This is a genomic window from Brevibacillus antibioticus (genome assembly GCF_005217615.1).
GTDB classification, from domain to species: domain Bacteria; phylum Bacillota; class Bacilli; order Brevibacillales; family Brevibacillaceae; genus Brevibacillus; species Brevibacillus antibioticus.
On the sequence record NZ_SZNK01000001.1, the window covers coordinates 1,667,366 to 1,781,999 of the forward strand.

Consider the following 114,634-nt stretch of genomic DNA (forward strand, 5'->3'; position numbering starts at 1 on the left):
CGCGCGATTTCCAGGTAAGCGAACGCACCGTTAAGTACGATCTGGATAACATCAGGCAATGGCTAAAGGAACGGAATGTCATCCTCCATTCCCAACCGAATAAAGGGCTGTGGATCACGGAAGAACAAGAGCACCGAAATGCTTTGAAGGAAAATTTGCAAAGGGATGACAGCAAGACACTCATTCTGCCGCAAAAAGATCGGGTCAAGCATTTTTTGTTCATCCTTCTGCTGTCAGAAGGGTATCAGCGGATGAACGATTTGGCCGACCATATGGGAGTCAGTCGTAATACCGTCGTGGCTGATGTCAAGGACGCGGAAAAGCTGCTCGATGGCTGGCGTCTCGAGCTCGTCACGAAGCAAAGGTACGGTGTACGTGTGGACGGGAGTGAGCGGCACAAGCGGTATGCTCTCGAAAACTTGATTCACGATTTGTTGGATGGAATCGACATGTATCGGATGGTACAAGGGATATTTCCGGAATGTGGGGAAGAAGCGCGAGTGGGTCCTTTACTGGAGAAATGGCTGATCAACCGGACAGAGTTAGGGGAGATCATTCATAGCATCAAAAGATGGATGAATGCTACTGCGGAGACACTGGCAGACCGAGTGCTGATTAGTTTACTGATTCGCTTATGCATGGTCGTCCATCGTGTAAAAAGGGGCCAAATGGTCAAGGAAGATGTTGCCGAGATGGGAGAAGCGAAGCATTGGAGCGGGTACGAGCTGTTTTCACTCGAGGTTCGTGCATTATGCCAGCGATTAAACATTGATATTCCCGAACACGAGATTGCGTATGCGTGCCTTCCGCTGCTAGGGACCGAACAGGTGCCAAGAGAGGTGCGTGCAGGGAGGAGTGTTTTGGACGTTTTCCAGGCAACCAAAGAGCTGACGGAAGCGGTAAGCAGCCGGATGCTGGCACCGTTGTACGAGGATCAGGAGCTGGTCAGACTGCTTTTTGCACACCTAGACGATAGTTTGAACCGTTATCGTCAGGGGGTTCTTTTTGCGAATCCACTGACGGAGGAGATTCGCCGTTCATACGCACGCATGTTTGAGGCTGTCAAACGCTCTTGCGAAGAGGTGTTTTGGCATCGTGGGGTCTATTGGCTCGATGCAGACATAGCTTACTTTGTTCTGCATTTCCAAGCAGGTTATGATCGCTGGCTGGAGCAGAAAAAGGCAGATGCGCTCGTCGTTTGCGGAACAGGCAGAGGGACTTCACGGTTTTTGAAAACGTACTTGGAAAGCGAATTGCGTTCACTTCGGGTCGTAGGCCTGTGTTCCAGCACAGAGGTAGAGAAGTATTTGGCGAGTCGTCGCGTGGATGTGATTATCAGTGTTCTGCCGATTAAAGCCGAGGTGCCTGTTGTGATTGTCAGTCCCCTCCCCACACGCCAAGATATCAACCAGATTCAGAGCTGTCTGGAAGCCTTGCAAGTGGAGGGAGGAAATCGACAGAAGGCTGTGAATGCTCGCAAGGAAGCTTGGGTTTCCACGCTGACAACTGATCTCAATCCGTCAGATTTGCCGGTGGTGGAGAGACTATCTCAGGATGTCATCTGCAAAGGGTATGAGATCAGTCAAAAAATCGTGACTGCTTTTCGGGAGTACGTAACGGAACAAACGGCAAGCGGACTCACGCTACACCTGCTGTTGATGGTGAATCGACTGGCTTTTGGCTCACCCTATCAGGAGGAGTGGGAATCGTCGGCTGAGGTAGAATCGATAGAATGGAAGGCTTGGCGTGAAAGGCTGAACCAATTGATGGCTGAGGCAAACCTTTACGTTCCGCCTAGCGAAGTGACCGCCATTATACGCTATTTTTCAGGAAAGGGGACGGTAGAGAGTGAAAGTGGATCTACTCATACGCAACGGACAGGTCATTGATCCTTCCCAGAACCTGAACGGGCACTATGATCTTGCCATTCAGGAAGGGCGGATCGTTGGGTTGTATGAGAAAGGGAAGACAACCGATGATCAAGGGATGAATCTGGAAATCAAGGAGACGATCGATGCACAGGGATATGTGGTGACCCCCGGTCTGATCGATCTGCACGCTCACGTTTTTCCGACAAAAACGAGTTTGGGCGTAGCCGCGGATCGGGTCGGCGTCGAGCAAGGAGTGACAACTGTAGTAGATGCTGGCAGTGTCGGGCTATGGTCGTTTGATGCTTTTCTTGAAGAAGCTGTGCATCCTTCTGTTACTCGTGTTCTGGCATTTCTGAACATTTCGGGGGATGGCTTGTGCAAAGGTGGCGGGGAGCTCGCAGACATGTCGCGGTTAATCCCGAGAGAAGCGGCAGCCCTTATCAGGAAACAACAGATATTACGAGGGATAAAAGCCCGCATGAGCGGTTCTGTCGTCAAGCAAAACGGGATCCTTCCCTTGCTCGTAGCCAAGGAAGCGGCGAGGGAAGCGGGCGTGCCCATGATGGTGCACATCGGAAACGCTCCGCCAAAACTCACGGAAATATTGCCTCTGCTAGACCGAGGGGACGTGGTGACACATGCGTTTCACGGAAAAAAAGGAGGGATGTTCGACGAAAGAGGCGAGTTGATTCCAGAGGCGCAAGAAGCGTTGGAGCGTGGAGTCTTACTCGACATTGGGCATGGTGAAGCGAGCTTCAGCTTTCAAACACTGCGTCATGCGCAGGCCCAAGGTATTATGCCACATGTCATTAGCACGGATGTTCACCAGCGCAACATCGACGGTCCTGTGCACAGCTTGACGCACACACTTACGAAGTTTCTCGCCATGGGCTACTCGCTCGACGATGTGATTGCGGCCAGTACGCATGCGCCCGCACGAATTCTTGGGCTGGAAAACGAGATCGGAACGTTGAAAGTAGGGGCATGCGCGGACGTATCTATCTTGCAGATTAAAAAAGAGTCGACAATTTTGACGGACAGTGAACAAGAAACGTTGGAGACAAAGGAAAGAGTAGTGGCTTATCAAGCGATTATTTCGGGAAAGGTACTGACATGCAAATGATTGATGACATTCTCAAGGAACTGGCTGAGACAAAATTGGATTATTTAACTGAAATTTCTGAATCAAAACAAATTCTCCGGAAGATTGAGGAGGAGTTTCGCCTCATGGAGATTCATATACCGCGAGATCGCTGGTTAGCCATTGGGGCTCATGTACTTTCATTTGTACGACGGATGACAAACGGTGAAAAGCTGCCCGTGATTGAAGCGGAGTTATTTGCGGAAATTCATCCTGATATGGTTACACTCTCGCACAAAGTGCTATCAGAAGAAAAGAGCGCGTGGCAGGCAGATGATACAGAAGCGTTTCTGTTGGCAGTCCATTTTGAAGCCCTCCGTGCCATGCAGATGGGGCCTTCGTAAAACATCGCTATGAATAAAAGGAGGGTATGTATATGTCTAAGGTAAAAATCGTGATTGGTGATCGTCTCGGAAAAGGACAAAACATCGCAAAAGGAATCGAAGCTGCTGGCGGGACCGCGATCGTCATTCCAGGTGTTGGTGCTGATATGAAGGTAGGCGATGTCATGGTCAGTGAGAGTGCTGATCTCGGGCTGTCTTTTTGCGGAAGTGGCGGGGCCGGGGCACTGACCGCCAAGACCAAGTATGGTTTTCCAGTGGAGTACGGCTTACGCTCAGTAGATGCTGGGATTACTGCCTTGCGTAGCGGCAAAAAAGTGATTGGCTTTGGCTTCATGGATACAGAAGAGCTGGGCAGGCGCATGGCGGAAGAATACATCAAGCTGGGAGGGAAGTAATCCATGTACACGGAGACGACGCAGACCTTGCGATTATCCGGGAGTGGTGACACGAAAGAAGGAGCCTTCAACAAGATTTTTTCCCAAATCAAGCAGGTAGTGGCGAGACAGACGAGTGATTTGGTCGTGCGAATCGAACCTGTAGGCGTTTCCATTGTGTCTGCGACAGAAACAGTAAAGCATGAGCGATTTTTTGGATTGTTCTTCCCACGCAAACGGACGCGGTATGACATCACCGTAGATATTCAAGTGAGGCTGGGTCTGGTTCAGGTAGAAAACATATCGTTTCAGCAGCAGACCGAGCAGACTGCGGGTATGGGGCAGTTGGTTCGTCAACGATAGAAGCAGACTGGGGGAAGATTCATGGTTACTTTGATGATTGTGTTGAAGTCGATTGTCATCGGGGCATTGGTCGGCTTCGGTGTTGGTGCGGGGGCGGCGAGGATGTTCCATGCACCCAATGTCCAAGGGATGGGAGCGTTTCGGACTTTTGGAGAGTTGAACGCATGTGCGGGCGATCCCATTTCGCACTTTTCATTTGGGCTTGGCTTTTTGTTCAACTCATGGGCGTCTGTTGTCGGTGCTGGAGCGTTGACGCAAGATGTGGATCATCGCGTCATCCCGAACTGGGCGGCAGCCGTGTTGCTTTGGCGCAACAAGAATGTCGCAGAGACGTTGCACAATCCAAAGCAAATGGCGATTGCCGGAGCAGCAGTTGGTGTCGTTGTGGTCACACTGTTGAATTCTACAGCAACGGCGATTCCCGAGTCGATGCAGCTCGTCGCGACGAAGGTTCTGGTTCCTGCTGCGAACTGGTTAATCAACCCGATCATGCCGATTGTGTTCTGGATGGCGGCGATGGATGCAGGTAAACGGACAGGGATTTGGGGAACAGTCTTGGGCGGCTTGTCGCACTTGGTCATGGGCAATGCGGTGCCTGGAATCGTCTTGGGTATTTTGATCGGGAAAGGCTTGGATGACAGTGGTTGGAACAAAATTACGAAATCCATGTTTATTGCAGTCATTCTCTTGTTTGTATTCAGTGGCTTCTTCCGAGGCTTTGATGTCGCGCTCTTGAAGAGCATGTATGTAGAAATTCCACAGTGGTTGATAGAGCTTCACGAAACATTCGGATCGGTGGTGAAAAAGTAATGGGTGAATGGCAGGCAAAAGGGTTTTGGTATTCAGAATGGGCATTTCCCCTCTTTGTGGCATGTTTGGCTTCAGGAATCTTTGCGGGTACTCATCTTTATTATGTGTATCATGTCGGTGCCTTTAACGATATCGCCATCGTTGCAATGCTGGAGGCGGGGATCAAGGGTGGCGGATACGGTGCGGCTGCTGCGTTTGGTGCGAGCTTTTTGTTTGCCCGCATTTTGGAGGGACCGCTGGTTGGAATTCTCGATATTGGCGGCTCGTTGCAAACAGGTATCGGGATTGGCGTTCCCGCGTTGATGCTGGGAGCGGGCTTTACAGCTCCGTTGACTTCTTTTCCTTTGGCGCTGGCGACAGGTGCACTCTTGGGCTTTATCATTGGTACTGTGATTATTATGATTCGGAAGTACACGATCAACGCATCGAACTCCACCTTTGGTGCGGATGTCATGATGGGAGCCGGAAATGCAGCAGGTCGTTACTTGGGTCCTTTGATTGTCATTTCTGCGATTATGGCTTCGATTCCAGTTGGACTCGGCGCAACAGCAGGAGCAGCAATTTTCTACTATTACAATAAACCAATCGCGGGTGGTGCGATTATCGGCGCCATGATCCTAGGCGCCATCTTCCCGATCCCGACACAATGAAAGAAGAGCCAAGAGGTTTCACAGGAAGGATGGGCAAATCATGGGAATCTATCAGCAGTTAGGGTTGAAGAAAGTCATTAACGCAAGCGGTAAGATGACGGCACTGGGTGCAAGTGCCGTCCTTCCTTCTATCGCACAGGCGATGGGAGAAGCCGCCATGGATTATGTAGAAATCAGCGAGCTAATGATTGTGGCAGGTCGTCATATCGCCGAGGCGACCGGTGCAGAAGACGGTTGTCCTACCTCGGGAGCAGCTGCAGGCATTGCCATTAGTGTAGCGGCAGTTATTGCTGGTTGCCATCTGAGTTTGATCGAGCGGCTTCCTCTTTCCGAGGGGTTGAATAACAAGATCATCATCCAAAAAGGACACGCGGTGCACTTCGGAGCGTCTATTAAACAGATGATTACACTGGGTGGTGGGAAAGTCGTAGAGGTCGGGCATGCGAATCACGTAGAGGCAGACCATTTGCGAGAAGCCATTGATAATCAGACCGCAGCACTACTCTATGTCAAATCTCACCATGCGATTCAAAAAGGCATGCAGTCGTTAGACACGATGATTCAACTCGGTCGGGAGTTTGGACTTCCGGTCATTGTAGACGCAGCGGCGGAGGAGGATCTACGGCGCTACGTGGCGATGGGGGCCGATCTGGTCATCTACAGTGGCGGAAAAGCAATCGGCGGACCAACGTCTGGGTTTATCACAGGCCGTGCCGATCTAGTAGCCGCATGTCGCGCGCAATATAAAGGCGTAGGTCGTGCGATGAAGGTAGGAAAGGAAGCCATTGCGGGTTTACTTGCAGCGCTTGGACAGTACGATCCCGAAAAACAAAATGTTACAGAGCAGCGCAGGCGAGTGGAGTGGCTGGCAGGAGAACTGAACAGCTTGCCCGGTGTGAAAGCAGGAATCGCACAGGATGAGGCTGGCAGGGAGATCTATCGTGTGCAAGTTCAGCTTGACGAACGAGTGACGAAAATGACGGCTCGGGAGCTTACACGCCAACTGGAGCAAGGAAATCCAGCTATTTTTACCCGTAACCATTATGTGAATACGGGTGTGATCGCCTTTGATCCACGACCGTTTCATGAAGGACAAGAGCACGTCATTGCAGCACGAATGAAGGAATTGCTGCAAGAACAGGGAGAAGGAGAATAACAAAAGTGAGCAATCCGAAAATTCGTTTAAACGTTTTGGCAAGGGATGTAGAAAACGCAAAACAAATTTGTGCCGTGGCTGATGGCCGCGCTCTGATCGGGATCTTGGTCAAAGGATTTGCGTCCGTAGAAGCAGCGATAACCGCTGTTGAACAATATCAGCGAGCAAGAGTACCAGTGTCTGTAGGGCTGGGCGCAGGTGATCCTACTCAATGGAAAAAGGTCGCTGAAGTCGCGGTGCAGACCCAACCAGATCACGTCAATCAGGTATTTCCGGCAGCAGGCTATACACTTGGCGGGCTACAGGCAGTCGGCAACTCACATACCATCGTGAATGCATTGATTGCCCCTGGTGGGCAACCGGGAAAGGTTCAAGTCACCACGGGACCAATGAGCAACAAAGCGTCAGAATTGCTCTCTTGCGATGCGGCCGCCGCGATGCTGGCGGAGATTGGTGTACACTCGGTCAAATTTTATCCAGTTGACGGGCTGGAGAGGCTGAATGAAATCAAGGCGATGGCAGAAGCAGCCGTACGTTACGGGATTCCCGTTTTTGAGCCGACTGGCGGGATCGATGCTTCTTCGATTCGGCCGATTGTGGAGGTATGCCTCGCAGCAGGTGCCAAGCAGGTCATTCCGCACATTTATACATCGATCGTCGACAAGGAAACGGGTTTGACTCGTTTGGATCAAGTAGAAGAACTGCTGACTGCTATAGAAGGTTTGTAGCGATATTACCAGAAAGGGATAGGAGTGAATTAGATGAGAGAAAGACAGGTCATCGTCCAGTTGGCACAGGGATTACACGCACGTCCGGCTACATTGTTTGTGAAAGTAGCAGCATCTTTTTCCAGTGAAATCGGATTGAACAAAGAGGAGAAGAAGGTGAATGCCAAGAGTATCATCGGCGTCATGTCCCTCGCTGTGTCGAAAGGACAATCAGTCGTCTTGACTGCGGATGGTGTCGATGCAGAACAGGCGTTGGATGCGTTGGAGCGCGTTTTGGTAAGTGTAGAGTAAAGGGGAACGACAATAGGTGATGCAATCAGCGTCAGTTTAAGACTTTATTAGGTCTTAAACTGACGCTTTTTCTTTTATTGGATCAGACTAAAACATTGTTATCATCAGGAATTTCGTCTCATTCTAACCTCAACCACCGTAGAAAATGGTTACTTCCAGGTTCCTACTGTACTAAAAAGTGCGTTCTTTTCTTTGATGAGGCTATACCACATAATGAGTCTCAAGATGATCATCACCTTTGTAGAAGACGATTGTATCGTTCAAGGGATGTCGTCGATACGAAATATACTCACTTCTTTAGGAGGAATTCATATATGAAGAACATTCTGCAGAAGAAACAACTTGGTTTTGGTACGGCTCCACTGGGCAATATGTTCCGCAACATCCCGGAAGAAGAAGCACTGGCTACCGTCGATGCTGCTTGGGAGAATGGCGTCCGTTACTTTGATTCTGCCCCATTCTATGGTGCCGGCTTGGCTGAGCTTCGCCTGGGGGAAGCCCTTGCGAAACGTCCGCGTGACGAGTATGTGTTGAGCACAAAAGTTGGGCGTATCATCCTGGATGAACTGGAAGATCCAACCTTGCGTGACTTGGGTGAAAAAGGCGGACTGTTCGAATATGGTCGCAAAAATAAAATCCACGTGGACTACAGTGAAGACGGTACGCTTCGCTCGATCGAGGACAGCCTGAAACGGTTGCAGACTGATCGCCTGGATATCGTCTACGTTCATGATATCGCACAGGACTTCTATGGCGACGAGTGGCTTTCCAAATTTGAAAGTGCTCGAAAAGGTGCCTTTCGTGCCCTGACTCGTTTGCGTGATGAAGGCGTTATTAAGTCGTGGGGCCTCGGCGTAAACCGTGTAGAGCCAATCGAGATCGCGATGGCATTGGATGAAGCACAACCGGATGCGTTCCTGATGGCTGGTCGCTACTCCCTGCTGGATCATGACCGAGCCTTGCAACGCGTGATGCCAAACGCGGCAAAAATGAATGCCAAGATTATTGTTGGAGGGCCGTACAGTTCAGGTGTTTTGGCCGGAGGTACCCACTTCGAGTATCAGAAAGCATCGCCTGAAATCATGGCAAAAGTCGATCGCATCAAAGCAATTGCCAATCGTCACAATATTAGTATCAAGGCTGCTGCGCTGCAATTTGTGCTTGCGAATCCAGCAGTTGCTGCCGTCATCCCTGGTGCGAGTCGCCCGGATCGAATCACGGAGGACGTAGCTGCGATGAACGAAGTGATTCCTGAAGCCTTCTGGCAGGAAATGCGTGAACAAAAACTGGTGGCGCAAGACGCTCCACTACCAATCTAACGATAAAAGGGGTAATCAACATGGCAAACACAATGGCAACGATTGAAATCTCTGCTTCTCCTGATCAAGTGTGGAAATTGATCGGTGGATTTAACTCACTACCGGACTGGCTTCCATATATCCCAAGCAGCGAAATGAGCGAAAGGGGACGGGTGCGTCGGTTGGAAAATCCGGATGGTGATGTGATTATTGAACGCCTGGTAGGCTTCAATGAAAAAGAGCGCCATTACACCTACTCCATTATGAAAGCACCCTTTCCAGTTACCAATTATGAATCGACGATCCATGTTCGTGAGAATGGTGGCAAAGGAACGCTGGTGGAATGGTCTGGCGAATTTACACCAGTAGGGGTTAGCGACGATGAGGCTATCAAGCTGTTCCACGGAATCTATTCAGATGGTCTGGAAGCATTGAAAAAAGCATTTCAAGCTTAATCAGTTGGAACGGATAGTAGAGCAAAAGGTCAACTGACAAAAATAGATACGGCAGCCGCGGTGTAGAACATATCAACGTGCTCTACACCGCGGCTGTTTTTTTGGGAAATTGCATTTCATTTTTATTAGGATACAGAATCCCGTACCGATGGGGTGAATCCTTTTATGATTAGCCATATAGCCAAAATCAATTGTTGAAAGGCTATTGGAATGTTCAACACCATATAGGCTGTATCCAGGCCGATAAAGCGAATCATAAATAATAAGCTTGCCAATATAGACAATGTAGATCCGATAAGACCCCAGACTGACAACCAACGTGGAACTAATTGTGTTTGATAAAATACGCAGGTGAACAAGAGCATCGCCAACGCGAATGCCAGTGTCGTTGCCACATGGTTCACTAAATCACGTCCTTCCCGCAACAATCCACCCAGGGTCTGAAAATACGATATATGCAAAGTTCCGATTTTTGCAAACTCGTGGCTTACTGTCAAAAGCAACAGAAGAATGATTACACCTAGAATAATAAACATACCCGCAATGATGCCAAAAGCAACAGATCCAAGAGCTAACCCTTTATAATGCTTACTTAACAACGGATACATCAAAACAGGAATACCAACATAGGCAACAATCATGAACAATTGGAAAAACGCTCCTAGCAGTACCTGGTTCTCATTTGGAGAAGCCATGACAAGGTAGTCTGCTCCATCAATTACAGGTACAACACTACATATACCTGTAATCAATCCGGCTATTAATAACACCCCAGTCATTATTGCAGACCTTCTACCTTCATTTGTTCTCTCCCTCAACATAATTAGCCTCCTTCTCATACACTACCTTTGGCGGATGAAGGGATGCTGCCTTCCTCGGCATTTTTTATCGCGTATCAAGTGTAGAGGGTAAAGAGGAATATAGTTCAATGAGGCAGTCTATAACATTATTATTCAGTTGAGAGCCATGATTTGCTCCATATCTTTAAAAATGCTTCCAAGTAAAATCAATACTCAAGTATCCAATCGGTTTCTCCTTGAAGGTCAGTGCTTCTTTCGTCGCCAATTCCGGTTTGCGAAAACAGACAAGGTTTTTGTGATATCCAAAAGCGCGACACACTTCCGGTCGAACGCTATGAATGCCACACTGATCTTTTTGCATGTCGTAGAAGATACAAGTTCCAAACATTCTCGGTTGATTTTTTAGATCGTCACGGAGTTTATTTGGAAGCGCTTTCAATTTCTTGTGTACCATTTTAAATTCCTTTTCTGTTATGGGAACAGGCCCACAGCACAATCCTTTACAGCCTTGGCAAGGCAAAGTATTCATATCATCTACAACCTTTCGTCATGTGATGTTTGCTAGAAAAAACAAAAAAGATGATCCTCATTCATTCAGGAGATCATCTTAGGAATTACCGCATTCAATTGTGTGGGTGATTCAAAAATTCGGGAAGAAAAAACTGTACTTCTATTATAGCACATATAGGAAGATTTTGACGAATGCTTTTCGAAACAGTCGAGTTGGTTTCGAACTGTACGATGCTCCGGACGGGTCCATCACCGGTCATCCAAGATCGGGGAAGTCATTGACGGAGCAAGCCCCATTTTTCTTGTTTATTTCGTCAAAACATACAACCACTCACCATTGCACTCTTCATCGTTCCCAGTCAAGCCTTCTAAGACGCGTTCAATAGAGTTCTTTTTCCGGAGCAAGAAAATCGAGAACGCCAACACCACACTAGCCAATGAACCTGCCAGTAGCCTTTTGCGTATGGCCACAGAATATTTAAAAGGCTGGTCAAAAGGGTAGGATGTCCCTTTCGATTTTGAAATGATCGCTGGATATAAAGAAGGGAAGCGCTCACGGTAAGCGCTTCGAACCTCATGTGTGTTTGATCAGAATGAGTTCTTCCACTTCTTCGCTTCGTGCTTCCGAATATGCCCGATTGACACCGAAAGGCTGAAAACCGTTTTTTTCTAACACACGAATGGATCCGATGTTGTCATGGGCGACACGCGCATATACAGGACGTAGTCCGAGGTCCTCTAAAAAGAGTGTAAGTGCATTTGTCGCGATTCCTTTGCCCCAAAAACTTTTGTCTATCCAGTATCCAATCGTAGGGAAGCCAAACAGCTCAAAGCACGAAACATTACCAACAATCTGCCCATTCAAGAGAATGGCTCTTTTCACAATCGAATCATCGTTCAAAATCCTCGTCCAATGAGCGATGAAACCATCCCTATCTTCTGGGTCCTTGACAGTAAAAGCAGCCATCTCATGTGCGGATTTGTCCAATTGCTGGGTGAAAAATATAGGGAGATCTGCCTCTGTTACTTCTCGCAAAGTAAGGGACTGATCACATAATGGCTCCAAGAAAAAGCACCTCCAAATACATCAGCTACTCTCTCTTCACCAACACTTTGATAATCAACGACAGTACCGTGAGAACCAAAATGACATTAGCGATGAGCATAATGCTAGGTAAATCAAGCCTAAACAAGATGTACACACTCCTACTCGTTACAACCTTGAAAGTGAAAAAACTAGTTCTCCTCAGTGACAAGCATGATCGCAAAGCCATCATAGCCCTTGCTGCCAACTGTCTGTACAACGGTTCCACTAACACGCTTTTCTTCCGCTACCAAATCGGTGAATTGACGTACACCGACAATATTGGGATCCGTGCTTGTTTCGTCCACGACTTGACCACTTCGTACAACGTTATCCGTGATAATTACAGTACCTTTGCGAGAGAGCTTTAATGCCCATTGGAAATAGTCGGGGTTTCCTTTTTTATCTGCATCGATAAAAATAAAATCAAAAGGACCCTGATTTTCGTTGTGCAGTTGGATAAGAGAATCAAGGGCAAGTCCAACCTTCACTTCTACGATCTGATCCAGTCCTGCGCGGGTAATGTTCGATTGTGCAACTTCTGCATGCTTCGGATCATATTCAAGAGTAATGAGACGCCCGTCAGCAGGGAGTGCGCGGGCGAGCCAGATGGTACTGTATCCACCGAGAGTGCCAATTTCCAAGATTGAACGAGCGCCTTGGATCCGTGCTAATAGATGAAGGAATTTACCTTGATTGGGAGCTACATCAATAGCTGGAAGCCCTGCAGCTGCGTTCTCTTGAAGAACTGTGTCTAGAACAGAATCGGTTTCCAGTAATTTATCCGTAAAATAGTGATCGACCGTTGTCCATTGCTCTCTATTCATCATCTCAACTCCTCAAGAATTTACAGGGATATCATAACACGATTAACAACTTCTGGCTGTGCTTTTTATAGAAAGTATCACACTTCAGCATAGAGTTTTTATGGTTGATCAAGCTTGATAGGTAATATTTTCACCCGTTACCATTATTTACGCATGGCGTGAAAGATGAGTTTTCATGATAATAGAAAAGTAATCCAAGCTAGCTAGTATAATCCAACCTTGGGGATTCTATTACACGCGTCCGGCTAAATGATGCAGTCAAAGTCGGCGCAATTTTTTTGTTCCATCTATAGGTAAAAATACCTATTATTACTCGTTGTCAACAAAATACAAGTCCTATATGATTATATTATTCACGTATGATATACGCGTACTACCCCGTACGCCCCAACCACTTTTTGTTGGTTGGGATTTTTTTTTGTTCCATTTCATATCCAGTTATCTCCTATCGCGTTTCGATGTGATTTTTTATATTCTTATACATAGGACTTGCAATGTTCTTGGGGTCCGCGGTGACTCAAATTATGCAGAGGAGTCACCGCATTTTTTTTACATACTTCCTCCGTTCAAGGTCAAGCTAGTAACAGGTGATTTTGGTCAGGAGGTGTTTTGTGTGCGGGCAACTTTCGTGATGCTGACGTTGGCTTTCGCTTTGACCGTAACGGGGTGTACGAAGCAATCTGGTACAGAAACGAAGCAAAAAGCGCAAGCGGAGTCGTTGTGCATGCCTGTTCCCGTCAGACATTATCAGTGGGAAGAGCGAGCGAGAGCGATTACAGCTAGCGTGAAGGGCATAGACAAAATAGTGGTTGTGCAAATCGATAAAGAGCTCGATGTGGCTATTCAAGTAACGAATTTTAATCGGTTCAAGCTGGAATCGATTCAAAAAGAAGTCGGGAAGAAATTAAAAGAGGCCTTCCCAGATGCGAATATTCATGTGACAGCTGACAAGCGATTGATAAAAGATTTGCAAAAGCTGAGTGACGAACGGTGGCCAACCGATGTAAAAGAAGCATGCCAGAAGAAGAAATCCTTAAAAGAAATAGAAAAGAAAATGAAGGGCTAGCCGATTTCACAAACCTCACAGACTACTTGGGTAGAGTGAGGTTCTTGTTGTTTATTTTAACGGAATGATTAAAATAAAATGAATATTACGTGATTAATGACCGAAGAAGAACTCCCTGGCTGGGAGTCTATATAGGCTAGTGGTGATCATGATCGTAATGATGCGCGCGCTCTCGATCTCGATGGAGGTCGATGCCGCGTAATTCACCCTTGGCTTTTTCCACAAGGACTTGATAATCTCTTACCACTTCCGTCAAGGTCGTAACAGATTCCTTATAGTCGGGATTATTACAGATTCCATCTATCGCTCGATGGAGGTGATACATCTTATCTTCGGTTTTTCGGATAAATTCTACCCAATCCATTCCGTTCATAAAATACCTCCTTTCCGTCATAGGCTTTACTCCCATGCACGAAAGTATGCAAGGTGAAATTACGAATAAATGACCTGTATGCAATCTACTAATGAACTTTAGTCTTGTAACAATAATCTGTTCATGATAACATACCTCACATCAATAGCATCAAAGGACGAGACTTGAGGTGTATCAAATGAACGGGTTAGCCAAACTGAATCGATTGCTTGAGAAAATCATGCCCATACTCACGCCAAGTAGTGTTGCGATTGGCGTAATAGCCGGGACACATTTGCAACCGTTTGCTTTTTTGTCTCCCTGGGTGTTTGCCTTCATGACATTTGCCGGCAGTCTGGGTTCGGGATTTAAAGAATTTGCAAAGGTACTGACCAGACCGCTCCCTTTAATCGTTAACTTGTTGATTCTTCATGCACTAATGCCCCTAATTGCTTGGTCAATGGCCCGGTTGTTTTATCCAGATGATATCCATGTCATCACAGGCTTTTTGTTGGCGGCCTTAATTCCCACGGGGATCACGAGCTTTTTGTGGACATCCATTTATTACGGGAACATCGCACTGACGCTATCCATTATTTTGTTGGATACGATGCTCTCCCCCTTGATTGTTCCGGTGGGGATGTCCTTGTTTTTAGGGGCAACTGTCGAGATGGATTTGGCTGAACTAATGAAGGGCTTATTTTATATGATCGTGTTGCCGTCGCTTATCGGTATGCTGCTCAATCATTTATCAAAAGGAAACGTCAAAAAAACGCTGGCACCAAAATTAGCGCCATTTTCTAAGATGGGAATGGGTGTTGTCGTCGCGATCAATAGCTCGATGGTTTCATCTTACTTTCATATGATGGACGCAAAACTGGTGGGGATGGCAGTCCTCGTACTGTTCGTAGCCATTTTGGGTTATTTGATGGGGTGGGGGATTGCAAGACTGTTCGGATGGGAGCGTGATGTGATCGTCACGTTAACCTTCAACAGTGGAATGCGAAACATTAGTGCAGGGGCAGTTATGGCGATCACGTACTTTCCTGCACCTGTTGCTCTGCCCGTTGTTCTCGGTATGCTGTTTCAGCAAATACTCGCTTCTACCTTCGGAAAGTTTTTGGAGCTGGTCGAGAAAAGACCACAGCATCAACCGCAGGAACTATCAAGCTAAAAGCAAGAGCTGTTTTCCAATTGATTTTTGGAAAACGGCTTTTTTTGATGACAGGACCATACAAGATATTACGGACAAGGCAAATGTAAGCCGGGAATTGGATTTTATCGAGGTGACCCAGATCCCATATTTTCGGACGCGATTCCTTGACTACGTATTGGAAGAGGTTAGGAAAGAAGTGAACGTAATCAAAGGGAAAAACAGAGGATTTCATCAGGAAGTGATTGTTCAGTTTGTTGCATCTGCTTTAGAGAGGAACCTCTTACTTCCTGTTATCTCTCATCGTTCATGGGGGCCAGCCAACAAAACGCGAAATTCGCATGCTAAGGGGTTGATTACAATAAAAAAGTCGATTTCCTGGCCCTGATCCAGCAAACGTGACACCACCCGCAAAGTAGATGTAAGTTACTGGTAAAGTAAAGGCCCAGATCAGATGAAAGTTCCGTTTTTACTTTTGGTATTGGAACTTCACTCCATATCAGTGGTGAACTTCGATTAAATTTTGTGATCTAAGAAACAAAGGATGCAATAAAGTTCCAAATCTCATTATTTTAGGAACTTATTCTGGTTTTTACTTTGCGGGTGGTGTCACGTTCGCTGGTAGTTGGCCTACAACGAACGTAGTTGGCCTACAACGAACGCCGCATTCACGGTAGTTTGTATGGCCTGTCGCCCGTAGGATTTAGACAGGCTGTGGAACAGCAACGAGTAAAGCCATTTGTCGTAAGAGTATAGCAACGCTGCGATTAGCACAGTTTGTTTGTTTTTCTTCAGCCTAGGTAGAGAAAGGTCTGAGGTCAAACGAATTCCTTGACGCGAGTGCTTTCTCTGCCTACTCTACCAAATGGTTGAAAGAAATGAAAAACTAAGAAATAGCGAGAATAAGGGAGCTTGACTCAATAATTGAGGGATTTAACCGGTTTTTGATAACATCGGACTATTGAGTAAAGTAAATTTATATCTATCACTAGGAAGCGAGGAATAGGTATGACTAAAGTTGCCAAAACATTTGGTAAGTCCATTTTAGCATTATCAATGCTGAGTCTATTAACAACTTCTGCTCCCACATTCGCACAAACAATTAATGGTCCTTCATCTTATGCCTACGAGAAAAGCAATCAATATTTTTCTGGCACACAAGAGGCTATAAGTCAAAGTTTTATCCAAGAAGTAACGCAATATGTAAAATTGGACGAGAAGACAAAACAATTCTATTTGTCCACAGATGCAATAAAAGCATTGGGAAAAGAAAAATATAAGATGGCTTTAGAAATTATTACTCAAACAAATAAACAAATTATTCCATTTAAACACGAACTTGTTGCCTCTAATGGAGTCTTGGTTGACGCAAACAGTAAATCTGAATCAAATAAAGTCTCTCCATCTGCCATTAAGCATAGCAAATATTGGGATTATGATTTTACTTGGTGGGGGCTTCAAATTTATTGGTCACATCAATTTATTGAGGATCTAAAAAAGGACATTGGACTTAAAGCTGGTATTACTGTAGGCGGAGCAATTGGAACCATTCAATATTTGATGGAGAAAAATGGTAAGAGACCACCAAGCTGGTTTTCAACTTGGACTTCTGCCGCAGCCGCATTATCTCTCTATGCGTTTTTAAATCAAGATGAAGGTTGTGGAGTTTATCTTGATTGCTACGCATACGTACCAACACGCTGGCACTCCGCATGCTAGAGTTGTCATATAAAAATGTGCATTCTATTAATTCCTAAAATGGACTAATGGAATGCACATTTATTTTTCAATAACCACCCAGATTTCCAAGGAGGATTGATTTGCTTGGGTTATATTCGTGAATATGTCAGAACAAAATTACTTTGGAACATATTAGCGGCTCTTATTTTAATTGCCCTTCCGTATTTTTTTCAATTTCAACTAGAGATAAGAGAAACTTTAATGGGGGGAATAATTTTCTTCATCATTATCTCTCTTTTTGATATCCTAGCCATTTCTCGAAGGCACAACAAGTAGAATTAATGTTGATGTAATACTAAAGCCCTCCTCAGATCACTGAAGGAGGGTTGATGTTTTCCTACACTTGTACTCTTATTGGGGTACCGCTAACCAAATGACATAAAACCCACGCTAAGGATTGGGATGCATTAAAGACCTCGATTTCCTGTTCGCCAAGGAAAATCAAGGTTTTGAGGTTTACTCAGGCTTTGTCATTTTGATGTCTTTGTAGCTGATGCAGCAATGTCTGAGCCAGTAGCAAACCACTTGTCTGGCCGACCATATAAGCGTAATCTGGGTCTTTCGAGTCTATTTTGATCGTTTGCAGATACACTTGGAATTCGTGAATATTCCCTTCCAAAATCTCGATAACTTCATCAATCGTTATGATTTCCTTGGAATCATTTATGGGTTATCCCCTCTCTTTTTCCAATCTGTTTATGCACCAAACGGTTTCTCGATAGCGTGTGAAATTCGCGTTTTGTTGGCGGGACCCCTTCATGAGGAATAGAAAAAAAGGTTGCGAACTTATGTTCGTAATAACTATAATGGAAATACAATTTCTCACACATGATGAGGCGGGTGGAAAAGCGTGGCTAACGGCAATCTTGAAGTAACGGACAAAGAAAGAGAGGCATTTATGTACATGCTGCGAGATTCGGCAAGAGAGAATTATTCCTTGAATGTGAGCTGGTGTATGTCCTTTGAGGGGGAGCGGGGGAATACGTGCAGCATGTGGGGTGTGGTCAAATGGGTAGACCCGAAGGCGCGGCGTGTTCAATTAGCAAACCAAACGAGTAGTCAATGGATCGAGATGGAGAAAATTATCAATGTACATGCATAGCAGTGCAGGTAGAAACCTTACATGAAATTCAACTCATGCAGGGTTTCTGGGTCCTTTTTTTACCTATGTTCCATTCTTCGGATAGGGCTTCCCGTCCGCTTGAAATAACTTACTCACCATTCCATAAAGACGACCTGACATGTTAGGGAAAACGAAGGAGTATTCATTCGCTCCTTGATTCAGCAAGACGATCGGTGCTTCCACGATGTAGGGGATTTTCATTAGATCGAGCACCTTCTTATATTCCTCTACCTTGGAATGGTTTACCGTATAATAAAATGATTTAGAAAAATTCATGCGAGCACGCTCCTTTTCCTTATTGTAGCATATCCACAGTTTGTCGTATAAATGAACATAATAAATGTTATGTAAACATATTGTAATTTCCTTTCTCTATATGAAGAGAGAAGATTCACAAAAACTTCTACCTATGATAGAATAAAGACCAAAATTTTACCAATAGGAGAAAAATGATGCTAATCAGCCAACAACTCCTTTCTGTGAACGGATTATCGTACACGATTCGCTCTGCAATAGAAACAGATGCACAACAATTGTCGGACCTGCGGCTGCAAATCGATGGGGAGACTGAAAATTTGGACAGAGAAAGAGGTGAGGCTTTTATCGATGTGCAAGGATTCGAACACATCATCAAAACGGATGCAGAAAGTGCAAGAAATTTGTTTTTAGTTGCTGTTATACAAGATCGGATTGTCGGGTTTTCTAGATGTGCAGGTGTTTACTTAAACAGATTTGCCCACAAAGTTGAGTTTGGTGTGTGCGTATCACAAGAGTTCTGGGGTTATGGCATTGGGAAGAATCTCTTGCAAGAATCAGTTGCCTGGGCAGACGCCAACCACATTACCAAAATGACGTTGAATGTGATGGAAACGAATGAGAAGGCAATTGAGCTGTACAAACGGTTTGGTTTTGAAATCGAAGGGGTACTCAAAAACGACAAAGTTCTTTCCGATGGCAATTACTACAACACTATTCTTATGGGAAGATTCAAAAATGACAGGAGAGTAACATGACGAGAAAACGAGCGAGAGAATGTGGCGTTTTTATCGGGGCGGGAATCCCGGGTGCGTTTAACGCGATTACGGATGTAAAAGGTGTGCGGGTCGGCCACAAAACGATTCAAAAGGAAGACGTTTGTTCGGGTTTGACCGTCATTGTTCCCAACGACGGTCAATTGGAGGGGCAGCATTTTCCTGCTGGTTTCTTCTCCTTTAATGGTACAGGCGAATTTACGGGAAGTCACTGGATAGAAGAGACGGGTACGCTCGTGACACCGATCGTATTTACGGGTAGTCATTTACTCGGGCTGGCACATCATCATCTTGCGCGTGCGACGAGAAAAATCGAGGGGCTTGAACCGTTTTCCAATGGAATCGTCGCGGAGACATGGGATGGTTGGTTAAGTGATCTCGAAAAGACGCAGATACAGTATGAGGATTTGGAAGAAGCGATTGTAGAAGCGCGTACAGGACATGTCGAGGAAGGCAATGTGGGCGGAGGTACCGGGATGATCTGCTTTGAATTCAAGGGCGGAATCGGAACCTCCTCACGCATCGTCGAAACCGAATGTGGCACTTTTACTGTCGGAGCATTGGTGCAGACGAATTTTGGCAGAAGACACGATTTGAAAGTGAATGGTATTCCTGTGGGCCAGCTGATCTCCGAAAATGAAGTCCCTTTGCCGTGGGTAACTCCTGAAAATGACGGTTCTTTCTTAGTCACGATTGCGACAGACGCGCCTCTCTTGCCGACACAATGCAAGCGCATTTCCAAACGAGCGTCACTCGCGATGGCACAGCTCGGTGCAATTGGCGAGGAGGGCAGCGGTGATTTCTTCTTGACCTTCTCCACAGGAAATTGCTATTCGTATGGCGACGAGCAGATGAGCACAGTGAAAATGTTTCCGTCCGAACAACTGGATGCACTGTTTGAAGCAGCGACCGAGGCGGTCAATGAAGCGATCCTGAATTCCATGTTGATGGCCAAAACGATACAAGGCCAGAAAAACAGAACCGTACATGCATTGCCACTGGATCGTTTCGTAGAAGTCATGTCTCGTTAAATGAAAAAACTCCGCTGGCGATTAGCGGAGTTTTGTTGTCTGCTCATCTGTTAAACGATTGTTTAACTACTGAAGAAGCTACGGCTCGAACGCTTTCTTTTATAATGAGAGCTGCCGTGATGGGAATGACCGTACCGATTGCTTGAGCTGTAATTTCTGCGATGCTTGTAATCGCTGCTGCTGTATTTCCGGTACTTGTGCGAAGATGAGTGATTACCGAGTAAATTTTTCAATAGCTTCTTGAGCATATCAATCACTCCTAGTTAGGTCGGAAGTCTATTTCATATAAGTATATACGAATGTATTGAAGAGTCGTTTCATTATTTTTCTACGTTTTCGCGAAAGGCTGGGCCGATCAGGTCAATCCGGTTCGTCCATATTCCTCCTGTAAAACTTTCTGGCACTCGTTTTAAATCAGTCGGGACATCAAAGCCTTGCGACACATCTCCACTGCCTGCGACCAGGATCACGCGGGTGTCTTTTGCTTCCATTCTGGCCATGAAACGATTCGGCCAACCCCAGAGCCATGGAGCAATCTGATCAGGAATATGCAATTGAGTTTGCGCACAGGCTTCCGGTACATATCTGGACCAACCTGTTGCAATGTACGGGATCAGGCAGCTTTTCATTGTCGCCATAGACATCACGCGTAGCTGAGGCAGTTGTTGCTTCAATGTCTCGATTGGCTCGTCACCGCCATAAACAGAGAGTTGTGCCAGTCGCTGGGCAGGTAATGTTGCCAAAACATCCGCCAAGGCTTTCCCCTCGAGTGGGTCATTGCTTTTGATATGGATAAGTAGCGAGCGATGAGGGAATGTTTGTAGCACATCATCGAGAGAGGGCATCATACCAATCCCTTTTCCACGGAAAGGGAAGGTTTTCCCTTCATCCGCTGTATAATGGTAGCCAATGTCGAGTTGTTGTAATTCGGCCAGGGTATAATCTCTCGTGACACCGGTGCCATTTGTCCGACAGTCGAGCGTCCAGTCATGAAACACAGCGAATCGATTGTCTTTGGTCCATTGTACATCGAGCTCAACAACGTCCGCGCCTGCATCAAAAGCCGCTTGCATGGACGGAATCGTATTTTCCAGGTACGGATGCTCCGGTGGATAAATCCGTTCCGCCGTACAAGTTTCGTTGGTGATGTTCTCCATATGAAAGGTTTGCGCCATTCCCCGGTGAGCAAGTAAAAAAGGCTCGCCTTCTGGCTCTTTTGCAAGATAAGAGCTGTTACCCAGAAACAGGAATGCGATGAAAAGAAGGGGAAACCAGATGCGTTTTCGCTGGAACCATCTCTTTCGTGGTTGATTTCGTTGTTTTGACATGATGGGATACCGCCCCTTCCTTGTAATACTGTGTTCATTGTAGCAAAACGCAAGAGAGGAAGGTACATCCTTAGGGAGTAGGGCTTGGGGCTTGGCATTATTCGAAAAGACTGGCACAATAGACGGGAGATAAGATGTATCCATGCGAAAGCAAGGGGAGGTTCCATGAAAATCGCATTACACCAAATCGCTTATCAGATCGGCATGCACCCAACCGAGATGGCGAAGCTTGTCTACGAGGGTGAAATAACAGGAGAGGTACCTGACCGCAATCCACAAGCGAAGGATGCCTGGGTGGATTTGCACTCTCTGCGTAACTTCATTCAATGGCGATATGATCAAGGGCAAATAGATCAGATGTTCTATGATAAAGCTATGCGTCACCTGAACAAAGCAATGCCAAAAAAATAGTCAAATTTGGAGGAGAAACATGCAAGACTCTATCATTTACTGCATGGTACCAAAAGCATATTGGGAAAAGTGGATGGATAAGGATCATTACTTACCGCGCGATTACGAGCAGGAGGGCTTTATTCACGCGACAAAAGGGGACGAGCTGCTTGAAAAGGTAGCAAACCGCGTCTACGCACAGTTTGACGAGGAGTTGTATGTACTCGTTGTCGATGAAACGAAAACGACTTCGGAAGTCAAATACGAGGCTGCAAAGGATGGATTGCTGTATCCACACATCTATGGACCACTGAATAAAGATGCAATTGTGGATACGAAGCAAATGAATCGGATAGACGGCCAGTGGCGTCTGGGAACGTCCATCCGCTAATCTCTACCAGTTAAACCATTTGAGTAGCGCAAGCACTTCTTGACGCTTGGCCTCAGGTAGCTTGTCGAGTCTGCGCAAGAGAAGATCGATTCGCATGCGCTGCTCCACTTCGGATACAGGTACCTTTTGCCCCTTCACCCATTGTCGTTTGAGGCGGACAGGATCGGTATCAGAGATGATCCGAAGCAGCTTTCTTTCCAGCAAATCTAAGGAAGCCATAGGTGAAACCCTCTTTTTCGTTTAATCCGTTTCTTCTATTATAACACGGGTACATAAAGAAACCATGATTGGCGCACAATGGTAAAGGTGTTGCACATAACCCTTAGTAGGAGGCGTATCCATTATGGCGAAGCCGGATGACCGTTCTGACAACGCAGAAAAGCTGCAAAACATGATTTCCAATACGGAAGAGAACATTCGTGAGTCCGAAGCTTACCTGTCGGCTAATGCTGGCGAGATTTCCGAGGAGGAAAGAGCAAACCTCGAAGCGAAAAATCAGCGTCGTGAAGAAAGCATCGAGGGATATCGCTCGGAAATCAAGGATGAATCTTCGCAGGCATAACCTTGCTACCAAACGTCTGGCGCCAACTTTGCGTCAGGCGTTTTTTTATTCTATCGGGCAAAAGTGCAACAAAACATGATTTGTTTTGCGAAACATGGTAATCTGTAATGGTATAAATTGAATAAGAGGAGAAAGACTTATGAAGCGACCAGAAGATACACGCGTCGTTGTCGGTATGTCCGGCGGAGTCGACTCCTCCGTGACGGCTTACCTGCTTAAGCAACAGGGATATGACGTCATCGGCATCTTCATGAAAAACTGGGATGATACCGATGAATTCGGCCACTGCACGGCGGAAGAAGACTTCCAGGATGTCCGGCGCGTCTGTGAACAGATCGGCATTCCATATTACACGGTAAACTTTGAAAAAGAATACATGGACAAAGTATTCCAGTATTTTTTGGATGAATATAAAAGGGGACGTACACCGAATCCGGATGTTATGTGCAACCGTGAAATCAAGTTCGGTGAGCTTCTTGCCAAGGTCATGGATTTAGGGGCGGATTATATTGCTACCGGCCATTACGCGCAGGTCAAGTACATCGACGGTGAGTACAAGCTGATTCGTGGTGCGGACAACAACAAGGACCAGACTTACTTCTTGAATGTATTGGGCCAAGAACAGCTTTCCAAAACGATGTTCCCGATTGGTCATCTCCCAAAGCCTCAAGTAAGGGAGATCGCAGAGAAAGCAGGACTCTATACAGCGAAAAAGAAGGACAGTACAGGGATCTGCTTTATTGGGGAGCGCAACTTCCGCGATTTCCTGCAAAACTATTTGCCTGCCAAACCAGGAAATATCGAGACGGTTGATGGAGCTGTCATCGGTACGCACGACGGACTGATGTACTATACATTGGGTCAACGACAAGGCTTAGGGATAGGCGGCGGTCATGGCACGAGCGGAGAGCCTTGGTTTGTTGTAGACAAAGATCTGGAACGGAATGTCCTGATCGTCGGCGAAGGCTCTAATCATATCCGTCTGTACTCGAAGAGTCTCTTGGCGACCAACGTGAGCTGGGTGAGTGAAAAGAAGCCTTCCGAAACGTTTACTTGTACTGCGAAATTCCGTTATCGCCAGCCAGATCAGGGAGTAACTGTTCACCTGCTAGAGGATGGCAACGTCGAAGTTGTATTTGATCAGCCGCAAAAAGCAGTGACACCTGGTCAGGCTGTCGTCTTCTACGATGGGGAATTCTGTTTGGGTGGCGGAACGATTGACAAGGTACGCTTCGTCGATAAAGAGAACTAAGATAGACGGGGGAAGCACTCGGTGGATGCTACGAAAAAATCAAAAGTGATTATCGTTTCATTTTTGGCGGGAGCGGTTCTCTTGGCGGTCATCTCTTATTTCGGGATGGCCTCCAAGGGGAAAGAGCATATGGCGACGATCCAAAACGTCATCAAGGAGAACGGCGGGATTGTAGTCGCGGGTGGTGTGACAGCGGTTCCAAAGGAGGAAAGTCCTTTTACCAATAGCGGAAAAGGCAATACCATCTACCGCATCTACTATACGAAAGATGGGCAAACGTTGACGGCTTGGTATCGTGCTGATAACGAATCCTCCATTAAGAAAGAGCCGGAAGCATGGATTCTACCGTAGTAACAAGGATAAACCTGACTGGGAGAGTGAAGGCATCACATGACCCAACATGCTGGACTGCGTGAGCTGGCTGAACTGATTCGAAGACTCGAGCCAGAGTTAGCGGGTGCACAATTAAGTATACTTGCTCATGAAAATAAAGAGGAAATCGCAACACTGCTAGTGGAAGGACTCGGGACGAAGGTTCCTGTCCAACATAGCTCCGGCGAATATGCGAATCATTTGGCGATTTTGCGTGTAGGAGCGAACAAGTACACCTTTGCCCAAGATTGGAGAGAAGTGTACATCAGTGAAATCAATTACTGCGCGTGTCGCATACCTCCAGGGGCCCATGGATTGTTGGTTCACCATATCGATTATCCAGGCGTGATTTATGATGTCTCACGAAAACTAGCCGATCATCAAATCAACGTTTCCAAATTGAATGTATCGCGCGAACAAAAAGGGAAGAATGCCCTGCTGATCTCTGTGACTGATGAAGAGATTACACCGACGATTGTCTCTGCCATCGAAGAGCTGCCCCAAATCACCAAAGTGTTATCTCTACAGTAAGCGAATCATGATAAACAAAAACTGCCCGTTGCTAGTAGCGGGCAGTTTTTTTTGTGGCGAATCTGAGTCCTTGACTAATGAAGACTGGCAAAACAGACGAGTGATTTTCGTTGGCAAATTCCTTAAAGGAAGCCTTGATTTGGCCCTTACCCATGGAGGACAATCGTTCGATCATCGCCAGCGATTTTTCTTTGACCAAGAATCGCCCATCGTTTTCCAACTCGCCGATCGTCAGGAGCGCATGGACGTCGAGGTCATCTGTCAGCAGGCTCGGCAATTGACTCTCCTTCGCAAGCAGCACGCTCTCATTCCAGTGGATAGAGGGGCTACCGGCAATATACCGCTGGAATGCGTGTGGTCTCGACAGAAGCACATGCAAGACAAATAAGCCGCCTAGCGAATGTCCCAAAATCGCTTGCTGCGTCCGATCGATGGGGAAGTCGTTTTCGATGCTAGGCTTGAGCTCCTCCTCTAAAAAGGTGAGGAACTGCTCCGCTCCCCCCATTTGTGGCCACTCGGCTCCTTTTGGGCTGCCAGGAAGCTCTGAGGCGGGAACTTCATGCGTGTAATCATTGAAACGGGCAGGATGGTATGGATCGTCTGTTGGATAGCCAATCCCGACGACGATAGCAGGATACACCCCAGTTCGTTTGGGGCCACGTGATTGTATCCGTATCGCTTCGGTCATAGTGGCAAAAACAGAGTTGCCATCTAGCAAATATATGACGGGAAAGCCTGATTCCGGAGGGGGATCGGCAGGTATACTTACGAAAATGTGATAGTCACGCTCTTGATACGTCATGATTTTACTGTAAGAACGAGGAATGACGACAGGTTGATAGTCGGTGCTTTTCATGAGGGCTACTCTCCAATCTCTCCAAGGCTAACCAACACGCACAAAATCTATTATATGAACGAGAACCAGAGATTGGCAATAGCCGAAAAAGGAGAATAGTTAGTTTTCGAAAAGAGCCCATACTGAGCTTGACTCCTACGATATATTGAGGTAAAGTAAGTTTTACCAACTACATATTGATGCGGTAAGGTGTTTGCCAGCCAGATTTGGTAGACTTAATAGGGAAGTCGGTGAGAATCCGACGCGGTCCCGCCACTGTAATGAGAGAGTTCCATTTGCGTAAGAATGCCACTGATCCATGAGGGATTGGGAAGGTGAAATGGAGCGATGATCCTAAAGCCAGGAGACCTGCCTAACCGCTTGCACTGTTTACCCTACGGGAGATAGGGAAGTGTTCGAGCGCTCAATTCGCGTTGGCGAATTGCTAGATGGAAGTCATCACGCGCATTCGGCATGTAAACGTCGGATGCGCTTTTACTTTGGCTAAATAACATACATACAGAGTAAAAATAGCAGGATAGGATGAGGGACATGCTAATCGCTTATGATTCAAAAACAGGAAACGTCCGAAGATTCGTCAACAAAATAAATTTGCCACATGTGGAAATTGATCAAGATATGGTGCTGGACGAGCCATTCATTTTGATCACATACACGACGGGATTCGGACAAGTGCCGGAGAAGGTGGCGACGTTCCTGAAGCGAAATCATGTCCATCTGCGCGGAGTATCCGCCAGCGGTAACCGCAACTGGGGAACCAGCTTTGCCAAAAGCGCGGATACGATCGCGAGCCAATATGGTGTTCCGGTGATTTCTAAGTTTGAACTGTCCGGTACCGGCCGTGACGTGGAACAATTTACGAGTGGGGTGGCAGCAATTGCGGCATATTGAATTGAACAACGAACTGATGCAGCGTGGCAATGACGGATTTTATCAACTGGAAAAGGATCGGGAAGCGGTTGCGGTCTTCATGGAAGAAGTGCAGTCCAACACGATGACTTTTGGCAGTGTCAAAGAACGCATGGACTATTTGATCGAGAATGACTTCTATGAAAACGTCTATGAAACATACACGGTTGAGCAGGTTGATGAAGTTTTCCGTTTGGCCTATGACGTCGATTTTCAATTTGCTTCGTATATGGCTATCTCCAAATTTTATAAAGATTACGCTTTGAAAACGAACGATAAATCGATGTACTTGGAGCAGTATCCAGACCGGGTGGCCGTTGTGGCACTGTCCCTTGGACAGGGTGACTTTGAGCTCGCCAAGCGTTTAACGGTCTCCATGATGGATCAACGCCTGCAGCCGGCGACGCCAACCTTCCTGAACGCAGGCAAAAGCCGCAGGGGAGAAATGGTTTCCTGCTTCTTGCTCGAAATGGATGATTCACTGAATTCCATCAACTTTATTTTGGGAACTTGTATGCAGCTATCCAAAATTGGCGGCGGTGTAGCCGTGAACCTGTCCAAGCTTCGCGGACGAGGAGAGCCGATCAAAGGCGTCGAGGGCGCGGCAAAAGGTGTCATGCCGGTTCTCAAGCTGTTGGAAGATGCGTTTTCCTACGCAGATCAAATGGGGCAACGCAAAGGGTCAGGTGCAGCGTACTACAACATCTTTGGCTGGGATATCAACGAGTTTCTCGATTGCAAAAAAATCAATGCCGATGAAAAAGCACGCATCAAAACATTGTCCATCGGCCTAATCGTACCAAACGTGTTCTACAAGCTGGCTGAAGAAAACAAGCCACTGACTGTGTTTGCTCCATACTCCGTGTACAAAGAATACGGTGTGCATCTGGATGATATGGACCTCGATGACATGTACGAGGAGCTCTTGGCAAACGATCGCGTCAAGAAAAAGACCGTGATGAGCGCACGAGAGATGTTGACGAAAATCGCGATGATCCAAATGGAATCGGGCTATCCGTACATCATGAACAAAACGAATGCGAACAACAACCATGCCCTAAAAGATCTCGGTTCGGTGAAAATGTCCAACCTATGCACGGAAATCTTCCAGCTGCAGGAGACTTCGACGATCACCAATTACGGCGAGATGGATATCATCCGTCGCGATATTAGCTGCAATCTGGCATCACTCAATATCGTCAACGTGATGGAACGCAAAATGGTCCGTGAATCCGTCCACGAAGGAATCGAAGCGATTACTGCCGTAAGTGACATGACCCGTGTAGAAAACGCTCCGGGCGTTCAAAAAGCAAACAGTGAGCTGCACTCAGTAGGGCTCGGTGCGATGAATTTGAACGGTTATCTGGCAAAGAACAGAATCGCCTACGAGAGTGAAGAAGCCAAGGATTTCGCTCGTACGTTTTTCATGATGATGAACTTCTACTCCTTGGAAAAAAGCATGGAAATTGCCAAGGAAACAGGCAAGACCTTCTTGGGCTTTGAACAATCGGAATATGCAAAAGGCACTTATTTTAACAAGTACATGACAAACGATTACAGCCCACGGACGGAAAAAGCAAAGCTTCTCTTTGAAGGAATGCACATTCCGACGCCAGCGGATTGGGCGGAACTACAACAAAAGGTGCAAAAGTATGGCGTTTACCATGCGTACCGTTTGGCGATCGCACCAACACAGAGCATTTCCTACATTCAGAATGCAACTTCTAGCGTGATGCCAATCGTCGAGCATATCGAAACGAGAACGTATGCCAACTCTACGACGTACTACCCGATGCCGTACTTGTCGCAGGAAAACTATTTCTACTACAAATCGGCGTATGTGATCGATCAATTCAAAGTGATTGATCTGATTGCCGAAATTCAAGAGCACATCGACCAAGGAATTTCGACTGTACTGCACGTGAACAGCAACATTTCAACCAGAGAACTAGCTCGCTACTACATTTACGCAGCGAAAAAAGGTCTGAAGTCACTCTACTATACGCGTACGAAGCATTTGACCGTAGAAGAGTGCATTAGCTGCGCGATTTAGTGAACGAGATTCATAAAAGGAAAAGCATCAAGCAAAAAGAGAAGAGGAACGCCATATGAAAGCAGTCAATTGGAACAGGCCGGACGACGATTTTACGATGACGTTTTGGAATCAAAACATCATGCAGTTTTGGACGGATGATGAGATTCCGCTGTCAGATGACAAGATGGCCTGGATGGAGCTCAGTGCGACTGAACGGGAAACGTATAAAAAGGTATTGGGCGGTCTCACCTTGCTGGATACGGTTCAGGGTGGAGTAGGGATGCCGAAGATCATGGAGCATGTTGATGGACTACAAAGAAAAGCGGTTCTCGCCTTCATGGGCATGATGGAGCAAATCCATGCCAAATCGTACAGCAGTATCTTTACAACGCTGGCATCGACAGAAGAGATTGATGGTATTTTTTCGTGGGTAGAAAACAATCCACATCTGCAAAAGAAAGCGGCCCTCATCTCTAAACGCTATCATGAAATCGAGAAACCGAAAGACTTGTACATGGCGATGGTAGCGTCCGTCTTCCTGGAAAGCTATTTGTTTTACAGCGGCTTCTTCTATCCGCTCTATTTGGCGGGGCAAGGAAAGATGACAAGCAGCGGGGAAATTATCGACCTGATTGTTCGCGACGAGAGCATCCACGGACTCTATGTTGGCGTTCTCGCGCAAGAAGTCTATCAAGGTCTGAGTGTGGTCGAGCAGACCGCAGCAAAAGAGGAGCTGTATGCCCTTTTGCATGAGCTGCAAGAAAATGAAGAGGCCTATACGACCTCGTTGTATACGGAAATCGGATTGGCTGACGAGGTTCATGCTTACGTGCGCTACAACGCGAACAAAGCATTGATGAATCTGGGGCTGGACCCGCTATTCCCGGAGGAAGAAGTGAACCCGATCGTGCTGAACGGCATTCGCACACAGACGAAGCAGCATGACTTCTTCTCGAAAAAAGGAAATGGTTATGTCCGTACGTTAAACGTAGAGCCGTTGACCGATGATGATTTTATATTTTAGTATGACAAAAAATGGATTTTGTGTTACGGTATGAACAGTATGCTGCCCTGCTAGTTTTTGGGGGCACTTCACAGAACCATGACAACTTCATAGGAGTGGGAACAGGTTCTTTGGTTATCAAGTTTGACCAAGGATGAAAAGGGAAGTCGGTGAGAATCCGACACGGTCCCGCCACTGTATGAGGGGAGTCGGCACATCGATCAGCCACTGATCCAAACGGATTGGGAAGGCATGTGCAGACGATGATCCCAAAGTCAGGAGACCTGCCTGTTTCGACGACACTGCTTAACCTACGGGAGATAGGGAGGTGTTAGGATGCTGTGATCTCAGTGCTTATTTGGCATTTCTAACGTTCTTTTTGATCGTTGGAGATGCCTTTTTTATTGGGCGGATTCAAGTCAAGATCGAATAAAGAATGGAGAGGAAGCTCATGAAAAGCAGCAATTTGGGATATCCACGGATCGGGAAGAACCGCGAGTGGAAAAAGGCATTAGAAGCATTTTGGGCAGGCACTATCGATGAGGCAAGCCTGGTACAGCAAATGGAGCAAATCCGTCACCAAAACCTGTTGCGTCAGCAGGAAAAAGGGGTCGAGCTGATCCCTGTGGGTGACTTTACGTACTACGATCATATGCTGGATATGGCAGTGATGTTTGGAATGGTCCCCAAGCGTTATGAATACGAGGGAGGCCCGGTTTCATTAGCCACATACTTCGCCATGGCTCGCGGTTCGAAGGAAGCTGTCGCCAGCGAAATGACGAAATGGTTTAACACGAACTATCATTATATCGTCCCGGAGTTCGGTGAACGACAACCAGCCATAACCGAGAACAAGCCTCTTCAGGCCTATTTGGAGGCCAAAGAAAAGTTTGGCATCATCGGAAAGCCTGTCATTGTAGGCCCGTATTCATTTGTCAAATTGTCTAAAGGATATGAAAAAAACGAATTTGAAAACATCGTGGATCAACTCGTACCGCTCTACATTGACATTCTCCGGGAGTTGGAGCTGCACGGCGTGGAATGGGTGCAAATCGATGAGCCTGCATTTGTGCTGGATGTGTCGGAGCATGATCGCGCCATTATCAAACGTATCTATGCGCAAATCGGTCAAGCACTATCGCATCTACAATGCATGCTGCAAACCTATTTTGAAGCGGTGGATTGGTACGAGGAGCTGGTCTCCTTACCAGTAAAAGGAATCGGCCTTGATTTTGTACACGGAGTGAAGCGTAATCTGACCAATCTGAAAAGACACGGGTTTCCAGCAGACAAGATTCTCGCAGCGGGAGTCATCGGCGGCCGAAACATATGGCGTGCGTCTATTGAGGAGAAATGGGAGCTGGTCAAAGAAATTACCGAGATCGTTCCACTCGAAAAGCTGTGGTTGCAGCCGTCCAGTAGTTTGTTGCATGTACCTGTAACGGTTGAAGCAGAGAGCGACTTGCCAGAGGAAGTCATGCCCGCATTGGCGTTTTCCGACGAAAAGCTGGGGGAAGTACAGCTCTTAGTCCAAGGATTCCGATATGGTAAGTATGTCATTTCGAAAGAGATCGCTCAAAATGAAGCGGACTTGCTGAAGCTGGCATTATCTCCTGCGAGGAATCGTCAAGAAGTGAAGGATGCTTTACGTCAAATCGCTGCTGCAAAACTTGAAAGAAGTGTTCCTTATCTCGAACGCCGAGAGATTCAACAAAATACGTGGAAGTTGCCACTGTTGCCAACTACTACAATCGGAAGCTTCCCGCAGACGGCGGAGGTCCGCCAAGCCCGACAGCAGTTTAAAAAAGGGAACTGGACAGTGGAGCAATACGATGGTTTCATTCAGACGCAAATCAAGGAATGGATCGACATACAAGAAGAGCTCGGTCTGGATGTCCTCGTCCATGGTGAGTTCGAACGAACCGATATGGTTGAGTATTTTGGCGAAAAGCTCGATGGCTTTTTGTTCACGAAAAACGGCTGGGTGCAGTCATATGGCTCGCGCTGCGTGAAGCCACCTATTATTTACGGAGATGTGGAGTTTGTAGCACCGATGACGGTCAAGGAAAGTGTGTATGCAAAATCATTGACCGCCAAACCAATGAAGGGTATGTTAACTGGCCCTGCAACGATTCTGAATTGGTCGTTTTCTCGAGTCGATGTCTCCAGACAAGAAGTGTGCGAACAAATCGCGTTGGCATTGCGAAAAGAAGTAGAAGCCTTGGAAGAAGCGGGGATTCTCATGATTCAAGTCGATGAACCAGCGCTGCGCGAAGGACTTCCGCTCAAAAAAGAAGAGCAGGCAGCTTATCTCGAGTGGGCTGTCAGAGCGTTTCGTCTAGCGACCTCCACCGTTGCGCCGAGCACCCAGATTCATACACATATGTGCTATTGCGAATTCCATGATTTTATGGATGTCATCAGCGAACTCGATGCCGATGTGATTTCGATTGAAACTTCCCGCAGCCACGGAGAGCTCGTGTCTGTGTTCGAAACAGGTACGTATGACAAAGGCATCGGGCTTGGCGTATACGACATCCATAGCCCTCGAATTCCAGCTGTCTCTGAAATGGAAGATATGGTAGCACGAGGTGTACAAGTACTTCCACCCGATCAATTCTGGATTAACCCGGATTGCGGGCTGAAGACGAGAGGGAGAGAAGAAACCGTTCAGTCATTACGAAACATGGTTGAGGCAACGAAGGCGATTCGAATTCGTTTGACAGCCCAGTAGGAGAGGAGCACACGATGAGAGGACCCTCACAAATGATGACAGATGCACGGCCGATCCAACAATCGAGAACCTTCTTGACTGATCTCGTCTTGCCACCGGATACCAATCACCACCATACTATTTTCGGTGGGAAAGTCATGGCATACGTAGATAAAATCGCCTGCATCGCAGCAATGCGACATTGCCGTATGCCTGTTGTCACTGCGTCCAGCGATTCCTTCGATTTTCTCGCGCCAATCAAGACAGGGGAAGCGATCAACCTGGAGGCATATGTCACCTGGACCCATAAGACATCGATGGAAGTATTCGTGAGAGTGGAAGCGGAGAACTTGTTGACCGGGGAAAAGCGCATGACAGCACGCGCGTATCTGACGATGATTGCCCTCGACGATCATGGAAAGCCGACAATCGTACCTGGTGTCATTCCTGATACAGAAGAAGAGCGCATCCAGTATGAAAAAGCGAAGGAACGCCATGTATTGAGAAGGAAGCGGAAGGTAGAGATGTAAGAAGGAACCCCCTACTACAGAGAAGCCTCCGGTAAACTTGCTTGTGGCAGGTTACCGAAGGCTTCTTTCTTTTATTTGCATGCATACACCCTTTTCAAAAATTCAAAATGACTTCATGAACTCAGCTAATTCATCTTGGTCGGCTCCGTCATAGTGCCAATGACAGGCGATTTCTTCTGCTTGCTCTTGTCATGGTGGTAAACTCATACTGCATGATGCTGTAGCCCTCCTTAGAGCATCCCTTGCCGTAGCTCTTCTGTAAACTGCTGGACTAGCTTGGGTCTACCGTGGAACTGAGCAGGGGTATTTTGAAAAAGTGTGACTTCCCATTTATCTCCTTGCTTTACGGCTACGAGCGTCTGATGCGTATTTAATGTGGGGTCCAGCTTGCTTTTTCCTGGTGGAATCATGCCTGCTATTGCTCGGACGATACCAACTTCTTCGCTCAACAACCGTACCGACCGGATTTTATAAACAAAGGGAGGTGTTTGATGATGGGAGAAGATTTCGTCGAGATGACTGAAAATCTCGTCACGCCCAATGATCTGACTGCCATCAAAGCCAATCAATTCACCTTCTGTCGCAAAAGGAGTGGACATACCGGTAGCACTGCGATCATTCCAGCCTGTGATGAGTTGCTCATAAAGGGTGTGGATCGCATTTTCGCTTGTTGTTTTTTGCATGTTTGTTTCCTCCTGCTTTACCAATTAGAAGATAGCGTATCATAATTGATCTTTTGCATGCAAAAAAGCCGCTGTCTTTCTCATCGTGCTAATTGATAGCAAGAACTTTTTGTGTTATCTGGGAAAAAAGTAATATAATAGCATAATGATAAAGGGGGAAACGTATATGGATACACAAGATGAGACTGTCAAAGAAATTAACGCCAAAATCAGGACGTTATGGAAAAGTGTCATTGTTTTTGGTCTTTTTACTATTGTAGGCATTTTTGCCGGAAATGTCATTCTCATTCTTATTTCATTGTTATTTGTGATTGGTGGCGTTTGGGGAATTGGGAAATTTAAGAAAACGCTACAAAATCAATTAACGGATTATCAACCTGGAAAAGGATTTTCGTTTTTTCGTAACACGGGAGAGCAAAAGATTAAGCACATTACATATGTCCAGTATGGGTTAGCTGGACTTATCCTTGTTTGCGTCCTATTTAATATAAGTACTTTTTATGCAATCTCTTCTGGAATCACTGTTATTTTAGTACTACAGTTCATATTTAAGAGACGAATTTCGCTCCATACGAAAATTGATGATGCTTCCTTGTTTGAATTAGAAGAAATCGGAATTATTACTTCAAAGGATATTGTCAATGCCTTGTATAAGGATTTTGAGAGTTGGACGAATGTACAGCCGGGAAACAAAGTCTTTCTCGTCAAGCAAGATGCACTTGTTTGTATCGCGATGAATGAGAACTTGAAAGCTGTACGAAGGGAATGGCAGCTTCGTGATATTAAAAAGTTGGGTCTATTAGGGGGAGGGAATGATGGACAAGGATTGCTCCTATTTCTTGGGATCTCCCAAGATGAAGTCATACGCTTAAAAATGGAAGGTAGTAGCTTTCAGGATTCACCAGAACAATTCATGACCTACTTTTTACAAGCACTGGATAAAGCACACCTGTCGACTCAAGTGGACAATGTCAAGAATACCCGAGATGGAAGGTACCTACAAACATCGGAGAATCATAATATGTCCACCCCGCCTTCTCCTAGCACAAACAATAGAAAATTGGATATCGAGGTAACTGACGTAACTGCATCGACGAAAATGGAGCGATCGAGTAGTAATGGCGGGCGTATCTTGGATTTGTAGGAGGAAATCGAGCTTGTCACCGACATTGCGAATACATGAGATATGTAATCACAGCAGAGTAAATGGACCCGGGGTGAGAGCGGTCGTCTGGGTGCAAGGTTGCTCCATAGGGTGTAAAGGGTGCTTTAATCCAGAGACGCATCCCGATCATCAAGTAGGCACATTGCTCGACCCGCAAAAACTCGGAAGAGACCTTGGTCACTTGAAGATTGACGGTATAACCGTTTCTGGTGGGGAACCACTTGATCAAGCGGAACAACTGGTGGATATGGTTGAAGCATTTCGAAAAATTCATACCGGCACAGCACTTCTCTACTCAGGCTATACGGTAGAGAGTATAGTAAAAAGCGATGTCAAAAGAAAAGCATTGCTCCAATTTGATGCGGCATTAGTCGGACCTTATCTTCATCAATCAGATGAGATTTGGCATGGGAAGAAGCTGCTTTTGCTCACAGGTCGTATCTCTCCTGATGAGTTAAAGCCACAGAGAAGAGTGGAACTCATAGCAAATACAGAATCCATTCATGTTACTGGATTTCCTACTGAACGTATGAAAAACAAGATACAAATTTTGCTGTAAGATGGAGGACCACGAATATGCTACAGGATTTCATCGAAGAAGTAGGTTATTTAATACGCGCACGATACAGTATTCTCTATATTTTTACACAAGAAGAGGAGCGGGCGCTGGAGGTTTTTCAAAGCATTGGCGCGCAACTAAATAAACGTATTATCATTTGGACCGCGACAAAGGGCCTGATTTTGGACGGTGACGAGCTAGACGCTAAGAGTACTGATTTTCGGATAGCATTAGAGATGGCAGAAGATTTAGCGAAAGAACCGACACTTTTTGTTTGGTGTGATCTACATCCGTTTATTCGAGGCTCCAGTTCGCCCATATACATTAGGAAGTTTCGGGAATTTGCACAAAAAATAAGAATGGGCTTCCCCTCCAATTCGGTTATTATTTCTCCGAGTATAGAAATACCTATTGAGCTACAAAAGGAAATTACGATCTTGGATTTACCACTTCCTGAACTGGAGGAGGTAAAACAGATTATCGTAAACTTCACGGATGCTTACAAGGGACGACCTGGAATTATGATTGACCAGACCCCAGAAGTGATAGAAGCTTTAGCTCGTGCGGCTGTAGGTCTTACTCGTAGTGAAATAGAAAATTGTTTAGCAAAAGCATTAGTAAAAAATAAAGGCATCTCTGATTCTGATGTTTCTACGATTTTAGAGGAAAAGAAACAGATCATTCGGAAATCAGGAATACTGGAATACATTTCTACAGAGTCTCTTAATCTTGATCAAATTGGCGGATTAGATAATTTGAAGCGTTGGTTATTAAAGCGAAAGGCTTCGTATTCAACGGAAGCCAGAGAGTTCGGTATCCAGTGGCCAAAGGGTGTATTGCTGGTGGGAGTTCCTGGGTGTGGGAAAAGCTTGTGTGCAAAAAGTGTAGCTACTGCTTGGCAAATGCCTCTTCTTCGCTTGGATTTAGGACGAGTATTTGCGGGCATTGTAGGCTCATCTGAGGCAAACATTCGCTCTGCTCTTGCCATGTGCGAAGCCGTCTCCCCATCCATCGTATGGATAGACGAGATTGAAAAGGCTCTTTCTGGTATAGGAAGCGGAATGTCAGATGGAGGAGTCGCTACGAGAATCTTTGGAACATTGCTGACTTGGATGCAGGAGAAGAAAAGTCCAGTATTTGTTTTTGCTACAGCGAACAAAATCGAGCAGCTTCCGGCAGAGCTTCTGCGCAAAGGCAGGTTTGATGAAATCTTTTTTGTGGATTTGCCTACTCCAGAGGAACGAGCAGAAATTATAAAAATTCATCTGGATCGTCTGAAGCGACACAATACAGTGTTTGATATTCCGAAACTTGTAGAAGCATCAGGGGAAGCTTTCTGGGGCGAAGGAATCCGCTTGACTGGTGCAGAGATAGAGTATTCCATACACGAGGGACTGATGGATGCTTTCTCCAAACGAGTTTCAGAAGGGGACCATGAACGAGACATCGTGACTGATGATATCTTACAAGCCATGAGGAGGACAGTTCCTTTGGCCAAATCAAGGCGTTTAGAAGTGGAACAGCTTCGTACTTGGGCGAAGGAATACGCTATTCGCGCAAGCTTGTTAAACGAGGCATTACCCGGCTTTACTCGAGAGGAAGCAGTAGGTCGAAACATTGACTTTTAGGAGGTGTCAAAAGTGAGTCACTGTACTTCATTTACGATGACTTTTCAGGATAAACGTACTCTTTTTCGGGCAATGCGTAGCCGAGGATTCCAACCGGAAAATCGGGTTTGGGTCGAATATCAGTCGCAATTCAAAAAACGGCTAGATATTGGAGGCACCATCATCGGCAAACTCCTAACGGGTATAAAGGATGGGATTCATGTCTTCTTTGTGGAAAGTGAAGAGGGAATGGTACCATATTTTGAATCAGATACTCTCTCACCGGAGGTATTGGAGAAACATGCCCAAGTACTTCTTATGAGCATCCGAGAGGGATATTTGCACTATTCTGTTGAAGCAGTAAAAGAATGGATTACGAATGCAGGAAGTACTGTTAGTGTCAGTGAAGAAAAAACAGGTTCAATCACGTCGTTTGTGTTAACAATTGGCTCGAATGAAAAGAAAGTCAGCATTTCAATGGATAGTCAAGGAAAAATTGAGGAGAAGGTTGAGGGTGTCCTCGGTCGTTCATGTGTAGAATTGACCGAGCTTATGGAACAAAAGCTTTGTGGCCAGAACCAAGCAGAACGGGTATGGACACACGAATACGATGCGATGGTTGAAGATCAGCAGATCCAAATTTTAAGACTTTCATAAGTGATGTAAACATAATGCTTCCATGGAAATTTGATGACGAAATAAATGACCCCAGTGAAGAATCATTAGAACATATTGAGGTTACAGTAACATTTAGCAATGGCGAAAAGAGATGGTGTTCCATTTGTACGAAAAATGGACGGGGGGACTACATCGAGCGAAACATGCTTGGTAATGTTTTTTTGATTGAGAATGAAATAATAGTAAGAAATTTCTCAAATGAAGTAGTAGATGATGCCCTACGAAGTTTAGACCAACAGAATCAGTTATTAAGTTCAACCAGGCCGTTATATGTATAATATGTGTCCTCCTTTTATTTTACTGTATTTTTAAAATTTAGGTCTTGATAATGCGTTTTTCCTTCAAGGGTTTATATACACTTGACATTCTCCAAGCCCTCCTCATAAAAGAACATGAAATTCTTCGTGTTTTTGTGGACCCGCCGCCACCTTGATTGCCTAAATCGGTTGGGTTTGAAACCATCAGGCCATTGCACGTATTCGGCCATGAAAAAACCGCAGCTTCACGGTGTCAATCTTCGCTGTGAAGCTGCGGTTGTAGGGGGGAGTAAGTAGCTATCACAAAATCAAATGTACCAACCCGATGAACTGGATCATTGGTGTGTAGCTCCTACCATGAACCATTCGAGAGCTTCTGAAAATTCATGAGGAAGCTCTGACACCTGGAGGAAGGTACACATCTCGCTTACGATCCGTTCTCTGTTTTGCCCGTATTGCTCTGTAAGCAGAGCTAGCTGCTCCCAATCACTGAGCTCCTTTTGAAAGGCAGCACGCTCTAACGGCCGGCCGTGCGATTCCACGAAAAGGATTGCTTCAGACTGGTACGCTTGCTTCAACACGCGCAGAAAACGGGAGGCTGTATAACTGCGCGGTCCGCCATAGACAGAGGGACCCAAGGCATCTCCTAGGAACAGCGTTTGATCCTCTTTTACGTACACATAGCACGAATCTTCCGAATGATCTCCTCCGACATGGTTCACCTGACATGTCACGCCACCAAGGTCGATCGTGATCGATTCATCGAATAGGATATTGGGCTCGACTATTCGGATCAAGTCACGGTTCATTCCGTACTCTTTTCTGATGTTAGCCATCGTGCTGGCATTGATGATCCTCTCCTTACAGAGCTGTTCCATGACTTCATCCGACCATTCCAGTCCCATCAGCTTGCTTAATGAATGTGCGGTTTTTGCCTGCGCGATGGTAGGTAGATCCCATGTTGACATTCCGAATGTATGATCCCAGTGCCAATGAGTCAGTATGAGGAGATCTGGAAGACGAACGCCTAGCTTTTGCAATTCCTGACGAAACAACGCGGCATGCGCAGGTGAATTTCCAGCATCAATCAAGAGGGTTTTTCTTGCCCCCGTAATGGCTGCTAGGATGGGGCGATCCGTGTCATGACTTGCATGCATAATCAAGATATGCTCGGTAATCTGTTCGATCGTGGACATTGCCTTCTCTCCTTTCCAAATACGCCAATGTAATTTTCTCTCTACAGAATGACGCAACAATATTTTCCATGTTATCACACAACACTTCCCCCTCGCACAAACAAAAAAACGCCCGTAATTACCAGGCAGTCTAGGACATAATTACAGATCCCTGTCTGCTACCTCTTTCCTAAATGATTTTATTTTATCTGAGTATTTACAGTCAGAAACACAGTTTTGCTTTTTTATATTCGTCTTCGTCAACAGATTCAAAACAGACATTGTATTCTACTTAATACTCTGGATACTCACACATTCCAAGTATAAATTCCTTTTTGCATCCTATTGAATGGTTGGTTCTAGTTCCTTGAACCAATCTTCTTTCATGTCAGATTCCTTCAATATGAGTGGAATGGCTGGAGCTGGTGTGAATTAGAGAGCACAGGGAATGCGGCTGGATGCCAAATGAATGTCTCAGTACGGAACCATAAAGAGGAGCGAAGGGTCCTTCCAACTGTGGAGGTCCCTTTTCGTTATCCACCAAAATGAAGCAAAAACTACATTTTACAAGAAGTATTGAAGTGTTTTCGTGCAAAGGATATACTATTCTAAAAATTAAAACAAATACGGATGATAAAGGAGCTTCAGGCATGGCACAACTCGTAAAAGAACGGATTCGGAAGCAGTATGGAAAGCTGACAGCAAGCCAAAAAATCATCTGTAAGATCGCGATTGAAAAGCCCAGCTTACTTGCGATCCATACCGCCAAAAAAATCGCGGAGTTTACGAATACCAGTGAAGCGACCGTCATTCGCTTTTGTTACGCATTGGGTTACTCCGGATACACAGAGCTTCAGGAGGAAATCAAAAAGTCTCTTTTGATAGGGGACCAAAGGAAGGGGCCGATCCAGAAATATCGAGACACCGAGGTTACGCTCGATCTGAGCAATTACGCCCATCAAGTGATGGAAAGTGATATAGCGTATCTCCAGCAAAGCATGCAGCAAATTGACTACACATTGCTTCAAGAGGTGGTCAAAAGCATTGTGCAGGCTAACCGAATCGTAGTGGTAGGATTTCGCTGGTGCCATATTCCTGCAAAATGGTTGTTCTCAGCGTTGAATGCGATCAAAGGAAACACACATCTGTATACGGGAGCCGTTGATAACGCAGATTATTTTCTCATCGAACGGGATCAAGAATGGCTGGTCATCGCGATATCATTTCCTCGTCATCCTAGCGAGACAGTTGCCATGGTCCATTCAGCAAAAGAGCTGGGAGCGAAGATTTTGGCAATTACGGAAGGAGAGTTCTCCCCCATCAGCCAAGTCGCAGATCATCTTCTGAAAATCACCACACCCCAACCCGTTGCCACTAGCGGCATGCCCACATTATTCTCTATGCTGAATGTCTTGATCAAAGGCGTCATGCTCCACGACGCGGAAAATGTCCAGAAAAGATTGCAGCACTATGATGAAATTAGCTCGAAGCTATACTCGTTTGTCGGAGAGGATGAGGAAGACTTCTCGATCTTTTGAAAGCACAAAAAATGAGAAAAGGGAAAGGGGAATTCTGCCAATGACCAAGCCGATTTGGTTTACTGCGACTGGTGACAGTTTTATTACACGCAATCTGCCATATAGGGACCAAGCTTTTCAAGAGGTATCCAGCTTACTGCACCGCGCGGAGGTTCGCATTGCGAATCTGGAGACGACCGTACACGATAATGAAGGCTATCCTAGCGCACAAAGCGGAGGCACGTGGGCGATGTCACCACCTTCCGTTTTGCAAGTCATGAAAGATTACGGCTTTAACATGATTGGCTGGGCGAATAACCATACGCTCGATTATTTGTATGGGGGACTAGAAGCAACGGAACGATATCTCAATGAGTATGGCTTCGTCCATGCTGGCGCAGGCAAAAATCTCGCTGAAGCGGGGGCGCCGCGTTATCTCGAATGCGAAGGGGCTAGGGTAGCCTTGATCGCTGCGACGTCGACTTTTCATCCATGGTGGGCAGCCGGAGATCAGCGTTCGGATAGTATCGGCAGACCAGGGATCAATCCGATGCGCTATGTCATGACACATCATATTACGGAAGAAAAGCTCGCTGATCTGCATGCCATTGCGGAGTCGACGGATATTAACGCCTTCAGCAAACTTCTCATCGAGGAAGGCTTCATGAACGATCCGGGAAAGGAGATCTTTCTGTTCGGAAATGCACGTTTCATGGTAAGCGACGAAGAGGGGACGACTACCCAACCGCATCCGCGCGATCTGAACAGAATCGTCAAAACGATTGAGGAGGCAAAAAGGCGGGCTGATTACGTCATCGTGAGTATTCACGCTCACGAGATGAAGGGGGAAGAAAAAGAGGTTGCGGCCGATTTCTTGCCTGCTTTTGCAAAAGCTTGCATCGATGCAGGCGCTCACGCAGTGGTAGGACACGGCCCCCATTTATTGCGTGGTATTGAAATCTACAACAATCGGCCGATCTTTTACAGCTTGGGAGATTTTATTTTTCAGACAGAGGCTGTTACGAGTCAGCCCGCTGATTTCTACGAGCACTATGGCCTGGATCATACCCATAATGTAGCAGATGCGTTGGAAGCGATGAGTGCCAACTACACGCGCGGACTCTGTGTGCACAAAGAGGTGTGGGAGTCGGTTATTCCTTTATGGAAAATGCAAGATGGTGAACTGCTCGAACTGGAGCTACATCCGATTGAATTAGGGTTTGATCTGCCTGTACATCGGATGGGGTGGCCGAAATTAAGCGGGGATACCTCAATCTTAGAGGGGCTCAAAACTTTGAGTGAACCATATGGCACAGTGATTGAGATCACAGATGGAATTGGTCGCGTGAGGCTTTCAAAATAGCGGGAAACAGCGGTAGTCTATTTCCTACACAATGGAGTGATTCACATGATGGCCAGAATCACAATGATTTTGTTATTTGTGCTATACATGATCAATTATGCGGATAAAACGATTGCGGGATATTCTGCCGTGCCCATTATGACTGAATTTTCATTGAACGAGAAGGATTGGGGACTTGTTGGAAGCAGTTTTTTCTGGTTTTTCTCCCTTGCCGGGATTATAGGCGCGGCGCTGTCGGATCGCATCGGGACGAAAAAAATGCTGGCAGTCATGGCACTGTCCTGGACAGTCATCCAACTCGGCGCTTATGCGATCGCGGGTTTGCCAATGCTTGTTGTAGCGCGGGTATTGCTTGGAATAGGCGAAGGGCCATTTTGGGCAACGGTTGTCAGCCATTTGAACAAATGGTTTCCTGAAGAAAAGCGTGGACTGGTTTATTCAACCGTGAACTTCGGTGCTTTTGTCGGTGCGGTGGCATCCGCACCGATGATTGTCGCGCTAATTGATAGCTATGGATGGCGATTTTCCTGGGCATTTATGGGCGCACTCAGTCTGATATGGCTCTTGGTCTGGCTGTGGATCGGAAAAGAAAAACCACTTGTCAGCGTCGCACCTGCAAAAGTCGAAGCTCCCACCTTATCAAAAGCGAAGTGGTCAGATATATCCGGTATCTTGATATCATCCACGTTTTTATTCTGTTTTTTAATCTATTTCGCACAAATATGGGGGACCACCTTCGCATCCGTATGGGAGCCTGTCTATCTCGTCAAGGTTTTCCAATTTACGAATCAGGAAATGGCCTATGCGATTGCTGGCACGGGACTTTTAGCTGGACTGATGACCATACTAATTTCATCGATTGGCGATCGTTTCTTTAAAAAGCACCGCAGCTATCGCAAATCATACGTTCTGGTTGGCGGTGTTTCGATTATTTTAGGGGGGGTGTGCTTTTACAGTGTTACTCTCGTTCAATCTACCGTACTTGTCTTAATCCTCCTGTGCCTAGGAAAAGGGTTTGCTTTTTCTGTGGGTACAGCTGCCTCTGTCATCGTCAGTAGCTTGGTGCCGGAACGAACGGGACTTTTGGTAGGCGTGTTGTCCAGCCTGGTTACGTTGGCAGGGATCATTTCGCCGCTGGTCACGGGCTCTATCGTTCAATCAGCGGGAGATATTGGCACTGGTTTTGGCAACGCCATGATCGTCAACGGCTTGCTCTTTATCATTTGCGGCGTGCTTTTTCTGCTCTTTGTGAAGCGCAATGAACAAGTCAGTCAATCAGCACCGCCAATCTCCCATGTTTCCTAAAAGTAATACTTTATTGGCTTGGCTTCAGATGTTAAAATTTTCTGAAAAGGAGGTAGATGTGTGGTGTATCATTTGAATGAAAGCCTCATGCAGAGCGCGAAACAGTTTGCGGATCGTCCAGCCTTGGTCTATATGGGAGAAACGACGACGTATGCAAAATTCAATCAGCAGGTCGAACATCTCGCAGCTGGACTTGCCCAGCACGGGATTGGAAAAGGGGATGCTGTCGCCCTGCTCATGGATAATCGGCCGTCTTTTGTAAGCGCTTACTATGCGATACTCCGCGTAGGAGCAGTCGTTGTTCCCATGAACCCCATCTATACGGCGCGCGAAATTAGCTTTATTCTATCGAACAGTAAAGCAAAAGCAGCCATTGCCTTATCCGCGTTGCAGCCGATACTAACCCCGATGAAGGACCAAATAGAAGATTTACAGCTACTCATCTACACGGAATGTATTGAAAATGAAATAACGATCGATCAGCTTGAACAGGAAGGGCAAGGATCAGAGGTAGGCTACGCGGAGCAGGAACGAAACGAAGATGACCTCGCTGTTATTCTGTACACATCAGGTACGACTGGCCAGCCAAAAGGAGCGATGCTCTCCCACCGCAATATGGCATCGAATGCTGATGCGATGGGGACATTGTTCGAGCTGGTACCCGAAGATCGCATGGTCGCCGTACTCCCGATGTTTCACGTCTTCTGCATGACGGTGTGCATGAATGGACCGATTCGAGCGGGAGCGGCCATTATTATCGTGCCAAAATTTCATCCGGTAGACGTCCTCCAAACGATTCGTGAGCAAAAAGCCACATGTTTTGCAGGCGTTCCGACCATGTACAACTATCTACTTCAGCTGCCGACTGCGACAAAAGAAGATTTCTCCTCCATCCGAATATACTGCTCGGGAGGTGCATCTATGCCGGTCGAGCTCCTGCACAAATTCGAAGCGAAATACGATGCCAAGGTACTGGAGGGCTACGGTTTGTCCGAGGCAGCCCCAGCTACAACATTCAATCCATTGCACGGGATCAGAAAGCCAGGATCGGTTGGAATCGATATCCCGCTTGTGAAGAACAAGGTCGTCGATCCCGAAGGAAACGAAGTCGCACGTGGAGAAGTGGGTGAGCTGGTAGTACAAGGGCCCAACGTCATGATAGGATACCTCGGTTTGCCAGATGATACGGCCGCAGCGCTTCGAGATGGTTGGCTGTATACGGGAGACATGGCCCGTATGGATGAAGAAGGATATGTGTACATCGTTGACCGCAAAAAAGACATGATTCTCGTTGACGGCTATAACGTGTACCCGCGTGAGGTAGAAGAAGTGTTATACCAGCATCCTGCGATTATCGAGGCGGCTGTGATCGGAATTCCTGACGAGGTGCATGGCGAGGCAGTCAAGGCATTTGTGGCATTGAAGGAAATAGCGGTTTCTCAAGAGGATATCATGGCGTTTTGTCGTGACAAGCTGGCGAAATACAAAGTTCCTCGTCAGGTCGAAATTGTAGCAGAGCTTCCCAAAAACAGTACGGGGAAAATCTTGCGTCGCTCGTTACGCACCTCTTAAACGATCGCACGATGAAATGAAAAATGCCAGCTCACACAATGATCCTTTTGTTGTAAGCTGGTTTTTTCGTGTCACGGAGGTACACGAGTTTGGGTTTGTAGAATGTAGAACGGGATGTGGAGGTGTTTGGGTTGCTGCGTTTGATTTTGCGCCCGAATTGCAAAATATGCCAGGCGAATACGCACCCACAGTCGGCTGTATTTTTTTGGTATTAGATGACGAATAGCCAGCAAGTAGGGAAAAAACTAGCCTTGGCGATCATGGACGAAGCAACATTACGAGGCTATTCATTCATCCGATTAGATTCGCTTCCTACGATGGAACAAGCGATTCAGCTTTACCGCTCGTTGGGCTTCTATCCAATTGAGCCCTATCGTTTTAATCCGATTGAAGGCACGCTGTATATGGAGAAAAAGCTCATATAAAAAGAAGATTAAACGCCAATTAAACCGGCTAGGCTTGTTGTTTGGTGAGGTCAGCCTCTCGCAATCTTTTCATCATGGGTAGCAGAACAAAAAATGGTCCAATGGACATTATGGCACTGAGAATATGTAGATAAAGAATCGCCTTATATAATAAAATGCCCACCGTTATTTTTTCATGTCCGGGCTAAATTCATGGACCCACACTCGCATTTGCGGCAGCCAAGGCATCCCAGGATGAGATGATAGAATGGATTGCTTATATTCCTCTACATTTGAATATCCCTCTTGCTTGGCATTATCATCGGTTAGCAGCTCGCCTATAAATCATTCATCCCCATAATGGAAAAGTCCTGTTTCAAAACCGAGGGCTTTTTGTGTTTGTTTAGCAGGATGAAAATATGTTAGCTACTAATTTTTCTGTAGCAGGGCTGAGGACTTTATTTTTTTTGCGGATTAATCCAACAGGTAAAGCGAATGAAATGTCATCGATGTCACGAATAGCGTATTCATGTGAATTGGCAACGAAATTGCTAGGTAGCATAGCAATACCAAACTCTTGTAATACAAGATTTAAAACCATCTCCACGTTTGCTGCATCGTAATTAGAGTGTAAATGAAAACCATGATGAAGAAAAACATGCTCTATTTTTCGCCGATAATCACACAATTGTCCAGTTAAAATGAAATTTTCATTTTCCAAATCACACATGTAAATTTTATCTTGTGTAGATAATGGATGGTCGATTGGCAGTATCAAACAAAGCTTTTCTTCATATAGCGGATAAAATTCAAGATTTAATTCGGGTGAAGGAGGGGGACATAAGGCAATATCAAGTTCGTTAGCGATAATCCGTTGACTAAATTGTTGGGTTACGCCACTTTCGATGGAAAGACAAATTTGTGGATGTTCTTTCATAAACGTTGTTAGTACGGAAATCAAATTTGTTTTGCCAATGGAATCAATTGCTCCAATCCGAATAAGTCCTTTCTGACCGATTGAAAATTCTTTTGCGGTTTGGGTGATTACATCCACTTGATTTAATAAAATATCTGCTTGTTCTTTCACAAGTCTTCCGGCTTCGGTTAGCACCATTTGTTTTCCTTTACGCTCAAACAGTTCGATGCCGAGATTTTCTTCTAATTGATTGATGTGTAGGGTGATGGTAGATTGTGCGTATTGCAGCAGATTTGCTGCTTTTATCTGACTACCACATTGGACAACAGCTTGAAATGTCTGTAACAAACGAATTTCCATAATTCATTTCTCCTGAAGAATAGTTCATTTTTGTTCATATTTACTAATATAACATCGTAAATTACTATTTATATAGAAGGAGATGATAACATGAAAGATTTATTTTCCGTTGATATCACAAACAGTGAGTGGAAATTTGTTATGGATGGTATAGAACAAATTCCATTACGAGATGAGAATGGTGAACTGCGTTATGTCGTGCGATTTGCACCGGGGGCAAAATTCCCTCAACATACGCATAAGGATACCGAGGAGTTATTCGTATTAGATGGAACTCTTATCAGCAATGATGTTGAGTATGGAGCAGGTTCTTATCTCTGTTATGGACCTAATACAAAACATGAACCATGGTCTGAAAAGGGTTGTTTGGTTCTTGTAATGGAGCGTAATGCTGGATAGTGTTTTTCAGTTTCTGTTTTTTTGTGTAGGAAATTATTAATTTTTATTGTTTTCATGCAAACATTGCCACATAGATTGGATACCTTCATTCTAAGAGGAAACCGCTCGAAAAGGAGCGGTTTTTTTATGTTGTGTGCCCAGCAAGCCGTCCATCAAGCGAAAATACCTGAAGTGATTGGTGGTCTGTACGCCGATGGTTGGAGTCATCATTGCTCACCTAGCTCATCGACGTATTGATGATTGCATGCGTAATTAAACCAGGCGGAACAAATGATTCGGATTATCACTTCTATTGGCTTGTCACGGATGGATCCAAAAGGGCCTCTCAACGATACAAACCTAGAATCTTTAGGTAGAGGGGAGGCTCTTTTCTGTTCTTTACACTCACCTTTATGTAAGTAACTGAACAAAATGTGCATACTTACAAATTTCCAGCAAGCATCTTATACTCATAAAACATCAAACCTTCAAGGAGGACCTTACTTTGAAAACTCTTGTCATCGTCACTCATCCAAGCATCGAAACATCCGTCATCAATAAGCGATGGGTAGAAGAACTCAAAAAATATCCAGAAAAGTATACCGTACACGAATTGCATAAGATTTATCCAGATGGAAACATTGATGTGGAAAAAGAACAACAATGGATTGAATCACATGGGAATCTTGTTTTACAGTTCCCGGTTTACTGGTTTAATTGTCCGCCACTCCTGAAAAAATGGCTTGACGATGTGTTCGCATATGGGTGGGCTTACGGTTCAAAGGGAGGCGATAAATTAAAGAATCGCAAAGCAGCATTAGCCGTATCTGCTGGAATTAGGAAAGAGGATTATCAGGAAGAGGGAAGATATCGGTATACACTGGAGCAAATATTGACCCCTTTTGAAACAACCTTCCGTTACTGCGATGCGGATTATCGTTCATTCTTTGCCTATTATGGTGCAGAGACAGAGTCAGGGGAAAATGAACCTGGTCAAGAGCTTGAGCCGACTGGCAGCATATTGGATAAGACCGCACAAGATTATGTGAAATTCATTGATAGCCTGTAAAAGGCCCCATGAAAAAAGAAGTATTTCCTCGTTTGGGGGAGATACTTCTTTTCATGTTAGAAACAATCATTATGCCTGCTGCTTTACAGCATTTTGAGGGGGTAAGCTGTTTTTCTCTCCCCAGTCGCACATCATATTTAACAAGGGGATGAGAGATAGACCACGCTCTGATAAGGAATATTCCACTTTGGGAGGGACTTGGGGAAATTCCTTGCGGATGATCAAGTCATCAGCCTCCAGCTCTTTTAACATCAAGCTCAGCGTTTTAAAGGAAATGGTACCGATACTTCGCTTCAGCTCATTATGCCGCATCACCTTATTTTCAGCGAGCCAATACAAAATGATCATTTTATATTTCCCGCCTATTAAAGACAATGTATAGCCAAAGCCAGTGTCTTTTAACTCTACACCGGTCGGAACACAGGTTTCACGCACAAAGTACACTCTCCTTTGGAAAGTAAGGTTGGTAAATGCACATACTTTACCATACATCATACTGCTATTTTAGGAAAGTGATGCCAAGCAAGAAACCTTTGAACGTTTATGATTCGACACTCTTTTGATGGCGCTCAAGCTTGCCAGGGCCTGCGTATAGTACGGTAAAGAAACCAATAACGCCGAAAATCAATCCCACAATATAACCATGATTGATGGCATTTCCTAGAGAGTCACTCAGAAAAGAATAAACATTCGGCTCGATTTTTAACGGCTCACGCATGAGAACTTCAGGATTAAGCAGATCAGCTACTTTTTCCAAGGAAATGCCATGTAATGATGCCCCTGTGGATACGATACTCGCATAATTTTGGTTCACAACAGCAGCCATGATCGATGCACCGAGTACGCCTCCCATGTTTCGACAAAACCCAACGATCGAGGAAGAAATACCGATATATTGTTTATCAACCGAATGCACGATCGCGTTTTGTGCAACGCTCATTAACGGCCCGATTGCAGCAAACCCGAGCAGAATCATCAAGAGTGTTAAGAAAAAGAAGGAAATGCCTGTTGAAACGTACATAAGCAAAATAGAACTGACTACACAAGCGAGCATAGAGAACGCCATGAGAGATCGAAAGGGAAATCTTGTTTGCAACATTCCGAATACCACGGCTCCTCCCGTCAAAGAGAGCATCAACGGGGTCAAAACACTATTGGAGTTCGGATATCCAAGTACGGCCACAGCGAAAATAGGCAAATAAGTGATAACAGCAAACATGATGGCACCTTGAGAAAGACAGGCGATACATGTCGCGACCACCATGCGGTTTTGAAAAATTTGAAAGGGGAGGATCGGTTCCTCTGCATGACGTTCTACCATGATAAAAGTGAACCCGACTATTACGGACAGGGCAAACAGGGAGATGATTGGCCACGAAGACCACTCATATACTTTTCCTCCCCATTCAAGCGCCAGCATGACTGCTATACAGGCGACAATTAATGTAACGGTACCCAAATAGTCAATCTTTGGCTTTGTATGGGAACGGGATTCTTTCAGGGAAAACAGAAGAGTGAAGAGAGACAACAAACCGATCGGAACATTGACATAAAAGCACCAACGCCACCCCAAGTAATCAGAGAGCAAGGTCCCGACTTGAGGTCCGGCGATAGAAGAGAGCCCAAAGATTCCGGCAAACACGCCAGAGATCCGTGCCGAATATTTCGGATCAGAGGATAGCGTAAATAGGATTGTGAAAGTAATCGGAAAGAGAGCCCCTGAACCAATTCCTTGAAGGGCACGGAAAACAATTAGCTGTTCGATGCTTTGGGCAACGCCACAAAGTGCCGAGCCAATGAGAAAAATCGTAATGCCAAGTAAGTAAAACAACTTGCGTCCAAAAAGATCGGACATTTTCCCGAAGATGAGCATCGTACTGGTTGCGGCTAATACGTACGAAGTGAAAACCCAGCTCATGCTTTCAAAGCCACCGATATCTTTAATAATGGGACTAATGGCCGCTGAGGTGATGGTATTGTCGAGGGAAGACATCAATAGGCCCAGTGCCATTGCAAGGATAATGAAGCGATTACGTTTTTCGAATCGTGACATAAAAAGCGAACTCCTCTCTCTTTTTTCTATTCATTTAGCAAACTTCGCTACAAGACTATTATTTGTGCATTCGTTTCTAATAAATAGGGAGAGAACAGTTGCAAATCAAACTTTACATCGTTGATGAATTTGACAAAAAAGCACAGTCAATCTTGACAAGCATATGATCGGGCGGTAATCTAACGCATCAGATAGGAATGAAACAAAAAACCGGGGAGTTGAAGCTCACCCGGTTTAACTGTTAAACGGTCGTTTAACTATACGTTACTTGGTGGCGTAATTTTCGGCTGCCATGCAAATATAGTAGCTTAATCCCGTTTGCTGTTCTTCCAACATAGTGCGGTGGAACTCATCTGATAGGAAAAACCTTGACTGCTCGGCAAAAGCTCTCGCATCAATCGGATGGGCTTTTTGCAAAAAAGCAAGATGATTTTCGATCGCAGAAACAACTGTTTCATCATCGATACTTTTGTTGTTTTTCAACGCCTCTGCCATAGATGTCATGAAAGCAGTCGCTTCGGCAGCTTTTTCATTCATGGAAGCTACGTCCAGATTCTCTGTATCCAATTGAAAATCGTAGGCTTTCTGCAAATGCTCATTTTGTTGAGAGAATGCCTGCTGCCATTCTTCTTCGTTTAATCCATCAAACATTTGCTCAGTGGACATATTTCCTCTCTTCCTTTCGTGTCGGATCGTTTCTTCTAAAGTAAGCAAGATGCGCTCCATTCGAAGCTGGCGTGCCTTTAACATCGTTTGTTGCTCAGATAAACAACGAAGTCTGTCTGGTTCGTGATCAAGAGCAGCTTTAATCCTGTCCAACGAAAAATCCAGCTCACGATAAAACAAGATTTGTTGTAACCGCTTGAGTTCATTCTCACCATAATATCTGTATCCATTTTCTGTAACGATTTCGGGCATCAGCAAGCCAATCTTTTGATAATGGTACAGTGTCTTGATTGTGGTACCAGACAGTTTGGCTACCTCGTTAACGGTATACAACATGGCGATTCACCTCCTGAAATTGAGTTTGCAGTCTGACCTTAGGTTGGAGTCAAGCGAAAAAAAGTAAGTAGAGGGGAAAATGGTTGAGCTCAGCAAAAAGCCGCCGTTTTATCGGCGGCCGCAGGCTGTCGAGAAAGTCGACAGCCATTTTTATTTTACTTAATTTTAAGGCGACACCGCGTTAATTTGTTATAATTCTTATAATTACATTTTATAGTAGGTGATAATTGTGCTTACCTCGAATGATAAAAATCCGCAAATGCATTACGAATTTGTGTGCCTTGATGAATTGGTCCCAGAGGACCATTTATTAAGGGTCATCCAGAAACATATAGATTTCTCCTTCATCCGAGAAAAAGTACGTCAATATTATTGCGAGGATAACGGTAGACCTTCGATTGATCCTATTGTTTTATTTAAAATGATTTTCATTGGATACCTTTACGGTATCCGCTCAGAGAGGCAGCTCGAAAAAGAAATCCAGACTAACATCGCCTATCGTTGGTTTCTTGGCCTTTCTTTAACAGATCGAGTTCCAGATCACACAACAATCAGTTGGAATCGTCGAACCCGTTTTAAAAATACAAATGTTTTTCAGGAGATTTTTGATGAAATTGTGCGCTTGGCGATTCAGCATCGAATGGTCGCTGGACGTGTATTGATAAGTGATTCCACGCATCTTAAAGCAAATGCGAATAAACGAAAATTTAAGAAGCATGTCATCGAGAAATCGAGTCGTGCCTATCTCAAAGATTTAGAGGTAGCAATTAATGAAGACCGTGAGGTACATGGAAAAAAGGATTGAAGCCTAGAGAGGGTGTGAAGGAAGAAAAGGAAATCAAGGTGAGTACCACTGATCCGGAAAGTGGCTACATGGTTCGAGACAGCAAGCCCGAAGGCTTTTTCTATCTCGATCACCGGACTGTCGATCATAAGTACAATATTATTACCGATGTCCATGTCACTGCTGGCAATGTCCATGATTCCGTTCCTTACATAGATAGGCTGAATCTCCAAATCGAGAAGTTTGGGTTTAAGGATACAATTGAAGCTATTGCATTAGATGCTGGTTATTTAACTACTCCAATCTGCAAGGCACTTCACGATATAAATGTATTTGCTGTCATCGGTCATCGTGCCTTTACACCTGTTAAAGGTCTTTTTGCTAAATGGCGCTTTAAATATGATCTGGAGTGCGATGTGTACACATGTCCTCAAAAACATACGCTTACTTATTCGACTACCGATCGAAACGGATACAGGATGTATAAGTCCAATAAAGAAATATGTAAAACTTGTCCAAGGCTTTCTGAGTGTACCCGATCTAAAAATCACCAAAAGGTGATAAGTAGGCACGTTTGGGAAGAGAGTAAGGAATGGGTTCGACAGAACCGTTTAAGTAAATCGGGGAAATATTTATATAGATTAAGATACCAAACCATAGAGCGAAGCTTTGCAGATGCTAAAGAACTGCATGGGCTTCGCTATTGTAGGTTACGCGGACGTGAAAATGTCCAAGAGCAGGTATTGATGACAGCAACAGTACAAAACATTAAAAGGATAGCACTACACCTAGCGAAAGCAAGTTAGGTGAAGGCTATCCTTTTTTCAGCACTTCGTGCTGGAACAATACCAAAAAGAAATCCCCAAAAGGGGGTTTCTCTTCAGTCTGAAGCCGCCGTTTTATCGGCGGCCGTTTCATTTATTTGAGTGATTCAGCAAGAATTTGCGCGATCTGCTCGCTGTCCTGTTCCCTGTACACACTATCATGATAATGCGGATGGTGAATGCTTACCCAGCCGTGCTCGATAGCCTTTTTGTAGTAATGCTTTGCCCGGTCCTCTTCACCATTCAGATAGAATAAGCAAGCAGCATTCCAATACAAGGCTGCATCGCCATCCCAATCCCAGCCTTGATCAAGTGCTTGGGCATAACTCCATGCTGCGCGGGCGTAGTCTTTTTCCACGCCATATTTCAGATCACCACGCATATAGTGGTTGCCGTTGACAAGGAAATTGTTTAACGGAAGGTTCCATCCGAACAGAACTGGGAAATCTGCGAGCAGCTCGAAACCGACAGACAAGGCTGTTCGCTGTGAACCTATATTATTTGACCAGCATTGCCATCCCACTCTTTTGATTCCGCGTTGTTTGGCGAGTGAGAGAGCACCGCATGCTGTCTTTCGAGCCCATCCGTTACCCTGATAGTCTTCATCAGTTTCTATACCCAATTCACATTCGTCTTCTACTACCCAATCCGTCATGCACCAGCTAATAATGGTCGGCCCCTCATCGGTATCTTGAATCGCGGCACAACCGAATCCTTTGTTTTCATAGGCTTCTATGGATGACCAGTTCTCTGTTATTTCATCGAGAACATCCTCGAGACCAACCAATTCCTTCCGCTTTAAAAAGGTGCTGTCTATCGGGACAATATGATCGTCAGCAGGAGGGTACAGATCCTGTAGATGGTGAGTAAAGATCATTCGTCCGCTTCTCATGGGAAATATATCTTTCATCACGATATCGAGAATGTCATCCCACTTCTCATCCGTAGGATAAAACAGGACGTAGTCAAGCTGTTCATCAGCAGCAAGCTGCGGTAAAATCTCCTCTTTGAGCAATGCATTCACTTCTTCAAAGAAGAGGGGATTATCAATACTGCCTCCTAGAAAAATACCTTGGGGGCTTGTCAACAAGGCTGATCTCGCGTCATTTGACAGGAATACTCTACCAGGAATAACACCTGTAATGACCCCTTTAATGGATACATGATGCTTCAACGCTTCGAATAGATTGGTCGCGCTATGGAAGCAATCGTTTGTGAGTTCTGTTCCTTGAACCATTTTTTGAGCAAACATTCGTTCATTTCCTCCCATAGCATATGAGAGAAGATAAAGTTATCGTTTGAAACCTCTCATATGCTTTTCCATTTGTTTTAGCGAATCCAAAACATCATCACTCCTTTACCTGTAGTAGGGCGCGAATCTCTGGGGTGTTTGGTCCTGATGCCCCCCTTGTTCATTATGGATGATTAACCAAATATTGCAAGGGGGGATTTACTCTTTTTGAAATATTTACATGAAAATATAATCGTACTGCTGCCGTAGAATCTTCAAGGCTTTCGTAGCAGAATGATTTACATAACCTAATTATGGTAAACTTATTATCAAGCACACGAAAAAGACTTTTCAAACAAAAAAGGCAGCGATAGCCCAGGACTTTTTCCCGTCCAAAGCTACTCCTGCCTTTTTCGATTCAGCCTTCCTGGCGCAAATGACAAGCGAGCTGTAATTTCAGCAAGTCTTCCGGATTTCGTAAATCGATATGAAGAAGCTCCTCAACTTTGCGCAATCGCTGATACAGTGTATTGACATGAATGTGCAGCTCTTTGGCGGTCAGTTGAGGGGATTGACTGCATTTCATATAAGTGATGAGCGTCTGTTCCCATTCCTCGTATTTTTCCGGGTCTTGCCAGAAAGGGGCAAAGACATCTTGTATGAATGCCTCAATATCGGCCTGACTCTGGTTCAGCATGAGGCGATTGACACCCAGGTCTTTATAGTGAATCACACCACATCGGCTGCGGTTCGTCAGATAGTGAGCGGCCTTCTTGGCTTCTTCGTAGCTTTTGCTGATTTGTTCAATCCCACTTGCCATACTTCCCACGCCAATGGATAACGATGCTTCCTTGCCAAGTTCCCACTCATAAGACGCCTGTTGTAGTCTGTCCCGGATGTCATTTCCGTCTCGGGAGCCGAGAGGCCGGATGAGAAGGGTGACATGGTTATGGAATCCGTAGACAAACATCTGTGTTTTACTGAACTCCCATTTCCATCGGGTAATGAGCCGGTGAATATTTGCTTCTAGCAATGCCAGGTCTTGGCACTGCGTCAGATGGGCATACACCACGTAGTATTTTGCTTGCGGCTGTAACCCTATCGAACGAGCGCGGTCAAACAGTTCATTGCCTTTGCTTGCGATTAGTTCTTGAAAAAGATCGTGTGCTCGCTTGTATAGCACGGAGCTGATCGATTGCTTTTTCACCAAATCGAGTATGAGCACAGCACTCCCTTGTTCCACCGTCATACGTGCGAGATCAGATAGCCCGCGTTCGTCTAAGGGAATCACGAGACATCCGAGAAAAATGCTCCCATTGATTAGTGGATACAAACAGAACAGTTGATCGGCACCAGAAGCGGGCGAGAACAGGTTGAGGGAAACAGGCTGTCTTCTTTTGTTCAGCAATATATACAGTTCATCCCAGCTAAAAAACAAAACACTCTTTTCAGGATACATCTTCTGCTCAAGCCAATCGGCAAAATAGATGGAATGTCCCGTCATTTTGTTGAGGGTTTTTACGATTGTTTCCGCCCCTTTATTTTGCAAGGACAACTGCTTGATGGCTTCGTGGATATGGTTGCGTTGTATCAAATCATCGTGCTTGGCTTGCAGTTGAGAGCTAATGGCAGCCAAATGTTCATACGCTTGCTTGATTTCATCATAGAGCTCGGCATTTTGCAGGGCGATGGAAGTTTGGTCTGCGAAGCCTTGGAGGAGGTCGAGGTCGTACTCAGTAAACACATTTTCTTGATGAAACTGATGCAGGACAAGTACACCAATACGCTTTTCTTCACGTGATATCGGAACACATAACAAGCCATTCAAGTCTCGCAATGCTTTTGCGTGGTTCAGGGAGTGAAAGTTGTCAGCAGAGATATCCCTCATCGCGTGGGTTGTTTCTTGGCTTGTTTTGTACAGGCGTGGGATTCCGTCTTCGAACACTTTGCCCGCGATGGATTCTCCAACCCGCATTTTGAGATCCTTGAACACCGTATCATGAAAACCGACGGTCGCTTTCGGAAGCAATCGATCGATAGTGGGATCATACAGGTGCAGGAGGCCTGCGTCAGCAGCCGGGATAACAGCCAGTGCATTACCAATGATGCCGCGGATGATTTGGTGAACGTCGAGGGTAGCAGATATCGAACGAATCCCTTCAAAGAGTTTTTTGCTTTCCTCCGCTTTGGCTCTCATTTTTTCTTCTTCCATTAATAGGCGAATCCCGAACCAAAGCAGTTCCCATTGGTCAGAGGTAAGGGGGACCTGTTGTTGTGCTTTATGCGTAAGACAAATGACGGCTTGTCCATCGTTTGCGTAGAAAAAACGGTACATTTGTTGTGAGCGAAGAGTCTCATATCGATAACGTATGTGGCCAGCATCGTTGTCACAGAGAGGTACTGTCATAGCGAGAGTAATTGCGGTAGCACTTTCATGAAAAGAAGAGAAAATAAGCCGAAAATGTCGATCACGCGAAAATTGGAACCATATCGAAAAAGGCTGATCGTCAAACCATTCTTGCAGCTTTTCAAGCAGGAGCGAAAAAGAATTCATACACGTGTCCTCCATATAGAGAATTACACATTGCCAATTGGAAATAAGTGGATTTATATACATTGTATTCATAATTTTGGATATATACAATACTCCTATAAGATACGGAAGGTGGGAGACGGTTTGACAGCAACATACAAGAACTATATCGCTGGAGCTTGGGTGACTAGCCATACTGGACAGGTTTTCCCTAGCACAAACCCTGCCAATACGAATGAGGTTCTCGGTTATTTTCAAAAATCGGACGGGCTAGATGCGCGTTCTGCCATTGAAGCTGCAGCCAATGCTTTTGGTGAATGGTCTCAAAAATCGGCTCCCACGCGTGGAGAGTTCTTGTTTTCTCTCATTTCCTTATTGGAAAAACACAAAGAAGAGCTCGCAGAAACGATCACCCGTGAAGTCGGAAAAACATTGCGGGAAGCGAGGGGCGAAGTTGCCAAGACCATCACCTCCATGAAGCAGTTGACAGGGGAAGCTACTCGCTTGACAGGTCAAACGGTGCCTTCCTTTGATGAACGGGTAATTGGTTACACGGTGCGAGAGCCAATCGGGGTTTTCGCGATTATTGCGCCATGGAATTTTCCGCTGGGGATTGGTTTGTGGAAAATTGTCCCGGCCATCCTCGCAGGCAATACAGTTGTGTTCAAGCCGGCGAGCAACACGTCCTTGATTAGCGTAAAGCTGGTAGAGCTCCTGATTGAAAGCGGCATTCCGAGTGGCGTAGTGAATTTGGTAACCGGACCGGGTGCGGTAATCGGGGAGGAATTAGCGAATCATCCACTGGTCAAAGGTATTTCGTTTACGGGTTCTTCTGAAGTGGGACTTTCCTTGGGGAGTGCAGTTGGAGCCAGAGGAGGCAAGATTCAGGCGGAGATGGGCGGGAAAAATCCGGCGATCATTCTCGCGGACGCTGATATTGACCTCGCTATCGATTCCATCGTACTGAGTGGATTCTTCGATAATGGCCAACGTTGTACGGGGACCAGTCGCGTTTTGGTTGTTCCTGAAGTAGCCGAACAAGTAAAAGCAAAATTGATCGAGCGAGCGAAGGGCTTGAAAATCGGGAATGGTTTCGATTCAGACAATCATAACGGTCCAGTAGTGGACGAGCATCAGCTCAATTTGTATCTTCATTATGTACAAAAGGGAATCGAAGATGGTGGCGTACTGGAATGTGGGGGTAAGCGCCTTGTAGAAGGTGATCTCGCTCAGGGCTACTTCGTTGCTCCGACGGTGTTTACTGGCATAACGCAGGAGATGGCGATTGCCAACGAAGAAATTTTTGGCCCCGTGATCGCCGTGATCGATGTAGATTCTTTCGAACATGCTATGCAAGTGGCTAACCAGGTGGAATTTGGCTTGTCCTCCACGATTTTTACGAACGATTTGCAAAAAGCTTTCCAATTTGTCAAAGGCATTCAGTCAGGTGTCACGCATGTCAATATGCCATCGACTCATTTTGAATCACAGTTTCCGTTTGGTGGCAAAAAGATATCTGGATTGGGTCCGAGAGAACAAGGGGAGTCAGCGCTCGATTTTTATGTCGAGACAAAAACGGTTTATATTCGGCCATAAGTATAGGGAAAGCAGGAGGAGCGAAGATGGAAGCGATTGGTGTTATCGGCATGGGTGCAATGGGGAAAGGGATGGTCTGCAATCTGTTGCGAAAAGGCTACCACGTGTATGCCTACGATCCTAGTCCAGACGCAAAAGCCTGGGCGAAGGAAAAAGGAGCGATAGTCGTCGAGTCTCCACAGGCAGTGGGTAGCGTAGCACGTGTCGTTTTCACTTCGCTTCCAGGGCCCGAGATTGTTGAGGAAGTCATGCTGGGTGCGGACGGGCTGTACTTATCATTAGGGGCGGGCAGTTTCGTATTTGATACAAGTACGATCGATCCTGCTACAGCAAAACGTCTGAATCAGTACGGCGTAGAAAAAGGAATCTACTACTACGATTGTCCGGTGAGTGGAGGACCTGCGGGTTCTGCGGCCGGAACGTTAACCGTTATGGTCGGCGGTGATGAGGAAATGCTTCCGGAAATCATGGACTATCTCAGGGCAATTGGGAAGGAAATTTTTTATCTGGGGGAATCCGGCTCCGCACAAGTGGCGAAGCTTTGTCACAACTCGGTCGTTGCCGTCATTACAGCAGCGTTGGGCGAGGCTTTCAGTGTCGGGACAAAAGCTGGCGTTGATCGACACAAGCTGGCAGCCGTCATGGACAAAGGCTCTGCCCACAATCGAGTGCTCTCCGTTTTTGGGCCTAACATCTTGTACGGTACGTATGAAAATACGGTCTTTTCCTTGGATCATATGTACAAAGATTTGCAGCTCTATGCACAAACCGCTCGAGAACAGCAAGTACCTGTTCTCGTTGGAGGCACGGTTGCGCAAATGTATGAGGCAGCGAAAGCACAAGGCAAAGGTAGCTGGGATTCGAGTGCAGTCTGTACCGTGACGGAGGAGCTGGCTCATACAACAATTGCGCGTTAAGCGATGAGTTTGAAAGAGAAAGTAGATAGGTACCATCAGGTATTTGAAAAATTAACTGAATTTATCGCAGGTTTCGAAAAAATTGACAAAAATATACAATTAATGTTAAAATATGTAATATGAATTCAATTTAAAATATAGTACAAGCTTTATAGATTTGAAAAAAATAGTCACGACATTTAATCCCAATTTTGGAAGGAGGTGAATAATAATGAATCAAGTGCTGAATTTACAAAAACTTCCTCAAAAAGAGGCAAGTGTAGTAGCTGCTAGGTGGTCATTGTATAGTAACATTTGCCATTGGCCATGGGGGTAATGGTTGTAAGGTGCTTCTTCAGAGAAGGCCTAGTTGAAGGGTAACTTCAACTAGGTCCTTTTGATTGATTGGGAGAGGTACATCAATCATTTATAGGAGGAGAGTATATCATGAAGGCAAACATGGTTTATTATGATTATTTAAATGAAAACTCGAAATATTTCACTCCTAACAAACCAAGCGTTTCTGAGAGAGAATTTCATGTGACAAATTTATCAGATGATTGTGTAGTTACCAGGGAAGAAAATTCTGTTTGGAAAATGTACAAGTTTAAAGAACGATCCTTGCAAGCTCAAGGGTGGAAAATTCATATTAGTGCAACACTTGATAATGCAGAACAGATTTTACAGAAGGTCAGTCATATTTTGGTTGAACGTAAAGTCCATTTCAAACATCTTGCAAGCGAATGGGATTATTTTACTACAAACTCAAAGATCGCAAATAGAGCAAGTTCGGGAAAGTTTATTACGATCTATCCTCCTAGTGACGATGATTTTTTACATTTATTAGATCTACTATATGCTGCACTTCATTCTTTTGAGAATGGTCCATACATTTTGAGTGACAAGTGTTGGAAAAACAGTAATGTTTACTATAGGTATGGTGGATTTGCAATGATGTTCAACGAACAAGGCGAATTGTGCATAAAAGATGAGAATGGTGAATTGCTTGTAGACGAGAGAGTTCCTTACTATCAAGTACCTTCTTTTGTTCAAGAATTTGATCAGTATTTAGATTCTTTAAATACCACATCTATTGAGGATAAAGTAGAAAATAATAAATTTGAAGAATACGAATTTCAAAGTGTACTTCGCTTTACGAATGGTGGAGGAATCTATGTGTCAGAAAGGAAGAAAGATAAAAAGAAAGTCATTATTAAAGAAGCAAGGCCAAAATCAGGATTGGATGGTCAAAAAGTTGATGCATTAGAAAGACAAAAAATCGAACTGGATGCTTTATCAAAGCTATCGAAAGTAGATGGAATTGTAAATATACTAGATTACTTTACACATTGGAAACATAGTTTTCTTGTGGAAGAGTATGTGGATGGAATGGACTTAGATTCCTGGATTGTAGCGAACTACCCTTTTATTACTAATGGTGATATCAAAGTCTATAAGAACAAAATACATAATATTCTTACTAAATTGGTGTCTATTGTTGAAGAAATGCATAAAAATGGTGTAGGAATGGGAGATTTACAACCAGTAAATATCATCATATCCGAAGATTTAAACGTGACTTTGATTGACTTTGAAACAGCACGACCTAAGGATTCTGAAGGAAAGCCTACACTGCAAACATACGGATTCTCTCATCCACGTAATAAAAATAACGGAGAGAGGGATTGGTATGCAATAAAGAAAATCCTACGACATTGCTTATTGCCAATTGGACCAATCGAGGATATTGATCCTGATATGTATGATTATCAAGATCAATGGATTGAAAAAGTTTATGGAGAGGATTTTGTACCATTTGTAAAAATGATAAGGGAAAAATGTAATCAGCATTTATCATTTATAGGAGAAGAGGATAGGTCGCATGCCATAAATAAAAATGCGTTGAAAATGGATATTCCCTCCATTATAGAAGGTCTCAGAAATGGTATTGAGAAAAATTTTGTTCCTAGCGAAAAGTTAATTCATGGTGATGTCAGGCAATATGAAAGCAAAGCTGGGAAATACAATGTACAAAATGGAGGCACTGGAGCTGCGCTAGCATTTTGTAGATCTGGTACTGTGAGTGGTAATATACACCATTGGATTGAAAATGAATTAATGAGAAACATCGATTCTATTGAACAAGGTGGATTATTAACAGGTAAAGCAGGCGTAGCGACAACATTATATGAAATCGGTTATAAAAAAGAAGCAATAAACATCTTTGCAAACACGAATCTTAATTCTTCTGATATATCATTAAGGTCAGGATTGTCAGGTATAGGACTTGGGTTCATTAGTCTTTATTTAGAAGAAAAAGATGAACGTGTTCTGGAAAAAGCAATATTTGTAGCTAGTATCATTGATACTTTTATGAGCGAGAAGAAAGAGCTAAAAGTTCAGGATTGGGCCGGGATTCCAATCGGTATAATGGAAGGTTGGTCTGGAGTCTCGTTGTTTTACTCAGCTTTGTATGCAGTCACCAAAAGGGAAAATTATTACTTGAAATCTATCGAATGTATTGATAAAGATTTAGAAAAAACCAAAGAAGACAAAAGCACATTGCAAACGATTGATGATTCCAATCGTTTATTACCTTACCTTTCAGGGGGATCGATAGGTATAGGAATAGCAATCGTATACCTAAATCATGTTAGTGATAAAAAACGTTACCAAAGAGAATTGAGCTTAATTACTAATTTATATCGTGTTAGATGTAGCGTAAGCGGGGGGCTTTTCGATGGCGCTGGAAGCTTTTTGATAATACCGCCTCTACTAGGAAAAAGTGATTCTGCGTATACAAACAAAAAAGATGGTGTAATAGAATTGTTACGTTTATTTTTAATTCCTAAGGAAAATCATATTTTATTTCCAGGGCAGTTTTGTTATCGTTTGTCTGATGACTTTCAAACAGGGAGCTCTGGTATTATACTAGCTTTAGAGGGGATATTGAAAGATAACCCATTATATTGGCTTCCATTAATAAATATCGATGATTTTTATAAAAATACAAAATATAGCCACGATGTAGGATGTGTAAATGCTGCCCCAACTACAATAAAGCAATGAGGCGTAGAGCAGTGATTGGCTTTGTTCCATAATTGTATAAGGGTACCAAATGGACAGTGCTACCTTATGGTTGGTTGCTGTCGTTTTTTGTTTGCGAAAGAGAAACAGGTTGTTTAGATCCTGCATCATATCCAATGTGCAGAAAGGAGAGATACGACTTGCAAGAACTAACCTCAACAGAACTGATCCAATACCTGCAAGAAAAGGGGTCGGTCGCTCTTTTTGTCTATACACCAATGTGTGGGACCTGCAAGCTCGCAGCACGAATGCTCGGCATCATGGAAGAAACATTCCCTACCGTTCATCTGTACCAGATCAATATTAATACGGCACCTGCATTGGCAGAACAATGGCAAGTGACCAGCGTACCCGCCTTACTTATTTTTCACAGACATGAATTGTTGGACCGCCATTATGCCATCCAGTCCGTTGGATTTTTATACGATGTACTGAAACCTCTGGCCTAGACATACACCTATTTCTTTCGCCATGAATATGACTAAGAGAGAAGAAATGCGAAGGAGGAGGCGTATGCAAATCCACGTGGTGGAAGAAGGACAAACCTTAGCGAGCATCGCCGAGACGTACGGTACGACGCCGGAAGCGATCAACAAGGCGAATGAATTGCCAGATCCCAATAAGCTGGCAACCGGACAGGCGATGGTGATCCCGATTGTAGGAAGCTACCATTGGGTCAAACAAGGGGATACGTTGTATACCATCGGTCAGCGTAACCAGATCAGCGCAGCAGAGCTTGCTCGCGTCAATGGGATTTCTCCCTATAAACCGCTACAAGTCGGGCAAAAGCTATATATCCCGCCTCGTCCTAGACGAGCGGCTGATTTCAATGCGTATGTGGAACCGCGGCGGACTGTCCCACCAGCGCTGGAAGCGGATGTGCGGACGGCTGCCCCTCATCTTACGTATTTGGCACCGTTCAGCTTTCGCATCAACCGGGATGGAACCCTCCAACGACCAAATCTGAGCAATTTTCCAGCAATCGCAAAAGAAAACCAAGCCCTCCTTATGATGGTCGTGACGAATCTGGAAAAGGGTCAGTTCAGTACGGAATTGGGCGCACTCATCTTGAACGATCAAGAACTCCAGAACAAATTGTTGGATAATATACTCGCGACCGCCCATGAGCTGGGAATGGGGGATATCCATTTTGATCTGGAAGCCTTGCCTACAACAGGTGCAGAAGCGTACGCGAACTTCTTGCGAAAAGCAAGGGGACGTATACATGCGGCGGGGTTGATGATGTCTGTTGCGCTCGCCCCGAAGACGAGTGCCGTGCAAGCGGGGAAATGGTATTCTGCCCATGATTACAAGGCGATAGGAGCGCTTGCCGATTTTGTTGTGATCATGACGTATGAATGGGGCTATAGTGGAGGTCCTCCGATGGCAGTTTCTCCGATCGGACCTGTGCGGCGTGTCTTGCAGTACGCCATTACGGAAATACCAGCCGAGAAAATTTTGATGGGCCAAAATCTGTACGGATACGACTGGACCTTACCGTACGAGCGAGGAACGACAGCGAAAGCTCTGAGTCCGCAAGCGGCAATTGCTTTGGCAGCACAGCATAATGCAGTGATTCGGTATGACTATCGCGCGCAGGCTCCGTTTTTTACGTACACGGATGATCAAGGCAAGCAACACCAGGTGTGGTTTGAGGATGCGCGGTCGATCCAAGCCAAGTTCAATCTGGTTAAACAGCTTGGCTTAAGAGGCGTCAGCTACTGGAAACTCGGTTTGCCATTTCCGCAAAATTGGTTGTTGATCGAGGGGAACTTTCGCGTCCGTAAGCGTGCATAGTCATCTGGCGTACATTCCATCACGGGTTGTACGCCTTTTTTTCGAATGAAAAATCATGGTATGATGAAGATGACAGGAAGGAAAAGGGGAGAAATCATGGGAGAATGCAAATTGGATCACAGCCATGAGGACGTACTCAAAAAACTGGCAGAACAAGCTCCACATCTATCGGAGTTGCGTGTGAGTCAATTCAAAAATCAGTTGAATGGCGAACTCAGCCAAGAGCGTCTAAACGAGCTGTTTCATTTATTGAAAAAGTATGATCTGGCTAGCCCAGAGGAGCGCCAAGAGCGCGAAAAACAAATGGATCGCTTGTTCGGCTAAGACTAATACATACTTTGTTTCGTTTTGCCCCCTAGTGGGAGAATCAGGCTGGAACCGTGGTTCCATGCGGCGAGGAGTAACGATGGAAGACAGACTCTATTATCAGGATGCCTATACAAGAACGTTTTCTGCCCAAGTGACAAGGGCTGGTGTCGAGCAAGATGGGACACCTTACGTGGTACTGAATCAAACGGCTTTTTACCCTACTGGAGGCGGACAGCCTTCCGATCTGGGCGTATTGGAAGAGATTCGTGTAGTTGATGTGGAAGAGGTAGATGGCGAAATTCGTCACCGACTGGAAGCTCCCTTGTCTGAAACCATAGCCGAAGTAACATGTCACATTGATTGGGACCGCCGCTTCGATCACATGCAGCAGCATGCTGGTCAACACATTTTATCTGCGTCCTTCCTGGAAGTCGTGCAGGCGGAGACCGTTGCCTTTCACTTGGGCAAAGAACGTGTCACCATTGATGTACGACTAGATGATTTGACAACAGATGTATGGGAGAAGGTAGAAAAGCGAGCGAATCAGATTGTTCTGGAAAACCACCCCATCCTTGCGCGGTTCGTTGATGACGAGGAATTGGCAACGCTGCCTTTGAAAAAACAGCCGACCGTTACTGAAAATATTCGCGTCGTGATGATACCTGAGTTTGATTACAACCCATGCGGAGGAACTCATCCAGCGCGTACAGGCGAAGTCGGGATGATCAAGATCTTGGGCTGGGAGCGACACCGCGGAAACATTCGTCTGGAATTCATCTGTGGCTGGCGAGCTTTGCGGGACTACAACCAAAAGCAAGCTGTTGTTCGGGATACGGCGAAGCTGCTCGCTACCAATGAAGGGGAACTGATCGCACAGACGGAACGCCTCCTTGCTGAGCGCGACGCTTTGAAGGCAAAATTGGCAGAAGTGGATAAGCAGCTATTAGAAGTGGAAGTAAACCAACAACTATCTGCTGCTAGCCAACTCGGTCCTTCTCGCCTCATTATGCGTACCTTCACGGACAAAACGATTCAGCAGCTTCAACAGTTCGCACAGCTGGCTACTGCTCTGGCGCCAGATGCGATTTGCCTTTTGGCTGCTACTACCGAGGACAAAATGCAAGTCGTGTTTGCTCGTGGGCAAGAAGTCAACGTAGCCATCAATCAAGTGTTGAAAGAAACCTTGCCAGTCATAAATGGAAAAGGTGGGGGAAATCCTGCGATGGCACAGGGTGGCGGTCAGACAGTAGTGAATGCAGAAGAAGTATTGCTGCATGCTCGCAAACTGCTGGAAACCTCACTCATGTAAATACATTGATTCAACAAAAGGAGGATACCCGAAATGAACTGGAATCCGGGAGATATCGTTCGCGTTGCGCAGCGAACAGGTGAATATATTGCAGAAGTATTGGAAATCCACGAATCAAAGCTGCTGGTAAAGGTGTTGGCTGTTACCAAATACCCAACGCAAGGTGATTTGCATTCTTCCTACGAAGTAGATGTGCCGCTGTTTCACCAGCGTCCAGCACTGTCTTACTTGGAAAAATTCATGACGCCTGTCCAAGGGGTCATTCGCTATAACGGTGCGATTCCAGACTACAAGGAATCTGTCCGACAAGCGATGGAAAGAGAAATGGAAAAGCTTGCGAAAATGGCAGCTTGGGCAGAGCGCTGTCTCGTTGAGCTGGAAAAGATGCATAAGGAAGCCTTTACAAACACGAAATAGAGTGGTACTGTAGTACTCGAATGTACGACAATTGCATAGCTTTACTACCAAACGGGGGCCAAGCAACGTTGGCTGAGATTGTGACGAGTGTGTTACTGACCGTTGAACCTGACCTGGGTCATGCCAGCGGAGGAAGAGGTATTTGGAATCAGTATCACGGTGTCGCAACCGAGCGGAACTATGCTTGTTTGCGTGCATACATGATAAGATCTCACTCAACCATCCGAGGCGGATGGTTTTTTTATGCCATTCGTCCGATGAGATGGAATGGGTATACGGCTTCTTCTGTTTGTCTGAATCGACTCAGGCAGGCGGGAGAAGCCGTTTTTTTCCAGTAGAAGGAGGTAATCCATGATTGTTCAGCTGAATGGGAAAAAAGTAGAGTTGGCGGAAGAAATCACGACAGTGCGAGCCTTGCTTGCTTCTTATTCCCTGCAAGAGAAGATTGTCGTCGTAGAGCGAAATGGTGACATTATTGATCGCTCAGTATACGAACAAACACCGATTGCAGACGGAGATCGCATAGAAATCGTTCATTTTGTCGGAGGAGGATGATCATCATGATAGATACATTGAAAATTGGATCGTACGAGTTTCGCTCCCGCTTGCTTCTGGGTACTGGTAAATTCGCTGACCTGGATACGCAAGGGAAAGCGGTAGAGGTGTCGGAAGCAGAAATTTTGACATTTGCGATTCGTCGCTTGAATTTGGAAAATCCGCAAGAACCGAACTTTTTGGAACAGCTCGATTTGAAAAAATTCACCCTGCTACCTAATACAGCAGGTGCCTATACAGCAGAAGAAGCAGTGCGCATTGCCCGTTTGGCTAAAGCATCTGGGCTGTGTGACATGATCAAGGTCGAGGTTATTGGAGATCCAAAAACACTTCTCCCTGACCCGATTGGCACGCTCGAGGCTTCGAAAATCTTGGTGGAAGAAGGCTTTATCGTACTGACCTACACCAATGACGACCCGATTCTTGCTAGACGTCTGCAAGAGGTTGGCGTACATGCGGTTATGCCAGGTGCGTCACCAATTGGTTCCGGGCAAGGGATTGTCAACGAAAACAACCTCCGCTTTATCATCGAGGATGCGAAAGTTCCGATTATTGTGGACGCAGGAATTGGCTCGCCAGCAGACTGCGCGAAAGCGATGGAGCTAGGTGCTGACGGCGTCTTGTTGAATACAGCAGTCGCCCTCGCTGACAATCCTGTCCTGATGGCAGAAGCGATGAAGCTCGGGGTGGAAGCAGGGCGCAAAGGCTTCCTGGCAGGCCGTATCGCGAAAAAGCGTTACGCATCCGCAAGCAGCCCGAACGAAGGGATGATTGAGTAGCGTGGATCGACTGACAGAAGCGATAGAATCGATTGTCAGCCGCAAAGAAGAGCTGTTCGCATTATTGGCAGAGCTCGTTTCTCATCCGACTGTGAGTCCTCCCGCGCGAAACAGCGATGCTGCACAAGGAGTGATCGCTAACAGACTGCAAGCGATGGGATTTGAAGTGGATCGCTGGACGGTTTATCCAGGAGACGACAATATCGTCGGTCGATTATCAGGGGATGCATCTAGGCGGGCAAACAGCTTGATTATCAACGGCCACATCGATGTGGCTGAAGTTGGTAATGACTCGGGATGGACCTATCCACCTTTTGCTCTGACACATGGAAAGGATGGTCGCCTGTATGGCCGTGGAGTTGCGGATATGAAAGGCGGACTCGCAGCGAGCTTGTTTGCGATCCAAATGCTGCGCGAACATTGTATCGAGCTCCAAGGCGATCTGCTCTTTCAATCCGTCATCGGAGAAGAAGCGGGTGAAGCGGGGACATTAGTCGCTATCGAGCGTGGCTATCAGGCTGACTACGCCGTTGTAGTGGACACGAGCAATCTGCAAATGCAAGGACAGGGCGGGGTCATTACAGGCTGGATCACGATTGAGAGTCCGACGACGCTGCATGACGGAATGCGCGCACAGACGATTCATGCAGGTGGACGTGTCCGGGGAGCTTCTGCCATTGAAAAAATGACGAAGGTGATCAACGCACTACAGGAGCTGGAGCGGGATTGGGCTGTCATGAAGTCCTATCCCGGCTTTCCGGCAGGCAGCAATACGATCAATCCCGCAGTTATCGAGGGTGGTCGTCACGCAGCTTTTATCGCAGATCGTTGCGCTCTATGGATTACCGTTCATTTTTATCCGAATGAATCCTACGAAGAGATCATCCGCGAGATCGAGGATCACGTCGGACGTGCAGCAGCAGCTGATCTTTGGCTGAGAGACAATCCTCCAACATTCCGATGGGGCGGACGTTCGATGATCGAGGAGCGCGGGGAAATCTTCCCTTCACTGGAGTTGGATACGAAACATCCGGGGTTGGCAACGCTGCAATCCGCATATGAAAGTCACATGCATCAAGCGCCTGTCGTTAATATGTCGCCTACGGTGACGGATGTAGGCTGGTTTGCGCATGCAGGCATTCCGGCTGTCCTATTCGGGCCTGGTGAGCTCACGCATGCTCATGCCGTCGATGAATCCATTGATCCTGACCAGCTTGTTCATTTTGCCCAGATCATGGCCCGATTTATTGCCACCTGGTGCAATACCTCGAAGGAAGCGAAGGAGTGAGCAAAAGCATGACAACCTTTACTGATCGTTTGAGAAAAAGTGTAGCCCCGATCTGGGAGCGTGTTCATCAACATCCTTTTGTCACCGGACTTGGAGATGGCAGCCTGCCCGTTGGAGCATTCAAATATTACATGAAACAAGACTACATCTATCTGATTGATTACGCGAAAATGTTCGCGATTGCGAGTGTGAAGGCGTACGATCTGGAAACAAGCTCCAGATTCGCTGCTTTGCAAGAATCGACGCTGAACACAGAGATGGAGCTGCATCGTCAGTATGCTGAGCGCTTTGGCATCTCTCGCGCGGAACTGGAAGCGACAGAGCCTTCATTTGTTATGCTGGGATACACCAGCTACATGCTGCGTGTCGCTCATCAAGGGTCGTTGGCGGAATTGGTGAGTGCACTACTCCCATGCACGTGGAGCTATTGGGAAATCGGCAAGCGCTTGGCAGAAGTAGAAGGCGCGCTGGATCACGAACTTTATGGCGAATGGGTACGTATGTACAGCTCCGACGAGTTTGGGCAGTTGGCGATCTGGCTAATGGATATCATGAACCAATTGGCGGAAGGTAAGAGTGAGCAAGAGCTGGCCAAGTTGGAAGAGTATTTTGTCAACACCTCCAAAATGGAGTACATGTTCTGGGACATGTCCTACAGAGAGGAAATGTGGCCGTGGGAGAACAACTAGCTTTCGCCGATGTCAGCTTTTCGTATGGCGACAAGCAGATTCTCGATCATTTTGATCTGCGTGTGGAAAAAGGGGAAATCGTCAGCTTGATCGGTCCGAGCGGGATCGGGAAAAGCACCTTGTTTCAACTCATCGCAGGTCTTCTTGAGCCGGGGCAAGGTGAAATCAGGCTCGGCAGTGAACCGGTAGCAAATCGTTTGGGGCAGGTCGGCTATATGCCCCAACGCGATCTGCTCATGCCATGGCGTACGATCGTTGAAAATGCAGCTTTGCCGCTAGAAATCAAAGGTATGACGAAAAAAGAAGCCCATGAGCGAGTCAGACAGCAATTGCCAAGGTACGGGCTTCAGGATTGGGCTGACAGCTATCCAGCCCAGCTTTCCGGTGGAATGCGTCAGCGAGTTTCCTTTTTGCGGGCGTTGTTTTCAGGCGCAGAGATGATGCTGTTGGATGAGCCGTTTAGTGCTTTGGATGGAATAACGAGAATGGACATGCAAGAGTGGCTGATGGAAAAGTGGCAGGAAACAGGCAGTACGATGCTGATGATTACGCACGATATCGACGAAGCCATTCTGCTCGCGGACCGCATTATTGTGCTGACAGGTAGCCCGATCACCAGGCCGATCGAATTAACCGTTCCGGTAAGCAGACCGCGAACGGCGAGCAGCCGCAACCAACCCGGATTCTTGGCGTTGCGCGAACAAATTTGGGAGCTGCTTCGACAGGAGCGCCAAGCAGCAATGAAGCCGTTGAGGAGAGAAGCATGATGGGGAGAGGCATCTGGTTTGGTATCTCCATCGCCATTTTTCTCTTGGTGTGGGAAGCTGGTTGTCGCTTCTTCGGGGTGCCGCCATTCATTTTACCGCCGCCTAGCGCTGTGGTCATGTCTTTGTGGGATTTACGCGCCTCTCTAGTAGGTGTACATCTTTGGGCGACGTTACAGGAAGTGTTACTGGGGCTATCGATCTCGATTGTATTTGGAATCTCCCTTGCCTTTGCGATGATTCGCAGTCGGATTGTAGAGCGCCTGGTCTATCCGTATATCGTCATCTCCCAAACGATCCCACTGATAGCATTATCACCCGTATTTATTTTGTGGTTCGGGTATGATTTATCTGGAAAAATCGCGGTTACGATTCTGTTTACTTTCTTTCCGATCGTCGTCAACACGTATGATGGACTTCGCTCGACGGACAAGGAAATGCTCCAGCTGTTGAAAACAATGGGGGCAACAAACGGGCAAATTTTCACCAAGCTGCAACTCCCGTCGAGCTTACCCCATTTCTTCAGTGGTCTCAAAGTGGCAGCGACCTACAGCGTGGCTGGGGCGACGATTGGAGAATGGCTGGGCGCGAGCGAGGGTCTCGGGTACTTTGGCAGACGGGCATCCGGCAATTTTCAGGCTCCCGCGTTGTTTGCCTCGGTCCTGTTGCTCTCGATTCTCGGCATGCTACTGTTTTGGCTGGTTGGACGAATTGAACGTCATTTTTCCCCGCATATGAAAATCAAAGGAGAACAACAATGAAACCTTTTAACAAATGGACGAAAGCATTCATGGCACTTACATTGGCAACAGGACTTGCTGCTTGCGGCAATCAAGCGAGCTCGGGTGCTGGTCAGACGCAAGCCCCTGCTGATAAAGGAGCGGAGCCTACTGAGCTGACGATTGCGCTCGATTGGTATCCGAATGCTGTACATTCCTTCTTGTATGCCGCAGAGGAGCAAGGCTATTTCAAAGACGAGAATCTCAAAGTGACCATGCAAATGCCTTCAGACAGCAATGATCCATTGAAGATGGCGGCTGCGGGCAAAGTAGATTTGGCAATCAGCTATCAGCCACAGCTCGTCCAAGCTCGTGCAGAAGGAGTTCCTGTCGTATCTGTAGGTGCACTCGTTCGTCATCCGTTAAACGTGATCATGACGCGCCAAGACAGTGGAATCGATACTCCGCAAAAGTTGGCTGGAAAAAATATCGGTTATCCATCCCTTCCACTTGATGAATCTATCGTACGTCAAGTTGTGAAGCATAGTGGTGGCGATGATTCCGGACTGACCTTCACGGATATCGGCTTTGACATCGTCCCGGCGTTGACGGCCAAAAAGGTCGATGCCGTGGTAGGTGGCTATATCAACCACGAACAACTGATTTTGGAGAAGCACGGCATTCCAGTCAATGCGTTCAAGCCTTTTGAGTTTGGTGTTCCAGACTATTATGAGCTCGTATTGGCAACAAGTGACGAGACTTTGGGCAAAAAGCAGAAAGCAGTGGAAGGTTTCCTGCGCGCGATTGGCAAGGGTCAGGATTATGTGAAAAATAATAAGGAAAAGGCACTCGATCTGTTACTTGCCAAACAGGCTGCCGATTTCCCGCTGGAAAAAGACATTGAGACCAAGAGCTTGGATATCCTGATTCCGTTGATGGATGCGGGGGAAAAGCCTTTTGCATACCAGACGGCCGAATCTTGGCAAACACTAATTGATTGGATGAAAAAAGAGAAGCTGATAACAGCTGACATCAAAGCAGAAGAGATCATGCGCGATCTCGTGAAGTAATCAGTCAAAAAGCACCCCCTTTGCACGCTTTTGAGAGTCTACTCTCCATTGGCGAGTCAAAGGAGGTGCTTTCTCTATGATGTCTTCCTTTTAGGAGGAGAGGGGGAAACAAAGTTCTGCTGTCATCCCTTTTCCTGTATCGCTTGTTAACAGCAGGTGTCCATGATGAGCGGCAGCAATACGTGCAACCATGGGCAAACCGAGACCATGACCATTCTGCAAGGGATATTTTCTTTTTGACGAATAAGGCAATTCCACCAAGTCAGGCAGCATGCTTTGCTCCATGCCTTTTCCGTTGTCAGTGATAATCAAAAGAGCATGGCGCTGGTTAGCTGACAGGGCCGTTTGCACATGGATGTGACAGCCCGATGGGTTATGTGCAATGCTGTTTTGGACCAAATTCGTGATGGCGCGGACAAGAAGTTTTTCATCGCCCATCACGAAGCATTGCTCAGTCGCGACATCCAGCTCGATGGTAAACGTCTCTGCCAAATCATTGTTTAAAAAGTCAGTGACAATTTGCCGAGCAAGTGTCGAAAGCCGAATCGGTTTGGTATGAATGGGCTGCATTTCGTATTCCAGCATGGAAACAAGATTCAAGTCGCTGACCAAAGACCGGAGCTTTTCCCCTTGCTTTCGAATAATGCTTGCTTTTTGCTGCTGCTCGTATGGCACCGTGTCGCTCTCTTCCAATTCACTGGCATACCCGAGCACCATCGATAATGGCGTGCGTATATCGTGGGAGATTCCAGCGATCCAGTTCGAGCGTGCTTCGTCTCTGGCTTTTAGCAAAGCGTTCTTCTCTTGCAAAAGCGACGATGCATGATTGATGCTTCGGGCAATCCCGCTGAACATTCCTTTTGCCTCGACCTGTGTATGCTGATCTTCTGACAGAGCGTGAATCCCACTAATCAGTGGGCGGATTGCCCGAATGAGTCGAGAGCCGATGAATAGCGAGAGAAGAGCGGCGAGCAGTATATTTCCGAAAAGCAAAGCCAGTAATCGATACGGCAAATCGCTTATCCAACTGATCGGGAAATGAAATTGGTACTTGGCGAGACTGTCCTTCGGGTAGCCCACGACGACCAGCCCCATCTCATGCTCCCAAACAAAAACAGGATAATCCTGTAAGTAATTTCGCGAGAACTGCGCCACTTCTGCCAGAGAATAGGTGCGGGGCAATTGGTTCGGTATGGCGTAGTCCCAGATAACCTTCCCATCGTTCGCAATCAGCATGGCCCAAGCCTGGCTTTTTTGCAACCATTCTTGTGCATGTGGTTCCAACGTATAGTGGGTACCGTTCTGATGAAGACCTTCTGCGACTGTTTGTGTGACGTGGATGGGAGGAGAGCCATCGTTCATGCCTTTGAAAACAAATGTACCGAGAATGATGTAATTGACGATGAGCAAAAAGACGGCAATCAGGATAGAAGCACCTGTATAACGACGTAAAATTCGTGCGGCTCCATCCATCTACAACTCTTCCTTTACGAGTAATTTGTAACCGAGTCCTCTAACCGTGAGCAAATATTCGGGAGTGGACGGACATGGCTCGATCTTTTCGCGAATGCGCCGCATATGAACCATCAGCGTGTTTTCATACCCGTAGTAATCATCACCCCACACGGATTGGCAAAGGGCATCGCTCGTGACGATTCGCCCCCGATTTTCATACAGTTTTCGCAAGAGTGCGTGTTCCTTGGCGGTCAAAGCGTATTCGTGCTGATCTCTCGTCACGCTTGCTGCCTCCAAATCGATCGTACTGTCACCTAGCTGGAAAACGGGCAGACGATCGATTTGGGGAGGCGCGTAAACGCGTCGTAAAATGACCAGAAGACGAAGAACGAGCTCGCGTGGTAAAAATGGCTTCACAATATAGTCGTCAGCGCCCAGGCCAAGTCCGAGCAATCGATCCTCATCTTCCCCTCTCGCTGACAGAAAAATGACAGGGATTTGCGAGAAACGACGGATCGAGGTCAAAAGTCCAAATCCATCTCCATCAGGCAGCATGACATCCAGGATCGCAACATCAGGCTTGTCCGAAGCGCATACTGCTAACGCCTCTTTACAAGTACCCGCATGAAAGATACGAGCGAATCCTTCCTTACGCAAAAATCCATCGATCATATTTCTGATTTCAAGCTCATCTTCCACGATGAGCACTTTTTTCTGTTTCCACTCTTCCATATTGAATCACCCGTATTCATTATACTCGCTAGATTTGTGTGTTCTACCCACTCGTAGTCGATTTAAGGTTGTCGTAAGATTCTTGTCAGCTTATCGACGGGTTGGGACTCTATGATTTCGTTGGAAAGACCAACAGATAGGAGCGAGAAAAGATGGATACGGTGATTCGAACGGAAAACCTCTCAAAACACTATGGAGGAGCCTATTGCGTCCAGCAAGTAAATCTTGCGGTAGGAGAAGGGGAGGTCTATGGCTTCCTCGGTCCAAATGGTGCAGGAAAATCGACGACTCTAAAAATGCTGCTAGGATTAGTCAAGCCGAGTGAAGGCAGTGTATCTGTATTCAGGAAGGATTTTAGCAGGAACCGACTTGAGATTTTGAGTCAGACGGGTTCCTTGATCGAGGCTCCTTCCTATTACGGTCATCTTACCGGTCTGGAAAATATGCGAGTCATGCAGCGGCTACGAGATGTACCGGACAAACAGGTAGAGAAGGCCTTGCAAATCGTCCGTTTGGAAAAACAACAGAACAAAAAGGTCGATCAGTATTCGCTCGGGATGAAGCAGCGACTGGGAATTGCCATGGCCTTGCTGCATTTTCCAAAGCTCGTTATCCTCGACGAACCGACAAACGGTCTGGACCCTGCGGGAATCGGTGAAATTCGAGAATTGATTCGATCATTGCCACACCAGTATGGAATGACGGTCTTGCTCTCCAGCCATCTGCTCTCGGAAATCGAGCAAGTGGCCACGTCCATCGGCATTATCCACGGGGGGAAACTCTTGTTTCAAGGGAGTATGGAGCAACTACAACGGAATAGTCGGCCTCATGTATGGTTGAAAACGCAGGACAATGAAAAAGCGAGAAGAGTTCTTCAAGCTAGGGAGCTTTCTCCAAGTCTCCAAGATGGCTTCCTTGTCATGGAAGGCATGGGGGATAGCGAGGTAGCGCAGACAAACCGGGCGCTGATGATGGCGGGCGTTGATGTTTATCGCATTGAAGTACACAAACAAAGCTTGGAGAGCATTTTCCTCTCTCTTACTGGCAGGGAGGGGAGCTTGTAATGGGGACGCTTTTGCTAGAGTTTTATAAAATTCGACATAAGCGTTTGTTTCTCATGCTCGCCATTCTTTTGAGTATCGAACTGGCATGGGGGTTTATGGCTGTCAGTACCTCCATGACTAAAAATCCGGACGCCGCGACATGGAGCGCCATACTGGTCACGATTACAGCCATGAACGGATTGTTTTTGCCGATCGGTTCGGCTGTCATTGTTTCGCGGATTTGTGATATGGAACACAAAGGACGTACATGGAAGCTGCTGATGGCTACCTCTGTCAGCCGGAAAGCAGTTTATTTGGCAAAATTCGTCTCTGCGGCTGTTTTGATGGGGGGGGCCGTCATTCTACAGGCTTTGGCGATCGTGGCATTTGGCATTGGCTTTGGTTTAATAGAGCCAGTCCCGATTGGCGTGTTACTTTGCTTTGTAGCGGGGACGATGCTAACAAACCTCGTGGTGATCGCTCTGCAACAATGGGTCTCTCTCGCCATCAAAAATCAGGCGTTCAGCCTATGCCTCGGGATGATCGGGGGATTCATTGGGATGACAGCGAGCTTGTTTCCGCCACAAGTCGGACGCCTTTTCATCTGGTCGTACTATGTAGACTTTTCGCCCGTTACGTATCAGTACGTGAACGAAACTATGCGGTTTACTACACGTGAAATCGGACTTCATTTGCCGATCATCGTCGTACTTATGGGCATTGCATTTTACCTTGCTGGGAGCATTCACGTATCCCGGCAAGACGTATAGGGAGGACCTTGTATGCTAATCAGATGTTTGGGAGCAGAATGGGTAAAACTTCGACGCTCTCGCATATGGCTCGTTTTGCTTGTGCTTCCTGTGTTCAGTACACTGATCGGTTTTGCCAACTACTGGATGAACCAAGCGATCCTGCAAAATGGCTGGTACAGCCTGTGGACGCAGGTGAGCTTATTCTACGGAGAATTTTTCTTGCCCATTCTCATCGCTATCTGCTGTTCGTTTGCGTGCAGACTGGAGCATGTCAACCGTAACTGGAATGTAATCCTGACTGCGCCTGTATCGACTCCAACGATTTTTCTCGCGAAGCTAGTGGTGATTGGCGTTCTCCTGTTGGGTGTGCAGCTTTTCTTCTTTGTGCTGTATATATGCGCGGGTTTCATCGCTGGACTACACGCACATTATTCGTTTCCTTCGGAAGTGTTCGGATGGATCATGCGAGGCTGGCTGGCTTCATTCACCATCATCGCCTTCCAACTATGGCTTTCCATGAAGATACAGAGCTTTGCTGTACCTGTCGGCATTAGTGTTTGCTCTGTTTTTGTAGGGTTGGGCTTGTATGTGTCTGGGCTCGGGATGTTTTTTCCTCTGTCACTTTTAACGATTGGCATGGGCGTGCTCAGTCAAGAGAGTTTGTCGCTAGGAGAGCTGGGGACGTTTGTCGTCATGTGTGTATTGTTCGTGACGAGCGGCTGTGCACTGGGGATTCGTCGTCTTACGAGAGAAGGTCTTTAATAGTTTTCGCCATATTAACGGTTTCCCTTTCCTGTCAAACAACCTTATAATAGAAGGTGAATGCTTGAATGAGGAGAAGTTTCCATGGACGACAAACACATAAACAAGACGAATAGCAAATGGGTGATCTGGGGGTTTATTCTCAGCGTACTCGCTTGTGCTGTGTCTATGGTGGTTTTCATCTACGTGATGCGCAACTGACAGCACATGATGGTAACGTCAAAAAACCGCTCGTTTGTGAGAGCGGTTTTTTGCTGTGGTGTTAACGGGATATCGCTGTTATTTTTCGGATGGCTTCTTCTTGGGACAGTTGGTTTAGCTCGGGAAAGCCAAGGTTGGAAAGAGTAATGGTTTTTCCTTGATAGATCGGATAAACGCCTTGCCAGAGACCTGCTGTGCTGTACAGCTGTGATCCGCTCACTTTTCGTAAAAACAATAAATAATTCCCTTCCGAAAGCGGCCCAGGATATGTGAGGTTGAGTGGACTGGAGGCATCGGGAAGCGGCTCTACGCCAGTGCTAATCACTGTTAATCGTCTGGACGGTGTGCCTTTTATTGTTGTTTTTACTTGGAGGCTCTGTGTGAAATTCACGATCTTGCCTTGGGGAATGGTGCGTCCTGTTGGATAAGGCTGATGCGCACCGTTTACCCGTGCGAAGACGATCAAGTCTGACCTTTTTACAAGCTCCACAAAAGAAGGGTACGGAGAGGAATCTACATGTACACGCCCGATGTCGGTTTGGGCATGGACAGGGAATGAAAAGGTGCAAAGAAGTGACAAACTGAGCAGCAATTGATAGAACATGAAACCATTTCCTCCAAACAAAAGAAGTCTTGAAGGTAGTATGAACGGAATGGGTATCGTTCATGCTTGTATATTTTTAGTATAATGGTAATATTCCGAATAAAAAGAAAACATGCTATCATGATGGCGTACTGTGATTTGTTGGTTGAAATCGCCCAGACTATGACAAGGAGGTTATCATGAATCATTTGTTTGCTTTTCGACGTGTCGGTACGTGGTTCTTCGTGTTGGCTCTCTTGTTGCAGGTAGCAGCTTCGCCTGCGGTTGCCAAGGAAGAGGTCGCTTCTTCTAGTCCTCTTGCACTCAGCATAGAAAAATTCCTCGCCGATTTGAAAAACGATGAGAATAGCAAGGGGATGTACGCTGGAATCGCAGTCTACGATCTAACCGACAAAAAGTACGTATATAAGCACAATGCCGAACGTAATTTTATCCCAGCTTCCAACATGAAGCTGTTTACGACAATCGCGGGTCTGGATAAGCTGGGGCCAGATTATCAGTGGAAGACCGAGGTGTTTGTTTCAGGAAAGGTAAATAACGGTGGCATTTTGCAAGGAGATCTGATTTTAAAAGGGTATGGGGACCCTAGCCTGAGTCCAGGGGATTTGCAACAAATGGCAAAAGCCATCAAAGATTTGGGGATCAAACGAATTAATGGAAACCTGCTTCTCGATGACAGTTATTTCGATGAGACCAGATTGGGTACGAGCTGGATGTGGGATGACGAACCGTATGGGTACAGCGCTCAGGTAAGTGGATTAGCCGTAAATAAAAACGTTACGACCCTAACCGCAACCCCTGGTAAAACGGTGAACGATGTGCCTGTCCTGACTATGAACCCAGCCACCACATACATAACAGTCACAAACCAGTTGAAAACGACAGTGGGAAAGGGGAGCAACGTGCTTGTCGAGCGACCACGCGGAAAAAATGAAATCATCGTATCCGGGACGATCGGGATGCAAGCAGCTCCTTATGAGGAAGATGTCACGATGGAAGACCCGGCTTTTTATGTGGGCGATCTATGGAAGGAGCAGTTGCAAAAACAAGGGATTGCCTTACATCCGAAGACAGAAGTGAAAAAGACAGTGCTGCAAAGCGGAGTACCGTTCTATACCCACTTGTCCAAACCGTTGGGTGAGATCACGGTGGAGCTCAACAAGGACAGTGACAACTTCTATGCAGAGATGCTTGTAAAGACGCTGGGCGTTACGCAGAAAAGCGAGGGAAGCTTTGAGGCAGGCAGTGAGGCGGTAGCGGACGTGATGAAGCGCGCTGGCATTGAGTCAGGCTTCCGTCAGGTCGATGGCTCGGGGTTATCGAGATTTAATATGATCACTCCAGAACAGATGATCGAGACGCTCATCTTTTTGCAGGAGCAAGAATATCGAACGGAACTAGAAAAATCACTCCCAATCGCAGGAGTGGACGGCACCTTGAAAAACCGCATGAAAGGAACCAGTGCGGAAAAGAATCTGATTGCGAAGACAGGTTCGTTAAGCGGAGTCAATACCCTGTCGGGTTATGTAACGGCAAAAAATGGTCACAAGCTGGCCTTTTCGATTCTGATCAACGGCATCTATAAAGTGAAGTATGCGAGGGAGCTACAGGATCGCATCGGAATTTTGTTAACAACCTACCCGGAAATCGCAGCACCAGAAGGATTCAGCCCTCCAGAGAAAAAGACGTACCCACTCTCTGCTTTGATTGATCCTATTCTCGATACGCCGGAAGCAGCAGGTGTAACGGCTGGAATCATGATCAAATCGTTGGATTCACCGGGTGACCCTGTTTTATACGAGCGGGATGCGGACACATTGCTTACCCCAGCTTCGAATCTGAAGCTATTGACGACTGCCACAGCGTTGAACCAGCTTGGTTCGGATTACGTATTCAAAACGGAAGTGTATGGAGACGCTCCGATCACCTCTACGGGCATACAACAAGGCAATCTGTATGTGAAAGGATATGGTGACCCTACCTTGCATACGGAGAATGCGCTTCAGGTGCAGGAAGGTGTGTCGATTGAAAAAATAGCAGGGTGGCTCAAGCAACAAGGAATCACGCGTATTAATGGGAACCTCGTGATGGATGAAAGCTACTTTGATCAACAACGGCTTGGTCTCGGCTGGGCATGGGATGACGAGAGCTACTATTACAACCCGACCATAGGGGCTCTTGCAATGAACCGTGGGACGGTCATGATCGAATTCAAGCCCGCAAATGATGCTGGCAAACCAGTGGAAATCAATTTGCTTCCCAAAACAGGGTATGTACAAGTAATCAATGAAGCCAAGACCATACAAAAAGGGGGAGAAAATACGTTTGCTATTCTGCGTGACCGTGGAACAAATACCATCAGACTGTCAGGAAACCTCCCACTTGATCACGAAGGGGATTACGAGCGTGTACCTGTGGAAGAGCCAGCCAAGTACGTGGGGACCGTGCTAAAGGAAACGTTGAAGCAGCAAGGAATTGCATTTGCTCCGAAAAGCGAAGTGATGATCCAGCCCGTTCCTCCAGCAGCAGTGAAATGGACACAATTTGAGTCACTGCCGCTCAAGGACATCGTTTTGTACCTCAACAAGCGTAGTGACAATTACTACGCAGAAATGCTCCTCAAGACGCTCGGAGCCGCAAAGAAAGGGACAGGGAGTGCAGCCATTGGTGCAGAGGTCGTTTCGGAAACCGTAGCTTCACTTGGCGGGAATACCACCTTTGACATGATGGATGGATCAGGTTTGACCCGCTACAATCTTATTTCTGCTCGGCAGATTGTATCCGTACTTGAGGGGATGACCAAGGAATCGACATTTGCCACTTATGATGACTCCCTACCCATAGCGGGTATGGATGGTACACTGAAAAACCGCTTGAAGGACACACCTGCCGTGAATAATCTTCACGCGAAAACAGGTTCGATGACAGGTGTGAACACGCTGTCGGGCTATATCACGACCAAAGGCAAAGAGAAGCTCATCGTATCGATTATGTTCAACGGGTATGTCGAGGATGAAGAGCTGTTTACCAAGATGCAGGATCAGATTATTACGATACTAGCCAGTTACGAATAGGTATACGAAAAAGGAGTGCCAATTACTGGGTGCTCCTTTTTCTGTTGGTATCGCCGCCTGAACTGGGTCAATGCCTGTAGCGGTCAATCAGCGGGTGACATATCTATATTCAGATTAGGAAGCAGACGAAGTATAGAACAGTGGTGAAGGAGGGGAAAAAGAAAAGATGCACCCTGCACTCTTTCATTGGAAGCGTTTGGAGCAAGTCGTAACAGAAGTGCTTGTACAGGCAGGTGCCAGACATGAGCATGCTAGGCTTGTCGCAGAATCCCTCATCCATGCTGATTTGCGCGGCGTCGAATCCCATGGTTTGGCGAGGCTACCGATCTATATCCAACGAATCGAAGCAGGCTTGATCGAATTGAATGATGAACCTGTGGTATGGAAACAGGAGGGAGCAACAGCACTGGTAGACGGCAAAAACCAGTTGGGTGCGGTAGTTGGGGTTGCGGCATTGGAGGAAGCGATTAAATTGTCGCGGCAGATGGGAATCGGGCTAGTTGGTGTTCGTCATTCCAACCACTTTGGCTCCTGTTCGTACTATGCAGAAAGAGCGATCACGGAAGGAAAGATTCTCATTGTCCTTTCCAACGCCCCCGAAGCCATGGCGCCAACAGGTGGGATTCGCCCTTTTTTCGGAACAAATCCGATTGCAGCGGGAATACCGGCAGGAGAAGAGCCATCCTTTTTGCTAGATATGGCTACAAGTGTTGCTGCCAGGGGAAAAATCGCCTTAGCCGTTAAAAAAGGAGAATCCATTCCTGCAGATTGGGCCATCGATGCCAATGGGAAGGAAACGACTGATCCCACAAAAGCCTTGCTAGGCTCACTTTTGCCGATCGGGGGAGCAAAGGGATACGGATTGGCGATGTTCATCGATATCTTGTGTGGGCTGCTAACCGGTGCAGCAACGGGACCACATGTAAAAAGCCTGTATGACAATTGGCACGATCCACAAAACGTAGGACATCTATTCTTGACAGTGGATATTGAACGATTTATGCCACTCCCCGATTTTTGTGCCAATATGGATGCCTACATTCGTGAGGTGAAAAGTGTACCTAGGAAAGAAGGTGTCACGGACATTTTCATTCCTGGGGAGATCGAGAGCCGAAAAAAGCAAGAACGCATGGAAAACGGTATTCCTCTCGATCCAAATCTGACAAAAGAACTGAGCCAATTATGCCGCACCTATGGAGTCGATTTGCAGGCAGCGTGTTATCTCCCCTAACCAGATTTCCTATCGCAGGAGGTTTCATGGACAATACATCGCACATAGACTAATGTCATGTCATCGGTTTGGAAAGGAGTGAACCGCCTATGCAACGACACATGTGCAAAGGCAAAATTCACAGGGCGACAGTTACGCAGGCCGAACTGGATTACGTGGGGAGTATCACAATTGATGTTGCACTCATGGATGCGGCAGATATCAAGCCTTATGAAATCGTGCAAGTAACCAGTTTGCGTAATGCCACGCGCTGGAAAACATACGCGTTACCCGGAGCATCGGGTAGCGGAGTCATCTGTCTGAACGGTCCACCTGCCCACCTATTCTCGCCAGGAGATCTCGTCATCATTTTGAGTATGGGCATGTACGATGAATCCGAGATGGAGCAGCTCGTTCCCAAGGTCGTATTTGTGGACGAACAAAATCGCATCACGAAAATAGAGGAGCATCATCTGATAAAGAATGGAGAGACACTGCCATAAAACCGCCAAACGTAGGAAAATGGGGCAAGCATAAGCACATGGTCAAAGACGAACTTTTGCTGGAGTATTTGCCCAAAACCCGCGTGTACTCTCCTGAAGAGCTTTGGGAGTATGCAGAAACGTTTACACACGTGATGCTGAAGCCTTCGGGAGGCGGCGGTGGGGCAGGGATTATCCAAGTAACGGCGCGAGGAGAAGAGAGGTATTTGGTCCATAGTGGGAGTCGTCAGCGGCTCGTGGAGGGGAAGGAGGCCACGATCCGATATGTGGAATCGTTGTTTCGACCGAAAACATATCTGCTCCAGCCACGTATCCCACTCGGGAGAATCAAGGGCAAGCCTTTTGATGTGCGTGTCATGATCCAGCGCAGGAGCAATAAGGAGCCTTGGGTAATAACAGGGTGGTGTGCAAAGCTTGCAGGTCCGGGCTATGTCGTGACAAATGTGGCTCGTAGCCGTGGAAAGGTTTTGCCCATCCAGACGGCAATCAAGCTGTCCAATATCGAAGCGGGTCGGCATCTCATGAGTGATATCCGTATGATAGCTACGGCGGTTGCTAAACGATTGGGAAGAGCCTATCCGACACTCCGAGAGATTGGTTTGGACTTAGGGATTGATGTGGATGGCAAACCGTGGATTATTGAGGCCAACTTCCGACCTTCTCTTGCTCTCTTTCAAAAGCTGGAGGATAAGACCTTTTACAAACGAATAGTTTCCATGCGAAAACGATAAGAGAAAAACCACTTGTCGATGTTGTTCAAACGGTGAGAGATGGACAGGTGGTTTTCCTCTGTTTTTTTACAACGAATGAAAATGAGAAAAATCTTTCAATTACAACTATGGCGTTGCTACTAGCGAAGGAACGCAAAAGTTGATAGAATGCCTCTCAATAAGATGGGAGGTAATATACACGCTGATGATAACTTTGTCTAAGAAAGAAATGCTGCTGGTCAGTTTTATGCTGTTTTCGATGTTTTTTGGTGCAGGAAACCTTATTTTTCCACCCTATCTGGGTCAAGAAGCTGGTTCCTATGTTTGGCTGTCGATTGCAGGCTTTGTATTATCTGCTGTTGGTCTTCCCATTCTTGGTGTGATTGCCATCGCAAAGGCAGGGAGCTTTTACCAATTGGCAAGTCGTGTTCATCCAAGCTTTGCTCTTATTTTTCCTATTTTGATTTATGTGTCGATTGGACCCGCACTTGCCATCCCACGTGCAGGCAGTCTCGCGTACGAGATGGGAATGGCGCCGTTTTTGCCGGTACAAGCCACTGATTCTACCTGGAGTCTTTTCCTCTATACGATCGTATTTTTTGGCATTGTCTTTTGGTTTAGTCTAACTCCTTCCAAATTGATTGATCGCTTTGGGAAAATACTGACTCCTACATTGTTGACTATGATTGCCTTGATCTATGTTAAGAGCTTATTCACACCACTTGGTCCAACGGGGGTACCAGCAGGAAAATATGCCACCAGTCCAGTTGTGCAAGGGTTTCTGGACGGGTATTTAACGATGGATGCTTTGGCTGCACTCGTATTTGGTATCGTGATCGCCAATACGCTGCGGAGCAAGGGAATTGAGGACAAAAAGCAGCTGTCCGCGAATATGATCAAAGCAGGCATCGGAGCAGGTATGTTGCTGACATTCATCTATGTCATTTTAGGATTACTGGGTTCATCCGGTGCCTCTCTAGGAAGGCCGGAGAATGGCGGGCTGCTCCTGACAGCAATCATGAGGCAGCTATTTGGTACAAGCGGTACATTGATTCTTGGCGTCATCTTTACCGTTGCCTGCCTCTGTGTATCAATTGGACTCGTAACTTCTTGCAGCCAATACTTTCATGGACGATTCAAAGGCTTGTCCTACAGGGGATGGGCAGTGATTCTCTGTATCCTGAGCATGGGGGTCGCAAACTTAGGACTATCGGAGATTCTAAGTGTATCTGTCCCAATTCTAGGTGCTATTTACCCCATTGCGATCGTGCTCATCCTGTTGGCGTTGCTAGAGCGCTGGATACCTGCGCATTCATCTGTGTATATGACGACTGTCGTAGTTGTGGCGGTTTTTGGTGTCGTGGATTTGATGAATCTTACGTTTTTTAATCAGAGCTGGAACGATATCCTGGGTGTCCTTCCGTTTTATAAGGAAGGCGCCGGTTGGATCATGCCAGCGGTATTTGCTGGTTTTGTTGGTGTTCTGCTCGACCTTCGAAAAAGGACAGACCGGACAGGAGGAGGAACAACGACTTCCCCATCCAAATAAGGCAGCATGTAGAAGAGAGCTTCGTTTTCGCGAAGCTCTCTTTTTGTGGAAGAAGCATTTTGTTACTTTTTTCGAGGTTCACTCGTATTAAAAGTGTTAAAGCTGAAGGAGCAGTCGAGGGGGGCAATTTGGCATCGTAAACTTTTCCTGCCTCGATCTCGATCGTTGTCAAGACATTTGTTAGCTGGAGCGGTCTTAGTCTGTGCGCTTTCTACATCACGTCATTCCTGCTTCTTTATCGAAAAAGAGCGCGGCAAGCGCATGCTGAAGCGTCTGGAACTGATCGGCAGAATGGTTTTGGCGCTGTTTGACATACGGCAAATTTCTACAAATGAAACGAAAAGGAGAATCTCATGCGATTTGACACTCTCATGACAATTGCTGTCGTGCTTGTGCTGACGTCCTGTTATTTTTATTTGTGGAAAAGGTTTGGCTCGAAAACGTCCAGTTAATCTTGGCGTTTTTTTGTTCCTTCAGCACAGGCAGAGCATCGGATAAAAGTGGCATGATTGGGACAAAATTTTCCTATCTCACAAACCGAGTAACAAGCAGCAGTGCTCTGACAGTAGGAAGGAGAAAAAGGATGGCTGGCAACTGGATTCCGTTTTTGATCGGCTCCTTTGTAGGATCGATGGCAGCACTCATCGTGGTGGGACTGCTTTTGATCTGTCTTTTTCGCCCTCTTACCCAGTGGGTGCTAGCCAAGTTCATGAAGCGCCTCATGTCAGACCGCTATCCGGAAAATATTTTTGAGATGGTCTCCGCAATGACCAAAGTCAGTCCACGCTACGTCCTGGAGAACAGCTTGCGAGCAGCTACTGGACAAGCCATTGAGCGTCCTTTCGGAAGTCCACGCAAGTTCTTGAACTTCGATAGCTTGATTTTTTCTCCTGCACAGATAGCCAAGATGCCTTCGAGTGAGGATACAGAAGTGGATATGCAACTCACGATTGGACCCATGGCAAAAAAGCCGTTAACCTTGGACATTCCGATCATGGCAGGGGCAATGGGTTACGGTATCGGTGTAAGTGAGGATGTGAAAATCGCGATTGCAAAAGGAACGGCCGCCGTGGGGACTTTGACGAATACGGGTGAAGGTCCGTTACTGCCGGAAGAAAGGAAATTCGCCAAACATCTGATTCTCCAATACAACTCGGGAAAGTGGGCAAAGGAGCCAGAAATTTTGCGACAAGCGGACGCCATCGAAATCCATTTTGGGCAAGGGGCGACTGCAGCTGCCGCGAGCTTTATCCCCGCTGAATATATCCAGGGAAGAGCTGCTGAAATCATGGGGGTTCAGGATGAAGAAATGGTCGTCATTCCCTCGCGGCATCCGGAAGTATCGAAGCCGGAGGATCTAAAGAAGCTCGTAGACAAGTTGCGCACAATAACAGACGGCGTACCGATTGGCGTCAAAATCTGTGCCAGTGCCATTCTTGAAAAAGACTTGGAGATTGTAATCCAGGCTGGAGTAGATTTTATCAGCATTGATGGCGGACAAGCGGGGACAAAAGGAGGACCTCCAATTCTGGAGGATGATTTCGGTTTGCCAACGATTTATGCGCTGACCCGCGCCGTGCGCTATTTGAAGAAAAAAGGTGTGAAAGAACGAATTACCTTATTGTCTGGCGGCGGATATAATACTCCGGGTGAGTGCTTGAAGGCGATTGCTTTAGGAGCAGACGGCATCTTTATGGGGACGGCTATTTTGTGGGCGATGACTCATGATCAGGTGACAAAAGCAATACCGTGGGAACCACCGACAGAGCTGACCACCTATCCAGGGAGCTTGAAAAACAAATTCGACCCCAATTCAGCCGCGAAATACTTGACTAACTTTTTTCTTTCGTTTGTGGATGAGATCGAAATTGCCGTCCTTGCGCTGGGGAAAACGTCTCTTCGTGAGGTTACCGCTGCGGATCTCGTCTCACTCGATGAGATGACGAGCAAAGTGACGAAAGTACCCCTTGCCTTTCATTCATCCTCTTCCAGTTAAAATCGCTTGATAGACGTACGAATGGGAGGAATTCGTATCGAACAGAGGATCATCCAAATCAAGTTGCTTACACAGTATAATGGATGGACCATGACGCAGACGTGGGAGCATCTTCTTTTTTTACATTGGGCAATTTCCCCAGCGTCTATCAAAGCGTTGATTCCAGCGGGACTTGAGCTCGATACATACGATGGCAAGGCATGGATCAGTATTATCCCGTTTTTGCTGAGTGGCGTGCGTCTGCGTCGAATGCCATCCGTACCATTCACGACAACTTTCCCTGAAATCAATGTGCGGACGTATGTGAAGGCGAAAGGGAAGGCGGGCGTGTATTTTCTTTCACTGGATACATCGAATCCTCTGGTAATCCGAATTGCGAAATTTTGGTATCGACTGCCGTATTATCGGGCTCAAATGGCTTTTCATTCTGAAGTGAATCGGATAGATTTTACCTCTCGACGACTATCTGGTCTACCTCAGTTTCCCTCGTTCAAAGGCAGCTACCAGTCTCACGCTGACAAATTTTTCGCCAAAGAGGGAACACTGGTGCATTGGCTGACAGAACGATACACGCTCTTTTGCAGGTGTAACAGAAAGAAGCAGATCATGTATGCGGATGTGGTGCACGAGCCGTGGCAGCTACAGGAGACAGACTTTCATATTCATGAAAACTCGATGACCGAAAACCTGTCGATCCCACTAACAGATTCCCCACATCTAGCACTGTATTCACGTGGGGTACAAAGCCTGATATGGCCGATTCAAAGACTAGCGGATCTATCTTCGGATCAAGGTGGATAGTAGGGACTGATACCGCTCCAAAGGGTATCAGTCTCTTGGATTTGAGGCTTGCCAGACTGACTTTTAGTCGGTAAGATTGGAGGTAACACTTTTTTCGCCAGGATAGGAAGGATTTGGTATTTAGTTATGGCTCGAAAAGAACGAATTCGTGAATTGGATCTGATCCGGGCCTTTGCATTCTTGGCTGTGGTTTATCAGCATGTCATTGGCGTGTATATCCGCGAGCCGGGACTGACAGAGCAAGCGTCGATCATCTACGGAATGTTGTTTCATTTGCTGAAATTCGCGGTACCAGCATTCATTTTCATAACGGGTCTTGTTTTGTTTTACAACTACTCTGAAAAAGTGAACTATATTTCCTTCACACGTAAACGGATCACCGAGATTTTGGTTCCGTATGGAATATGGTCAGTGGTCTATCTTTACTTGATGGGGAAGCCCTTGGGTGAGGGAGCAGCGTTCTTTTGGAATGTAGGCAAAAATTTCCTGACAGGGACATCCTCCTATCATCTGTGGTTCGTCGTGATGATTTTCCAGTTCTATCTTTTGTATCCGTTTTGGCAAAAAGTATTTGAACTTTTCCGCAGATTCGTAACAAGTCGCTTCCGTCTCGTTGTCGCTCTTGGTGTCACCGGATTAATTTATGGGGGTCTCATGTGGTTTTCAGTGCGGTACATCCCGGCGCACGGTTTTCGATTCGATATGAATTGGCTTGATACGTATTTCATCAAATACCGCGATCGAAATGCGTTCTATTATTTCTATTACTTTTTGTTCGGCGGCTTGGTCGCCTTCACATTGCCTGCATTTCGTGCCATTCTGAAAAGATACTGGCAATGGATCATCGTTTCGGTTGGTGTCCTGTACGCAGTCATTGGTTATGAGCTTTTCCGTGATTCAGGGCCAGGCCAAATCAATTTAAACGTAGCGACATCCTTAAAACCGTCCATGTTCCTCTATACGATGGCTTGCTTATTGGCTGTGTACGCTCTCTGCCTATGGATGAGTAAAAAGCAGTCCAAATGGACACATTGGCTAGGACTCCTTGGGAAATATTCGTACGGAGCTTATTTGATTCACGCGCTGATCTTAACGTACGTGATGAAGGTCTTACGCGAGCTTCAGCTTTTTCACACGGGCGTGTGGGGAAGTATGGTAGCATTCGTCCTATGCTCCATTCTTTCTTTTGTCCTATCATTTGGGCTTGGAAAACTGCCGTTTGGTTCCTGGCTGGTGGGGGCAGCAGAGAAAAAGGCAAGGAAGATCCCGTCCTCTCAAAAAGAATGGCAAAACGCAGGGTAATCGCAAGCCGTTTGGCCAGATGTAGAGAATGGCAGGAGGTTGAAGGGAGAAGCGGGTCGTCATGCTGTTTGCTTACATACAGTTAGCCTTGGCTATGGCCTTGGTCGGAAGCAACATCTCGATCGGTAAAGAAATTGTTTCCCATGTCCCTGTGTTTTTGTTTTCGGAGCTGCGCTTTTTGCTCGCGATCGTCATCCTATTGCCGCTGCTCGCTACGCGTGGAGAATGGAAAACGACTTGGAGCCGTGAGGAAGGCAAGGTGTTATACTGGCAGTCGTTCTTCGGCGTGTTTCTGTTTAGTATTTGCATGCTGTACGGCGTTCAGTGGACGACTGCTACTGCAGCCGGTATCATTACGAGTACGGTACCTGCCTGCATCGCTTTGTTTTCGTTCTGGATTCTCAAGGAAAAATTACACGCCAATAGCTTAGTGGCGATCGGTCTTTCAGTGGGCGGCATCGGCTTCATTACGTTCACAGGAAGCGGAGGGGAGCAAAACTGGGTAAGCATGCTTGGTAATTTGCTCGTATTTTTTGCAGTCGTCAGCGAAGCGCTTTTCACGATTTTCGCCAAAAGACTGTCTGGGAAAATTACGCCTTTCCAAATGACGGCTGCGATTAATGTCATTAGCTTTGTCTTGTTTCTTCCATTTGCGATCTGGGAAAGCTTGCGGTTTGACTGGAGTGCCGTACCTGCAAATGTATGGTGGCTTCTTGTGTACTATGCGATTACGGCAAGCATCTTATCCTTCTTTCTCTGGTACAAAGGAGTGGAGAAGGTGGAGGCTTCCAAAGCGGGCTTGTTCACCGGAATGATGCCGATAAGTGCTGCTCTCGCGGCTGTCTTTTTCTTGAACGAAGCATTTACTTGGATGCATGGAGTGGGGATGATCCTGGTGCTCGCCTCCATTTTTGTCGGTACACAGCAGCCTCGTCATATACGTAAGTCGATTGAAAGCTGATAGAAATAGCATGATGGAAAGGTCTCGGAACCCCCGTATTGATACTTCGTGGGTATCCGGGTCTTTTTTTTGGAAAAAAAACGAAAAGCGCCCTGACACGAGGTCAAGACACTTTTGCAATAGAGCTTGGTCTGTTTATTTGGTCAATGCATTTTCCAAATCTTTCACACCGCTGTAGACCAAATCGAACAAGTCCGCAATATTTTTTTCTTCAATGCAAGAGAAGGCAACGCGCAAATCGGTTTGACCGAGAGCGATTGTACCGACCCCATACTGTTCCAGCAAGTGCTGGCGCAATGTTTCTGCTTCGACAGTCTTTAGCTTGAGGCACATGAAGTAGCCGGAGTTGAATGGATAGTAAGTCCACACATCATCGTATTTACCGCTGTCGAGCACTTCCTTGACGCGGTTGGCACGGCCTTTCAAAATATCGAATTTCTCCTGCTTCTGTGCTTTGTACTCCGGAGCAGTGATTGCGTGAAGAACGAACGTCTGGGAAGGATGTGATCCGCTGGAAAGAGTCGCGCGGATGATTCCCATTGTCTTCTGCTCCAAAGCGCTGAGCAAGTCGCTGGATGGGGATGCATACGTAATGAAACCAACACGGAAGCCCCATACATAATCCTCTTTGGTAGCCCCATCTACTTTTACAGGCAGAATACGAGGGTGAACGTCGCACAGGCTAGCGAAGAGAGATTCGTGCATCGAATCCTCGAAGAACAAGCCGAAGTACGCGTCATCTGTCACTGCAACAATGTTGATTCCCGCTTCAGCGCCTTCTTTGAGTGCAGCGATGATTTGTTTTCCTTCCTCAGGACCTGGTGTGTAGCCAGTTGGGTTGTTCGGGAAGTTGAGTACGACGATGGCTTTGCCTTTGTCTTTTTGTGCGAGAATCGCATCACGCAAACCAGAAGCATTAAATTTCATCTCATCGTTATACAATGGGTAGTAGACCATTTCTGCACCACGGCGAATCGAAAAAGTAAGCTCGTAGTTTTCCCAGTTTTTGTCCGGGATGATGACACTGTCGCCGGTGTCAGCGAACAAGTCAGATACGATGCTCAGACCATGCGTCAATGCGTTTGTAACGATTGGGTTACTAAACGTATAGTTAGCCAGTGCAGGCTGTTCCTCGATCATTTTTTTACGCCATGCTGCACGCAGCTCAGGCTTTCCAGCTGGGGGAGCATATTCGTAAATGTCTTTTGGCTGGTAAGCAGAGAGGTTATCCTGGATGACCTTAAGGTGCATCGGTTGACCGTTTTCCAGTGCAATCCCGATGGTTGCGTTGTACTTTTTCGCTTTTGCTTTCGCTTCTGCCGACTGGCTGAGAATCCCCTCTTTTGGGAAATAAATCAGCTTGGCGATATTGGACAGCATTTCATATACGTGTGGGTTTTCGCGTTGGATGGTTTCGTTCAGCGTTGATGCCAATGAGTGCATGGTAGCCTCCCTCTTCAAATACAAACATCTATCTTTACCAATAAAGATAGCGTATCTACATGCATTTGTCACCCTTGCACAGCGGGATATTTCAGATTTTGCGAGGTTCCTTTTGACACCGAAGACCTAATTTGCTACTTTGATATCGAAAACTGAGTAATGCGGGAGGGAGAAGGAAATGGCTGAACGCATGATCGTTCGCCTGGGGGACCCTATCTTGCGTGAAACGTCAAAAAGAGTACCATCCATTACCCCGCAGGTTGAAAAAATTTTGGATGATATGGCCCAAACGATTTACGCTGCGAAAGGTCGAGCAGGCTTGTCTGCGATCCAGATTGGCATCCCGAAGCGTTTAGTTGTGATGGATTGCGGCAGCGGCTTGATTGAACTAATCAATCCGGTATTGACGGAAAAATCAGGTGAGCAGGTAGGGCAAGAAGCTTGTCTTTCGATACCAGGTGTTTTTGGACTCGTTCGTCGGGCGAATTATGTCAAAGTTCAGACGCTGAACCGCCAAGGAGAAACCAAGACAATCGAAGCCGAAGATTTCCTTGCTCGGTGTGTTCAGCACGAGATGGACCATCTGGAAGGAATCTTGTTTATTGATCATACGGAAGAGCTCTACTCAGCAAGAACAGGAAAAAAACTGAATCGCAAGGATTTGCACCGGATACAAGCGAAAAGTAGGAAATAAACGGAGCATAAACAGCGAGGAGATTGACTCATGAAGCGTTGGAACATTATGTTAACGGGTTTTGGAACAGTTGGACAGCAGGTAGCCAGACTGCTGGAGCAGCGACGGGAGCGGTACCGCGAGCTATATCAAGCGGATGTCAGACTCGTGGGAGTCGTTCGTTCGGCTTCCGGCCTCTATGATGAGAACGGAATCGATTCAGGAAAATGGGCAGAATATGCTCATACAAAACAAGTAAGGAACCCATCGTGGAACGCGCTGGAATTTATCAAGTCAGCTCAAGCGGATGTGCTCATTGAGGCTGGTCCATCTGAAAAAGAGGGAGGACCCGGTCTTACTTTTATTCGTTATGCATTGGAAAATGCTATGCATGCAATCGCGATTTCAAAAGGTGCACTTGTTGTCGATTATGCTGGCCTAGCCGCTCTAACCAAAAAACATGGCACCGTGTTGAAAGGGAGTGGAGCAACAGCAGCAGCTCTGCCGACGATCGATCTATTGCAGTATAACTTGGCAGGCTGTGAAGTGAAACGAGTCGAAGGTATTTTTACGGGAACAACGAACTTCGTGCTCACAAAAATGATGGAAGAGGGACTCACCTGTATAGAAGCAGTCGAGCTCGCTCAGAAGTTGGGGATTGCCGAACCGGATCCTTCATACGATATCGATGGTTGGGATACAGCTTCAAAGCTCACGATCTTGGCAAACGCCGCTTTTGGCGCGCAACTAAATCTAACTGATATCGCACGCGCAAGTATTCGCGAAATAACCTCGTTACAAATCGAGACGTGGAAAAAGCATGCGAAGATTCCCAAGCTGATCGGAATTATTCAAAAGGAAGCGAATGGTACGGTTTCTGTAGCAGTTGAACTGTGTGCATTGGATTTAACCCATCCATTTGCATCCGTATCAGGTACGACAAAAGCCATACGGGTAGAAACAGATGTCATGGGGGATTTATTGGTTGTTGGAGGAAAATCGGACCCTGTCGCGGCAGCAGCGGCTGCCTTAAAAGACCTTGAACATATCATTAGCAGATAGCCTAAGTTGCATGTGCTTCCAATGTTCCTTAGGAATGAGTTGTTTACAACGGCGAGCATACTAGGGATGCACCACCAAAAACGGCGAGGGGGGCCATACGGATGAACCAATCGTCTGATGTTAATGCCGAGCTGCAGCAAGTATCTGCTTATCCAACCAAGCAAAAAATGCATCAAAAGAACGTCGCTTTGGTAAATGAGCAGGATAGCTGCTGTTGTACCCCCAAAAACCAGGCATCCGAAACACAGCAGGAATAATGCCTACACGAAAAAGCCGGGTCTCGATGAAGAGACACCGGCTTTTCGTTTCGTGCAAAGCGTTTTATCCGATAAATTCTTGTACCCAGTAACCATTTGTGAAGCCTACACCAATTTTTGTGAACGCAGGATTCATAATGTTTTGGCGGTGGCCTTCACTGTTCATCCATTGTTGCATGACTTCTTGTGGACTTTGTTGACCCATGGCGATATTTTCACCTGCAGTCGAGTACTGAATGCCATACTGCTTCATCATGTCAAATGGGGAACCGTAGGTTGGGCTGTTGTGGTCAAAGTAGTTGTTAGCAGACATATCTTGTGCTTTTGCCAACGCTACTTTGGACAATGCTGCATCCATTTGAACAGGATTGAGACCTGCTTTGGCACGTTCTTGGTTCACCAAATCCGCGACTTGTTTCGCAAAATCACCCGTTTTTCCTTGTTCCACTTGATTTGCTGGAGCGGCAGGTTGAGTAACGTTTTTGCTAGGTTGCGCTGGTGCAGCTTGAACTGGTGCTGGTTGTAATGGTGTTTGTTGCACTGGAGCTTGTTGTACGGGTGCAGGTTGGTAAGATCCTGGTTGAATCGGGCATGGTTGTACAGGTGTAGCTTGTCCTTGCTTAACAGGTTGCATCGGCTGTACTGCTTGTTGCTGGCCAGGAACAAAGCCTTGTTTTTGGAAAAAGTTCATGAACTGTTGTGCATTTGGTGCTTTTTGGAATTGTCCCATATTTTGACCCACATTGAATTGGAATTGTCCGTTCTTCAATGGGCAGTTAGAAGCTGCGGAAGCAGAAGAAGCAAACCCTGTCAAAGCCAAGCCCAGACCAAGAGTCATCGCGATTGTAACAGAACCAAAACGTTTCATAAAACAAATCTCTCCTTTTTTTTGCCTACGAGGTTAGTTGTCGGATTCGGGTTGAGGAAACAACCCTACGCCAATTCGGCGATTCACCCCATGTGGAATATCTCATCCACAAAAAAGTCCCCCGCACTTCCTTTTCAAAGAGGAAGTCTCGGCTTATTTCGTTTGGCATGAACAACAATATCAGACAATCCCAATCGAAATAAAGGAGTAATATATGGCAAATAGCTAGAATCGTTGATAAATTAGGCTCATTTCGGTTCGTTTGATTGTTCCTTCCATGCAGTTAAGCCGCCTTCCAATGCATTTGCATGAAAACCATGCTCACGAAGCAGAGCCGCAGCTTTTTGAGCTTTGTTACCTGTTGTACATACGGTAACGATCTGCACATTTTGCGCGAGTTTTTCGGTTTCTTCATCGAGCGGCTTGTCCTGTTCTTTCATTAGAAGATAGGGAACGTTTCGTGTCGATGCATTTTCGTGAACGAGACTACCGGTGATAAATTTCTCGACGTCGCGTACGTCCAATAAAAGTACAGGCACCTTCTTTTTAAGCAGTTCAGATAATTGAATCGTTGTCAACGTATGATTTTGCAATGTAATCCCTCCTACTACTATTGTAACAGAGTACTGCTTCGCCAAGTATAAGGCTGAACGGTTGCTTTTATTGGACAACCATGGTAGAATGAGGTTGCTACTTGAAAAATTGATACCTAATCATTCATCGAGGTGTTTGTATGCTGATGGATAACATTTTTGAATCCCCGATTCACACTGGCGCGGTCATCGGAGCCGCAAGGATGGAAGAGAGGAAGGGCTTTCATTGTTTTAGGTTTTCAAAAGGTTTAGTTTTTATTTTGCAGTTCCGTCCTATGACATTCGCATATTTGCTGAGTAAGTAAAATTCACATATCATGAAGGCGTATCATCGCACATGATCTGGTATTTCTTCATGATATGTGAGCTTTATTTGCTTCGGTAAATATGACTAGCATATTCAAATTGAATTTTTGGAGGTTTTTTTAAATGCAAACGAACGGAACAGTAAAATGGTTTAACGCAGAAAAAGGTTTCGGTTTCATTCAAGTAGAAGGCGGAGACGATGTATTCGTTCACTTCAGCGCAATCCAAGGTGACGGTTTCAAAACTTTGGACGAAGGTCAAAAAGTTCAATTCAACATCGTTCAAGGCAACCGTGGCCCACAAGCTGAGAACGTAGTAAAACTGTAAGTCTCCTTTTAAAAAGTGAAACTGTCCTTTCGAGGGCAGTTTCTTTTTGTTGTAGGACATAGAAGTAAAAAGGCGTTGGGGTCGTCCCCAGCGCCTTTTCCTGGATGCGAACGGATAAAAAAAGGAACTATGGCGACCCACCATAATTCCTCATTTTCTTCCTTCAAGATAGTTAAATACAAGTTTCGATTTCGACAGTTTGGAATTGACTGTCAAGAACGGTAAGACCAACAACTTGACCGCCGCCGATAGAAGTACGGCCATAAGTGGTGAGAAGGACATTTCTGTTGTTTTCTGCTACGGTAAGGCGCACTTCATAGTGGAAAGAAGCGGGGACCAGTGCATTGAAAGCAGTGCGAGTATTCGCAGGGATAAATTGCGTGATGTCAAGCAAGGTGCTAACTGGATTTGTTTGCGTAACTGCGTTACCCCAGTTCAATACTTGCACACGTACTTCAACCTCTTCTGTGTTCAGATTGACCAGGTCGAGGTGAGCGGTGAGAGCAACAGCGAGGTTGTTTTGCAAAATACCAGTCGTTCTCACAGTATTTCTTCTTGGGCGTTTGTGACCTTTTCTTTCAGTATGACCTTGATCGTCGTCGTGTTCGATTTCAGACATCCATGTTCACTCCATTCTTGTGTAATCTAGTGGGACAATAATACGATATTGTTTCTTGACTTGATTTGTAACGGCGAACGTAAGGGGACGAGTAACTATTTTTGATAGAGGACGGTGGAGGGTTTGGGAGACATGCCTGCATGCAAACAACTAGACTATACAGCTCGGTTTGATTGGGGATACGAAGGGGTGGAACAGGTCGGGGTAGCATCGGATATGATCGTTATTATCGATGTACTCTCCTTCAGTACGTGTGTCGATATCGTAACGGGACGTGGTGGTATCGTCTATCCTTATCAGGTAAAGGATATGTCAGCCGTTGCATTCGCCAAACAAAAAGCAGCGCTACTCGCTGGAAAACGCGGAGAACCACTCTCCCTTTCACCTGCCTGTCTGAAAACGGTTCCGATGGGAAGTAGATTGGTGTTGCCGTCGCCAAACGGATCGACCTGTACCGTGTTGGCGAAGAAAACAGGGGCGAGGGTAATCGCCGCGTGCTTGCGAAATGCGTCATCTGTCGCCAGATATATACAGCAACAGAAAGGAACCGTAACGGTCATCGCTTGCGGTGAACGGTGGGGAAATGGAGCGTTGCGACCCGCTATTGAGGATATGATTGCGGCAGGTGCGCTGCTTCACGAATTGGAGGGGTATCAATTGTCACCAGAGGCCGAAATAGCGGTGGCAGCCTTCCGATCGGCCCAAGATCATCTTCCCGCCTACTTGCATAAATGTGCTTCCGGCCAAGAACTGATCAGCATGGGGTACCCGGAAGATGTCGCACTTGCAGCGGAATGGAATCAAAGTGGCACAGTTCCGGTGCTTAACGATGATTTTGCGTACGAAGCGCTTTAGTCTATTCGCATAAAGAATCCCTCATTCGGTAACCATGGTTATGAACTACACATGAGAAAAACTGGACAGGGAGGATTCATATGGATGACAACAGCAAGTCCATCAGCAAGTCAGAAGAAAATATCCTGACAAATCGTCAAGGCCATCCGATTACAGACAATCAGAACTTGCGGACAGTTGGAAATCGCGCGCCATCCGTTCTGGAGAATTACGACTTTCTTGAAAAAAATCACACATTTTGATCGGGAAAAAACGCCTGTGTTTGTTCGGTTTTCTACGGTTAATCATGGGACACATTCGCCCGAGACATGACGCGATCCACGTGGGTTTGCGGTGAAGTTTTATACAGAAGACGGGAACTGGGATCTGGTTGGCAACAACCTCAAGTTTTTTTTTCATCCGGGATGCCATGACGTTCCCTGTGGCTGTCAAGGAAGCCGAACAGAAGTCCCGTCCGTCCATGCCTTACTAATTACCCGAGTCAATAACAGACTGAATGAACAGCGGAGCTTTGCCGAAGCCAAGGTAAAGCTCTTTTGTTGTATCCGGTTGCAATTTGACTTAACAATCAGTAGGCTAAAACGTATGGGATCGATTTGCCAAAGGAGACGTCATTCATGTCAAAAGATAAGAAAACACATCAACATATTGTAGATGCAGCCTTTCAATTATTCGCGGAGCATGGGATTGAAAAGACGAGTCTGACGATGATTGCTACAGAAGTAGGGATCACGAAGCCAGCGATCTACTACCACTTTGCATCAAAGGATGCTCTGCTCGATTATTTGTTTGATCAACTGTTTGGAAACTATACATTCTCTCATTTTTTTACGGTTACAGATTTTACAGCTGACAATTTCGCCCAACTCCTTATCGAAACTGGGTTGAAGCTATTACCGAGCGAGGAAGAGGATTATGCCTTTTTACGTGTCTTCAATCAATTTCTACTATCTGTCAGTCAAAAAGAGAAGTACCGTGACAAGCTGCGGCTGATGCAAGAAGATTTTTTGCAGGGCTTTACTTCCTTATTGGAACGAGGGGTAGAGTTAGGTGTCGTCACGTCTGACCGTATCGTAGCAAAAGCTCATATTCTTGCACTCGTCCTTGATAATATCAGCAATTACATGCTGATGGGGATTGAGCTAGATCAGAGGGATATCTGGGCGGAAGCAGTAAGAAGTGTGCTAAAGTAATCGAGAAAACAGTGACGCAATCTGAGTTGCCATCGTCTTACAATTATTTACATTAGACGATGGCGAGGAGATTCCTGATGGTACGAAGAGAGAAATGGGTAACACTGTTGAGCTATACTGCGGTACTCTCCCTATTGACAACGGGTGTGGTCGTTGCTGCATCCCCTGCGATGGCAGGTGCCACAAAACTAGAAGCATCGGTTGGCACGGCAGGCAATACCGAGGTGAAGCTACAGGCTTGCAGTCAAGGTGACGCGAAAGCGGATGTCTCGGACATAACTGCGAAGACTTGGAAATCATTGGAGAATAAGCCAGTGCTGGAAGCGATTACTGCTATTGCAACAGGCGTCATTTTTGATGGAGCAGGTTTTGGGTGGAGGCCAGGTATTTCGTATGCCTTCACAGAGGATGGGCAAGTGTGGAAATGGGGCTTTCAATCTGACAATAAGTATGAACCGCACAAGCTAGCCGGGATCAAAGATGCCAAGCAAGTCATGACGGATTATGTCCTCACGAACGCCGGTGAAGTATGGCAGATCGATGAGAAGAAAGCACCAGAAAAACTGGCAGGTCTGGATAAAATCAAGAACATTCAGCAGCTCGACCATGAAGACGGTGTCCTCTTTTTACTAAAAGAAGATGGTACTGTACTGAAATGGGAAGAAGGAGCGAAAGCAGCAGAAAAGGTGACGAAGCTCTCAAATATCCGTGACATGTATAGCTCAGCCTTTTCCTTGTTTTTAGTAGATGACCAAGGGAAGCTTCTTTATCTCGATGGCAAATCCAGAGGGCTGAACACAGAAAATCTGCAGGTATTGGATATCCCAGGGAAAGTCAAACAGGTAGCCGTCGATTATACGGATCGCGCCTTGATCCAAACAGAGAAGGGCGAAGTGTACAGCTACAATACAAAAGAAAATGAAAAAGTAGTGCGTGCTGCGCATGCAGATGGTGCAACGCGGATGGCAGTTGGTGGAGAAGGATTGTACTTGGTCGCAAAAGCGGACGGAACTGTTTGGGGCTGGGGACATAATACACTTGGAATGCTCGGTGCGAACCTGGAAAATGAGCTCGAGGAGCCTGTCAAAATAGCGGGTCTTTCTGATATTATAGACGTAAAAGCGGGCACCGACCATGTGATTGCTCTCGATAAAAAAGGAAACGTCTATTCATTTGGCAGCAATATGACGGGACAGTTGGGGCGAATCCCTGTTACCTTTGATAAATGGACAGAATTGGGCGAATTACGTGACGTAAAACAGGTAGTAACTGAGCTGGATCGTCCATACTTCGTTCGTAAAGATGGTTCTGTATGGAGTTTTGGCGCGGATCGAGTGCCATATGAAGTGAAAGGACCTACGAAAGTAAAAACAATGGATAGCATCAAGGATTCTCCGGTTACCTTGAATGAAAACGGACAAATCCAGTTGTGGACTAGTAAATTTAGTAGCTGTGAAACCTTGGCGTTGCCTTCTCGCATCAAAGATTTCGTTGGTGGGGAGGCACATCTCTTGTTGCGTACGGAAGATGACCAATTCCTGACAGTCGAATTCCGTCATGATTTGGCAGAACGCGGAGGGGTATATGTCATCACGAACTTGCGCCCACAAAAAGTGGAAACCCTCCAAATTGATTCAAAATTGGCAGCGGATGTGACCAAGCTTTATGCCAATCTTTATACGTTTTTTGCTGTGACGAAAAATGGTCAGGTATTGTACGCAGAACGGAAGAGTGATGATCCGTTCACTTCATTTGTGCAGGTAGCTGGTTTGGAAGGCATTCGTGAGCTTGCACCTGAGTATTTTGTCCGTTATACAAAGGATATCGCATCAGTTTGGGCGATCAATGATGCTGGCAAGGTTCAGGAAATTCAGGTTTACCCTGAGGGAAAAGGAAATGACGCAGGGGCTATCAAAGTGAAGCTGGAACCCAAAACGGAAGAAGACATTGCCATGATAAGCGGACGTTTGCGGATTACTAAGGATGGACAAATCTTCGAACACGAATGGGAACCGCTTCAAAAGCAAAAAGTGGCTGCTCCCGTTAGACTGATTTCCTCCTCGTACGACTATGCGATCGAAGGACCAGGCTCGCATTATCATGTACTGGTCACCGAAGATGATAAGATCGTATTCATTGGCGATAATCCATACGGAAAAGGTGAGCTTCAACCAGATATGGTCAGACAATAAAAGGCTGGAAGAGATGGCACGGTGGGAGCATTCATTTCCACTGTGCTTCTTTTTTTTCTTTTTTAGAAGAGGTGGAAAAAGATGGTTGACAATCGAAATTTACAATTGTAATATTTTAATAGAAGTTGAATTTACATTTGTAAATCTAAGAGGTGATGACGTGATGAGCAACATTCCGAAAATATCGGAGTCCGAGTGGGAAATCATGAAGGTGATCTGGCGAGATCATCCATCGACAGCAGAGCAAATCATTGAGCGTTTACCAACCGATATCGAATGGACAGAGCAAACGGTGCGCACGTTTTTGAACAGGCTGCTCAAAAAGAAGGCAATCAGCTATGAAAAATCCGGTCGCAGCTATCGATATTTCCCACTCGTCCAAGAAGATGAATGCAAACGGGCGGAAAGCGAATCCTTTTTGAAACGAGTATTTAACGGTGCAGTAGGCACGATGATGACCAATTTTCTCGAAGATGTACAGCTATCCAACGATGAAATCGACAAGCTGCAAAAAATTCTGACGGAAAAACAAAAGAAAAAGCAATGATGAGGGACCAGTAAATGATGGATATTCTAGGGAATGTTTTTTTGTGGATGTGCTACGCTTCGCTGGGGGCAAGCCTAGTCGCTATTTTGTTGGTAGCCATAAAAAAAGGGGTTCGCCAAGCGATTAGCTGGCGCATGCATCATTTGTTATGGTTCATCGTTTTAGCACGCCTTATGATGCCTGTGCTACCGGAGAGTTCATTTAGCCTCTTCACTTGGATTACCTTGGCAAGTAACGGAATATCGGTCACCCAGCCGCTCCCTCCTTCTATCGAGCCAGAAGTGACACAAACGAAACCTCGTGTCATTCCTGCTAACACTGACTTAGCTGTACAAGGAGAGAATGGCGGGGCCATGCAAGTCGAAGCTGTCAAGGATGATAAAATAGGCGCTGCATTCACTCATGCTGCCTATATTCAGATTTTGTCGGTAGTGTGGCTTATCGGCGTAGTCATTTTGCTGACGAGACTATTCGTTTACTTGTATAACATGCACACCAAAGAACGCTTTCTGATGCGAGTGACAGATGAAAGAGTATTGACCATCATGAATGCATGCAGAGAGAAGCTTGGTGTGAAAAGGCGAATACCTGTCTACACAGGAACACTGGCGAAGGGGCCGCTAATCTCGGGCATCTTTTCACCTTGGATTTATTGTCCGCGGGATGTATACCAATCGTTGTCAGATGCCGAGCTGTATCACGTTTTCGCACATGAGCTCGCTCATCACAAGCGCAAAGATTTGCTGTGGAGCCTTCTTGGTTCTCTCGCACTCGCGATCCATTGGATGAATCCGCTTGTATGGGTATGGGTTCGAAATATGAAGGCAGATATGGAGCTTGCGTGTGATGAATATGTTTTGGAGATTCTGGGGGAAAAAGAAGCGATTCCCTATGGCATGACACTACTTTCATTTGCGAGACAGATATCAGAGAAAAAACCCATGCCGTATCCGCTTTATTTTCACCATTCTCACCATATAGATCAAATGAAAAGGAGAATTCAAATGATTTCAAAGTTCAAAAAAGGCTCTGCAAAGCTATCAGCTGTAGCCATTGCATGCGGGCTAGTTATTAGTGCAGTCACACTGACCAACGCAGCAGAACCGTCAACACTTCAGATGTCTGTAAAACAGGATGAAAAAATGCGTCCTTTGTTTGAGGATACCACCAGGTTGACGAATCGGCTGGAAAAGGCTGAAAAACGTGCTGGTTTTGCTTTTAAAGTTCCGTCTTATTTGCCACCCGAATTTACATATGAATACAGCCTTAACTTACGCTCAAAGGAATCAGAACCTTCGGAAAACGGAGTAGTCCATTTTTTCGGAAGCCCAGACGGACCGATCAGAATAGGAACGAGCATAGTCGAGGACAAGATGGAATCTTTTAAAGTGATAACGGATAATGGGACTTCGAAGAGTAGCGTCGACTCCACACTCTCGCAAGAACAGATATCCGTGAAAGGAAAATCTGTAAAGGTTAATACACGCACGGCAACAACTAAAGAGGGCACAGTTTATAAAAACGTTGTCTATCTCTGGAGCGATGAGGGTCTCTACTATTATATACAGGGGGAAACTTCCTTAGAAAATAAGGAGATCGTAAAAATCATTGAATCGTTTCAACCTCTAGATGAAGAACTGATAAAAAGGTACGCCAATGACGACCCTTTGAATAACGACGCCATCCATGATTTAGATGATCTGGAGTATTTCTCAGAAATGATCGGTTTTGCACCAGTTTTTCCTTTGGATCTGCCTACCGGTTATAAAGCGACAGAAGCATATGTTAACCAAAGACAAACTGAAAGCGAAGAGGATAAACACAAAGACAAGCGCATCATTAATATGACGTTTGAAAATCCTGAAAAACCAAAAACGTCTGTGTTCTTTGAACAAATTAAGGACAAATCCATAGTGGAAAACATGAGAAAAACAAAAAAGACCTCTTTTGAGAGAAGTGACGGGGTAAAATTTGAAGTGCCAGTCACTTCTTTGAACATCAGTGGACAAGAAGTATTCCGCACAGTGATGTATAAAATCGATCAAACACTGAGTCCTAGGAAGAAGTACAACTATACTTATTTTTGGTTAAAAGAAGATGTCTGCTATAATGTGACGTTCAACGAAGTGGAAGAGGAAGCACAACAGCAAATGGTAGCAGCTCTGGTAAAGGAAAAAGCGATCGATTTGAAAAAGTAGCGGGAACGGAGTCTGTACATAAATCGTACAGACTCTTTCCTTTTCCTTCGAGAGGCAACGGAAGTGGACGAAGCATACTTCATGCCGGTGCGCGAGCGTTTTGATCATCCTTTGTAAAGCATTTCTAATCAGTAGATGGAATCATTTTGTAATTATTGATACAATGATGGGAGTCCCTTCGGGGGCTATTTTTTTAAGGAGGGTTTTTCCGATGAAGAACATTACGTTCATCAAACATGTTTATGAAAAGCAACTGGGGGGTGAAATCTATTATGAACCCTAGTATTTTGAATGGCACCAGAAACCATCTGATCAACCAGCTGGTCTTTTTTGACGAGCAGTATTCACTCTTTTACGATCAATATGTACGCAATTACGGGAAAGAAAAGCAAGCCATCGATGAGATTGTCGAGCGTTACAAGCAAACACTTGAAAGCCTTTTGTCAAAAGAAGACAGTGCACTCTTTCAATCGCTTAAAGCGATTACGTTATTAGGCAGCAGCGTAAAAGTGCGATTTGAAGAAGATCAATTTGAGGAGTCATTTACTGTGGTTTATCCCACAGACATTGACCCGGATAACAACAGAATTTCATTCTTATCGCCCATAGGCAGGCAACTGCTGCTAGCGGCTCCACACGATTCTGTTGTGCTGGAAAGTCCGGTTGGCAGGCAACAGGTGCAGGTTCGGGAGATAAGCTTTACATATATGGGGGGATTCTCGTCACCTTAGGAATCTACCTATCCCATCAATCATATAAGAAGACACTAACGCGGGGTTAGTGTCTTTTTTTTACTAATCTAGTAAAATACAAGAAAACTAAGCCGAGCGTACTGGAGGGAAAGACAATGAAAATCATTGCCTGTCAAGCATGTGAGCAAGACGTGCAATGGGATATAAATCGCCTACAGAAGCGGGAAGAGCGGTGGGTGATGGCTTGTGAAAAGTGCGGTGACTCGTTTTTCAGCGTGTCAGAAGAAGAAAAGGAAATGATTCTGGCAGGCATTCGATTGACGGAAGAGTATGTACCGGATATCATCCATGCTTATCAGAATGAGGATGTAAAGAATCTCCCTTCCAGGCTTGGGTTCGGAGAAATCAAAAAAAGCAATTTAGAGGACTGAATTACATGACGTGTGGCCTGTCACAACCAGAGGTGAGCAGCAATGGCACGTTCCAATTCCTTGGTGTATGGACAAGCTCGAGCAGCACTTGATCAATTCAAGTACGAGATTGCTGCTGAATTTGGAGTCGAGTTGGGCGCAGATACGTCCGCGCGTCAAAATGGCTCTGTCGGCGGAGAGATGGCGAAGCGTTTGGTTCAATACGCGGAACAGCAAATGTTTCGTTTGTAATCCCTCTTGTCATTGTAGTACACCCACCATGTCTCAATCTCGTATCAAGCAAGCATGGAAAAGAGCTTCTCCTCGCGATTTGTACGGACGGACCTGAGGAAGCTTAGAGACGATGAGAAAGCTTTCATCGTCTTTTTTGTGTTGCTTGAAGTGGTCCGGGGTGCCCTAGCAAAAAACCTTGACCAACAGGTACCCCCAGTGCCAAAGCAACAGATAAGTCCTCCGGCTCCTCGATTCCTTCGAGTACAAGCTGTGTTTGATCTTGGCAGTATTGGACGAAAAGCGAAACGAGCTTTTGCTTATTCGGCATGGAGGACAATTGCTTGCCAAAGTACCTGTCGAGCTTAACGATATCTGGTTCATACTCCACGATCTTTTTTAAAGAAGCGGCACCCGAGCCGACATCATCTAATGCGATCAGGAATCCATGCTGACGTAGCTCATGTATTTTTTGCCCCAACAATCTTATCTCCCACATCTTGTCTTCTTCATTGGCCTCGTTGATTTCCAAGACAATTCTACTGTTCCAAGATTGAAACAAGCCTGCGGTAATAAACGACAGGAAAGCAGGGTTCAACAACGTAGAAGGAAACACATTGATGAACAAGAGCGGGACATGATCGAAAAAAGTCACATTCGTAAAGTATGATTCAATTGCTTTTTTCATCGACAGCGTATCCAACTCATACAAGTGTCCTTCTGCACGAGCCGTTCGAAAAAGGAATTCTGGAGAGTGGTGTGTAGAGGAGCGAAGAAGTGCTTCGTACCCAAAAAATTGTCCAGTCGTCAGATGCACCAGGGGCTGAAAAACAGGATATGGTAGTTCCTTTGCCAATGCGACGTTCATGGAATCATATTCCTTCCTACACCAAATATTTGACTCTAGGAAAAATTGTTTCCTTTAGGAAAGATAAGTTGTCGATATTTTACAACAGCGCGGTATTGTTTGCAATGCAAGCTTCATACACAATTATATTTTGCATTAAGGAAACAAATTTGGGTGTGTACAAAATATTTTTCATCTTGTAAACTAGGCTTGTAACCGACAATCAAGAGTGGAGGAGATAGGAAATGGAAGCCTTTACGTTACCCGAACTGCCATATCGCTATGATGAGCTGGAACCTTACCTGGATGCGAGAACGATGGAAATTCATCACGGAAAGCATCATGCAACGTATGTGGCCAATTTAAACAAGGCCCTAGAAAACTACTCGCTGTTCAAGAATGCTTCGGTCGAAGAACTAATCAGTAACTTGGAGGATATCCCGGAAGACATTCGCATGGCAGTTCGCAATCATGGGGGCGGACATTATGGACACAGCTTGTATTGGTCGATCATGAGTCCGACTGGCGGCGGGAAACCAACAGGGGATATTGCGAAAGGAATCGACAAGTATTTCGGAAGTTTTGAGGAAATGAAGGATGAATTGACAAAAGCGGCTGTCAGTCGTTTCGGATCAGGATGGGGATGGCTCGTCGTCAATGGAGACAAGTTGGAAGTGACGAGCACGCCCAATCAGGATACTCCTTTTATGGAGAAGAAAACGCCCATATTGGTCGTAGATGTGTGGGAGCATGCTTATTACTTGCAGTACCAAAATAAACGCCCTGATTTTGTCTCGTCGTGGTGGAATGTGGTCAACTGGGAGGAAGTCAATCGTTTGTATAACGAAGCAATCCGCTAAGGCAGGCCTATCCATGAACAGACACGCGGTCTATTTTCAAGAACAGGATAAACGTCGAGAAATTTTGGTGTTGCTGAAGAAGCGCCGTTCGGTCGATGTCCATGAACTGTCAAAGCATCTCGGTATAACCAAAGTCGCCGTGCGTAAGCATTTAGATGTTTTGCATAGAGAACGGTATATCGAGTCTCGAATCGTTCGCAAGCGAACAGGCAGACCAGCCTATGTGTATCACCTAACGAAAAATGCCGATCAATTATTCCCTCGTCACTACAGCGATTTGGCTACAGAGATGGTGGCGGGCATTCAGGATTTGTATGGGGAAGCTTTCGTCGATCAATTATTTGAGAAGCGTATGGCACGGATGTTACAAAACCATCGAGAGGTAATGAGAGGACAAGGTTTTGACCAGCGAGTGAAAACGTTGGCGAGGATACAAAAGGAAGAAGGATACATGCCTCACTTGGAAAAAATAAGGGATGGTTTATATACACTCGAAGAAGCAAATTGCCCTCTTCTACAAGTAGCCATTCGCTTTCCCCAAGCATGTCAATGTGAGCTCTCCTTGTTTGAGTCGCTAGTAGACGCGCAAGTAGAGCGTACTTCGTGTATGGCGGAAGGACAAGTGAAATGCCGTTACCTGATAAAAGAAAAGCTCAGCCATGAAGAATCGTAGTGAGCAAGACATCCGTTACTAGGGCGGATGTCTTTTTGTTGTAAGCATGGCGGGGCAACTGCTGTCCTGGGTTAATCGGGGTAGGATTTGTCATCGGAAGACGAATTGTTTACCGAAAGGGCAAGTGTCTATACAACCAGACGGGCGATCACGTATGGATAAAGGGAGGCGTATTTGGATGGAAAGGAGTGAGAACATGCGGAACGACAAGAAAAATCCGAAGAATAGAAAGCCAATTCTTAATCATCGAGGCGCCTTGAAAAAGTCGAGTGCATCACTTCCGCTCCTCTTTGTCGCACCGAAGGAACAGATGCTGCGTCAGGAAGATGCCATGGATAAGCAGAAAATGTATCGTTTCAAGAAACCTAAGGGTAAACGAAACCGTGTGTCTCCGCCTCCGGTCAAGCAGACAGCTACTGAACAAGCCCCACCGCAGTCCACCTCCATGGATGCCCAGGATCTTACGAAGGAAAACAACAGATCGCAGGAAGAACTGATTCAAGCAAAAGTAGTCTACGTGGAAAACACGGGTCAATCATTCATGCAGGTTGCTTTCCTAGAAGAAATTTGGGACGTAGAGTGGGTCCATACCTTACGTGTGCCCTGGAAACTCGATTGGAAAGAGATGGAATGCCAAAGTAAGATCGATGTCCAGGACGTGCGGCACGATGAGAGCAAAAAGATTGTCTGGCTGTCAGGTGAGTTGGAAGTCAAGGGTTTGGGTTTCACTGTCCATTCGCAAAAAGTAGAGCATGAAACGATTCGCATTCCCTTTAGCTCCACAGTATTGCGACCTTCCTTGCCCAAAGAAAATGTAGGAACAAGTGCCATTCTCCTTACAGCACCAGCTTGTCCGACAAATAGATGGGTAGAAACGGGAAACTGGCAAATCAATATCGTGGCAGATCCGCTCACCCATTCACAAGCAGGATGGAAGGAGTTCAGCGGCTTGGCAACCATTAGCGGTCGTGTATGGTGGTATCGGAAGCAGCTGGTTCCCGTTCCGCCCCCATACATAACGAAAAAGGTAAACAGTCTTTTCTAGAAAAAAGGGCAGATAACGCTTGGCATTAGCCAAATCCATGTTGAATCTAGTCCATATAATATAAAGAGAGTAGGTGACTGATAAAGGAGAGAGTAAAAATGGGTATACATGGCGAAGGCTGTAAATGTGGCCAAACCGAAGTTACGCAAAATAGCTGCAGGGTGGAAAATGCCCGTATGTTTGGAATGGCTTCAACCGAAACCACTTTTCCTAGAACGATTAAAGTTCCTGTAACGTTGGCAGAAACGGCTGCTGTCGTATGTGTGGAGGCTAATGTCCATTTGGAGAAGCCTGCACTTGAGATCGTTCGGGTATTAAAGAGTGTCATTCTAGAGCAATGTGAGCTGGTTCCCACATTCAACCCGTTGTCAGCAAAGTTGTTCGTCAGTGGTTTTATTCGCAAACATATCGAGTACACCACAGTTGATCAAGAAACGGGAACTGCTGTATGCGGTGATGTACGACATACAACGGCGCTGATTCCATTCGATTTCTGTACGGATCTGACGTTTCCGGCTACAGGGCCGACTTTGCAACTGGCACCAGATTTCGAGTCACACGGAGAATATTTGAATAAAGCAGGTCATGCGGCAAAGATTAATGTAGGTTTGTTCGGCAACCGAAAATTTTACAACGAGAGACCGTATTGTGAGCTGTTATTCTCGGAATTCACCGAATTAGACATTGGTTTGGAAAATAAGCGGTGCAAAGACACAACCAAAACTTTCTCGACCGTCCGTGAAAAAATCGTTCTGCGTATTGGTCTAAAAGTTTTGCAGGATCAACAAGTCCCTATTCCAACGACCCCACCACCAAAACCGACATTTCCGCCACCTTGCAAATCGATATGTCCACCTAAGAAATGGTAGTTCGTAAAGAATAGCGTAGATGAGACACTCAGAGCCGATCAGGAGCTACTGGGCGTCTCTTTTTTTATGAGGAATTACGCCAATCCGCCTAAGTCAGTGCACACGGTGCCCCCGACTATCGTTCCCTGTTAGTTCAATGCTTTAAATCTGTTCCTATGCCAATTGTTTCGCGATCTCCCAGGCATGTCCTGCCGGATCGATGAATGAAGCCGTTCGCACTCCCCATGGCCGATCAATCGGACCGTTCAGCAGAGCAACCCCACGTATTTTCAATTCTTCACAGATCTCATCCACGTCATCGACCCAAATGGTGAGTAGGAAACGGAATCCGGATTCACGTGTTGCGACTGTTCCCGGTTTCATCAATTCACGTGACTCGGAAATATCCAAAAGGTTCACGCTCATATTCCCGAGTTAAACACCGACGAGACCTCGTCTTCATATACGGCTTGAAAACCGAATACCTCCTGTTAGAATGCCTTCACCTTCTGAAAATCCTCAACAAACAGCGTAATGACATCCACATTCCTAGTTCCTAAACTCTTCAAATGAACACCCTGCTTTCTGCTTGTAAATTGTTGTCATTCATTTACACTAAACTGTCGGTTAGTTGAATAGCAGGCTGCCAGACTCATACTTTATAATCCGTTTCGGGGTATAAACTCTCCGCTCAGAGGTAGTAGCCGTTACGCATTTCTTGTACGATTTCTCTAAAGCAAACGGTCTGAAAGGAGAAGGTGTACAATGTTTCGAATACGGTTCAGCATCTTTTTGAGTGTGTTTGTCGCGATGGTAGGCTTAATGATAATTGCTCCTGTGATGCCACCCCTCATTCGTGAGTTGGGACTCAATGAACTTCATTCTGGTATCATTATTTCCCTTGGCTCCATTGCAATGGCGGTGATGGCGCCCTTTTGGGGGCGTTTAAGCGATCGGAAAGGAAGGAAAGCAGTCATTGTCATTGGTTTTCTCGGGATGTTTGTGAGCTATGTTCTGTTCACAGCGACGATGTATGCGGGATTGTCACAGCTTATTGGTGGCGGGCTTCTGGTTGGATTACTCATTGTGGCACGCGGACTGATTGGGATGTTTATTCCGGCCGTTCCATCGGCAGCACAGGCGTATATGGCAGACGTAACGGATGAAAAAGGCAGGGCAGCAGGTATGGCTTTAATTGGTGCAGCCAATGGTATGGGGCTTGTTCTTGGCCCGGCGATTGCTGGAGCCTTTGCGCTTATTGGTCTGATTTGGCCGTTATACATTGGCGCGCTGTTGCCGATTGTCGCAGTAGGCGTTGTGTGCTTCTTGATTCCCGCTCATAAACCGGTGATTCAAGAGAAGCCTCCCAAGGTGAATCCTTTTCAAAAAGGCATCTTACTCTATTTGTTTGCCGGATTGGCTACGATGCTCAGTATCGTCACCCTGCAAGTAGTTGGAGGGTTTTATTTTCAGGATCAGTTGTCTTTGACGACGAAGGAAACTGCCCGAATGATTTCGTTAGGCCTCATGATTACGGGAGTAGCGATGATCATCACACAAGGGATGCAAATGAAAAATCCGAAGTGGCAACCAAAATCACTCATTCTTTTCGGAGCGGTGCTCATCATTATCGCCTTGTCGCTCTTTCTTTTCTTCATCAACCTGATCGTCTATGATGTGGCGTTTTTCTTGTTCGGAGTTGGAACTGGGTTAATGATGCCAGGCTTTATGGCAGGGGCTTCATTAGCTGTTTCTCGTGAACAGCAAGGAGGTGTGGCGGGGCTTGTGGCATCTGTTCAAGGGATTTCAGCTGTCATCGCTCCCATTCTCAGTACAGGTCTTTACCAATTGAATAAGTATCTACCCTTTGCAGTCGTAGCTTTGATCGTGCTGCTAATGGGGATGACATTGCTTTTCGTAAAAAGCAGAACAGAGGTGAATGAGAATCGAATAATAGATTCGTAATATTGCGGGCAGCATCGTTGGAGGCTGGCTATCATTCCGCCTTCGTACTCGCATATAATTGAGGTAGCACAAAAGTGATGCGAGGAGGCTCTACCCGAAGTGAAAATAAGTGAATTATCACAATTAACCAACGTCAGTACTCGATCGATCCGACATTACGAAGAAAAGGGCTTGCTACAAGCAGATAGATTGGCAAATGATTACCGTCATTTCAATGAATCGGCTGTCAAGCGTGTCAAGTTGATTCAACTGTACTTGAAGTTGGGGTTAACAGCAGATGAGATCAGAACGTTGTTCGGAGGGGAAGTGGTATCTCCCGACGATTACGAATATTGCGAGGAAATGCTGGCGATATACGAACAAAAGCTCAGTCGAGTGAATGAACAGTTGGAAGCACTCCAGGAGTGGAAGTCGCTGTTGGAGAGGCAAATTTCTAGGACACGTGGAAAACAGGTTACGAGCTAGCGCATAGATACGGCCCCGGAGCGTGGTAAAATGCTTCGGGGCCGCCATTATTTAAAAGGTATGGAGGTTTTGCCCGATTCCGCCGTCCACAGTCAACTTCGCACCAGTTGTGAAGGTAGCGTCAAAGGCCAGAAACAGCACGGCTTTCGCAACTTCTTCTGAGGAACCATGTCGTTCCATAGGTGTAACCTTATCGCCGAGGTCCTGAAAGGTCGCTCGTTCTACTTCGGTAAAACCGACAACTCCCATTGATGGCGTATCGATAAATCCGGGACTAACGACATTGACACGAATGCCTTTGTCTAGCAGCTCCACAGCAAATCCAGAAGCCAAGGAACGCAATGCCGCTTTGGATGCGCTATATACACTCATACCGGGATAACCGCCTTCATCAGCTACGGATGAGGTAAATACGATCGCACCTCCTTCATGAATAAGTGGGGTCAATCGCTGGACGGTGAAAAACGCTCCTTTCGTATTCACTTCAAATATTCGATCATAGGTGTCCTCCGTTACTTCCTGAAACGGTTCAAGAATAGAGAACCCTGCGTTCACATGGAGGAAATCAATCTTACCAAAATGCTTCTCCACGAATAGCCCCAATTCTTGAATATCCTTCATACTCGATACGTCTGAAACGACGACATGTGCCCGTTCTCCCAATTCTCGTCTTGCCTCATCTGTATTTTTAGGGTTACGGCCAGTGACGATTACCTCTGCTCCTCCTGCGATTAACGCTTTTGCTACGGCTAAGCCCATGCCATGTGTACCTCCAGTAATGACGGCTTTTTTCCCTGTATAGTTGTTCATTTTTTATTCCTCCTTGAGTGAATGAGTAACCTTGCTTAATGTAGTCTAAGCGTTGACATTAGTGTGAAAGTCAAGGGCGCACGGAAAAAAGTTAGGTTCAGTGTCGAAAGGGTTGGCTATTATTGGTATAATCAAGGACATTGAAACCTTTGGGGGCTGAATCCAACATGAATATAAATGGGAAGTGACTGTATTGCATGATCAATCTAGGTGAATATCCTTATAACAAAGAGAGTCTTCGGGAATTACTTGAACGATCAAGAACGAAAACACTTTCCCATGAAGAAGTCGCAATGTGGTGTTTTCTGTACTGGTCAAGTTGGAGATCAGATGAAGACGATTTATTTAACAAAACAGATGAGATGACAATTGATATCGTGATGGAGATCGGGGAATTTTGGGTAAATAAGCCAGAGTGTGGAGCCCAAGTAATCATTTTCGGGGAAGAGCAGATAGATGTGTGGATTGATAGATTGCATTGGGATTAAGGAGGACGTGCGTTTGACAGATTTGTCTGAAGTAGTGGAACAGGCAGAAAGATGGCATGATGATGGAAAGTTCCTCGATGCCTTGTTGCTGCTCACCACATATATTTTCCAAGAGAAAACGACTATGGATTGTCCAGAAGAATACCATGATCATATTCGCGGAATGTACCTTTATATAGAAGCGCTCTTGCATACCGGGCGGATTTCTGAAGCGAAGCAGTTTGTTACTTACCTCCGGGAGTTACAGTCTTGCTATTTTGATCTGCCTGGAGTGAAGGAGGAAGTAAATGAACTCCAGTATTTTATGGAGAGCATTCTCCCGTACTTTCAATCTAAATGGGATCAAGAAGCAGCGGTGCGCTCATTAGGTAGGTTATCAGATCGTGACGGTCTGGACCCGGGGTTTGCATCAAGATGTCAGTATTATCTAGCACTTGCAGATTATCGAGACTACAATGTTGTTGATGCTAGGCAGAAGCTCACAGCAATCTCTGGTCCTTCCTCGTCTTTTTTTAACCAGCAGCTTAACCAGCTGCATCGGAAAATAGACGAACGGTCTCGTCTTGACTTCCACGAGCTGCGTAGACAACATCGAGCATTTATCGAGATTGGCGAACATGATGAATGGGTCGAGAATCTATGCCTCAATACAGATGGTTCTATTCTGGCGGTCATGTACCGCGATGGAATGTTGAAGCTGCTGAGTACCAGCGATGGGACAGAGATCGCATCTTTTGAAGAGAATATCTCTCTTTATGAGGAGGAGAAGGCAGAGGCAGTCGGTCTTGCATTTAGTCCCGACTCTCGGTATCTTGCCGTTGGGCTTGGTGTTGGCATCGTCAAGGTTTACGATGTTGAAAAAAAGCATATACATACCGAATATTTATACCCAGGGCTGGATTGGGAGCAGCTTGCTCAAAATTCTTATTACCGTGAGTATACGCATGTCTCCTTTAGTGAGAATGGCACCTATCTAGTTCTTGTGCCAACCGCGGAGAAATACGATGCTCAAGCAGATAACGGCTACCCAACTCCCGATTATTATGGATCCTTTTATGTTATTGAGGTTCTATCTGGTGAACTTGTCCTGCAACATACCTATCATGGTGAGAAAATCGCTGCTATCCAGATTAGCCCCGACGAAAAGCGGTTAGCGGTAGCCCTATTTGGGAAAGACATTGCTGTTTGGGATTTGTCTTCTTCGACAACTATCGCCCAGTACGGGGATTTTGTATGGCTCGGAAATCCTTCTCGTATGGGGATGATTGACACGATTGCATTTACGAAGGACAGTAGTAAGCTGGTTTATGCGGCTAAGGAGTCGTTTCTGATTGTCTTTGACATCGAGTGGGGATTCCCTATTCACACCATTTCATTGGAACGCTGGAGAAATTGCTGTGCTTTATTCGTAGATAATCAAGACGCTGTAGTTGTTGCCGAGTATGTTCATTCCGATCAAAGTCTGATTCGTAAATGGCAGGAAGGAAAAGAAAACATGGATACGATGTTTTCCAGTGCCAATTCTGATGTGAACAGGATCGTAGTCTGTGAAGAACGGGACGAAATATGGATTTATAGCTCCCCGTTTGTTGAGCTCAGGAGGTACAGCACTTCGGAATTAATCAAGAAATACGATCCTTACCAATGGTCGTATTCACGATATGTCATTTACAATGCTGTATCCATCAATGAACACGCCAGTATAGTCGCGATAAGCCACGGAAATAAGATCCGATTGGGTTGACAGAGGATACCATGAAAACGTAAAGGAGAAGACAACATGAGCATCATTTGGCCTAAGCCATTTTTAGAGCCCGACGCATTAAAACAGCGCATGCTTATCTTGAGCGCTCTGGATATCGTATTGTGTCAAGAGGAATGGCTGCGCAGATATCAGTTCGATCCAGAGTGGGATGAAAACACAACATTCGCGAGCATTAACAACGGAGCAGGGGACGATCTTTACCTTCTATTTACCCCTGAGGGTGTCATTGTAAAAGGATTCGATCATGAATCGGAAATGAGTCCTCATGCCAGGGAAGAATACGAGGTTTGGCCTGGCATATACGAGCAAGTCCCTCCCGCTTTGCTTCATCGACTCGATGACGAAGCGTTTACCAAGGAGGACGTTACCTTTTGCTTATGGCGAGAATCTACCGATCACGTGTGGAAAACAGGAAACGTACATAATCGGCAAGGACTGGATGATGGATCAGATTTTTTGCTTGGGATGATATATGATATTCCAGAAGACTATGTAGGGTGGGCAGAGGCCTACTACGAGGTGAAGGTCTCTGTTGATGTAGTTGGTTACCTATTTGCAAATACCTCTATCACCAAAGAAATGATTATGGTGCTGAATCCGGAAGTTGATCTGGAAATGGTGATGAAGGAGCTTCAAGCGATCGGATTTACAGTTACGTAAAGTACGCCATGACTAAAAAACACATTGGAAAGAAGATGACGTTATGCCAAAAGGTATGTATTCGCAAGGAGTTGCCGTCCTGTTGTCAACGGCGGTTCCGATTCACAAAATAGCAGACATGCTCAAGGATCAATTCGAAATTGCCAACATCATGGAAACGTTTGACCAATGGGTGTTCAGCGGCCCTAGCTTGCTTATTCCTTATCGTCCTGAGGTAAACGGATATATTCAGGTCGATGTCGTCGATAAGCCTTGGCCGGATAGTATGGGAGACCCGACAGAAGATACGATGCTGTTTGGTGCTTGG

The 114,634-nt window shown here is 46.0% G+C and carries 117 protein-coding genes, 3 pseudogenes and 4 riboswitches (2 of these 124 cut by a window edge); of the genes and pseudogenes, 91 read left to right on the forward strand and 29 right to left on the reverse strand.

Annotated features, from left to right (window positions below; translation table 11 throughout):
- The 12 genes from E8L90_RS07560 to E8L90_RS07615 all read left to right on the forward strand — a co-directional run.
- A protein-coding gene (locus E8L90_RS07560; protein ID WP_137028669.1) for a BglG family transcription antiterminator crosses the window boundary here: on the forward strand, nt 1-1,889 show its 3' portion. 82 nt of this gene lie to the left of the window's left edge; only the last 1,889 of its 1,971 coding nucleotides appear in the window; its start codon lies off the left edge, out of view; its stop codon occupies nt 1,887-1,889.
- Nucleotides 1,849-2,994, forward strand: coding sequence for an amidohydrolase/deacetylase family metallohydrolase (locus E8L90_RS07565; protein ID WP_137028670.1), 1,146 nt, complete (start codon nt 1,849-1,851; stop codon nt 2,992-2,994). The genes E8L90_RS07560 and E8L90_RS07565 overlap by 41 nt, the downstream gene beginning before the upstream one ends.
- Nucleotides 2,985-3,356: a hypothetical protein gene (locus E8L90_RS07570; protein WP_137028671.1), complete on the forward strand. Its 372-nt coding sequence runs from the start codon at nt 2,985-2,987 to the stop codon at nt 3,354-3,356. Before E8L90_RS07565 ends, E8L90_RS07570 begins: the two co-directional genes overlap by 10 nt.
- Nucleotides 3,357-3,388: 32 nt before the next feature.
- On the forward strand, nt 3,389-3,751 hold the full coding sequence (locus tag E8L90_RS07575; RefSeq protein WP_137028672.1) for an SFCGS family glycine-rich protein: 363 nt from the start codon (nt 3,389-3,391) through the stop codon (nt 3,749-3,751).
- A 3-nt stretch (nt 3,752-3,754) separates the two neighbouring features.
- A complete protein-coding gene (locus tag E8L90_RS07580) occupies nt 3,755-4,093 on the forward strand; it encodes a DUF4312 family protein (protein WP_137028673.1) in 339 nt (112 codons plus the stop codon).
- Between the two features lie 21 nt (nt 4,094-4,114).
- Complete coding sequence (locus E8L90_RS07585; RefSeq protein ID WP_017249035.1) at nt 4,115-4,903, forward strand: DUF4311 domain-containing protein; 789 nt, start codon at nt 4,115-4,117, stop codon at nt 4,901-4,903.
- Nucleotides 4,903-5,553, forward strand: a complete 651-nt coding sequence (locus E8L90_RS07590) for a DUF4310 family protein (RefSeq protein ID WP_137028674.1) — start codon at nt 4,903-4,905, stop codon at nt 5,551-5,553. The genes E8L90_RS07585 and E8L90_RS07590 overlap by 1 nt, the downstream gene beginning before the upstream one ends.
- Before the next feature lie 40 nt (nt 5,554-5,593).
- The gene (locus E8L90_RS07595) at nt 5,594-6,709 is read left to right on the forward strand and encodes a DgaE family pyridoxal phosphate-dependent ammonia lyase (protein WP_137028675.1); all 1,116 of its coding nucleotides are present in this window, start codon (nt 5,594-5,596) and stop codon (nt 6,707-6,709) included.
- A gap of 5 nt (nt 6,710-6,714) precedes the next feature.
- Nucleotides 6,715-7,437 carry a KDGP aldolase gene (locus E8L90_RS07600; RefSeq protein WP_137028676.1) on the forward strand — a complete coding sequence of 241 codons (723 nt, stop codon included), beginning with the start codon at nt 6,715-6,717 and terminating at the stop codon, nt 7,435-7,437.
- A gap of 33 nt (nt 7,438-7,470) precedes the next feature.
- The gene (locus E8L90_RS07605) at nt 7,471-7,728 is read left to right on the forward strand and encodes an HPr family phosphocarrier protein (RefSeq protein ID WP_137028677.1); all 258 of its coding nucleotides are present in this window, start codon (nt 7,471-7,473) and stop codon (nt 7,726-7,728) included.
- A 314-nt stretch (nt 7,729-8,042) separates the two neighbouring features.
- A complete protein-coding gene (locus E8L90_RS07610; protein ID WP_137028678.1) occupies nt 8,043-9,047 on the forward strand; it encodes an aldo/keto reductase in 1,005 nt (334 codons plus the stop codon).
- A gap of 20 nt (nt 9,048-9,067) precedes the next feature.
- A complete protein-coding gene (locus E8L90_RS07615) occupies nt 9,068-9,481 on the forward strand; it encodes an SRPBCC family protein (protein ID WP_137028679.1) in 414 nt (137 codons plus the stop codon).
- 125 nt (nt 9,482-9,606) lie between these two features.
- On the opposite strand, the gene E8L90_RS07620 is transcribed toward E8L90_RS07615, so the two are convergent.
- The 4 genes from E8L90_RS07620 to E8L90_RS07640 all read right to left on the reverse strand — a co-directional run bounded on the left by E8L90_RS07620 (nt 9,607) and on the right by E8L90_RS07640 (nt 12,705).
- Nucleotides 9,607-10,302 (reverse strand): DUF4386 domain-containing protein, encoded by a 696-nt coding sequence (locus tag E8L90_RS07620; RefSeq protein ID WP_137028680.1) that lies wholly within the window; start codon nt 10,300-10,302, stop codon nt 9,607-9,609.
- 163 nt (nt 10,303-10,465) lie between these two features.
- Nucleotides 10,466-10,810 carry a YkgJ family cysteine cluster protein gene (locus E8L90_RS07625; protein ID WP_137028681.1) on the reverse strand — a complete coding sequence of 115 codons (345 nt, stop codon included), beginning with the start codon at nt 10,808-10,810 and terminating at the stop codon, nt 10,466-10,468.
- A gap of 555 nt (nt 10,811-11,365) precedes the next feature.
- Entirely contained in the window at nt 11,366-11,857 is a 492-nt protein-coding gene (locus tag E8L90_RS07635) for a GNAT family N-acetyltransferase (protein WP_137028682.1), read from the reverse strand.
- A 170-nt stretch (nt 11,858-12,027) separates the two neighbouring features.
- Nucleotides 12,028-12,705: an O-methyltransferase gene (locus tag E8L90_RS07640; protein ID WP_208759418.1), complete on the reverse strand. Its 678-nt coding sequence runs from the start codon at nt 12,703-12,705 to the stop codon at nt 12,028-12,030.
- A gap of 610 nt (nt 12,706-13,315) precedes the next feature.
- Here E8L90_RS07640 and E8L90_RS07645 point away from each other — a divergent pair.
- A complete protein-coding gene (locus tag E8L90_RS07645) occupies nt 13,316-13,768 on the forward strand; it encodes a YhcN/YlaJ family sporulation lipoprotein (RefSeq protein ID WP_137028684.1) in 453 nt (150 codons plus the stop codon).
- 136 nt (nt 13,769-13,904) lie between these two features.
- On the opposite strand, the gene E8L90_RS07650 is transcribed toward E8L90_RS07645, so the two are convergent.
- The gene (locus tag E8L90_RS07650; RefSeq protein WP_137028685.1) at nt 13,905-14,141 is read right to left on the reverse strand and encodes a hypothetical protein; all 237 of its coding nucleotides are present in this window, start codon (nt 14,139-14,141) and stop codon (nt 13,905-13,907) included.
- A gap of 178 nt (nt 14,142-14,319) precedes the next feature.
- Here E8L90_RS07650 and E8L90_RS07655 point away from each other — a divergent pair, with 178 nt between their 5' ends.
- From E8L90_RS07655 to E8L90_RS07665, 3 genes are all read left to right on the forward strand, one after another.
- Entirely contained in the window at nt 14,320-15,294 is a 975-nt protein-coding gene (locus E8L90_RS07655) for a bile acid:sodium symporter family protein (RefSeq protein WP_137033324.1), read from the forward strand.
- Nucleotides 15,295-16,281: 987 nt separating this feature from the next.
- The gene (locus E8L90_RS07660; protein WP_137028686.1) at nt 16,282-16,992 is read left to right on the forward strand and encodes a hypothetical protein; all 711 of its coding nucleotides are present in this window, start codon (nt 16,282-16,284) and stop codon (nt 16,990-16,992) included.
- A gap of 871 nt (nt 16,993-17,863) precedes the next feature.
- Complete coding sequence (locus tag E8L90_RS07665; RefSeq protein ID WP_137028687.1) at nt 17,864-18,115, forward strand: YolD-like family protein; 252 nt, start codon at nt 17,864-17,866, stop codon at nt 18,113-18,115.
- Between the two features lie 63 nt (nt 18,116-18,178).
- On the opposite strand, the gene E8L90_RS07670 is transcribed toward E8L90_RS07665, so the two are convergent.
- Nucleotides 18,179-18,412, reverse strand: coding sequence for a hypothetical protein (locus E8L90_RS07670; protein WP_137028688.1), 234 nt, complete (start codon nt 18,410-18,412; stop codon nt 18,179-18,181).
- 176 nt (nt 18,413-18,588) lie between these two features.
- Here E8L90_RS07670 and E8L90_RS07675 point away from each other — a divergent pair, with 176 nt between their 5' ends.
- Entirely contained in the window at nt 18,589-19,149 is a 561-nt protein-coding gene (locus tag E8L90_RS07675; RefSeq protein ID WP_137033325.1) for a GNAT family N-acetyltransferase, read from the forward strand.
- A complete protein-coding gene (locus E8L90_RS07680; RefSeq protein ID WP_137028689.1) occupies nt 19,146-20,198 on the forward strand; it encodes a P1 family peptidase in 1,053 nt (350 codons plus the stop codon). Before E8L90_RS07675 ends, E8L90_RS07680 begins: the two co-directional genes overlap by 4 nt.
- Before the next feature lie 62 nt (nt 20,199-20,260).
- Here the strand turns inward: E8L90_RS07680 and E8L90_RS07685 are convergent, their stop codons facing one another.
- Together E8L90_RS07685 and E8L90_RS07690 are read right to left on the reverse strand one after the other, a co-directional pair.
- Entirely contained in the window at nt 20,261-20,446 is a 186-nt protein-coding gene (locus E8L90_RS07685) for a hypothetical protein (protein WP_137028690.1), read from the reverse strand.
- 72 nt (nt 20,447-20,518) lie between these two features.
- Nucleotides 20,519-21,526, reverse strand: coding sequence for a glycerophosphodiester phosphodiesterase family protein (locus E8L90_RS07690; RefSeq protein ID WP_137028691.1), 1,008 nt, complete (start codon nt 21,524-21,526; stop codon nt 20,519-20,521).
- A gap of 165 nt (nt 21,527-21,691) precedes the next feature.
- Between E8L90_RS07690 and E8L90_RS07695 the strand changes: the two genes are divergently transcribed.
- Complete coding sequence (locus E8L90_RS07695; protein ID WP_137028692.1) at nt 21,692-21,937, forward strand: hypothetical protein; 246 nt, start codon at nt 21,692-21,694, stop codon at nt 21,935-21,937.
- A gap of 19 nt (nt 21,938-21,956) precedes the next feature.
- On the forward strand, nt 21,957-22,307 hold the full coding sequence (locus E8L90_RS07700) for a DUF952 domain-containing protein (RefSeq protein WP_137028693.1): 351 nt from the start codon (nt 21,957-21,959) through the stop codon (nt 22,305-22,307).
- A 3-nt stretch (nt 22,308-22,310) separates the two neighbouring features.
- Here the strand turns inward: E8L90_RS07700 and E8L90_RS07705 are convergent, their stop codons facing one another.
- Nucleotides 22,311-22,526, reverse strand: a complete 216-nt coding sequence (locus E8L90_RS07705; RefSeq protein WP_069844841.1) for a hypothetical protein — start codon at nt 22,524-22,526, stop codon at nt 22,311-22,313.
- Nucleotides 22,527-22,650: 124 nt separating this feature from the next.
- Between E8L90_RS07705 and tlp the strand changes: the two genes are divergently transcribed.
- The 4 genes from tlp to E8L90_RS07725 all read left to right on the forward strand — a co-directional run bounded on the left by tlp (nt 22,651) and on the right by E8L90_RS07725 (nt 25,024).
- A complete protein-coding gene (gene tlp, locus E8L90_RS07710; protein ID WP_137028694.1) occupies nt 22,651-22,869 on the forward strand; it encodes a small acid-soluble spore protein Tlp in 219 nt (72 codons plus the stop codon).
- A gap of 139 nt (nt 22,870-23,008) precedes the next feature.
- The gene (mnmA, locus tag E8L90_RS07715) at nt 23,009-24,121 is read left to right on the forward strand and encodes a tRNA 2-thiouridine(34) synthase MnmA (RefSeq protein WP_137028695.1); all 1,113 of its coding nucleotides are present in this window, start codon (nt 23,009-23,011) and stop codon (nt 24,119-24,121) included.
- A 21-nt stretch (nt 24,122-24,142) separates the two neighbouring features.
- Nucleotides 24,143-24,472 (forward strand): hypothetical protein, encoded by a 330-nt coding sequence (locus E8L90_RS07720; RefSeq protein WP_137028696.1) that lies wholly within the window; start codon nt 24,143-24,145, stop codon nt 24,470-24,472.
- A 39-nt stretch (nt 24,473-24,511) separates the two neighbouring features.
- Complete coding sequence (locus tag E8L90_RS07725; protein WP_137028697.1) at nt 24,512-25,024, forward strand: ACT domain-containing protein; 513 nt, start codon at nt 24,512-24,514, stop codon at nt 25,022-25,024.
- A gap of 31 nt (nt 25,025-25,055) precedes the next feature.
- Here the strand turns inward: E8L90_RS07725 and E8L90_RS07730 are convergent, their stop codons facing one another.
- Nucleotides 25,056-25,880, reverse strand: coding sequence for an alpha/beta hydrolase (locus E8L90_RS07730; RefSeq protein ID WP_137028698.1), 825 nt, complete (start codon nt 25,878-25,880; stop codon nt 25,056-25,058).
- 170 nt (nt 25,881-26,050) lie between these two features.
- A riboswitch (cobalamin riboswitch) is annotated at nt 26,051-26,250 on the forward strand.
- A gap of 161 nt (nt 26,251-26,411) precedes the next feature.
- On the opposite strand from E8L90_RS07730, the gene nrdI reads away from it, so the two are divergent.
- The 5 genes from nrdI (at nt 26,412) to E8L90_RS07755 (ending at nt 33,070) form a co-directional block, all read left to right on the forward strand.
- Entirely contained in the window at nt 26,412-26,771 is a 360-nt protein-coding gene (gene nrdI, locus E8L90_RS07735) for a class Ib ribonucleoside-diphosphate reductase assembly flavoprotein NrdI (protein WP_015891428.1), read from the forward strand.
- Entirely contained in the window at nt 26,758-28,842 is a 2,085-nt protein-coding gene (nrdE, locus tag E8L90_RS07740) for a class 1b ribonucleoside-diphosphate reductase subunit alpha (protein WP_137033327.1), read from the forward strand. Before nrdI ends, nrdE begins: the two co-directional genes overlap by 14 nt.
- 55 nt (nt 28,843-28,897) lie before the next feature.
- Nucleotides 28,898-29,848 carry a class 1b ribonucleoside-diphosphate reductase subunit beta gene (nrdF, locus tag E8L90_RS07745; protein ID WP_137028699.1) on the forward strand — a complete coding sequence of 317 codons (951 nt, stop codon included), beginning with the start codon at nt 28,898-28,900 and terminating at the stop codon, nt 29,846-29,848.
- A gap of 86 nt (nt 29,849-29,934) precedes the next feature.
- Nucleotides 29,935-30,133: riboswitch (cobalamin riboswitch) on the forward strand.
- Between the two features lie 145 nt (nt 30,134-30,278).
- Nucleotides 30,279-32,561: a 5-methyltetrahydropteroyltriglutamate--homocysteine S-methyltransferase gene (metE, locus tag E8L90_RS07750; protein ID WP_137028700.1), complete on the forward strand. Its 2,283-nt coding sequence runs from the start codon at nt 30,279-30,281 to the stop codon at nt 32,559-32,561.
- A gap of 14 nt (nt 32,562-32,575) precedes the next feature.
- Nucleotides 32,576-33,070, forward strand: coding sequence for an acyl-CoA thioesterase (locus E8L90_RS07755; RefSeq protein ID WP_137028701.1), 495 nt, complete (start codon nt 32,576-32,578; stop codon nt 33,068-33,070).
- A gap of 230 nt (nt 33,071-33,300) precedes the next feature.
- On the opposite strand, the gene E8L90_RS07760 is transcribed toward E8L90_RS07755, so the two are convergent.
- Nucleotides 33,301-33,753: an SgcJ/EcaC family oxidoreductase gene (locus E8L90_RS07760; protein WP_137028702.1), complete on the reverse strand. Its 453-nt coding sequence runs from the start codon at nt 33,751-33,753 to the stop codon at nt 33,301-33,303.
- Between the two features lie 166 nt (nt 33,754-33,919).
- Here E8L90_RS07760 and E8L90_RS07765 point away from each other — a divergent pair, with 166 nt between their 5' ends.
- From E8L90_RS07765 to E8L90_RS07780, 4 genes are read left to right on the forward strand one after another with little or no spacing between them, the layout of a single operon-like run.
- Nucleotides 33,920-34,897 carry a hypothetical protein gene (locus E8L90_RS07765; protein ID WP_137028703.1) on the forward strand — a complete coding sequence of 326 codons (978 nt, stop codon included), beginning with the start codon at nt 33,920-33,922 and terminating at the stop codon, nt 34,895-34,897.
- 13 nt (nt 34,898-34,910) lie between these two features.
- Nucleotides 34,911-35,477, forward strand: coding sequence for a 4Fe-4S single cluster domain-containing protein (locus E8L90_RS07770; RefSeq protein WP_162309065.1), 567 nt, complete (start codon nt 34,911-34,913; stop codon nt 35,475-35,477).
- Nucleotides 35,478-35,494: 17 nt separating this feature from the next.
- The gene (locus E8L90_RS07775; protein WP_137028705.1) at nt 35,495-37,105 is read left to right on the forward strand and encodes an AAA family ATPase; all 1,611 of its coding nucleotides are present in this window, start codon (nt 35,495-35,497) and stop codon (nt 37,103-37,105) included.
- A gap of 12 nt (nt 37,106-37,117) precedes the next feature.
- On the forward strand, nt 37,118-37,741 hold the full coding sequence (locus tag E8L90_RS07780) for a DUF2997 domain-containing protein (protein ID WP_137028706.1): 624 nt from the start codon (nt 37,118-37,120) through the stop codon (nt 37,739-37,741).
- A gap of 613 nt (nt 37,742-38,354) precedes the next feature.
- Here E8L90_RS07780 and E8L90_RS07785 read toward each other — a convergent pair.
- Nucleotides 38,355-39,215 carry an MBL fold metallo-hydrolase gene (locus tag E8L90_RS07785; protein ID WP_137028707.1) on the reverse strand — a complete coding sequence of 287 codons (861 nt, stop codon included), beginning with the start codon at nt 39,213-39,215 and terminating at the stop codon, nt 38,355-38,357.
- A gap of 629 nt (nt 39,216-39,844) precedes the next feature.
- Between E8L90_RS07785 and E8L90_RS07790 the strand changes: the two genes are divergently transcribed.
- The 5 genes from E8L90_RS07790 (at nt 39,845) to E8L90_RS30680 (ending at nt 45,376) form a co-directional block, all read left to right on the forward strand.
- Nucleotides 39,845-40,732, forward strand: coding sequence for a MurR/RpiR family transcriptional regulator (locus tag E8L90_RS07790; protein ID WP_137028708.1), 888 nt, complete (start codon nt 39,845-39,847; stop codon nt 40,730-40,732).
- Between the two features lie 40 nt (nt 40,733-40,772).
- Nucleotides 40,773-42,074 (forward strand): CapA family protein, encoded by a 1,302-nt coding sequence (locus E8L90_RS07795; protein ID WP_137028709.1) that lies wholly within the window; start codon nt 40,773-40,775, stop codon nt 42,072-42,074.
- Between the two features lie 45 nt (nt 42,075-42,119).
- Nucleotides 42,120-43,379 carry an MFS transporter gene (locus E8L90_RS07800; RefSeq protein ID WP_137028710.1) on the forward strand — a complete coding sequence of 420 codons (1,260 nt, stop codon included), beginning with the start codon at nt 42,120-42,122 and terminating at the stop codon, nt 43,377-43,379.
- Nucleotides 43,380-43,442: 63 nt separating this feature from the next.
- Nucleotides 43,443-44,951, forward strand: coding sequence for a long-chain-fatty-acid--CoA ligase (locus tag E8L90_RS07805; RefSeq protein WP_137033329.1), 1,509 nt, complete (start codon nt 43,443-43,445; stop codon nt 44,949-44,951).
- Between the two features lie 251 nt (nt 44,952-45,202).
- On the forward strand, nt 45,203-45,376 hold the full coding sequence (locus E8L90_RS30680; RefSeq protein WP_244297174.1) for a GNAT family N-acetyltransferase: 174 nt from the start codon (nt 45,203-45,205) through the stop codon (nt 45,374-45,376).
- A 165-nt stretch (nt 45,377-45,541) separates the two neighbouring features.
- Here E8L90_RS30680 and E8L90_RS30685 read toward each other — a convergent pair.
- Nucleotides 45,542-45,697 (reverse strand): annotated as a pseudogene (locus E8L90_RS30685) (ASCH domain-containing protein); the annotation flags it as partial.
- A 61-nt stretch (nt 45,698-45,758) separates the two neighbouring features.
- Nucleotides 45,759-46,631 (reverse strand): LysR family transcriptional regulator, encoded by an 873-nt coding sequence (locus E8L90_RS07820; RefSeq protein WP_137028711.1) that lies wholly within the window; start codon nt 46,629-46,631, stop codon nt 45,759-45,761.
- Nucleotides 46,632-46,721: 90 nt separating this feature from the next.
- Between E8L90_RS07820 and E8L90_RS07825 the strand changes: the two genes are divergently transcribed.
- Entirely contained in the window at nt 46,722-47,030 is a 309-nt protein-coding gene (locus E8L90_RS07825) for a cupin domain-containing protein (protein ID WP_137028712.1), read from the forward strand.
- A 484-nt stretch (nt 47,031-47,514) separates the two neighbouring features.
- Nucleotides 47,515-48,078 carry an NAD(P)H-dependent oxidoreductase gene (locus E8L90_RS07830; protein WP_137028713.1) on the forward strand — a complete coding sequence of 188 codons (564 nt, stop codon included), beginning with the start codon at nt 47,515-47,517 and terminating at the stop codon, nt 48,076-48,078.
- Between the two features lie 69 nt (nt 48,079-48,147).
- Here E8L90_RS07830 and E8L90_RS07835 read toward each other — a convergent pair whose 3' ends face one another.
- The 3 genes from E8L90_RS07835 to E8L90_RS07845 form a co-directional block, all read right to left on the reverse strand.
- Entirely contained in the window at nt 48,148-48,513 is a 366-nt protein-coding gene (locus E8L90_RS07835; RefSeq protein WP_137028714.1) for a winged helix-turn-helix transcriptional regulator, read from the reverse strand.
- Between the two features lie 106 nt (nt 48,514-48,619).
- Entirely contained in the window at nt 48,620-50,131 is a 1,512-nt protein-coding gene (locus tag E8L90_RS07840) for an MFS transporter (protein ID WP_137028715.1), read from the reverse strand.
- A 264-nt stretch (nt 50,132-50,395) separates the two neighbouring features.
- Complete coding sequence (locus E8L90_RS07845) at nt 50,396-51,133, reverse strand: MerR family transcriptional regulator (protein ID WP_137028716.1); 738 nt, start codon at nt 51,131-51,133, stop codon at nt 50,396-50,398.
- A gap of 259 nt (nt 51,134-51,392) precedes the next feature.
- Here E8L90_RS07845 and E8L90_RS07850 point away from each other — a divergent pair.
- Nucleotides 51,393-52,723 (forward strand): IS1182 family transposase gene (locus E8L90_RS07850; protein WP_162309130.1). Its coding sequence is split into 2 segments (ribosomal slippage): nt 51,393-51,933 and nt 51,933-52,723, totalling 1,332 coding nucleotides; the frame shifts between segments, so codons are not numbered across the junction.
- Between the two features lie 112 nt (nt 52,724-52,835).
- Here the strand turns inward: E8L90_RS07850 and E8L90_RS07855 are convergent.
- On the reverse strand, nt 52,836-53,993 hold the full coding sequence (locus E8L90_RS07855; RefSeq protein ID WP_137028717.1) for a GNAT family N-acetyltransferase: 1,158 nt from the start codon (nt 53,991-53,993) through the stop codon (nt 52,836-52,838).
- Between the two features lie 397 nt (nt 53,994-54,390).
- Nucleotides 54,391-56,526 carry a helix-turn-helix domain-containing protein gene (locus E8L90_RS07860; RefSeq protein ID WP_137028719.1) on the reverse strand — a complete coding sequence of 712 codons (2,136 nt, stop codon included), beginning with the start codon at nt 56,524-56,526 and terminating at the stop codon, nt 54,391-54,393.
- Between the two features lie 123 nt (nt 56,527-56,649).
- On the opposite strand from E8L90_RS07860, the gene E8L90_RS07865 reads away from it, so the two are divergent.
- The 15 genes from E8L90_RS07865 to E8L90_RS07935 all read left to right on the forward strand — a co-directional run bounded on the left by E8L90_RS07865 (nt 56,650) and on the right by E8L90_RS07935 (nt 71,780).
- Entirely contained in the window at nt 56,650-58,101 is a 1,452-nt protein-coding gene (locus E8L90_RS07865) for an aldehyde dehydrogenase family protein (protein ID WP_244297175.1), read from the forward strand.
- A gap of 26 nt (nt 58,102-58,127) precedes the next feature.
- The gene (locus tag E8L90_RS07870; protein WP_137028721.1) at nt 58,128-59,018 is read left to right on the forward strand and encodes an NAD(P)-dependent oxidoreductase; all 891 of its coding nucleotides are present in this window, start codon (nt 58,128-58,130) and stop codon (nt 59,016-59,018) included.
- Nucleotides 59,019-59,444: 426 nt separating this feature from the next.
- Nucleotides 59,445-62,066: a class III lanthionine synthetase LanKC gene (gene lanKC, locus E8L90_RS07875; RefSeq protein ID WP_137028722.1), complete on the forward strand. Its 2,622-nt coding sequence runs from the start codon at nt 59,445-59,447 to the stop codon at nt 62,064-62,066.
- Nucleotides 62,067-62,224: 158 nt separating this feature from the next.
- Entirely contained in the window at nt 62,225-62,533 is a 309-nt protein-coding gene (locus E8L90_RS07880; RefSeq protein WP_137028724.1) for a thioredoxin family protein, read from the forward strand.
- A 64-nt stretch (nt 62,534-62,597) separates the two neighbouring features.
- Nucleotides 62,598-63,881: a glycoside hydrolase family 18 protein gene (locus tag E8L90_RS07885; protein ID WP_137028726.1), complete on the forward strand. Its 1,284-nt coding sequence runs from the start codon at nt 62,598-62,600 to the stop codon at nt 63,879-63,881.
- Between the two features lie 96 nt (nt 63,882-63,977).
- A complete protein-coding gene (locus E8L90_RS07890) occupies nt 63,978-64,205 on the forward strand; it encodes a hypothetical protein (protein ID WP_244191614.1) in 228 nt (75 codons plus the stop codon).
- A gap of 82 nt (nt 64,206-64,287) precedes the next feature.
- On the forward strand, nt 64,288-65,499 hold the full coding sequence (locus E8L90_RS07895; RefSeq protein WP_137028728.1) for an alanyl-tRNA editing protein: 1,212 nt from the start codon (nt 64,288-64,290) through the stop codon (nt 65,497-65,499).
- Nucleotides 65,500-65,532: 33 nt separating this feature from the next.
- Entirely contained in the window at nt 65,533-65,916 is a 384-nt protein-coding gene (kapB, locus tag E8L90_RS07900; RefSeq protein ID WP_137028730.1) for a kinase-associated lipoprotein KapB, read from the forward strand.
- Between the two features lie 41 nt (nt 65,917-65,957).
- Nucleotides 65,958-66,068: riboswitch (TPP riboswitch) on the forward strand.
- Between the two features lie 199 nt (nt 66,069-66,267).
- Nucleotides 66,268-66,471 (forward strand): sulfur carrier protein ThiS, encoded by a 204-nt coding sequence (thiS, locus tag E8L90_RS07905; RefSeq protein WP_137028731.1) that lies wholly within the window; start codon nt 66,268-66,270, stop codon nt 66,469-66,471.
- Between the two features lie 5 nt (nt 66,472-66,476).
- Nucleotides 66,477-67,250 carry a thiazole synthase gene (locus E8L90_RS07910; protein ID WP_137028733.1) on the forward strand — a complete coding sequence of 258 codons (774 nt, stop codon included), beginning with the start codon at nt 66,477-66,479 and terminating at the stop codon, nt 67,248-67,250.
- Nucleotides 67,243-68,538 carry an acetylornithine deacetylase gene (locus tag E8L90_RS07915; RefSeq protein ID WP_137028735.1) on the forward strand — a complete coding sequence of 432 codons (1,296 nt, stop codon included), beginning with the start codon at nt 67,243-67,245 and terminating at the stop codon, nt 68,536-68,538. Before E8L90_RS07910 ends, E8L90_RS07915 begins: the two co-directional genes overlap by 8 nt.
- Nucleotides 68,539-68,546: 8 nt before the next feature.
- Nucleotides 68,547-69,227 carry a thiaminase II gene (gene tenA, locus E8L90_RS07920; RefSeq protein WP_137033333.1) on the forward strand — a complete coding sequence of 227 codons (681 nt, stop codon included), beginning with the start codon at nt 68,547-68,549 and terminating at the stop codon, nt 69,225-69,227.
- The gene (locus E8L90_RS07925) at nt 69,212-69,994 is read left to right on the forward strand and encodes an ABC transporter ATP-binding protein (RefSeq protein ID WP_137028736.1); all 783 of its coding nucleotides are present in this window, start codon (nt 69,212-69,214) and stop codon (nt 69,992-69,994) included. Before tenA ends, E8L90_RS07925 begins: the two co-directional genes overlap by 16 nt.
- Nucleotides 69,994-70,752: an ABC transporter permease gene (locus E8L90_RS07930; RefSeq protein WP_137028738.1), complete on the forward strand. Its 759-nt coding sequence runs from the start codon at nt 69,994-69,996 to the stop codon at nt 70,750-70,752. The genes E8L90_RS07925 and E8L90_RS07930 overlap by 1 nt, the downstream gene beginning before the upstream one ends.
- A complete protein-coding gene (locus E8L90_RS07935) occupies nt 70,749-71,780 on the forward strand; it encodes an ABC transporter substrate-binding protein (protein ID WP_137028740.1) in 1,032 nt (343 codons plus the stop codon). Before E8L90_RS07930 ends, E8L90_RS07935 begins: the two co-directional genes overlap by 4 nt.
- Before the next feature lie 90 nt (nt 71,781-71,870).
- On the opposite strand, the gene E8L90_RS07940 is transcribed toward E8L90_RS07935, so the two are convergent.
- Entirely contained in the window at nt 71,871-73,253 is a 1,383-nt protein-coding gene (locus E8L90_RS07940; protein ID WP_137028742.1) for a sensor histidine kinase, read from the reverse strand.
- Nucleotides 73,254-73,967 carry a response regulator transcription factor gene (locus E8L90_RS07945; RefSeq protein WP_137028743.1) on the reverse strand — a complete coding sequence of 238 codons (714 nt, stop codon included), beginning with the start codon at nt 73,965-73,967 and terminating at the stop codon, nt 73,254-73,256.
- Nucleotides 73,968-74,119: 152 nt separating this feature from the next.
- Here E8L90_RS07945 and E8L90_RS07950 point away from each other — a divergent pair, with 152 nt between their 5' ends.
- From E8L90_RS07950 to E8L90_RS07960, 3 genes are read left to right on the forward strand one after another with little or no spacing between them, the layout of a single operon-like run.
- Complete coding sequence (locus E8L90_RS07950; RefSeq protein ID WP_137028745.1) at nt 74,120-75,031, forward strand: ABC transporter ATP-binding protein; 912 nt, start codon at nt 74,120-74,122, stop codon at nt 75,029-75,031.
- On the forward strand, nt 75,031-75,780 hold the full coding sequence (locus tag E8L90_RS07955) for an ABC transporter permease (RefSeq protein ID WP_137028746.1): 750 nt from the start codon (nt 75,031-75,033) through the stop codon (nt 75,778-75,780). Before E8L90_RS07950 ends, E8L90_RS07955 begins: the two co-directional genes overlap by 1 nt.
- Before the next feature lie 12 nt (nt 75,781-75,792).
- Nucleotides 75,793-76,524 carry an ABC transporter permease gene (locus tag E8L90_RS07960; RefSeq protein ID WP_137028748.1) on the forward strand — a complete coding sequence of 244 codons (732 nt, stop codon included), beginning with the start codon at nt 75,793-75,795 and terminating at the stop codon, nt 76,522-76,524.
- A 262-nt stretch (nt 76,525-76,786) separates the two neighbouring features.
- On the opposite strand, the gene E8L90_RS07965 is transcribed toward E8L90_RS07960, so the two are convergent.
- Complete coding sequence (locus E8L90_RS07965) at nt 76,787-77,329, reverse strand: hypothetical protein (protein WP_137028750.1); 543 nt, start codon at nt 77,327-77,329, stop codon at nt 76,787-76,789.
- A 179-nt stretch (nt 77,330-77,508) separates the two neighbouring features.
- Here E8L90_RS07965 and dacB point away from each other — a divergent pair, with 179 nt between their 5' ends.
- The 9 genes from dacB to E8L90_RS08015 all read left to right on the forward strand — a co-directional run bounded on the left by dacB (nt 77,509) and on the right by E8L90_RS08015 (nt 89,435).
- Entirely contained in the window at nt 77,509-80,403 is a 2,895-nt protein-coding gene (gene dacB, locus E8L90_RS07970; RefSeq protein WP_137028752.1) for a D-alanyl-D-alanine carboxypeptidase/D-alanyl-D-alanine endopeptidase, read from the forward strand.
- Between the two features lie 166 nt (nt 80,404-80,569).
- Nucleotides 80,570-81,634: an Ldh family oxidoreductase gene (locus E8L90_RS07975; RefSeq protein WP_137028754.1), complete on the forward strand. Its 1,065-nt coding sequence runs from the start codon at nt 80,570-80,572 to the stop codon at nt 81,632-81,634.
- A gap of 89 nt (nt 81,635-81,723) precedes the next feature.
- The gene (gene panD / locus E8L90_RS07980; protein WP_015891382.1) at nt 81,724-82,116 is read left to right on the forward strand and encodes an aspartate 1-decarboxylase; all 393 of its coding nucleotides are present in this window, start codon (nt 81,724-81,726) and stop codon (nt 82,114-82,116) included.
- 38 nt (nt 82,117-82,154) lie between these two features.
- Nucleotides 82,155-82,847 carry a YheC/YheD family protein gene (locus tag E8L90_RS07985; RefSeq protein WP_137028756.1) on the forward strand — a complete coding sequence of 231 codons (693 nt, stop codon included), beginning with the start codon at nt 82,155-82,157 and terminating at the stop codon, nt 82,845-82,847.
- A gap of 184 nt (nt 82,848-83,031) precedes the next feature.
- The gene (gene brnQ, locus E8L90_RS07990) at nt 83,032-84,375 is read left to right on the forward strand and encodes a branched-chain amino acid transport system II carrier protein (protein ID WP_137028758.1); all 1,344 of its coding nucleotides are present in this window, start codon (nt 83,032-83,034) and stop codon (nt 84,373-84,375) included.
- 583 nt (nt 84,376-84,958) lie between these two features.
- The gene (locus tag E8L90_RS08000) at nt 84,959-86,371 is read left to right on the forward strand and encodes an FMN-binding glutamate synthase family protein (protein ID WP_137028760.1); all 1,413 of its coding nucleotides are present in this window, start codon (nt 84,959-84,961) and stop codon (nt 86,369-86,371) included.
- 90 nt (nt 86,372-86,461) lie between these two features.
- Nucleotides 86,462-87,172 carry a YqjF family protein gene (locus E8L90_RS08005; RefSeq protein ID WP_244297177.1) on the forward strand — a complete coding sequence of 237 codons (711 nt, stop codon included), beginning with the start codon at nt 86,462-86,464 and terminating at the stop codon, nt 87,170-87,172.
- Nucleotides 87,173-87,298: 126 nt separating this feature from the next.
- Complete coding sequence (locus tag E8L90_RS08010) at nt 87,299-88,474, forward strand: acyltransferase (protein WP_137028764.1); 1,176 nt, start codon at nt 87,299-87,301, stop codon at nt 88,472-88,474.
- A 61-nt stretch (nt 88,475-88,535) separates the two neighbouring features.
- The gene (locus E8L90_RS08015) at nt 88,536-89,435 is read left to right on the forward strand and encodes a DMT family transporter (protein WP_137028765.1); all 900 of its coding nucleotides are present in this window, start codon (nt 88,536-88,538) and stop codon (nt 89,433-89,435) included.
- A gap of 135 nt (nt 89,436-89,570) precedes the next feature.
- Here the strand turns inward: E8L90_RS08015 and E8L90_RS08020 are convergent, their stop codons facing one another.
- Complete coding sequence (locus E8L90_RS08020) at nt 89,571-90,878, reverse strand: aminotransferase class I/II-fold pyridoxal phosphate-dependent enzyme (protein WP_137028767.1); 1,308 nt, start codon at nt 90,876-90,878, stop codon at nt 89,571-89,573.
- Nucleotides 90,879-91,056: 178 nt separating this feature from the next.
- Here E8L90_RS08020 and def point away from each other — a divergent pair, with 178 nt between their 5' ends.
- From def to E8L90_RS30240, 3 genes are all read left to right on the forward strand, one after another.
- Nucleotides 91,057-91,572 carry a peptide deformylase gene (gene def, locus E8L90_RS08025; protein WP_137028769.1) on the forward strand — a complete coding sequence of 172 codons (516 nt, stop codon included), beginning with the start codon at nt 91,057-91,059 and terminating at the stop codon, nt 91,570-91,572.
- A gap of 30 nt (nt 91,573-91,602) precedes the next feature.
- On the forward strand, nt 91,603-92,613 hold the full coding sequence (locus E8L90_RS08030) for a homoserine dehydrogenase (protein WP_137028771.1): 1,011 nt from the start codon (nt 91,603-91,605) through the stop codon (nt 92,611-92,613).
- 101 nt (nt 92,614-92,714) lie between these two features.
- Complete coding sequence (locus tag E8L90_RS30240) at nt 92,715-92,870, forward strand: hypothetical protein (RefSeq protein WP_167497589.1); 156 nt, start codon at nt 92,715-92,717, stop codon at nt 92,868-92,870.
- A 64-nt stretch (nt 92,871-92,934) separates the two neighbouring features.
- Here E8L90_RS30240 and E8L90_RS08035 read toward each other — a convergent pair whose 3' ends face one another.
- Together E8L90_RS08035 and E8L90_RS08040 are read right to left on the reverse strand one after the other, a co-directional pair.
- Complete coding sequence (locus E8L90_RS08035; RefSeq protein ID WP_137028772.1) at nt 92,935-93,738, reverse strand: CAP domain-containing protein; 804 nt, start codon at nt 93,736-93,738, stop codon at nt 92,935-92,937.
- A 7-nt stretch (nt 93,739-93,745) separates the two neighbouring features.
- Nucleotides 93,746-93,902, reverse strand: a riboswitch (cyclic di-AMP (ydaO/yuaA leader).
- 84 nt (nt 93,903-93,986) lie between these two features.
- The gene (locus E8L90_RS08040) at nt 93,987-94,331 is read right to left on the reverse strand and encodes a rhodanese-like domain-containing protein (protein WP_244297178.1); all 345 of its coding nucleotides are present in this window, start codon (nt 94,329-94,331) and stop codon (nt 93,987-93,989) included.
- 429 nt (nt 94,332-94,760) lie between these two features.
- Here E8L90_RS08040 and E8L90_RS08045 point away from each other — a divergent pair, with 429 nt between their 5' ends.
- On the forward strand, nt 94,761-94,964 hold the full coding sequence (locus tag E8L90_RS08045; protein ID WP_007729289.1) for a cold-shock protein: 204 nt from the start codon (nt 94,761-94,763) through the stop codon (nt 94,962-94,964).
- A 172-nt stretch (nt 94,965-95,136) separates the two neighbouring features.
- Here the strand turns inward: E8L90_RS08045 and E8L90_RS08050 are convergent, their stop codons facing one another.
- Nucleotides 95,137-95,583 carry a hypothetical protein gene (locus tag E8L90_RS08050; RefSeq protein ID WP_137028776.1) on the reverse strand — a complete coding sequence of 149 codons (447 nt, stop codon included), beginning with the start codon at nt 95,581-95,583 and terminating at the stop codon, nt 95,137-95,139.
- Nucleotides 95,584-95,715: 132 nt separating this feature from the next.
- On the opposite strand from E8L90_RS08050, the gene E8L90_RS08055 reads away from it, so the two are divergent.
- From E8L90_RS08055 to E8L90_RS08095, 9 genes and pseudogenes are all read left to right on the forward strand, one after another.
- Complete coding sequence (locus tag E8L90_RS08055; protein WP_137028778.1) at nt 95,716-96,438, forward strand: 2-phosphosulfolactate phosphatase; 723 nt, start codon at nt 95,716-95,718, stop codon at nt 96,436-96,438.
- Between the two features lie 80 nt (nt 96,439-96,518).
- A pseudogene (locus tag E8L90_RS08060) lies at nt 96,519-96,859 on the forward strand (catalase); the annotation flags it as partial.
- A 196-nt stretch (nt 96,860-97,055) separates the two neighbouring features.
- Nucleotides 97,056-97,631, forward strand: a complete 576-nt coding sequence (locus E8L90_RS08065) for a TetR/AcrR family transcriptional regulator (protein ID WP_137028779.1) — start codon at nt 97,056-97,058, stop codon at nt 97,629-97,631.
- Between the two features lie 77 nt (nt 97,632-97,708).
- Nucleotides 97,709-99,823: an RCC1 domain-containing protein gene (locus E8L90_RS08070; RefSeq protein ID WP_137028781.1), complete on the forward strand. Its 2,115-nt coding sequence runs from the start codon at nt 97,709-97,711 to the stop codon at nt 99,821-99,823.
- A 163-nt stretch (nt 99,824-99,986) separates the two neighbouring features.
- Nucleotides 99,987-100,370, forward strand: a complete 384-nt coding sequence (locus tag E8L90_RS08075; protein WP_137028783.1) for a BlaI/MecI/CopY family transcriptional regulator — start codon at nt 99,987-99,989, stop codon at nt 100,368-100,370.
- Nucleotides 100,371-100,384: 14 nt separating this feature from the next.
- Nucleotides 100,385-102,568, forward strand: coding sequence for a M56 family metallopeptidase (locus E8L90_RS08080; protein ID WP_244297179.1), 2,184 nt, complete (start codon nt 100,385-100,387; stop codon nt 102,566-102,568).
- A 272-nt stretch (nt 102,569-102,840) separates the two neighbouring features.
- A complete protein-coding gene (locus tag E8L90_RS08085; protein ID WP_167497590.1) occupies nt 102,841-103,299 on the forward strand; it encodes a GreA/GreB family elongation factor in 459 nt (152 codons plus the stop codon).
- Between the two features lie 116 nt (nt 103,300-103,415).
- Nucleotides 103,416-103,691 carry a hypothetical protein gene (locus tag E8L90_RS08090; RefSeq protein ID WP_137028786.1) on the forward strand — a complete coding sequence of 92 codons (276 nt, stop codon included), beginning with the start codon at nt 103,416-103,418 and terminating at the stop codon, nt 103,689-103,691.
- Between the two features lie 42 nt (nt 103,692-103,733).
- Nucleotides 103,734-103,922 carry an alpha/beta-type small acid-soluble spore protein gene (locus E8L90_RS08095; protein WP_137028788.1) on the forward strand — a complete coding sequence of 63 codons (189 nt, stop codon included), beginning with the start codon at nt 103,734-103,736 and terminating at the stop codon, nt 103,920-103,922.
- Nucleotides 103,923-104,046: 124 nt separating this feature from the next.
- On the opposite strand, the gene E8L90_RS08100 is transcribed toward E8L90_RS08095, so the two are convergent.
- Entirely contained in the window at nt 104,047-104,769 is a 723-nt protein-coding gene (locus E8L90_RS08100) for an EAL domain-containing protein (RefSeq protein ID WP_137028789.1), read from the reverse strand.
- Nucleotides 104,770-104,993: 224 nt separating this feature from the next.
- On the opposite strand from E8L90_RS08100, the gene E8L90_RS08105 reads away from it, so the two are divergent.
- From E8L90_RS08105 to E8L90_RS08120, 4 genes are all read left to right on the forward strand, one after another.
- Nucleotides 104,994-105,608, forward strand: a complete 615-nt coding sequence (locus E8L90_RS08105; RefSeq protein ID WP_137028791.1) for a superoxide dismutase — start codon at nt 104,994-104,996, stop codon at nt 105,606-105,608.
- A 13-nt stretch (nt 105,609-105,621) separates the two neighbouring features.
- Complete coding sequence (locus E8L90_RS08110; RefSeq protein WP_137028793.1) at nt 105,622-106,281, forward strand: helix-turn-helix transcriptional regulator; 660 nt, start codon at nt 105,622-105,624, stop codon at nt 106,279-106,281.
- 178 nt (nt 106,282-106,459) lie between these two features.
- Complete coding sequence (locus E8L90_RS08115; protein ID WP_137028795.1) at nt 106,460-107,326, forward strand: hypothetical protein; 867 nt, start codon at nt 106,460-106,462, stop codon at nt 107,324-107,326.
- A 98-nt stretch (nt 107,327-107,424) separates the two neighbouring features.
- Nucleotides 107,425-108,195 (forward strand): CsxC family protein, encoded by a 771-nt coding sequence (locus E8L90_RS08120; RefSeq protein WP_137028797.1) that lies wholly within the window; start codon nt 107,425-107,427, stop codon nt 108,193-108,195.
- A 153-nt stretch (nt 108,196-108,348) separates the two neighbouring features.
- On the opposite strand, the pseudogene E8L90_RS08125 reads toward E8L90_RS08120, so the two are convergent.
- Nucleotides 108,349-108,743: pseudogene (locus E8L90_RS08125) on the reverse strand (VOC family protein).
- A gap of 196 nt (nt 108,744-108,939) precedes the next feature.
- Here E8L90_RS08125 and E8L90_RS08130 point away from each other — a divergent pair.
- The gene (locus E8L90_RS08130) at nt 108,940-110,139 is read left to right on the forward strand and encodes an MFS transporter (protein ID WP_137028799.1); all 1,200 of its coding nucleotides are present in this window, start codon (nt 108,940-108,942) and stop codon (nt 110,137-110,139) included.
- 99 nt (nt 110,140-110,238) lie between these two features.
- Nucleotides 110,239-110,604: a MerR family transcriptional regulator gene (locus E8L90_RS08135; RefSeq protein WP_137028801.1), complete on the forward strand. Its 366-nt coding sequence runs from the start codon at nt 110,239-110,241 to the stop codon at nt 110,602-110,604.
- A 51-nt stretch (nt 110,605-110,655) separates the two neighbouring features.
- On the opposite strand, the gene E8L90_RS08140 is transcribed toward E8L90_RS08135, so the two are convergent.
- Nucleotides 110,656-111,414 carry an SDR family oxidoreductase gene (locus E8L90_RS08140; RefSeq protein WP_137028802.1) on the reverse strand — a complete coding sequence of 253 codons (759 nt, stop codon included), beginning with the start codon at nt 111,412-111,414 and terminating at the stop codon, nt 110,656-110,658.
- A 197-nt stretch (nt 111,415-111,611) separates the two neighbouring features.
- Between E8L90_RS08140 and E8L90_RS08145 the strand changes: the two genes are divergently transcribed.
- The 4 genes in view from E8L90_RS08145 to E8L90_RS08160 are tightly spaced (at most 43 nt apart) and all read left to right on the forward strand, a layout consistent with a single transcriptional unit that may run on beyond the window.
- Nucleotides 111,612-111,902 (forward strand): hypothetical protein, encoded by a 291-nt coding sequence (locus E8L90_RS08145; protein ID WP_137028804.1) that lies wholly within the window; start codon nt 111,612-111,614, stop codon nt 111,900-111,902.
- Between the two features lie 13 nt (nt 111,903-111,915).
- Nucleotides 111,916-113,646: a WD40 repeat domain-containing protein gene (locus E8L90_RS08150; protein WP_137028806.1), complete on the forward strand. Its 1,731-nt coding sequence runs from the start codon at nt 111,916-111,918 to the stop codon at nt 113,644-113,646.
- Nucleotides 113,647-113,682: 36 nt separating this feature from the next.
- Nucleotides 113,683-114,327 (forward strand): hypothetical protein, encoded by a 645-nt coding sequence (locus E8L90_RS08155; protein ID WP_137028808.1) that lies wholly within the window; start codon nt 113,683-113,685, stop codon nt 114,325-114,327.
- A gap of 43 nt (nt 114,328-114,370) precedes the next feature.
- On the forward strand, nt 114,371-114,634 hold the 5' portion of the coding sequence (locus E8L90_RS08160; protein ID WP_137028810.1) for a DUF4261 domain-containing protein. 672 nt of this gene lie beyond the right edge of the window; 264 of the gene's 936 nt are visible here — the first part of the coding sequence; its start codon is at nt 114,371-114,373; its stop codon lies beyond the right edge, outside the window.

Excerpts from the sequence above, each read along its gene's own strand:
- E8L90_RS07570 (WP_137028671.1), top strand. The coding sequence starts at position 2,985 with ATGCAAATGATTGATGACATTCTCAAGGAACTGGCTGAGACAAAATTG.
- E8L90_RS07575 (WP_137028672.1), top strand. The coding sequence starts at position 3,389 with ATGTCTAAGGTAAAAATCGTGATTGGTGATCGTCTCGGAAAAGGACAA.
- E8L90_RS07580 (WP_137028673.1), top strand. The coding sequence starts at position 3,755 with ATGTACACGGAGACGACGCAGACCTTGCGATTATCCGGGAGTGGTGAC.
- E8L90_RS07585 (WP_017249035.1), top strand. The coding sequence starts at position 4,115 with ATGGTTACTTTGATGATTGTGTTGAAGTCGATTGTCATCGGGGCATTG.
- E8L90_RS07590 (WP_137028674.1), top strand. The coding sequence starts at position 4,903 with ATGGGTGAATGGCAGGCAAAAGGGTTTTGGTATTCAGAATGGGCATTT.
- E8L90_RS07595 (WP_137028675.1), top strand. The coding sequence starts at position 5,594 with ATGGGAATCTATCAGCAGTTAGGGTTGAAGAAAGTCATTAACGCAAGC.
- E8L90_RS07605 (WP_137028677.1), top strand. The coding sequence starts at position 7,471 with ATGAGAGAAAGACAGGTCATCGTCCAGTTGGCACAGGGATTACACGCA.
- E8L90_RS07610 (WP_137028678.1), top strand. The coding sequence starts at position 8,043 with ATGAAGAACATTCTGCAGAAGAAACAACTTGGTTTTGGTACGGCTCCA.
- E8L90_RS07615 (WP_137028679.1), top strand. The coding sequence starts at position 9,068 with ATGGCAAACACAATGGCAACGATTGAAATCTCTGCTTCTCCTGATCAA.
- E8L90_RS07620 (WP_137028680.1), bottom strand. The coding sequence starts at position 10,302 with ATGTTGAGGGAGAGAACAAATGAAGGTAGAAGGTCTGCAATAATGACT.
- E8L90_RS07625 (WP_137028681.1), bottom strand. The coding sequence starts at position 10,810 with ATGAATACTTTGCCTTGCCAAGGCTGTAAAGGATTGTGCTGTGGGCCT.
- E8L90_RS07640 (WP_208759418.1), bottom strand. The coding sequence starts at position 12,705 with ATGATGAATAGAGAGCAATGGACAACGGTCGATCACTATTTTACGGAT.
- E8L90_RS07650 (WP_137028685.1), bottom strand. The coding sequence starts at position 14,141 with ATGAACGGAATGGATTGGGTAGAATTTATCCGAAAAACCGAAGATAAG.
- E8L90_RS07655 (WP_137033324.1), top strand. The coding sequence starts at position 14,320 with ATGAACGGGTTAGCCAAACTGAATCGATTGCTTGAGAAAATCATGCCC.
- E8L90_RS07660 (WP_137028686.1), top strand. The coding sequence starts at position 16,282 with ATGACTAAAGTTGCCAAAACATTTGGTAAGTCCATTTTAGCATTATCA.
- E8L90_RS07670 (WP_137028688.1), bottom strand. The coding sequence starts at position 18,412 with ATGAATTTTTCTAAATCATTTTATTATACGGTAAACCATTCCAAGGTA.
- E8L90_RS07675 (WP_137033325.1), top strand. The coding sequence starts at position 18,589 with ATGCTAATCAGCCAACAACTCCTTTCTGTGAACGGATTATCGTACACG.
- E8L90_RS07680 (WP_137028689.1), top strand. The coding sequence starts at position 19,146 with ATGACGAGAAAACGAGCGAGAGAATGTGGCGTTTTTATCGGGGCGGGA.
- E8L90_RS07685 (WP_137028690.1), bottom strand. The coding sequence starts at position 20,446 with ATGCTCAAGAAGCTATTGAAAAATTTACTCGGTAATCACTCATCTTCG.
- E8L90_RS07690 (WP_137028691.1), bottom strand. The coding sequence starts at position 21,526 with ATGTCAAAACAACGAAATCAACCACGAAAGAGATGGTTCCAGCGAAAA.
- E8L90_RS07695 (WP_137028692.1), top strand. The coding sequence starts at position 21,692 with ATGAAAATCGCATTACACCAAATCGCTTATCAGATCGGCATGCACCCA.
- E8L90_RS07700 (WP_137028693.1), top strand. The coding sequence starts at position 21,957 with ATGCAAGACTCTATCATTTACTGCATGGTACCAAAAGCATATTGGGAA.
- E8L90_RS07705 (WP_069844841.1), bottom strand. The coding sequence starts at position 22,526 with ATGGCTTCCTTAGATTTGCTGGAAAGAAAGCTGCTTCGGATCATCTCT.
- tlp (WP_137028694.1), top strand. The coding sequence starts at position 22,651 with ATGGCGAAGCCGGATGACCGTTCTGACAACGCAGAAAAGCTGCAAAAC.
- mnmA (WP_137028695.1), top strand. The coding sequence starts at position 23,009 with ATGAAGCGACCAGAAGATACACGCGTCGTTGTCGGTATGTCCGGCGGA.
- E8L90_RS07725 (WP_137028697.1), top strand. The coding sequence starts at position 24,512 with ATGACCCAACATGCTGGACTGCGTGAGCTGGCTGAACTGATTCGAAGA.
- E8L90_RS07730 (WP_137028698.1), bottom strand. The coding sequence starts at position 25,880 with ATGAAAAGCACCGACTATCAACCTGTCGTCATTCCTCGTTCTTACAGT.
- nrdI (WP_015891428.1), top strand. The coding sequence starts at position 26,412 with ATGCTAATCGCTTATGATTCAAAAACAGGAAACGTCCGAAGATTCGTC.
- nrdF (WP_137028699.1), top strand. The coding sequence starts at position 28,898 with ATGAAAGCAGTCAATTGGAACAGGCCGGACGACGATTTTACGATGACG.
- metE (WP_137028700.1), top strand. The coding sequence starts at position 30,279 with ATGAAAAGCAGCAATTTGGGATATCCACGGATCGGGAAGAACCGCGAG.
- E8L90_RS07755 (WP_137028701.1), top strand. The coding sequence starts at position 32,576 with ATGAGAGGACCCTCACAAATGATGACAGATGCACGGCCGATCCAACAA.
- E8L90_RS07760 (WP_137028702.1), bottom strand. The coding sequence starts at position 33,753 with ATGCAAAAAACAACAAGCGAAAATGCGATCCACACCCTTTATGAGCAA.
- E8L90_RS07765 (WP_137028703.1), top strand. The coding sequence starts at position 33,920 with ATGGATACACAAGATGAGACTGTCAAAGAAATTAACGCCAAAATCAGG.
- E8L90_RS07775 (WP_137028705.1), top strand. The coding sequence starts at position 35,495 with ATGCTACAGGATTTCATCGAAGAAGTAGGTTATTTAATACGCGCACGA.
- E8L90_RS07785 (WP_137028707.1), bottom strand. The coding sequence starts at position 39,215 with ATGTCCACGATCGAACAGATTACCGAGCATATCTTGATTATGCATGCA.
- E8L90_RS07790 (WP_137028708.1), top strand. The coding sequence starts at position 39,845 with ATGGCACAACTCGTAAAAGAACGGATTCGGAAGCAGTATGGAAAGCTG.
- E8L90_RS07795 (WP_137028709.1), top strand. The coding sequence starts at position 40,773 with ATGACCAAGCCGATTTGGTTTACTGCGACTGGTGACAGTTTTATTACA.
- E8L90_RS07800 (WP_137028710.1), top strand. The coding sequence starts at position 42,120 with ATGATGGCCAGAATCACAATGATTTTGTTATTTGTGCTATACATGATC.
- E8L90_RS07820 (WP_137028711.1), bottom strand. The coding sequence starts at position 46,631 with ATGGAAATTCGTTTGTTACAGACATTTCAAGCTGTTGTCCAATGTGGT.
- E8L90_RS07825 (WP_137028712.1), top strand. The coding sequence starts at position 46,722 with ATGAAAGATTTATTTTCCGTTGATATCACAAACAGTGAGTGGAAATTT.
- E8L90_RS07840 (WP_137028715.1), bottom strand. The coding sequence starts at position 50,131 with ATGTCACGATTCGAAAAACGTAATCGCTTCATTATCCTTGCAATGGCA.
- E8L90_RS07845 (WP_137028716.1), bottom strand. The coding sequence starts at position 51,133 with ATGTTGTATACCGTTAACGAGGTAGCCAAACTGTCTGGTACCACAATC.
- E8L90_RS07855 (WP_137028717.1), bottom strand. The coding sequence starts at position 53,993 with ATGTTTGCTCAAAAAATGGTTCAAGGAACAGAACTCACAAACGATTGC.
- E8L90_RS07860 (WP_137028719.1), bottom strand. The coding sequence starts at position 56,526 with ATGAATTCTTTTTCGCTCCTGCTTGAAAAGCTGCAAGAATGGTTTGAC.
- E8L90_RS07870 (WP_137028721.1), top strand. The coding sequence starts at position 58,128 with ATGGAAGCGATTGGTGTTATCGGCATGGGTGCAATGGGGAAAGGGATG.
- lanKC (WP_137028722.1), top strand. The coding sequence starts at position 59,445 with ATGAAGGCAAACATGGTTTATTATGATTATTTAAATGAAAACTCGAAA.
- E8L90_RS07885 (WP_137028726.1), top strand. The coding sequence starts at position 62,598 with ATGCAAATCCACGTGGTGGAAGAAGGACAAACCTTAGCGAGCATCGCC.
- E8L90_RS07890 (WP_244191614.1), top strand. The coding sequence starts at position 63,978 with ATGGGAGAATGCAAATTGGATCACAGCCATGAGGACGTACTCAAAAAA.
- E8L90_RS07895 (WP_137028728.1), top strand. The coding sequence starts at position 64,288 with ATGGAAGACAGACTCTATTATCAGGATGCCTATACAAGAACGTTTTCT.
- kapB (WP_137028730.1), top strand. The coding sequence starts at position 65,533 with ATGAACTGGAATCCGGGAGATATCGTTCGCGTTGCGCAGCGAACAGGT.
- thiS (WP_137028731.1), top strand. The coding sequence starts at position 66,268 with ATGATTGTTCAGCTGAATGGGAAAAAAGTAGAGTTGGCGGAAGAAATC.
- E8L90_RS07910 (WP_137028733.1), top strand. The coding sequence starts at position 66,477 with ATGATAGATACATTGAAAATTGGATCGTACGAGTTTCGCTCCCGCTTG.
- tenA (WP_137033333.1), top strand. The coding sequence starts at position 68,547 with ATGACAACCTTTACTGATCGTTTGAGAAAAAGTGTAGCCCCGATCTGG.
- E8L90_RS07930 (WP_137028738.1), top strand. The coding sequence starts at position 69,994 with ATGGGGAGAGGCATCTGGTTTGGTATCTCCATCGCCATTTTTCTCTTG.
- E8L90_RS07935 (WP_137028740.1), top strand. The coding sequence starts at position 70,749 with ATGAAACCTTTTAACAAATGGACGAAAGCATTCATGGCACTTACATTG.
- E8L90_RS07940 (WP_137028742.1), bottom strand. The coding sequence starts at position 73,253 with ATGGATGGAGCCGCACGAATTTTACGTCGTTATACAGGTGCTTCTATC.
- E8L90_RS07945 (WP_137028743.1), bottom strand. The coding sequence starts at position 73,967 with ATGGAAGAGTGGAAACAGAAAAAAGTGCTCATCGTGGAAGATGAGCTT.
- E8L90_RS07950 (WP_137028745.1), top strand. The coding sequence starts at position 74,120 with ATGGATACGGTGATTCGAACGGAAAACCTCTCAAAACACTATGGAGGA.
- E8L90_RS07955 (WP_137028746.1), top strand. The coding sequence starts at position 75,031 with ATGGGGACGCTTTTGCTAGAGTTTTATAAAATTCGACATAAGCGTTTG.
- E8L90_RS07960 (WP_137028748.1), top strand. The coding sequence starts at position 75,793 with ATGCTAATCAGATGTTTGGGAGCAGAATGGGTAAAACTTCGACGCTCT.
- E8L90_RS07965 (WP_137028750.1), bottom strand. The coding sequence starts at position 77,329 with ATGTTCTATCAATTGCTGCTCAGTTTGTCACTTCTTTGCACCTTTTCA.
- dacB (WP_137028752.1), top strand. The coding sequence starts at position 77,509 with ATGAATCATTTGTTTGCTTTTCGACGTGTCGGTACGTGGTTCTTCGTG.
- E8L90_RS07975 (WP_137028754.1), top strand. The coding sequence starts at position 80,570 with ATGCACCCTGCACTCTTTCATTGGAAGCGTTTGGAGCAAGTCGTAACA.
- panD (WP_015891382.1), top strand. The coding sequence starts at position 81,724 with ATGCAACGACACATGTGCAAAGGCAAAATTCACAGGGCGACAGTTACG.
- E8L90_RS07985 (WP_137028756.1), top strand. The coding sequence starts at position 82,155 with ATGGTCAAAGACGAACTTTTGCTGGAGTATTTGCCCAAAACCCGCGTG.
- brnQ (WP_137028758.1), top strand. The coding sequence starts at position 83,032 with ATGATAACTTTGTCTAAGAAAGAAATGCTGCTGGTCAGTTTTATGCTG.
- E8L90_RS08000 (WP_137028760.1), top strand. The coding sequence starts at position 84,959 with ATGGCTGGCAACTGGATTCCGTTTTTGATCGGCTCCTTTGTAGGATCG.
- E8L90_RS08005 (WP_244297177.1), top strand. The coding sequence starts at position 86,462 with ATGACGCAGACGTGGGAGCATCTTCTTTTTTTACATTGGGCAATTTCC.
- E8L90_RS08010 (WP_137028764.1), top strand. The coding sequence starts at position 87,299 with ATGGCTCGAAAAGAACGAATTCGTGAATTGGATCTGATCCGGGCCTTT.
- E8L90_RS08015 (WP_137028765.1), top strand. The coding sequence starts at position 88,536 with ATGCTGTTTGCTTACATACAGTTAGCCTTGGCTATGGCCTTGGTCGGA.
- E8L90_RS08020 (WP_137028767.1), bottom strand. The coding sequence starts at position 90,878 with ATGCACTCATTGGCATCAACGCTGAACGAAACCATCCAACGCGAAAAC.
- def (WP_137028769.1), top strand. The coding sequence starts at position 91,057 with ATGGCTGAACGCATGATCGTTCGCCTGGGGGACCCTATCTTGCGTGAA.
- E8L90_RS08030 (WP_137028771.1), top strand. The coding sequence starts at position 91,603 with ATGAAGCGTTGGAACATTATGTTAACGGGTTTTGGAACAGTTGGACAG.
- E8L90_RS30240 (WP_167497589.1), top strand. The coding sequence starts at position 92,715 with ATGAACCAATCGTCTGATGTTAATGCCGAGCTGCAGCAAGTATCTGCT.
- E8L90_RS08035 (WP_137028772.1), bottom strand. The coding sequence starts at position 93,738 with ATGAAACGTTTTGGTTCTGTTACAATCGCGATGACTCTTGGTCTGGGC.
- E8L90_RS08045 (WP_007729289.1), top strand. The coding sequence starts at position 94,761 with ATGCAAACGAACGGAACAGTAAAATGGTTTAACGCAGAAAAAGGTTTC.
- E8L90_RS08050 (WP_137028776.1), bottom strand. The coding sequence starts at position 95,583 with ATGTCTGAAATCGAACACGACGACGATCAAGGTCATACTGAAAGAAAA.
- E8L90_RS08055 (WP_137028778.1), top strand. The coding sequence starts at position 95,716 with ATGCCTGCATGCAAACAACTAGACTATACAGCTCGGTTTGATTGGGGA.
- E8L90_RS08065 (WP_137028779.1), top strand. The coding sequence starts at position 97,056 with ATGTCAAAAGATAAGAAAACACATCAACATATTGTAGATGCAGCCTTT.
- E8L90_RS08070 (WP_137028781.1), top strand. The coding sequence starts at position 97,709 with ATGGTACGAAGAGAGAAATGGGTAACACTGTTGAGCTATACTGCGGTA.
- E8L90_RS08075 (WP_137028783.1), top strand. The coding sequence starts at position 99,987 with ATGAGCAACATTCCGAAAATATCGGAGTCCGAGTGGGAAATCATGAAG.
- E8L90_RS08080 (WP_244297179.1), top strand. The coding sequence starts at position 100,385 with ATGATGGATATTCTAGGGAATGTTTTTTTGTGGATGTGCTACGCTTCG.
- E8L90_RS08085 (WP_167497590.1), top strand. The coding sequence starts at position 102,841 with ATGAACCCTAGTATTTTGAATGGCACCAGAAACCATCTGATCAACCAG.
- E8L90_RS08090 (WP_137028786.1), top strand. The coding sequence starts at position 103,416 with ATGAAAATCATTGCCTGTCAAGCATGTGAGCAAGACGTGCAATGGGAT.
- E8L90_RS08095 (WP_137028788.1), top strand. The coding sequence starts at position 103,734 with ATGGCACGTTCCAATTCCTTGGTGTATGGACAAGCTCGAGCAGCACTT.
- E8L90_RS08100 (WP_137028789.1), bottom strand. The coding sequence starts at position 104,769 with ATGAACGTCGCATTGGCAAAGGAACTACCATATCCTGTTTTTCAGCCC.
- E8L90_RS08105 (WP_137028791.1), top strand. The coding sequence starts at position 104,994 with ATGGAAGCCTTTACGTTACCCGAACTGCCATATCGCTATGATGAGCTG.
- E8L90_RS08110 (WP_137028793.1), top strand. The coding sequence starts at position 105,622 with ATGAACAGACACGCGGTCTATTTTCAAGAACAGGATAAACGTCGAGAA.
- E8L90_RS08115 (WP_137028795.1), top strand. The coding sequence starts at position 106,460 with ATGGAAAGGAGTGAGAACATGCGGAACGACAAGAAAAATCCGAAGAAT.
- E8L90_RS08120 (WP_137028797.1), top strand. The coding sequence starts at position 107,425 with ATGGGTATACATGGCGAAGGCTGTAAATGTGGCCAAACCGAAGTTACG.
- E8L90_RS08130 (WP_137028799.1), top strand. The coding sequence starts at position 108,940 with ATGTTTCGAATACGGTTCAGCATCTTTTTGAGTGTGTTTGTCGCGATG.
- E8L90_RS08140 (WP_137028802.1), bottom strand. The coding sequence starts at position 111,414 with ATGAACAACTATACAGGGAAAAAAGCCGTCATTACTGGAGGTACACAT.
- E8L90_RS08145 (WP_137028804.1), top strand. The coding sequence starts at position 111,612 with ATGATCAATCTAGGTGAATATCCTTATAACAAAGAGAGTCTTCGGGAA.
- E8L90_RS08155 (WP_137028808.1), top strand. The coding sequence starts at position 113,683 with ATGAGCATCATTTGGCCTAAGCCATTTTTAGAGCCCGACGCATTAAAA.